The sequence below is a fragment of the Arthrobacter sp. ok362 genome (assembly GCF_900102785.1).
In the GTDB taxonomy this organism is placed as follows: domain Bacteria; phylum Actinomycetota; class Actinomycetes; order Actinomycetales; family Micrococcaceae; genus Arthrobacter.
The window spans coordinates 1-113,324 of record NZ_FNGC01000011.1; the positions used below are offsets into that span (position 1 = coordinate 1).

Below are 113,324 nucleotides of genomic sequence, written 5' to 3' on the forward strand. Positions count from 1 at the left end.
AGGAACCTGGCCAGCCCGAAACCTGTCGGCCCGGCTTCGTAGACCACCCGCACCGGGGCCGGAAGCGACACGATCCAGGCAAGAATCTCGGCAAGATCCGGAGTCATTCGGTGCGGAATGATCTCGCCCGTCTGCGCATCCAGGGCGCATCCGGCAACAGAACGGGCATGGACATCCAGACCGACGCTTGTACGCTCGAACATAGCTGGAACCTCCAAATTTCAAATGTGGCTCTACCTGTCCGCCAAGTCTGGCAGGCAACCCACGTCTTGCTTTGAAGAGGAGGTTCCAGCCCCAAAAACCCGGCTACCTCATATCGTCTAGGCAACTATTCCCCTAGCCCGGGCGTGCTAAAACGCCATCGCCGCCGTGCAGGCACCGTGAGGTGCGGCACGGCGGCGACGGCGTTAAGCACCGAGGGCGACGGCGTTGAGCGGCGAAGGCGTTGGCGGCAGGGCCTAAAGCACCGGGCGGCTTAGCTGAAGTATTAGCCGAAGTACCAGCCCGGCGGAACCCAGGAGGCGGGGACCGCGTGGGCGGAGAAGTCGTCGCAGCCCGAGCAGAAGTACGTAACCTCGCCGAGCTTGCTGACCGAGCCGTCCCTCCGGTGCGTGGCCGGGACGAAGGTCTCAAGGTAAATGAACTCATCCGTGCCGCAGCGTTCGCAGTACGGGCTGGCCACGTACTCGGACTCTGCGAGCGTGGCCGGGCGAACGCCCCTGTGGCCCGGGGTGGTTGCGTGCTGAGCGGCGCTGGAGTGCTGCAATGCGGTGCCCGGGTGGCGCATGGCCGCTGCGGGGTGCGCCGGCGCGGTCGCCGCACGGGCGGTCTTTGTCGTGTGGGTGGCGGGGACGGGCAATCGGGGGTGGTTAATGGCTGGCATCATTGGCGGCCTATCCCGAACGCTCCGGCGCCAGCCATACGGCAAAAGCGACGGACAGCGTTCGCTGTTTCGAATCGTTGTCACGGGCCACTGCTTGACCTCGAACGGCCGATCCTAAGTAGAGTCAGGATAGATGAAGTACCTGCACCGTTCAATGGTCAAGTAAGTACTGCACGCGTCCTGGCAGACCGCTGCGTAAGTACCGCGGGAGGATCCGCGCCGGGACTTGGCCCGCCCGGGCATCAGGGCCGGGCGTCAGGCTTGGCGTTAGGCCGGGCGCTTTAGGGTCCGGCCCACGATCGCCTGCGTGAGGGCATCGATCACCTCGGTATTGGCCAGCGGGTTGCGGATGAGCGTGAAATCGACATCGCCCACGGGTGGTAGATCGAAGCGGCGGGTGATGATTTTCAGGTCCTCCGGCACCAGGGAGGAAGGCATGACCGCCACCCCAATGCCGGCCCGGACGGCGGCCAGTACGCCGCTGATCTGCCGCGTGGTGCAGGTGATCCGCCAGGTGCGGCCCGCGGCCTCGAGGGCGTCGATCGCCAGCTTCCGGCTCAGGCTGGGGGAGGGGTAGGCGATCAGCGGGATATGATCGGCCGGATCCAGCACGGTCTGCTCCAGGCCGACCCAGGCGAAGGCGTCCTGCTGGACTACGGTCCCGTCTTTGGCCCCCGCCACCCATTTCACAAAAACAAGGTCCAGCTGACCGGCGTTGAGGCGCTTGTAGAGCTGGTCGCTCTGGCCCACCGTCAGCTCGAGGTTGATCTGCGGATAAATCTGCCGGAACTCCCGGAGGATGCGGGGCAGTCCGGTGATGGCAAGATCGTCGGCCGTGCCGAAGCGCAGTCGCCCGCGCATGGCGGATCCGGAGAAATAACGGGCGGCGGAGTCGTGCGCGGCGAGGATGCTTCGGGCGAACCCGGCCATGGCATCGCCGTTGTCAGTCAAACGCACATCCCGAGTATCCCGGGCAATCAGCACCCGCTTGGCGGCGGACTCGAGCTTGCGGACGTGCTGGCTGACGGTGGGTTGGGCCAGGCCGAGGCGTTCCGCGGCCCTGGTGAAACTCAAAGTTTCGGCCACGGCCAGGAACGAGCGGAGCTGGGCGGGTTCGAACATGAGGGTCTCCCGGATCGGGTGCCGCAAACCCTGCATTGCGTTTTGTAATGCGAGTTATGCGCGGAATAGGCTTCCATAATCTCTTGGGGCCAGCCTAGCGTTAAGTCCATCCCGCTCACCCGCTCATTTGAGGACTTTTCCGTGGCACCCCCTCCGCCGCTAGAGGCGAACGCAGCTTCCCTGCCGGACACCATCACCCAACCTCTCGCCGTCGTCAACGAGCGCCTGCCCTGGCGCCACACATTCATTTCGCTGAAGGTCCGCAACTTCCGCATCTTCGCGATCGGGCACTTCATCGCCGTGATTGCGCTCTGGATGCAGCGGATCGCCCAGGACTGGCTGGTGCTCCAGCTCTCCGGCTCCGTCACCGCCGTTGGCATCACCGTGGCCTTGCAGTTCCTGCCGTCCCTGTTCCTCGGCCCGTGGGCCGGCATGATGGCGGACCGCTTCGCGAAGCGGAAGATCCTCATGCTGTGCCAGTCGGTGGCCGCCGCATTGGCCGCGGTCCTTGCCGTCCTGGCGCTGAGCCAGCGGATCGAGGTGGGGCACGTCTACGCGATCGCGTTGGTGCTGGGCTTCGTGACCGTGCTGGACCAGCCGGCCCGTCAGGTGTTCGTCAACGAACTCGTGGGCCCCGGCTACCTGCGAAACGCGATCAGCGTGAATTCCACGATCTTCCAGCTCGGCGGCCTGATCGGTCCGGCGATCGCCGGGATCCTGCTGACCGCCGTGGGCGCCGGCTGGGCCTTTGCCGCCAACGCGGTGGCCTGCTGCTTCACGGTGGCGATGCTCCTGAGCCTGCGCAAGGACCAGCTGCATGTCAGCGCGCCGGTCGCCAAGCGCCGGGGCATGCTGCGGGAAGGGCTGGACTATGCGCTCAGCAAGCCCACCATCTACTGGCCCTGGCTGATGGCCGGATTCGTCGCGGTGTTCGCGATGAGCCTGCCGGTGCTGCTGGCGGCGTTCGCCGACCACGTGTACGACGCCGGTGCCGGCGGCTACGGGCTGCTCAACACGCTTGTGGCACTCGGTGCGCTGGCCGGTGCCATCACCTCGGCCCGGCGGCGCGCATTGCGGCTGCGCTCAGTGGTCCTGGGCGCCGGGATGTACGGGCTCATGCTGTGCCTGGGTTCCCTGGCGCCGTCGATGGTGTGGTTCGGAGCGGCCATGGTGCTGGCGGGTTTCTGGTGCCTGATGTTCCTCACCGCCGCCAACCAGCTGGTCCAGGTCAGCTCCAACCTGGCCATCCGCGGGCGGGTCATGAGCCTGTACATCATGGTGCTGATCGGCGGCCAGGCGATCGGCGGGCCGATGATGGGCTGGATTGCCGAGCACGCGGACCCGCACACCGCCGTCCTCGTTTCCGGGAGCGTGCCGATGCTGGCCGCCGCGACTGTCGGCGTCGTGCTCGCCCGGCGTGGGCAGCTCATGCTCAAGGTGGACCTGAAGGACCGGCGCCGGCTGCTGCGGATCGTCCGGAACCAGGGTGGGCGGCAGGCAACCGCCACGTCGTAGCTTTTTCGGTGCGGAAGCCCCGGAAGGGGAGCTCCGGATGTGGAGGAAACGATTGGAGCGGCTGACGGGAATCGAACCCGCGTATCAAGCTTGGGAAGCTAGCGCTCTACCATTGAGCTACAGCCGCAATGGGACTGTCCAGAATGCTGGACTTGGTCCCGATAAACAACGAGCTTTACCTTACCCCAGCCGGGGCACTTCTCTGAACAAGTCACGCCGGGGCAATCGTGGACCGTGTACTCCTCCGTTTCGCGGGGCGTCATGGCGGGCGGGGCGCGCAGACCTCTATAGCCTAGATCCATGACTGTTCTCCCGAGGGAAGGCCGGCGGTGGTAGAAGACCCAGCGCCGCCGCTGGACGCCGAGCTGGACGCCGAGCTTGCCGGTGGAAGCGCCGTTCCCCGGCTGACTCCGCGGCACCAGCAGCTAATCGTCACGATCTACGGTCTGTATGGGCGCTCCAACGGCGGCGCCCTGCCCGTCTCGGTGCTGATTTCCATGCTGGATGACCTGGGAGTCGAGTCTTCCGGGGTGCGCTCTTCCGTGTCCAGGCTCAAGCGCCGCGGTGTGCTGGAGAGTGTCAAACAGGGCGGCGTGGCCGCCTATCGGCTGGCCCCCAACCTGGAGGATGTCTTCCAGGAGGGCGACCGCCGCATCTTTTCGCCCCGGCGTGCGACGGCGGCCGACCGCTGGCTCCTCATCGCCTTCTCCGTGCCTGAATCGCAGCGCCACCTTCGCCACCAGTTGCGCAGCATGCTGACCCGGATGGGTTTCGGTTCTGTGACTCCGGGGCTTTGGATTGCCCCGGGCAACACCTATGAGGACATCAGGCACCAGCTCGAGCGGACAGGGCTGACGGAATACGTGGAGTTCTTCAAGGCGGAGCACTTGACCGCCGAGGACGTCAAGGACAAAGTCTCCCGCTGGTGGGACCTTCCGGCCCTGGAATCGCTTTACGCGGAATTCATCGACCGCTTCGCTCCGGTGCTGGAACGTTGGGAGTCGGCGGGCTCGTCGGCGTCCGGACCGGACGCCGACCGGGCGGCCTTCGCGGACTACGTCCAGCTCCTCACCCAGTGGCGCCGGCTGCCCTACCTGGATCCGGGCCTGCCCGAGGAGTTCCTGCCGCCGGGCTGGCACGGGCTGACCGCGGAACGGATCTTCGCGGAACTGCACCGTCTCCTGAACGGCCCGGCCCGCCAGCACGCCGAGCGGTTGCTGGGGGCCTCGGCGAAGTGATCACGGAGCAGCACATAGCTTGGAGAGGCCCATAACTGTTCGATAAAGGCCCGTCCCGCAGCCACGCGGGGCGGGCCCCGCTGTCTATCCTGAAATGGTTAGCTGCAGTTCGGGGGAAGCGGGCTACATCCATTTGCCGTCCGCCGAACAAGGATTTTTGTGGCATTCGCAGAGTACGACGTCATCATCCACCGTGACGCCATGAGCGTCTACAACTTCCTCCTGGACCCGGGGCACCTGCCCCTGTGGCGGGAAGGGGTCCGGAGCGTGAAACTGCTCTCCGGCGGCGCCGGCGCCAAGGGTGCCGTGTACCGGCAGACGGTCGCCGGGCCCGGCGGACGCCCCGTGGCCGCGGACTTCGAAATCATCGAAGCCCGCACCGGGGCGGAGATCCAGTACCAGGTCCTCGCCGGGCCGGCCCGGCCGCACGGCGGTTACTACCTGAGCACCGAGGGTCCCAGCACTCGCGTCCGTTTCGCCCTGAACTACGAGCCCAAGGGATTCATGGTCCGGATGACCAACCCGTTCCGCCGGCGGATGAAGGCCGAGGTCGGCCAGCTCGAACGGCTCAAGTCCCTTCTCGAAGATATGCCCGCCGAGGAATATACGTCCCGGTGAAGTCACACTGGGTGGCTGCGCCCGTCCATGCAGCCGGGCAGGGCGCCGTGCGGTATTTTTGAACCTGTGCTGATCTCCGACCGCGACATTCGAATCGAAATTGACTCCCAGCGGATTGTCCTCGACCCGTTCGACCCCGCCATGGTCCAGCCGTCCTCCGTGGACGTCAGGATCGACAAGTTCTTCCGGCTGTTCGATAACCACAAATACGCCCACATCGACCCGGCCGAGGATCAGCCCGAACTGACCCGCTTGGTGGAAGTGGAGTCCGGCGAGCCGTTTATCCTGCACCCGGGGGAGTTCGTTCTTGGCTCCACCTACGAGACCGTGACGCTGCCGGATGACATCGCGGCCCGCCTCGAGGGCAAGTCCTCACTTGGCCGGCTCGGCCTGCTGACGCACTCGACGGCGGGCTTCATCGATCCCGGATTCTCCGGCCACGTCACGCTGGAACTGTCCAACGTGGCCACGCTGCCCATCAAGCTGTGGCCCGGCATGAAGATTGGCCAGCTGTGCTTCTTCCGGCTGTCCTCGGCCGCGGAGCACCCCTACGGTTCGGGGGAATACGGCAACCGCTACCAGGGCCAGCGTGGCCCCACTGCCAGCCGCAGTCACCTGAATTTCCACCTCACCGACATCTAGTCCAAACATCTAGCGCCGACATCTAGCGCCGACATCCAGCGCCGCGGCTCGTACCGGCGGCGCGGCCCTACGCCGGGCCGGAGGTCCGGAATGCGGGCCCTCGCACGGGACGGCGCAGGGCCCGGACGAGCGGCTCCACGAAGCGGGCCGCCAGCGGCCCCATGATCGCCATGATCAGGACGTAGGCGGTGGCGAGGGCAGCCAGATCCGCGGGCACCACGCCGGAGGCAACGGCGAGGCCGGCGATGACAATCGAGAACTCGCCGCGCGCGATCAGGGCGGCGCCCGCGCGGAAACGGCCGGGAACGCCAATCCCGGCCCGTTTGGCTGCCCAGTGCCCGGTGATCATCTTGGTGGCTGCCGTCACCACGGCCAGCAACAGGGCCCAGCCAAGGACCGGAGGGATGGACCGGGGGTCAGTGTTAAGGCCAAAAACAACGAAGAAGATCGCCGCAAAGAGGTCACGGAGCGGTTCCAGGACGCGGGTGGCGCTGTGGGCCGTGGCGCCGGAAATCGCGATACCGAGCATGAACGCTCCGACCGCCGCAGAAACCTGCATGGCGGCGGCGAGCCCCGCCACCAGAAGCGCCAAGCCGAGAAGATTGAGCAGGAAAACCTCGGAGTTCTCGCTGTGCACGGCCTTGGAGACATGGTGGCCGTGCCGCAGCGCCACCAGCAGGACCAGGCTGACGACGGCCAGGGAGATGCCCACGGTCTGCAGGCCCATCACGAAGCTGACGCCGGCCAGGGTGGCGGTCAGGACCGGCAGGTACAAGGCCATGGCCAGGTCCTCGAAGACCAGGATGGAAAGGACCACCGGGGTTTCCCGGTTGCCGATCCGGCCTAGATCGGTAATCACCTTGGCCGCGATCCCGGAGGAAGAAATGTAGGTGACTCCGCCCATCACCATCGCCCCCACGACGCCCCATCCCAGCATCACCGCGAGCACTGCGCCGGGCAGGAAATTGAGCAGCAGATCCAGTACGCCGGCCTGCCAGGACCGCCGCAGCCCGGTGACCAGCTCGGACGCCGTATATTCCAGTCCAAGCATAAGCAGGAGGAGGATGACGCCGATCTCGGCGGAAAGATGGGCGAACTCGTGCATCCCTTCGAGCCTGACAAGGCCGCCGGCCCCGAAGAACAGCCCGCCGACCAAATAGAGCGGGATGGGCGACATGCCGATCCGCCCGGCCAGTCTGGCCAGCAGGCCGAGACAGAAGACTACGGCCCCCAGCTCGATCAGGGTCAGGGCGAGCGGATCCATGCCGCTTATCCGTTGCGCAGGATGCCGGCCGCCGTGTCCAGGCCTTCTTGCGTTCCCACCGCAACGAGGAGGTCACCGGGGTGAAGGACGACGTCGGGTCCCGGGGAGGGCACGACCTCGCCTTCGCGCATGATGGCCACGATCGAGACCCCGCTACGGGTCCGGATGCACGCCTTGCCCATCGGCTGGTTCTGGAAGGGGGACTCGACGCTGATCGAAAACTGTCGGGTGACGATGCCGGGAATTTCCCGGTGGGCTTCGGAGAGTTTCATGGCAAGGCGCTGGCCGCCCAGGAGATTGCCCAGGGTGGCGGCCTCGTCCGCGGTCAGCGGGACGGATGCCTGGCAGGTGTCAGGATCGTCCCAGGTTGAGACGATGAGTTCCGTCTGGCCCTCCCGGTATTCGACCACGCCGATCCGGCGTCCGGAGGCAGTCATGAAGTCCTTGCGCCGGCCGAGGCCGGGGAGGTCCGTCTCATCCACGTTCATATCATCAGCCTAGTGCGCGAACCGGCTTTTCGGCCGCCCTCAAGCTTCCGGGACCACCGCGACTTCGATCTGGTCGGGGGCCTTGACCGGCAGGAGCACGAGCAGGCCCACGAGCAGCACCACCATGATGCCGAGGATGCCCCAGCGCTGGGCCTCGCCTGCTGCGACGAAGGGGGTGGCGACGATGATGCACAGGGTGAAAAGGGCGGGGGCGAGGAAGCTCACGGCCCGGCCCGTGGTGGCGTAGAGACCGAAGAGCTCGCCGGATTCACCGTGCGGGGCAAGCCGGGCGAGGTAGGCGCGGGAGGACGACTGGGCCGGTCCCACGAAGAGGCACAGCAGCAGGCCGAAAATCCAGAATGTGGTGGTCCCGGCCCAGGCCATGCCAAGGAACTCGTAGCTCCCGTTGCCGAGGACCAGAATTGCGGTGCCCGCAACCAGCAGGCCGGCGAGGGAGGCGATAATCACGGCCTTCGGCCCGATCCCGTCATCCAGGAAGCCGCCGAGGATGGCGCCGGCGGCGGCCACGACATTTCCGAAGATCGCGAAGAAGATGACGTCCTTGAGTTCGAAGCCAAAGGTGCCGGCCGCGATCACCCCGCCAAAGGTGAAAACCGCGGCCAGCCCGTCCCGGAAGATGGCGCTCGCGAGGAGGAAGTAGATGGTGTGCGGGCTGGTCCGGTAGATCGCCTTGATACGCCGGACGAGGAGGCCGTAAGAGGCGAGGAACCCAATGCCCGCGCCCCGCCCGGCGCGTGGCAGTTCCGGCACCGCGAACAGCACGGGCAAGGCAAAGATGAAGAACCACAGGGCCGAGAACACTGCCACCAGCCGGATGTTCAGGCTGTCCGCGGTGGTAGCGCCGAACCAGTTGAAGCTGGGCTGGACAAAGAGCTGGAGCACAATCAGCAGGGCCACGATGCCGCCGAGATACCCCATTCCCCAGCCGAAGCCGCTGACCTTGCCGATGTTCCGCGGGGTGGAGATCTGGGTGAGCATGGCGTTGTAGTTGACCCCGGCAAATTCGAAGAAGACGTTGCCCAGGGCTATCAGCGTGACGCCGAGGATCAGGAAGTCCGGCCGCGGGAAGACGAAGAAGCACAGCCCGGTCAGGAGCGCGACGGCGGCCGTGTTGACCCCCAGCCACAGCTTGCGCCGGCCGCCGGCGTCCGAGCGCTGCCCGGTGACCGGGGCCAGGAGGGCGACGGCCACGCCGGCGACGGCCAGCGCGGCGCCCAGGACCGCCGAGGCTTGGTCCTCCCCGCCGAATGCCTTGGAGGTCAGGTAGACAGTGAAAACAAACGTTGTCATGACGGCGTTGAAGGCTGCCGAACCCCAGTCCCACGCGGCCCACGCGAGGACCCGGCCCCTGTGCGTGACGGGACGTCCCGATTCCAGTTCCGAGGGGCGCATGGCCTCGGGGGCGGCGGCAGTGTTCATAGCCTGAATGGTAACCGCCCAGAGTGTTCTCCGAGGTGAGCGGGCGGAGTCTCCGGCGGGTTTTGCCGGGCATTGTTTAGCTCCGGCGTCGCTTTGGCTCCGAATTGTTCAGCGGCGGCGTCCCAACCAAAAGAATTTGTACACGCTTGGTAAACTGTCGGCACCGAACCTAACAAATGACCCGCCTGCTCCAACTTGCTGACAATCGACTTTCTGACGTTGCGGAGATACCAGTGATCACAGTCCTTGCCGTGCACTTTGCGGTGGCTGCTGTGGCCCCGCTGCTGTTCCGAAAGTTTGGCAGGAATTCGTTCTTCGCCCTGGCCGCGGTCCCCGCGGCCTCCTTTATTTGGCTGCTGCTGCAGCACGACGCAGTCTATTCAGGCACAGCCTATTCAGGCGGGGCGATCACCGAAGTGGTGCCCTGGATTCCCGGGCTGCAGCTCGACCTCGCGTTCCGGATGGATGCTCTGGCCTGGGTCATGTCCCTGCTGGTGCTGGGGGTGGGGGCGCTGGTGCTGGTCTACTGCGCCCGCTACTTCGAGAACAAGGACAACTACCTCGGCGGTTTCGGCGCCCAGCTCCTGGCCTTCGCCGGTGCGATGTTCGGCCTCGTTACCGCGGATGACCTCCTGCTGATGTTCATCTTCTGGGAACTGACCACGGTGCTGTCTTACCTGCTGATCGGCTACGCCCGCACCCGGCTGTCAGCGCGGCGCTCGGCGCTGCAGGCGCTGGTGGTGACCACCGCCGGCGGGCTGGCCATGCTTGTGGGGCTCATCATCCTCGGTTCGACGGCCGGAACCTACCGGATCCAGGCCATCTTGGACCAGGCTCCCGCCCTGGTCGCCGGACCCGCGGGCGGGGCCGTCAGCGCCGCCGTCGTCCTCATCCTGATCGGCGCGATTACCAAATCCGCCCTGGTGCCGTTCCACTTCTGGCTCCCCGGCGCGATGGCTGCCCCCACGCCCGTGAGCGCCTACCTGCACGCCGCGGCCATGGTGAAGGCCGGGATCTACCTGGTTGCCCGCCTGGCCCCGGGATTCGCGGAAACCGCGCCGTGGCTGCCGACCGTGCTCGGCCTGGGCCTGGCCACCATGCTTGTGGGCGGCTACCGGGCCCTGCGGCAGACCGACATCAAGCTCATCCTCGCCTACGGCACCGTCAGCCAGCTGGGCTTCATGACCATGGTGGTGGGCCTGGGCACCCCCGAGGCGGCGCTCGCCGGACTAGCCCTGCTCCTGGCGCACGGGCTGTTCAAGGCCACGCTCTTTTTGGTTGTGGGCATCATCGACCACCAGGCCGGGACCAGGGACATCCGCGAGCTCTCCGGCGTCTACGGCTCGGCCCGGGCACTGGCGATCGTAGCCGCGATCGGCGCGGCCTCGATGGCGGGCATACCGCCGCTGGCTGGCTATGTCGCCAAGGAATCGGTGTTCGAGGCCTTCATCCAGTACAGCTCGGAGTCCGCGACCGGGCCCTGGCTGCTGGGAGGTGTGGTCCTGGGCTCCATCCTGACCTTCGCCTACAGTGCCCGCTTCATGTGGGGCGCCTTCGCCGTCAAGCCCGGCGTGGAGCCCACAGACTTCAAGCCGGTCAAACCCGCCTTCCTTGCCGCGCCGGCGATCCTGAGCCTCCTCACGGTCCTTTACGGACTATGGCCCGCCCCCGTTGACGACTGGATCCAGCCGTATGCGGAGCTCTTTGTGGACGGCTCCGAGTCCTCGCCCGGGCACCTGGCGCTGTGGCACGGCATCACCCCGGCCTTGGGGCTGACCGCGGTGACGTTCGTCCTGGGCCTGGCCATGTTCTACGGCCGCAACGCCGTGGCCCGGCTCCAGACACTCGTGCCGGGCTGGATCGACAGCGACCGCGCCTACCAGCACACGATCGGCGCCCTGGACGACACCGCGGTCTGGATTACCGGCCGGACCCAGCGAGGATCGCTGTTTTTCTACCTCTCCGTCATCCTGACCGTGGCGTTCGTCCTGCCGCTGACGGCGCTGCTGCTGGCCAACAAGCCGCTGCCGGAGGGTCTCTATTTCATAGATCCCGGAGCGCCCCTGCAACTGGTGGCCGGCGCCGGGATCGTCATCGGGGCGCTGGCAGCGGTGCGCGCCAATAAGCGGTTCCTAGCCGTCCTGATGGTGTCCGTCACCGGCTACGGGATCGCCCTGATGTTCGCGCTGCAGGGGGCCCCGGACCTTGCCCTGACCCAGATGCTGGTCGAAACCATCATCCTGGTGGCGTTCGTGCTGGCCATGCGGAGCCTTCCGCCGGGGCTGCGGGACCGCACCGGCGGCAAATACCGGGTCATCCGTGTGGTGATCGGCCTGGCCTTCGGCGTCACCATGATTTTCGTAGCCATCTACGCCCTCGGGGCCCGGGTGGCGCCGCCGGTCTCCCTGCAGTTCCCGCAACTGGCCTATGAGGGCGGCGGCGGCCTCAACGTCGTCAACGTGACCCTGGTGGACATCCGGGCCTGGGACACCTTTGGCGAGATCTCCGTCCTGGCCCTGGCCGCCACGGGCGTGGCCAGCCTCATCTTCGTGCGGGGCCGCGGCGACCGCATTCGGACGTCCGCGACCGTCGCGGAAGGGACCGTGGGCCGGCGGACCGGGGCCAGGGGCAGCACCAGGGACGACGCCGCCCTGGCGATGAACCGGCGGTTCGCTGCCGCCACGCGCGACGCCTGGCTGGTGGCCGGCCGGACCCTGGCGCCCGAACGCCGCTCGATCATCTTCGAGGTGGTCACCCGCCTGATCTTCCACTCGATCATCGTGTTCTCCCTCTATCTGCTCCTCGCCGGCCACAACCTGCCCGGTGGGGGCTTCGCCGGTGGCCTCACCGCCGGCCTCGCCCTGACCATCCGCTACCTGGCCGGCGGCCGCTTCGAACTCCGCGAAGCCACGCCCGTCGGCGCCGGCACCCTGCTGGGGATCGGCCTGGCCACGGCGGCGGCCGCCGGAATGACCCCGCTGCTGCTGGGCGGGGAGGTGTTCCAGAGCGCCATCGTGGAGCTGTGGCTACCGGTCTTCGGCGACATCAAGTTCGTCACCTCGACCATCTTCGACATCGGTGTGTACATCGTGGTGGTCGGACTGGCCCTGGACGTGCTGCGCAGCCTCGGCGCGGAAATCGACGAGCACTTCGAAGAGCCCGACGAGCCGTCCGAAGACGAGGACAGCGGCGGAGCCCCCGACGAGGCCGCCGAAGCGGAAACCACTTCCAAGGGGAGAACGTGAGCGTCAACCTGACCCTACTGACGGTCATGGGCGCCCTCTACGCCTGTGGCATCTACCTGATCCTTGAGCGCAGCCTCACCCGGGTCCTGCTGGGCCTCATGCTGCTGGCCAACGCCACCAACCTGCTGATCCTCGCCACCGGCGGCTACGCCGGGCTGGCGCCGATCTTTGACAAGGACACCCCGGCGGGGGATTACAACGACCCCCTGCCGCAGGCCCTGATCCTGACCTCGATCGTGATCTCCTTCGCCGTCACAGCGTTCATGCTGGGCATCATCTACCGCACCTGGGTCCTGGCCCGCCAGGATGAAATCCAGGACGACGCCGAGGACCGCCGCGTCGCAGAAACGCCCAGCTTCGATGCCGAGGACGACTCCGTGATCCCGGTCGAGACTTCAGAGTTCCCGCTGGCCATGGTCGGCCCCGACGAGGCAGTCACCATCATGTCCGGTGACCGCCCCGTGCGGGCCGACAAGGCCGCTGCTGAAGAACAGCCCGGCTCCCTGAACGTTGACCCCAGACCGGAAGGAGGCGAAGAGTGAACATCACCAGCTTTGCCCCGCTCGCCGTCGTACTCCCAATCCTGGGCGCCGCCCTGACATTCCTGCTCATCCATTACCCCCGGGCCCAGCGCGCGATCAGCATCGCCATCCTGAGCCTGACCCTGCTGCTGGAATGCTGGCTGCTGGCCTCCGTCTGGGAAGGCGGGACGGCCGCGGTGGACATCGGCGGCTGGCTGCCGCCTTGGGGCATCGTTCTCGTGGTGGACCAGTTCTCCTCGCTCATGCTCGTGGTGTCCTCGACCGTGAGCCTTGCGGTGCTGATCTACGCAACGGGACAGGGCATGGCCGACGGCGACCGCGACGCGCCGGTCTCGATCTTCCACCCGACCTACCTGATCCTCGTGGCCGGGGTGTCCAACGCCTTCCTCACCGGAGACCTCTTCAACCTCTACGTCGGCTTTGAGATCCTGCTGACGGCCAGCTACGTGCTCATCACCCTCGGCGGGACGGGCCCGCGCATCCGGGCGGGCGTGACCTACGTGGTGGTTTCCGTCGTGTCCTCGGTGCTGTTCCTGATCGCGATCGCCATGATCTACGGCGCCACCGGAACCATCAACATGGCGGACCTCGCCATCAAGCTCGGGGACCTCGACCAGGGCACCCGGACGCTGTTGCACGTCATGCTGTTGGTGGCCTTCGGCATCAAGGCCGCCATCTTCCCGCTGTCCTTCTGGCTCCCTGACTCCTACCCCACTGCACCGGCCCCGGTCACCGCGGTGTTCGCCGGGCTGCTGACCAAGGTGGGCGTCTATGCGATGGTCCGCACGGAGACGCTGCTCTTCCCGGGGGATGCGCTCAACGCCCCGCTCATGGTCGCGGCGCTGCTGACCATGGTGGTGGGCATCCTCGGCGCCTTGGCCCAGAGCGACATCAAGAGGCTCTTGTCCTTCACCCTGGTCAGCCACATTGGCTACATGGTGTTCGGCCTGGCCGTGTCCACGGTGGCCGGCCTGGGGGCCGCGGTGTTCTATGTGGCCCACCACATCACCATCCAGACCAGCCTGTTCCTGGTGACCGGCCTGATTGAACGCCGTGGCGGCAGCTCGTCGATGGACCGCGTGGCCGGGCTGGCCAAGCTCTCCCCGGTTTTGGGGGTCCTGTTCTTCATTCCCGCCATGAACCTGGCCGGAATCCCGCCGTTCTCGGGTTTCCTGGGCAAGTTGGGGCTGCTTCAGGCAGGCGTCGAACTGGGCACGCCGCTGGCCTACGCCCTGGTGATCGGCGGCGTGCTGACCAGCTTGCTGACCCTGCTGGCGATCGCGAGGGTCTGGAACCGGGCGTTCTGGCGCAAGCCCGAGGACGCTGAGCACCCCGACCCGGTGCTCCTGGCGGCACCGGCCGACTCCGCCACCGGTGACCGTGCCGGGAAGACGAACGTGACCCTGCTGCCCCGCACCATGGTGGGCTCCACCCTGGGCCTGGTGGCCTTTGGCGTGGCCCTGACGGTCTTCGCCGGGCCGCTGTTCAGGGTGGCCGACCAGTCCGCCGAGGAGATGCTGGACAGGTCCCCGTACATCCACGCGGTGCTTGGTGAGGACGCGCCGGTGCCGCCGGTGCCGCCGGCGGCCCAGCCCGGGCCGCGCCAGCAGCAGGGCCAGTCGCAGGGCGGCGGCAAATGAGCCGGAAAAGGATCTCGCTGCGTCAGGAACTGCCGCTGCTGGTGTGGCTTGTTTTTGTCTGGGGCGCGCTCTGGCAGAACTTCAGCCCGGGCAATCTCCTCTTCGGGGCCCTCATCGCCGTGCTCGTGGCGCGCATTTTCTATCTGCCGCCGGTGGAGCTCGGCGGCCGCTTCAACGTGCTCCGTGCCGTGCCCTTCGCCCTCATTTTCCTCGGAAAGGTCGTCGCGGCAAGCTTCCAGGTACTGTACCTCGCCGTGGTCCGCGGCCCCGACGTGGTCAGCGCAATCGTCGCCGTGCCGCTCCGGAGCCATTCCGATCTCCTGGTCACGGCCACCGGGCATGTTATCTCGCTGATTCCGGGCTCCCTCGTGGTGGAGGTGGACAGGTCGACGTCCACGCTCTACATCCACGGCATCAACGTCCGCAATGCCGAGGACGCGGCCAAGTTGCGCAAGGAGGTTCGGGACACCGAGGCCGGGTTGATCAGGATCATGGGGACCAAAGACGAACTGTCCGCCCTTACACAGGAGATCGCCGCATGATGCAGACCGTCCTGACGGTGACCGCCGTCGTACTTTCGCTGGCCGCCGCGGGGGCGATCGTCCGGATCGGGCGGGGCCCCTCGCTGCTGGACCGGGTTCTCGCCGCGGACGTGCTGCTGGCCATTTTCGGGGCGGCCCTGTGCATCGACATGGCCGTCAACCGGCACCTCAACAACCTGATGCTGCTCGTTGCGATTTCCCTCATCGGCTTCGTCGGCTCGGTCACCGTGGCCCGGTTCGTGGCTGAGAGGAGGGAGGGCGCCCGTGAATCCTGAAACACTGATCGATGCCGTCTCCGCCGTGTTCATGGTGATCGGCGCGCTCATGTCACTCGCCGCCGCCATCGGGCTGTTGCGGTTCCCGGACCTCATGAGCAGGATGCACGCCGCCACCAAGCCGCAGGTCCTCGGCCTGTTCCTGCTGTTGGCGGCCCTTGGCCTGCAGATGCGCACCTGGTGGGTGTGGCCCGTCCTGCTGGTCGCCTGGCTTTTCCAGCTGCTCACCGTCCCCGTGTCCGCCCACATGGTGGGCCGGGCCGGCTACCGGACCAAGCACCTGCATCCGGAGCTGCTGAGCTCCGACGAGCTCGAGGCCGTAGTCCAGAAGGCCGCCCAGCAGGCGGCCACGCACGGAGTGGACGACGACTAAGCCGGCCGCTGAGCCCGTTAGGTGACCGGCGCGGCGACCGGTGCCGCGGCTAGCCGTGACCGGTGCCGCGGCTAGCCGAATCCTTCAGACGATGTCCTGGGTCTTGGCGAAGCGGGTGACCGCGCGCTGGGTGCCGCGGTTGGCGAGCACCTGGATGATGGCGCTGACCGATGCGGAGATCAGGGCGAACGTCAGGGCCGAACGCAGCGTGGTGGGGACGTCGTCGTCTTGGCCCTTGGGCGGCTTGTTGCCCGTGGACTTTTCCCAGATGGTGTCCACCAGCTTGGTCCCGGCAAAGCCGGCAATGAGGCTGATGCCGGTGCCGAGCAGCTTGATGAGGATGTTCATTCTTCGGTCTCCTTGGGACGGGAACGGGGTTGCCCCTAGCCTAGCGTTCCGGTGTGAGGACCGTCCGCAGGGCCTCGACCACGAGTTCGTGGTCCGCCTTCTGGGGCAGGCCGGAGACCGTGACGACGGCGATGGCGCCCGTGCCGCGCACGTAAATGGGGAACGCCCCGCCGTGGGCGGCGAACTCCGTCTGATCCCACCACGCGTTGTCTTCGATCCTTCCGCCGGCAGCGCGGGCCCGGAGGCCCACCAGCAGGGACGGGACCTCGTACCGCATGGCCGTGCGCTTCTTGGCGTTGATCCAGCGCTCATTGTCCGGCGTGGCGCCGTCCAGCGCTGCGTGGAAAAGCACCTGCTCGCCTTTGGTGATGTCGACGGCGATAGGCAGCGAGCGTTGCCGGCCCAGCTCGACAAGGAGGAGTCCGAGGTCCAGGGCGTCGTCCTTGCTGAACGACGCGAACTGGAGCTCATCCATCTCGGCCAGCACCCGGCCGATGAGCGCCGCCAGGGATCCGGGCGGCTGCGGCTCGCTCGCGTCAGGGTCGAATTCCCCGGAGGGACCTTGAGCGGCTGGTGTCTGCGTCAAAATAATCCAGCTTTCCGGTGGGTGACGAGGCCGCCCGCTGGCGGTCCGGGTGTCCGACACGCTGACTCTACCAAGCGGCCGTTCCCGGGCGCTGGGACCGTCCGGCTACGGTCCCCGATTGTGACAGCACACCACTGAAAACTCGACCATTCGGGTGTAAACTGAGCCAGCCCACAAGGGCTAAATAATTACGACAGGGGAGCGCCGCCGTCGGGCATCACCGGAGGAATCCGGGGAAACCTTTTTTGGTGGGCGCTGAGAGTGCGGACAGCCGCAGACCCTCGAACCTGATCCGGTTAGTACCGGCGCAAGGGAGTCGAGTTCTCAGGGTGCGCGGAGGGCGGCGGAAGCCGAGGCCGGCCGGAGCACCCTCCCCTCCTGTTCCTCAGGAGGACGACATGACAGATATTTCAGCACAGCATGGTTCCACGAACCGTTCATCCGCACTGCGCAACTTCAACTGGCGTGTGGTGGACATTGTGGTGGCCGCATTGATCGCCGTGGCCGGAGGCGTCATCTTCTGGGCGTGGGATCAGGGGGCGAACCTGATTTCAACCCCGGTCAATGCGCTCTACCCGCCACTCACCGGACTCTACGCCGGCGGATGGATGATCCCGGCAGTGCTGGGAATGCTCATCATCCGCAAGCCGGGCGCGGCCCTCTTCTGCGAAACCGTGGCGGCCACGGGCGAACTGATCATGGGGTCGCAGTACGGCACCACGGTGCTGATCTCCGGCGTCCTGCAAGGCCTCGGCGCGGAACTGGTCTTCGCGGCGTTCCTCTACAAGAAGTTCAACCTGCCGGTGTCCCTGCTGGCCGGAGCCGGGGCGGGCCTCTTCTGCGGCCTGAACGATTCCTTCCTGCCGTGGGGCTGGAACATCGCCTACGAAGCCGGGGACAAGCTCGCCTACATCGTTTTCACCACCATCTCCGGAGCAGTGATTGCCGGCGGCCTGTCCTGGCTGGCCACCCGCGGCCTGGCCAAGACGGGTGTGCTGGGCTCGTTTGCCTCCCGCAAGGCCGCCACGGAGCCCGTCTTCTCCTGAACGCTGCAAACGACTCATGACATCTTCAACGGGCGTCCGGCCGGCCGCCGTCACGGCCCGCGGCTGGGGCTGGCGGCACGCCGGGAGGCCCCGGCCCGCGGTCAGCAGCCTTGACCTGGACATCCGGCCGGGGGAGCGCGTGCTCCTGCTGGGCCCCTCCGGCGCCGGCAAATCAACCCTGCTCCATGCCCTGGCCGGCGTGCTGGGCGATGGCGCGGCCGGCACCTCGGGCCCAGCCGGCGACGCCGGCGACCCTGAAGACACAGACGAGACCGGAAGCCTGCTGATCGACGGTGCCCCGCCACGGGCGCAGCGCGGCCGCGCCGGGCTTGTGCAGCAGGACCCGGAAACGCAGGTGGTGCTTTCCCGGCTCGGCGACGACGTCGCCTTCGGGGCGGAGAACCTCGCCGTCCCGGCGGCGGAGATCTGGCCGCGCGTGCGCGAGGCGCTCGACGACGTCGGGCTGGGCCGGCTGCCGCTGGACCATCCGACGTCGGCCCTCTCCGGCGGACAGAAGCAGCGTTTGGCGCTGGCCGGGATCCTCGCGATGCGGCCGGGGCTGCTGCTGCTCGACGAGCCGACCGCCAACCTCGACCCCGCCGGCGTCCTGGAAGTCCGCGATGCCGTGGGCCGCTGCCTGGATAAGACCGGCGCCACCCTGGTGGTCGTGGAGCACCGGGTGGCGGTCTGGAAAGACCTGGTGGACAGGATCGTGGTGCTGCAGCCCGGGTCCGCCACGGACTCCGCGGTGTTGATCGACGGGCCGCCGGACCGGGTCCTGGCCGAGGCGCGGGACATGCTCATCGGTGCGGGCGTCTGGGTGCCGGGCTACGTTCCGGCGACTCGGACGCGGCTTGCGGCGCGGGATGCCGGGCAGCTCCTGCTCGCGGCCGACGGGCTCGCGGTGTCCCGCGAGCGGCCGCGGCGGGCAGGGCTCCGCAACGGCTTCCGCACGATCGCGCCGCGCCCGGTCCAGTCCGGGGTTTCGGTCCAGGTGCGCGCCGGCGAGGCCCTGACCATCACCGGACCGAACGGCGCGGGGAAGTCCACCCTGGCGCTGACGCTGGCCGGCCTCCTGCGGCCTGTTGCCGGGACGGTCTCGGCCGCGCCGGAGCTCAGTGGGGGCGCCAGTGGTCGCGCCGATGGTCGCGCCGGCGCGGGCGCCGGAACCGATCCGTACCGGTGGAAGGCCCAGCAGCTGATCGCCAGGATAGGCACCGTGTTCCAGGAACCCGAGCACCAGTTCGTCACCGGCAGGGTCCTGGACGAGCTCATGTTCGGCCCCCGCCACCTCGGCTACGGCGAAGACCGCGTGGACGAGCTGCTGGAGCGGCTGCGGCTGACGGAGCTCGTGGACGCCAACCCCTACACGCTCTCCGGCGGCGAGAAGCGCCGCCTTTCGGTAGCCACCGTGCTGGCGGCGCACCCACAGGTGCTGGTCCTGGACGAGCCCACCTTCGGCCAGGATGCCAACACCTGGGCCGAACTCGCCTCGTTCCTGTCCGAGCTCCTCGACGCCGGCACCGCCGTTGTCTCCGTGACCCATGACGCCGAATTCAGCGCCGTGCTCGGCGGTACCGAACTCCGCCTCCGGCCACGGCAAACTGCCGCCGCGGATGCACCCGGCCCGGATCTTGAGCTGCCGGAGGGGGTCTCGCCATGAGGGACGCACTGAACCTGCGCGGCAACCATGCGCTGCTGACCCGCGCCAACCCGCTCGCCAAGTTCACGGCGGTCACCCTGATCACGCTGGTCCTGGCGCTGTCCATTGACTGGGTCTCCGCGTCGGTGGCGCTGGCCTTCGAACTGCTGCTCCTGCCGCTGGCCGGCCTGACCCTGGCCTTGTTGTGGCAGCGCGGCTGGCCGCTGATCCTCGCGGCGGCGCTGGGCGGCTGGAGCACCACCATCCTGGCGCCCGACGCCGGATCCGTCCTGTTCGACGCCGGGATCTGGTCCATCAGCGCCGGCTCCCTGCAGCTGGGGATCGGGTTCATGCTCCGCGGGCTCGCGATCGCACTGCCTGCGGTGCTGCTGATGAGCTGCACCGACCCCACAGACCTGGCCGACGCCCTGGCCCAGAACGCAAAACTGCCGCACCGGTTCGTCCTGGGCACTTTGGCCGCCATGCGGCTGGTCGGGATCATGGCCGAGCAATGGCAGACGATCGGCATGGCCCGGCGGGCCCGCGGCGTGGGCTCGAGCGGCAACCCCTATCAGCGGTGCCGCGCCGCCCTGGGCCAGAGTTTCGGCCTGCTGGTGCAGGCGATCCGGAGCGCGTCGCGGCTCGCGGTGACCATGGAGGCACGCGGGTTCGGCGGCGCCGCGCGGACCTGGGCACGGCCGTCCACGTTCAGCGGACTCGACGCCTGGGTGTTGCTGGGCGGGCTCGGCATCGCCGCAGCCGCCGTCGCCGCGGCCCTCGGCGCGGGCACCTGGAACCTGGTCTTCCTCACGCGCCAGTAGCCGGCGCCGCCACCGTGTCCGGGCTGCAGCCCGCCGCGGCCCGCCGGTTATCGCATGATGCGGGTATCCCTGTGAGATTAACGGCATTCCGGCGGGAATGCCGGGGGTTAATAAATCATCCGTGATATTTTCGGGGACATGACTCAACCGACTGCTGAACATGTAGGCCTCCTGCTCCGCGAAGCCCGCGGGGCGAAGGGCTGGACCCAGGGACAACTGGCCGCCGAGCTCGGCACCAGCCAGAGCGCCATTGCCCGGATGGAGCAGGGCAAGCAGAACCTGAGCCTGAAGATGATCCAGCGCCTGGAGGCGATCGTCGGGCACAGCATCGTCAAGGTGGGCCGGCCCCAGATGACCCACCTCCGTGTCGAGGGCGGCCGCACGCTCGCCGGCGCGGTGGACGTCAACAGCAGCAAGAATGCCGGCGTCGCGCTGTTGTGCGCCAGCCTCATCAACCGCGGGACCACCACCCTGCGCCGGCTGGCCCGGATTGAGGAAGTCAACCGGATCGTGGAGGTGCTGACCAGCATCGGCGTCGAGTGCACCTGGCTGAACGCGAACGATCTCCAGATCCGCCGCCCCGCGGTCCTGGACCTGGCATCCATGGATGTGGAGGCAGCCCGCCGGACCCGCAGCGTCATCATGCTCCTGGGCCCGCTGCTTGACGAGGCAGACATCTACCGGCTGCCATACGCCGGCGGCTGCGACCTCGGCACCCGCACCGTCCAGCCGCACATGCAGGCACTGCGCCAGTTCGGCCTGAGTGTGGAGGCGAAATCCGGGTTCTACGCGGTGCAGGCTCCGCCGTCGGACGGCCATGACCGCTCCTTCGCGCTGAGCGAACGCGGCGACACCGTCACCGAGAACGCCATCATGGCCGCAGCCCACCGCCGCGGCACCACCGTCATCCGCAACGCCAGCCCCAACTACATGGTGCAGGATCTCTGCTTCTACCTGCAGATGCTCGGCGTGGAAATCGCGGGGGTTGGCACCACCACACTGGAGATCACCGGCTGCCCGTCGATCGACGCCGACGTCGAATACTTCCCGTCCGAGGACCCGATCGAGGCGATGAGCCTCATCACCGCCGGCATCGTGACGAACTCGGAAGTCACCATCCGCCGCGTCCCGATCGAGTTCATGGAAATTGAACTCGCCACGCTCGAGCAGATGGGCCAGCGGCTCGAGGTCTCCGGGGAATACTTTGCCCGCAACGGCCGCACCCGTCTGGTGGACGTCACCACCAAGCCTTCGGAGCTGCGGGCGCCGGAGGACAAGATCCACCCCATGCCCTTCCCCGGCCTGAACATCGACAACCTGCCCTTCTTCGCGGTGATCGCCGCAAACGCCCATGGCCAGACCATGATCCATGACTGGGTCTACGAGAACCGGGCCATCTACCTGACCGAGCTCAACAAACTGGGCGCCCAGGTCCAACTGCTCGATCCCCACCGTATTTACGTCAACGGGCCCACCAAGTGGCGTGCCGCCGAGGTGGGCTGCCCGCCGGCCCTCCGCCCCGCCGCCTGCCTGCTGCTGGCCATGCTGGCGGCCCGGGGCGTCTCGGAGCTGCGGAACATCTATGTCATTGAGCGCGGCTATGAGGATCTGGCCGAAAGGCTCAACACCATCGGCGCGAAGATCGAGTACTTCCAGGATTAAGCCCAAGAAAACGCCGAGTCAGATCGCGGCCATCCGAAAGGGGTGAGCTGGGTGCGGAGTGACCCCGCGTTGGGGTAGGGGCGTTTCCGCGGATCCTGACGCACAATAGATTCATGCGCACGTTCGGCGTGGAGGAAGAACTGCTGATAGTGGACCCCGAATCGGGGATGCTGCTGGCCCTCGCCGACCTGATGCTGCCCAGCCTGGTTCCGCCGCAGCAGCAGGACACCGCGAGGATTGCCGCGACAGAGAAACCGGTCCACGAGGGCGCCGAATTTAGCTACGAGCTCAAGCTTGAACAGATCGAGACCCAGACGCATCCCTGCCTCGACTACACGGAACTGCTCCGGCAGCTCAGGCGGGGCCGGGCCCGGGCGGACCAGGCCGCGCGGGCGCACGGCGGCCGCGTCGCGGCCCTGGCCACGTCGCCCCAAGGCTCGGCCACACACCTGACACCGAATCCGCGCTATGCGACCATGCAGCAACGCTTCGGACTGACCGTCCGGAACCAACTGACCTGCGGCCTGCACGTCCACACCTTTGTGCAGTCCCCGGAGGAGGGCGTGGCCGTGATGGACCGGATCCGCGACAAGCTTGCCGTGCTGATAGCACTCAGCGCGAATTCCCCGTTCTGGAACGGGGCCGAGACCGGATTCGAAAGCTACCGCACCCAGGCGTGGAACCGCTGGCCGGGGTCGGGTCCCACGATGATCTTCGGCAGCCTGCCAATCTACCGCCGGGTGGTGACCCGGCTGGTGCAAAGCGGCGTCCTGATGGATGAGGGGATGGTCTATTTCGACGCGCGGCTGGCCCGGCAGCATCCCACCGTGGAGATCCGGGTCGCCGATGTGTGCCTGCGGGCCGAGGATGCTGCCCTGATTGCCGTACTGGTGCGCGCCCTTGTCGAGTCGGCGGCGCGGGAGTGGAACGACGGCGTTGACCCCGCCCCGGTGCCCACGCTGCTGCTGCGGATGGCCGCCTGGCAGGCCAGCAACTGCGGGCTGCGCGGGGAGCTCCTGGACTTTGGCACCTTCACCCCTGCCCCGGCGGCGGACGTGGCCAGGGCACTGGTGGATTTCGTGGCGCCGGTGCTTGAAGAGCAGGGCGAACTGGAGCTGGTGCGCGGGGGCGTCGAACGGATCCTGGCGGAGGGCACCGGTTCGCAGCTGCAGCGCGGGCCGTTCCGGGCGGGCGGACTGCCCGCCGTCGTCGAACGGGCTGTCGAACTGACGACTCAGGGGCCCACGCAGGGGTCCGCCCCCGAGGCCCGGGCCGACGAGGGTTCGCCCTTGGGCCGGGTGCGCCGGGGCTGACCAGGCGCCGGGCGCAGGCGGCCTTGGGGGTGCTAGAGGGCTAGACCTGCTTGAGCGCTGTGGGGTAACAAAAGGAAATAGGGCCGCACAGGGCGCATTTATTGCCGAATTCTGATACGGAATCACGGTTGTTTAAGGATTGTTTCCCAGCCTGTTTCCAGTTAGTTGATCCGGGCAGCTCGGCACGCCGGCGTTCGGGCTGCGAAATGCCCAGTCCGGGTAGTCGAAACACGAAATATGAGTACTACCTGCACCGGCCATTAATCCAGTTCGCTGAGGTTTCGGGTAGTGCCTACTCGGGTGTGCTGATAGGCCTCTCGCCTTTACTTGAGGAGTAAATCCAAGGTTTTTAGATGGTTTCCAGAAGGTCTCACAATGTCACGTAACACGCCGGGGGGCGGTTGTGCTGAGCCACATACGCGCTGGTCAATGCCCCGTAGTGCTCGCACAGCCCACCGTGGCTGCACCTTTCGCCGGCAGGCGCCCTGCCAAGGTGCCTGCGAGCCGATTCGGGAAATGCCCCGCCTCACGCCCCAAAGCCCGGTTCGTTTATGCGCCCGGGCCTGAAGATCAAACCGTTTAATCCGGCCCGGCACTGGGGTGCCGAACTTCAACATAGGAATTGAATTCACATGGTCTCGATTTATGTTTTGCTCATTGTTTTCCTGATCACTTTTGTGGCCGCCGCCGCCCTTGGCCGATCCTGGTTCCACCGCCGCTTGCGCCGCCCCGAGCTACTCCGCAGGATTTGCCTCCTTGCTGGCTCGATGCTGCTGGTGGCAAATCTGGCCTGCTTTATTCTCGACGCACCCGAGTTGTGGCGGACCGCCAGCCTCACGGCCACGCTTGGAGGGCTCGCGTCCCTGGGCGTTACTATGACGGCCCTGCGCACCGGCGGAGTCCCGGCCCGCCAGCCCCGCAGAGTGCTGGCGATCGGCGCCCACCCCGACGATCTTGAACTTGCCTGCGGCGGGACGCTGGCCAAATTCGTCGACTCCGGACATGAGGTGCAAGGGCTCGTCATGAGCGATGGCAACCGTGGCGGGGATGCCCTGGAACGCTCCCTCGACGCGCAGCGCGGCGCCGCGTTCATGGGCCTCACCGGCATGACCCACCACAGCTTCACCGACACGGAACTGAACCGGCACAGCCAGGAAATGGTGGGCGTCATCGAAACCGCGATCGCCCGGTACAACCCGGACATCATCCTCACGCACTCCAACCACGACCAGCACCAGGACCATCAGGCCGTCCACATGGCCACCCTGCGGGCCGCCCGCCAGCACCACTCGATCCTCTGCTACGAGAGCCCGTCGGCAACCCGGGACTTCAGCCCGAGTGTATTCGTCGACATCGACGAATACGTCGACGCCAAGGTCGAGGCCGTCAAGTTGCACAGCGACCAGCTCGCCAAGCCTTACATGACGCCGGAGCGGGTCCGCGGCATCGCCTCGTTCCGCGGAGGACAGGCGAGGCGCCGTGTCGCCGAAGCCTACGAACCCGTCCGTCTGCTGAGCACGGAAATGGAAAAGCTGTGAAGCCCCGCGTGCTGGTCACCGGCGCCGGCGGCCCCGCGGGCCGCGCCATCGCGGCCCAGCTGAAGTCCCGCGGCGTTCCCGTCCTGGGCACCGATATCCGCGAGCTGCCCGCGGGGGCGGGCGTCACCGTCGTTCGGGTGCCGCCGGCCTCGGACCCGGATATGGTTTCGGCCCTGCACAGGCTCGTCGTCCAGGAGGGCATCAATCTGGTCATCCCCACGGTGAGTGAGGAGCTCCCGCAGCTTGCGGCGTTCCGTGCCGCCTTCGGGGCCGACGTACGGGTAATCATCGGCGACCCCGGTCCGGTGGCCCTCGCCAACGACAAGCTCTTCACGGCCTGGCAGCTGCACGCGGCCGGGGTGCCGGTACCGAGATTCGGTGTGCCGGGGGACTTCGCCGACGCCGGCGCGGCCATGGCTGCGCTCGGCGGCCCAGTGGTGGTCAAGCCGCGGGTCTCCCGCGGCGGGCGCGACGTGATTGTCATCGACGGCCGCGAGGAGGTGGACTGGCACCACCTGCCGGAAGGCCAGATTGTCCAGGAGTTCATCCCGGGTGCCGAATACGGCCCCATGGTGTTCGGCACGCCGGCGCGCAGCGGGACCGCGCCGTTCGTCGTCGTCGTGGAGAAGACCGAACTGGCGCAGGGCAACGTGGGCAACGCCGTGACCACCCGCCGCGCCGAGGGCGGCGAGGCCGTGGACGTCGGCAATGTGGCCATGGCCGCCGTCCGCTCGCTGGGCCTCACTGGCCCGGTCGACGTCGACGTCCGCCGGCGTGCCGACGGGACCCCGGTGGTCCTCGAAGTGAACGCACGGTTCGGCGCGAACAGCGAGCGGGCCCCGGAACTGCTCGACGCCGTCCTGGCGTCGTTTGTCCTTCCATCCTTCAACCCGGCGTCCTTCCGGCAAAGCACAGGAGCGTACGCCCATGTCCTGGTTTGAATCCGCCTCCGCATCAGCCATCCCCGGGGCCGAGTTCCTCCTGCTCCTTCTCGGCCTGCCGATTCTGGTGTTCGGGCTCGTGAAACTGCTGGTGCTGCCGCTGTCCGTCGGTTTTGAACTCCGGGCGGCACGCCGCCGCCGCCGCGCAGCGCCCACCCTGTTGGATGACTGGCCCAGTGTGTCGATCATTGTCCCGGCGTTCAACGAGGCGACCGTGATCGAAAACTGCGTCCGCTCGATCCAGCTCACCCGGTACGACCGGTACGAGGTGGTGCTCGTGGATGACGGCTCCACTGACAATACGGCCGAGCTGATGCACGCTCTCGCCGCAACGGACCCCCGGATCACGGTGCTGACCCAGGCCAACGCCGGCAAGGGGGCCGCACTGAACCTGGGCATCCGCCAGGCCACCGGCGAGGTCCTCATGTTTGTCGACGCGGACGGGATCTTCTCCCGGAATACGGTCAAGCGGATGCTCCAGGGTTTCACTGATGAGCGCACCGGGGCCGTGTGCGGCGATGACCGGCCGGTGAACTTGAACCGGGTCCAGACCCGGATGCTGGCATTTATCAGCCATGTCGGCACCGGGATGGTCCGGCGGGCACTGACCATGATCCGCTGTCTTCCGATCGTCTCCGGCAACATTGGGGCGTTCCCCCGTCGGGTGCTGGAGGAGATCGGGCCGTTCCGCGAAGACACGGTGGGCGAGGACCTGGAACTCACATGGCGGGTGCACAAGGCCGGCTACCGGGTGGTCTTCGCTCCCCGGGCGCTGGTCTATGCCGAGTCGCCGTCAACCGTCCGTGCGCTCTGGCGCCAGCGCGTCCGCTGGGCCCGCGGCCTGCTGCAGACCATGGGCGTCCACAAGGGCATGATTGGCAACCTCCGGCACGGCCAGTTCGGCGCGTACTTGCTCTTCAACACCATCACCATGGTTGTCCTCCCGGTGCTCCAGATCCTGGTGCTCCTGGACCTGGGTTTTCTCCTGGGGCTGGGCCGGAGCCCGCTCGGCGCCGACATCTGGGCACTCCTTGGTTGGGTGGGGCTGTTCATCACGCTGCTGCTGACGGTATTTGCCCTGGCCATGAACAGGGCGTGGAAGGACTTGCGGCATCTGTGGGTGCTCCCGCTCGTCCCGCTCTATTCCGTATTCACCAGCCTGACCATGGTGGCCGCGCTGGCGCAGGAACTCCGCGGCACGGAAGCGCGCTGGAACAAGCAGACGCGGACCGGGGTGGTCAGCGTCACCGCCCCCGCCGGGCGCGCGGAGGTCAGCGTTTGAGGCGCAGACCGGCCGCCTTCCCTGCCCTGGCGCTCCTGTCGGTGCTGGCGCTCGCTGCCACGGGGTGCGGGGGGCCGCGGGAACCGGCGGCATCCGCCGCAGAGCGTACGGTCGGCGTCGGCTACGAAACCGTGGTCGACGCCGCCTCGACACTGCCGGAACTGGCCAGACGGCTCGACGAGGTGAACGCCAACAGCGTCACCATCAGCGTCGGGCGGCTGGACTGGACGGCGTTCCCGTGGGCCGCCCACCCCGAGATTGAGGCTGTTCCGGGCCGTGACCACGTGGCCGAGGCAGTCAAGGCGCTGGGGACCCGCGGCGATGGCAAGAAGCGCAGGATCACGCTGACCATCGACTTGCTGATCCCGCGCTGGATCAGCACGAACCCGGGGTTGGCGGCCATCAACTTCGACGGCACCCGGTCCAAGGCCTTCGCCAGCGTCACCGCCCTCACAACGGGGCCCGTCGGGGAACGGCTCGTGGACTTCGTGGCCGAGGTCACCAGGCGGTACCAGCCGGACGCCGTGGCCTTGACGGAACTGATGTTCGACAACAACACCTACGGCGGCGACGACCGCGATTCCTACCTGCTGGCCGCTGGCGGGACGGACTGGCCACGGCTCGCGGGCGGGGACATCGACGTCGAACACCCCAGTATTGGGGCCTGGCGGTCGAAGTCGGTGGCAACCGTCGTGGCCAAGGCGGCGACGGCCGCGCACGCCAACGGTGCCACCCTCGACATGGACGTCCGGGCGCCGTGGCACGATCCTGCCGGCGACCGGCCCGAGAGCGGCCATGACTACGGGCTGCTCGCCGCGGCCGCGGACCGGCTGGTCTTGTGGGACTACTTCGGTCTCAACGACGCCGCACCCTCCTACTCCGCCGAGCTGGCCAAAGCCATGGCGAAGCGGTCCGGCAAGTTCGCCATCTCGGTCGGGATGTGGGCCAAGGATGGGCGTATCTCGGCCGCAGACCTGGCGGCCGGGCTGGAGGCGTCCGTCTCCGGCGGGGCGGCCGCCGTCGCCGTCACACCGTCCAGCATGCTCGACGACGACGCCTGGCGGGCGCTCAAGATGGCCTGGACCTAGGCGCCCGCGGAATCTCCGGGTTCAGACCTGCTTGAGCGCTTGGCCGACGTCGCGGATCAGGTCCTCGACGTCCTCCAGGCCCACCGAAAGCCGGACCACGCCGTCGCTGAGCCCGATCGCCGCGCGGCCTTCCGGGCCCATCGCGCGGTGCGTGGTGGTGGCCGGGTGCGTGATCAGGGTCTTGGCATCGCCAAGGTTGTTGGAGATGTCGATGATCCGCAGCGCGTCCAGCAGCGCGAAGGCGGCCTGCTTCGCAGTGCGTCCGCGCGAGGGCGAAAGCTCCAGCGTGAGCACAGTCCCGCCGGCCTTCATCTGCTGCACCGCGAGTTGGTACTGCGGGTGGGACGGCAGCAGCGGGTATTTCACCCAGCCGACTGCCGGCTGTCCCTCGAGCCATTCGGCCAGCCGCAGGGCGGAGGCCGAGGAATGGTTGACGCGCAGGGCCATGGTCTCCAGGCCCTTGGTGAGCACCCAAGCGTTGAAGGCCGAGAGCGCCGGGCCGGTGTGCCGCATGAGCTGCTTGACGGGCCCGTCAATGAATTCCTTGGTGCCCAGGATGGCCCCGCCCAGGACCCTACCTTGGCCGTCGATGTGCTTGGTGCCGGAGTAGACGATCACGTCGGCGCCGAGGTCCCCGCAGCGCTGCAGCAGCGGGGTGGCGAAGACGTTGTCGACCACCACCGTGGCGCCGGCCGCATGCGCCAGTTTGCTCACGGCGGCGATGTCCACGATTTCCTGCATGGGGTTCGACGGCGACTCGAAAAACACTGCCGTGGTCGGCTCGGACAGCGCAGACTGCCACTGCTCCAGGTCCGGGCCGTCCACGAAGACCGTCTCGACACCCCAGCGCGGCAGGATTTCGTTGAGGATCACAAAGCACGAGCCGAACAGCGAGCGGGCCGCGACCACGCGGTCGCCGTCCGCCAACAGCGCGCCCAGGGCGGTGAAGACTGCGGACATGCCGGACGCCGTCGCAAAGCATGCCTCGGTTCCCTCAAGCAGGCGGAGCCGCTCCTGGAAGGTCGCGACGGATGGGTTGCCGTAGCGGGAGTAGACGAAGCGCTCGTCCTCCCCGGTGAAGGCGCGCTCGGCGGCGGCCGCGGACTCGTAGACGAACCCTGAGTTGAGGAAGATCGGCTCGGTGGTTTCCTGGAAGCCGGTGCGGTCCAGGCCGCCACGGACAGCCTGGGTGTCGGCGGCCCAGCCGGCGGCGTCGGGATTGAAAGTCACTTAGATCTTTCCGAGGTTGGTGGGCAGGCCGCGGTTCTTCCAGCCGTTGACGGTGCGTTCGCCGAAGCGGTCGGTTTCGCCCTCGAAGCCCTCAAGAACGTTGTACGAGGTGTAGCCGGCGGCCGTCGCGGCCGTCGCGGCGGCGATCGACCGGGCACCGGAGCGGCAAAGGAAGACCAGTTCGACGGCGGTGTCCTCCGGTGCCTGCCGCGTTAGCTGTTCCACGAAGTGCGGGTTCGGCGCGCCGCCGGCGAGGTTCCACTGGATGAAGAGCGGATCGTTTCGCCTTTCGCCCGCGGATGCAGTGTCCGGGATGCCGATGTGGGCCCATTCGCCCTCGGTCCGGACATCCACCAGAATGGCTCCCGCCTCCAGCTTGGCCCACGCCTCATTGGGGCTGAGGTCTCCGGCGTAGCTCATGCGTGGCCCTCGAATGCCCCAGCAACGCCAAACTCGTCGGCGTCGAGCTCATCAACTGCATTGGCCACGGCGGCGTCCGCGCTGGCAATCGCGGCCGGCAGGACCAGCGCCTGCGCCACCATCACGGTGCTGCCGTTGAAGCTGGCGGCCGGGCTCCCGTGCAGGACGTAGCCCTCGGCCAGGGCGGCCGACACGCGCTCACAAAAGGCGCGGTCATCCGCGCCGGTGAACAGGCGGTAGGCCAGCTTTTCCTCGCCGACGGTTGCTGCACTGGTTGCTGCACTGGGGGCTGTGCCGGGGGCTGGGGTACTGAGTCTTTCGGGTACCGCGGGTGTGGACGTGTCGGGCACGACGGATCTCCTCTTTCACGCTTGCAGCTCGAATGGTCGATATGCCGAGTATTCACCTGAGGCACCCCGCCGCGAAAGGGAGGGTTGCCGACCGGCCAGTCAGGGCTTGGCACCGGTTCTCATTACTCCCCAAAAACGTAACACCTACAACGCCGCCCGCACGGGCGCCGTCGTCATGTTCCGTAACCGGGCCATGCCCAACCCCTGGTGCCGGCTGGTGGATCGTATGCAGGCACTCACACAAGTAGTAGCGGACTCCAGTTTCGGGTACCGCCCACTCGTGTGCGCGCGGACTTTTCGCCGTCTACTGGGACAAAGGTCCTACGTGTCGGCCGGAGTTGCAGCTGATTCGAGCAGTTTGTGAATCGAGCAGTCCGTAAATCGAGTCGTCTGTCCATCAACAAGTTGTCTGTGAATCGAGTGCCGAAACCGTCGCAGCCGCAACCGCGGCCCGGCCGTGACGGCGGAATGGAGCAATTGTGGGCCCGCGCATACTGGTAACCGGGATAGCAAGCGCCGCCGGCCGGACCGTCGCGGCCCAGCTCGAAACCCGCGGCCTCCCGTATCTCGGCTCCGATGCCCGCGCCGACACCCGTCAGGCGGAGGATGCTCCCGCCGCAGCCGCGGTCAGGCTCCTGCCCGCGACGGACCCGGACATGATCCTGGACCTGCGCCGGCTGGTGGATCGCGAAGCCATCAACGTCATCATTCCGACCCTCACGGTGGAACTTCCGGCCCTGGCCGCGGGCCGTGCCGGATTCGCCCAGGACGTGCGGATCATCGTGGGCGACCCTGCCGCGGTTGCCCTCGCCAACGACCACCTTTTCACCGCCTGGGCGCTGCAGGCAGCTGGCATTCCGGTTCCCCGGTTCGCCGTTCCGGGTGACCTAGCCGCCGCCCCGGCATCCCTCGCCGGCCTCAGCGGCCCGGTGGTGGTCAAGTCGAGGGTCTTCAGAGGATCCCGTGGTGTCCACGTGCTGGCCGGAACCGCGTCCGTGAGCTGGAAGAACATGCCGGCGGGGCAAGTTGTCCAGGAATTTATCCCGGGCGCCGACTACGTCTGCCTGGTGTTCGGCACCCCGGCACGCAACGCGATGGCGCCTGTGGTGGTGGTCCTCGAGAAGACCAGGACTCCGTATGGACGCGCCGGCAGCGATGAAGTCAGCCGCAGGGTGCCGGCGGGCCAGGCCGGGGACGTACGGAAGCTGGGCCTCGCCGCCGTTCGCACGCTCGGGCTGACCGGGCCGGTCCAGGTCCAGATCCGCCGCCGCGCGGATGGAACCCCTGTGGTGCTGGGCGTCTGCGCGACCCTCGGGGAGAACAGCAAGTGGGCCCCGGAAATGCTCGACGCCGTGCTGGCAACCTTCATGCTCCCGGCGTTCAACGCCGCCTCGTTCCGGCGGTGCCCGGCAGTTCCCGCGGACGCCCTGGGGTGAGTCGCCAGCGCCAGCCTAGATGTAGTGCGCGCACGCAGCCGCTGAGTCTCCCCACGTTTGAGGCGGGGCGACGGCGTGTTCCCGCAAAACGCCGTCGTTACCGGGATGCCGGATCGCAAAGCTGGTGAGGACCGGCACGCCCGGCCACGGTCCGGTCAGTGCGTGATGAGATGGGATCCATGTCGGGTCCTGGGCGGGCTGCCGGCCGGGCTCCTGAATAACCGGATCAGCCCAACGGTCAGGGCAGTCGCCAGGAGGAGGATCAGCCGCACGGCACCGGCCAAGAGCATGAGCAGCACTAATCCGAAAATGAGGGGCAAACACAATATGAAAATGGCGACGAGGGTAACAACATAGCCGAATGCGTAGCCAACAAGGGTTGCCTGATCCATTGGACTGCCGTTCATAGCGATAGGGCGATTCCCTGAATTCTGCCGATACCTACGGCAGCTGTGCGGCATGTGACCCCGGGCACTTCCGCGGTTCCGGACAGCTTTGGGCCAAGCAGGATCCCGCGCCATCGGCTGTCACGGGATGAGCTCCACCGGGAGCCGGCCCGTCACCCATGTGCCCTAAAGGCAGAACGGCGAGGGCCCGCGGGCCCCGCTGTGCGGTTCGCGTCTATGCCGGGGCCCCTGCAGGACTTGCTCGAGTTTCAATTCCGCTTCCCGGCGCCGCAGATCAAAAGTCCTCAACTGCCGGGTGGTCGGTGCCGGTGCCTCCGGAAAATTCTTGGCTGCCTGCCGCGCGCACTGTTCCGCGCGGACGGTTCCTGGCTCACGCTCATGGATGGATCGTCCCACTTAGCCACTGTGGCGGACAGGGTCTTCAGGCCTTCCTGCAAGCCACGGTTGCTATGAGGGAGTGGCAGAACTATTCGATCGTGGCGAACAGGGCGTTGAGTTCGGCCGTGAGTTGGCGTCGCAGTTCCGGGGTGCCGATTTCCTGGCCGTCGATGTGGTTGACCGGGGCCAGGAGCCGGATGCTGGAGATCAGCCAGACGGCGTCGGCGTCCAGGAGGTCCTTCGGCTCCAACGGGCCGTAGCCGAGCTCCCAGCCGGCAGCCTTGGCGGCAGTGAACAGGGCACCCTGTGAAGTGCCCGGCAGGATGCCGCTGTCCAGCTGGGGCGTGATGAGCCGCCGGATTGTGCGGACGCCGCCGGCGCCGTCGTCCGCGGTTTCCAGATGGGCCAGCAGAACGGTCGACGTCGGTCCCTCCAGGACCCGGCCGTCCGCGGAAGTGAAGATGACGTCGGCGGCGCCGTGCCGGTGGGCGTAGCGCAGCGCTGCCATGTTCACGGCGTAGGAGAGGGTTTTCGCGCCGAGCAGCAGCCAGGGGGCGCGCTCGCCGACTTCGCTGTCATAGCCGCGGTCCAGCAGGATGACGTCAATTCCGGTCTCGCGCTGCCGGCGGCCCGCGGCCGCGGGGGCGGAGGCCTGGACCCAGCATGTGGCGGCGGCGGCGCCCTCCGGCCCGCGGGTGACGAGCAGCTTCACCACAACCTCGTCCGTGCCGCCCGTCGCCGCCGCGGCCGGGTCCTGGCGCCGGAACTCGCCGATGGCGGTGTCCACCGCGCGCCGCCAGGCGTCCTCGGCAGGGATGTCCAGCTCCAGCAGCCGGGCCGAACCGGCCAGCCGGGTCAGGTGTGCCTGGATCTTGCGGGGCCGGCCGCCGACGGCCAGCAGCGATTCAAAAACGCCGTCGCCGCGGGTGGCGCCCAGGTCCGTGGCCATCAGCTGCGGCTGCGTCGCGTCGGCAACGCGGCCGCCGTCGAACGCCGGGTCCAGGAAGACCAGCACGGTCGCGGGCGCAGGAACAGGGGCAGGAGTGGTCATGGCTACAGCTTAGTCTCGGTGGTCCCGGGATAGGATTTGCTGGTTGCCCGTTCCGGAACTGTTCCGCGGGCCTTGTACTTTGAGGGGTTCGCCTGTGCTGTGGTCATTTCCGCTGGCGGAGACTTTACCGCCCTGGGCGATTCTGATCCTGACCGTGATCGACTTCGCCATCCGCGTGCTCGTCCTGGGCATCATTCCCGGAAACCGGCGGCCCACCACCGCGATGGCCTGGCTGCTGTGCATCTTCATTGTGCCCACCCTGGGCCTTCTGTTGTTCCTGCTGTTTGGCAACTTCCGGCTCTCCCGGCGCCGCCGCGCTCAGCAGGAGGCGGTCAACACCCGGATCCGGGCCGGGACGTCGGAACTGCAGGCTGTCGAAAGCCGCTACGACGGACCTGAATGGGTGGCGTCCGCCTCCGAACTGAACAAGACGCTGGGATCGCTGCCGATGGTGGACGGCAACAACGTTGAGCTGCTGCCCGGCTACCCCGACTCCATCAAGGCGATGACCGAGGCGGTCCGTGGCGCCAAATGGTTCGTCAACGCCGAGTTCTACATCATGAGCACGGACCATGTCACGGACGATCTGTTCACCGCACTGGAGGAGGCGGCGGAGCGCGGCGTCGAGGTCCGCGTCCTGTTCGACCACCTCGGCACGCTCCGCATCAAGGGCTACCGACAGCTGAAGGCCCGGCTCAACGCCAGCAAGATCCGCTGGCGGCCCATGCTGCCGCTCAGCCCGGTGCACGGCCAGTGGCGCCGGCCGGATCTCCGCAACCACCGCAAGATCATGGTGGTCGACGGCGAGATCGCCTTCACCGGATCCCAGAACCTGATCGAGCCCTCCTACAACAACCCCAAGCACCGCAAGGTGGGCCGAGAATGGGTGGAGCTCATGGCCCGCATGCGCGGGCCGATTGTCACCACCCTGAATGTGGTTTTTGCGACCGACTGGCTCAGCGAAACCGATGAATCCCTTGAAGAGCAGTTGGAGCACGAGCCGGAGTCCCACCCCGGAAACGTCACGGCGCAGGTGGTCCCCAGCGGCCCCGGTTTCATCACCGAGAACAACCTGCGGCTCTTCAACACGCTCATCTACTCTGCGCAGCACAAGATTTCGCTCTGCAGCCCCTACTTCGTCCCGGACGACTCGCTGCTCTATGCCGTAACGACGGCGGCGCAGCGCGGCGTCGAGGTGGAACTGTTCGTCTCGGAAAAGGGCGACCAGTTCCTCGTCCACCACGCGCAGCAGTCGTACTACCAAGCGCTGCTCGAGGCGGGCGTCCGGATCTACCTGTACAAGGCGCCGTTCGTGCTGCACGCCAAGCACTTTACGATTGACAACGAGGTGGCTGTGCTGGGTTCCAGCAACATGGACATGCGCTCCTTCTCGCTGAACCTCGAGGTCTCCGTGATGCTCCTCGGTGAGGACATCGTGCAGCGGATCCGTGCCGTGGAGGACACTTACCGCAGCATCTCGCACGAGCTGGTGCTGGATGACTGGATGAAACGGCCCATGAAGGTCAAATACGTGGACAACGTGGCGAGGCTGTCGGCCGTGCTGCAGTAGCCCGGACCTCCGGCGGGACAGCCCCCGGGGTCGCGAGTCATCGGGAACGTCAGGCGTCAGGACTCAGCCTTGGGGGAACTGAGCGCCGAGCGCCGAGAGAACGCCGAACGCTTTGGTCCGGACTTCCTCGAACTCCTCCTGCGGGGACGAGTCGGCGGTGACAGCGCCGCCGACGCCGAGACTCAGTTCCGCGGCCCCGTCGTCCAGGGCGCTCATTACGAGGGTCCGGATCGCCACGGAAAGGTCGGCGGCCCCGTTCAGGGAGAAGTAGCCGATCGCCCCGGAATACACGCCCCGCGGCGCGGCCTCTAGCCGGTCCAGGATGGCCATGGTGCTGACCTTTGGGGCGCCAGTCATCGAGCCGGCGGGATAGCAGGCGGCGACCGCCTCGGCCCGCGGCAGTCCGGGCCGCAGCCGGGCATCGATGGTGCTCACCATTTGGTGCACGGTGGCGTAGCTCTCGATTGCGCACAGCCGGCTGACGGCCACCGACCCCGGGACGGCGAAATGGCTGAGATCATTGCGCAGCAGGTCCACGATCATGATGTTTTCCGCGCGGTCCTTGGCCGAGGACTCCAGCTCCTCCCGCAGGGCCGCATCCGCGCCCGGTTCCGTGTCCCGGCCGCGCGTGCCCTTGATCGGTTCGGCCCGCATCCTGCCGTCTGCGGCAATCTGCAGGAAGCGCTCCGGCGACGTGCTCGCCACAGCGAGCTCGCCGAACCGCAGAAAGCTGGCGAAAGGGGCCGGATTGCGGCGCCGCAGGTCAAGGTAGGTCGGCCACGGATCCAAGCCCTGAGGGCCCGCAGGCGAGACGGCCGTGAGCGCCGTGGTCAGACAGACCTCATACGTGTTGCCGTCCGCAATCTCACGCTGGGCCTCGGTGACCTTTGCCTTGTAGCCGGCTTCCGTGTCCCGGGCAGTGAAGCACGGGGCAGCCGGTTGCCGGGCGGTTAAGCCCCGCCGTGCGGACCCGGGCGCCGAGGCGGCAGCGGCGACGGCCGCGCGGGCCACTTCGAGCCAGTCCCCGGCGTCGGGTGCGTCCAGGGTCAGCAGCCAAACCGTGCCCTCGGCATGGTCAAGGACCACGGCGCGGCCGGCGAAGATCAGGCAGGCGTCCGGGGTGGCGGCGGCCACGTCATTGCCGCCGGTTTCGCGTTTGAGCTCATAGCCGAGGTACCCGAGCCAGCCCAGGGTGAACTCGCACGGGTAGGCCTCCGGCGCCCGGAGCGCCCGGCGCCCCCAAACGCCGTCGAGCCAGCGGAAGAACGGGCCATCGGTGGTCACCGTGGCCTGGCCCGTACTGATACGGGTCCGTCCGGAACTGTGCCGGACGGCCTGGCCGAAGCGGCCGCCGTCGTCGGCCAGGATGCTGAAGCGGCTGCGCTCCGCGGCCTCCGGGGCGAGGCCTGCCGGGTCCAGCGAGGAGTCAAGCCACACGGCGTTGGCCGAACCGCCGAAGAGCGCCGCAAAAAGCTGCTCGGCTTCGGGCTCGGCGTCGATCCGTTCTGCCAGCAACTGCAGGCCGTGCCGGGCGGCGAGCTCGGGCAGCAGGGCGGGGGCGACGGCCGGGATGTACTGGAGGACCTGCAGGACGTCATCGGGGGCGGTGCCGTCCGCACGGTTGAGTACGTGCACATCTGCACGGGCCGGGACGTCGTCGGCCGCCAGCCACTCCGCTTCCTGGGCAGCCCACTGGTCCCAAAACGGTTCGTAGGTGTCGCCGTCCCGGGCCAGCGCACTGGCCCGGCGGTCGGCGTCGGAGGAGTCGGCCCAGATCACGGCGTCCAGCAGGGGGAGTGCCGCCGCTGCGGCGGCGCCGACGCCCTCCACCAGGACGATTTCTGCCGGGCGTGTGGTGCGGGCGTCGCCGTCGTAGTGCCGCTCCCAGTCCCAGCTGACCCACTCCGCGCTCTCCCCGCGCCGCAAGGGCGAAAGCACGGTGGTGACGTAGCGTTCAATCCCGGCGGCAAGCCCGTTCCAGCCGGGATAGATGTCCTCGAGGTGGAAGAGCGAGACTTTGTGGTGTTCCCTAAGCCGCGCCGCCAGTTCGATGGCCAGGGTGGTCTTGCCGGAGCCGGACCGCCCGTCGATTGCGATGATGACGGGTGCGGGGCTCATGAAATAGAGCGTACCCGCTGGCCTTCGCTGCCGTGATGTTGCCCGTCCCGCCGCTGAAGCTCGGTGCGCACGTGCTGCACAATCCCCGGGATTGAGGCCCGGATGAGGTTCCAGGTGGTGTCGAAGTCGGTGTGCCCGCCGTACCACGGGTCCTCGATGCCCTGCTCCAGCGGGTCCTTGTCCGCCACGGCGGGGTCGAAGCTGCGGAGCATGCGGATCTTGGCCAGGGATTCCGGATCCGGTGCTGCCTGCCGGAGCCAGCCGTAGTGGTCGACGTCGAGGGCCAGGATCAGCTCCCGGCTGGCGAACCATTCGGGCCGCCATTCGCGCGCCACGTGACGGTCCGAGGCGATGTTGTGGGCTGTGAGTTTGCGCGCGGCCCGGGGATCGATGGGCCTGCCGGCCTCATACGCGGTGGTGCCGGCGGAATCGACCACGGCCCCGGTGAGGTGCTCGGCCCGGAATGCCTCCGCCAGCATGCGTTCGGCCATCGGCGACCGGCAGATGTTTCCGGTGCAGACCGCGATGATCCGGTACTGGCTCGACATTGAGGTCATAGCTAAGCATGAACGATGCCGGGCCTCTTGGCTAGCTGGCCCCCGCGAAGTGTTACAAAAAATGTCAATCGACTTTCAGTTTTTGTCATGACGGGGTTCCTCGTGTGCCGCCGGGCCAAGCCCCAGGTGCCGGACCAGCGCGTCGAGGACCGGGAGTTGGCCCTTGACCAGCCTGGACCGCGCTTCGGGTTCAGGGGTCCATTCGGCGCGGTCGATCTCAGGGAAACTGCTGATCGTGCCGGATCCTCTCGGCCACTCCAGCGTGAAGGTGTTGCTCACGATTCGTTCGGGTTGAAAGTCCGATTCGGCCGTGAAGACCGTAATGATCTTGCCGGAGGGCTGGCGGAAGTCGCCGAGCCGGTGGTAGTCGGCGGCAGGCGCTGGAGTGCCGATTTCCTCCGCGAATTCGCGGTGCGCAGCCGCCAACGGGTCCTCGTCGGCCGGGTATTCACCCTTGGGGACGGACCAGCCTTGAGCGTCCTTGCGGGCCCAGAATGGCCCGCCCATGTGGGCTATCCAGACTTCCAGTTGGGGCGGGCCGGATTGGGGCGGGCGGGATTGGGGCGCGCCGGTGGGCGGGGATGCACTTCCCAGCCGGTACAACAGAATGCCGGCGCTCCGAACGGTCATGGCTCCTCCTGCCCCAAGGCTATTCCTCCGGCGGCCCGCGGTCAGGCCGCCGGTCCCCACAGCGCCTTGCGGAGCAGTCCCTTGAGCGCCGCGATCTCGGTGCCATTGAGGCCGGCCAGGGCGGCGGATTCCGCCTCCCGCGCCGCGGTTTCGGCCCGCCGGAAGATGGTTGCCCCCTCCGCGGTGGCCGAGACGATCTTGGCCCGCCGGTCCTGCTTCCCGGGCGCCCGGATCACCAGCCCGCGCCTCTCCAGCTCGTCGATCAAAGCGACGATCTGGCTGGGGTCCAGGCTGAGGAATTCGGCCATCTCCCGCTGGGTGGGCTCCAGTTCGCTGTTGGCCAGCGCCAGCACCGAATAGGAGCGCTCTTTGAGGCCGAATGTGGCCAGCGCGCGGTTGTTCAGAACCGAGCCCGCGGCATGAAGTTTGGCCAGCAGGAAGCCCGCGTCCTGGCTGATGGTCGCCGCCATGAGCTTCTCGTCCGGTGCGATGTCCAGCTGTTCGTCTGCTTCGGTCGCCATGCCAACTCCAATAGTCCCAAAAATAAATCATTGACTTTTTCAACTATCCATATTTTCATGGATGCAGAACAGCATCCCATGCCGCATGGCCGGATGCACACGGCAGCTAGCAAAGGAGCGGCAATGAGCCTGTCAGGAAAAGTAGCAATCGTCACCGGAAGCGGCCGGGGCCTCGGCCTGGCCTACGCCCGGGAACTGGCCCGCCAGGGCGCTGCCGTCGTCGTCAACGATGTGGACGCCGGCGTCGCTGCGGAAGCGGTCCGGACCATCGAGTCCGACGGCGGCCGGGCCGCCGCCGTCGTCGCCCCGGTGGGCAGTTCCGAGGTCGCCCGGCAGCTGGTGCAGGCAGCCGTGACGGAGTTCGGTGGGCTGGACATCCTGGTCACCAATGCCGGCATCCTGCGGGACAAGAGCCTGCTGAAGATGACGGACGACGACTTCGACGCCGTGATCAACGTCCACCTGCGCGGCACCTTCACCTGCGCCCGGGAGGCCTTCGGCTACTTCAAGGAGCACGGCGTTCCGGGTCGCATCATCACCATCGGCTCCCCGACCGGCCAGCGCGGCAATTTCGGCCAGACCAACTACGCCGCCGCGAAGGCCGGGATCGTGGGCATGGTCCGCACCTGGGCTCTGGAAATGAAGAAGGCCGGCGTCACCGCCAACGCCGTCATCCCGGTGGCCGCCACCGCTATGACCAAGACGGTCCCGTACTTCCAGAAGGCTGTCGAGGCCGACGAGCGCGGCGAGGCCATGCCGGCGTTCTTCCGTCATGAGCTCGGTTTCGGCACGGCCGGCGACGTCGCCGGGCTGGTGGCGTTCCTCGCCTCCGACGCGGCGTCTGCAGTCACCGGCCAGGCGATCGGCGCCGGTGGCGACCGACTGCAGCTCTGGACCCACCCCGAGGCAGCGGCTACCGAATACCGCGAGGGCGGCTGGGGCTACGCGGACCTCGTGGAGAATTTCGAGGCGCTCTTCGGGGACAAGCTGCAGAGCGTCGGCGAGGACTTCCTGCCGCTGCCGGAGGAACTGCAGCCCGCCGCCGCACCGGCGAAGGTCGGCTAGCCATGCCCGCGCAGCGCTACGAACTCGGCATCCACCCCGCCACCCTGGATGCGATCGACATGCACGTCCACCTCGAAGTGGACGGCCACGGCCACGGGTCCTTGCCCGCGGCCCTGACCGAGGCCTCCGCCAAGTACTTCAAGGCCGAGGACCGGACGCCGTCGCTGGACCGGATCGCCGAGGTCTACCGCGAACTGAACATGGCCGCCGTCGTCTTCACCGTCGACGCCCGGACCCAGCTCAAGCACGAGCCCAACAGCATCCCGGAACTGATTGCCGGGGCGGCGCGGAACAACGACGTCCTGATCCCCTTCGGCAGCGTGGACCCCCGCACCGGCGCCGACGCCATCCAGGGTGCCAAGCACCAGGCAACCGACCTCGGCGCGCGCGGGTTTAAGTTCCATCCGAGCCTGCAGGGCTTCGACCCCTCGAACGAGCAGTTCTACCCGCTCTGGGAAACCCTCCAGGAACTGGGCCTGCCGGCTATCTTCCACACGGGCCAGAACGGCATGGGTGCCGGTCTCCCCGGCGGCTACGGCATCAAGCTGGCATATTCCAACCCGCTCCTGCTCGACGCCGTAGCCGCGGACTTCCCGGAACTGCAGATCATCATGGCCCACCCCTCGGTGCCGTGGCAGGACGAGGCCAACTCGATCGCCACCCACAAGGCGAACGTGTTCATCGACCTCTCCGGCTGGTCCCCGAAGTACTTCCCGGAGTCCCTGGTCCGCATGGCCAATTCGGTCCTGCAGGACAAGGTCCTGTTCGGCACCGACTTCCCCCTGATCACCCCGCAGAAATGGCTGGGCGCCTTCGCGGACCTGCCGCTCAGGGACGAGGTCCGGCCCAAGATCCTCAAGGACAACGCCGTCCGCCTGCTCGGGTTGGGTGGTTGAGGTGAGCGTCGGCGCAGTCCCGGCCACGGCATCCTCGGCCCCGGACACCGCCGCGCAGGAGCGCCTCTACAGCGTGTGCGACTACTACGATGCCGAGTCCCTCCTCACGGACGGGGAGCGGAGGGTGCTGGGGCGGCTGCGGGAATTCCTGGACGCTCAGGCCCGCCCGCTCCTGGCCGACTACTGGGAGCGCGGCGACTTCCCGGACCAGCTGGCGAAGCCGCTGATCGACCTGGACCTCATGGAACCGGCGGAACTGACCCAGGCCCCGGGAGCAGAGCGGGCACCCGCCCGGGGAATCTACCAGGGTTTCCGGATCTTCGAACTCGCCCGGACGGACGCCTCGCTGGCCACCTTCTACACGGCCCAGGCCGGGCTGTTCCGGACCGCCATCCGGGTCGGTGCCTCCGCGGAACAGCAGGCCGAGTGGATGCCCAAGGTCATCGACTTCTCGCTCAAGGGCGTCTTCTCGCTGACCGAACCGGAGTCCGGCTCGGACATCGCCGGCGGCCTGGCGACCACGGCCCGCAGGGAAAAGGGGCGTGAGTCTGGCCCGGACGGCGACACCTGGGTCCTGGACGGCGCCAAGCGCTGGATCGGCGGCGCCGCCACGGCCGACGTCCTGGCCGTCTTCGCCCGCGACGTGGCCGACGGGCAGGTCAAGGCCTTCCTCGTGGACCGCGAGGCCGCGGGTGTGACCCTGGAGAAGATCCACGGCAAGACCGCGCTGCGGATGATGCAGAACGCCCACATCACCCTCGACGCCGTCCGCGTTCCCGAAACCAGGCGGCTGCACAACGTGGACTCCTTCCGGGACGTGGCCGCCATGCTGCGGGCCATGCGCTCGGACGTCGCCTGGATCGCGACCGGCATCCAGGCCGGGGCCTTCGAGGCCGCGCTGAAGTATGTCGCGCAGCGGCAGCAGTTCGGCCGCCCGCTCGCGTCCTTCCAGTTGGTGCAGGAAAAGCTTGCCCGGATGCTCGGCAACGTCACCTCGTCGCTGTCCCTCGTGGTCCGGCTGACCGAACAGCAGGCCAAAGGCATCTACCGCGACCAGGACTCCGCCCTGGCCAAGATGCAGACGTCGCTGCAGATGCGCGAGACCGTGGCGCTGGCCCGCGAAGTGGTGGGCGGCAACGGCATCACGCTCGCGTCCGACGTCGCGCGTTTCCATGCCGACGCCGAGGCCGTCTATTCCTACGAGGGCACCCACGAGATCAATGCCCTGATCGTCGGCCGCGCCCTCACCGGCGAAAGCGCCTTCACCCGCTGACCCGCCGTCGGCCGCACGCGACGCCGGGTCCCGGCGTCGTTCCTCACCCCCATCCAAACCACCACAGGAGCCAAAGATGCCCAACCTCGTCGTCGACTTCGACAAACTGCTCACCCTCGCCGGCACCGACCTCGGTGTCACCGACTACCGCGAAATCACCCAGGAACAAATCAACAAATTCGCCGATGCCACGGGCGACGACCAGTGGATCCACGTGGACCCGGAACGCGCCAAGGACGGTCCCTTCGGCGCCCCGATCGCCCACGGCTTCCTCACCCTCTCCCTCATCATCCCGTTCTGGGGCGAGCTGTTCGACGTCGAGGGCGTCACCACCAAAGTCAACTACGGCCTCGACAAGGTCCGCTTCACCTCCCCGGTCAAGGTGGGCTCCCGCATCCGCATGCGGGCCACCATCGCAGAGGTCACTGAGGTCAAGGGCGGCGCCCAGATCAAGGTGGCCAACACGATCGAGATCGAAGGCCAGGAGCGGCCCGCCGTCGTGGCTGAGTTCCTCGCCCGCTTCTACAAGTAAGCCGCTCCGGCCGCCCATCCCTCTGCCCACACCCTCACCCCTCTGCCATAAGGAACAACGATGTCCCAAATTTCGCAGTTGCAGGCCCTGGACGCGGGTACGCGTCGCCGTGAAGCACGGACCGTCATTGCCTCCAGCTATCTCGGCAGCACCATCGAGTACTACGACTTCCTGCTCTATGCCACGGCCGCCGCCGTGGTCTTTCCCAAGGTGTTCTTCTCCGGCATGGACGAATGGGTGGGGGTGGTGGCCGCCTACGGGACGTTCGCCGCCGGCTATGTGGCGCGGCCCCTCGGCGGCATCATTTTCGGCCACTTCGGCGACAGGCTCGGACGCAAGAACATGCTGATTGTCTCGATGCTGGTCATGGGCATCGCCTCCACCCTGATCGGGCTGGTGCCCGGCGCCGCGGTGGCCGGAGCCTGGGGTGCCGTGATGCTCGTGTTCCTCCGCGTCTGCCAGGGCATTGCTGTCGGCGGGGAGTGGGGCGGTGCCGCCCTCATGGCGCTTGAACACTCGGAAACGGGCAAGCGCGGCTTCGCGGCCTCGTTCGTCAACGCCGGCGCCCCCACCGGCGCGGTACTGGGCACCCTGGTCATGGGCGCCTTCGCGGCCCTGCCCAACGAGCAGTTCCTGGCCTGGGGCTGGCGCGTCCCGTTCCTGCTGTCCTTCGTCCTGCTGGGCGTCGGCATGTTCGTCCGGCTCAAGGTCTCCGAAAGCCCCATCTTCAAGGCGGCGCTGGAACAAGAGAAAGCCGAACAGGACAACGCGGCACGGGAGAATGTCCAGCGGCAGCAGACGGTCCAGGGCGCACCGGTACGCCGCGAGATTCCCCTCCTGCAGGTCCTGCGCCGGCCAAAGACCCTGATCTTCACCATGCTGGCCGGCGCGGCGGGGTTCGCGCTTCAGGTGGTGCTGGCCACGTTCTCCGTGACCTACGCCGTGTCCAAGGGCGCTGACCGGCAGGGTGTGCTCTTCGCCTTTGCGGCAGCCTCCTTCGTGTCCATCGCCTTCGTGATCATGGGGGGCCGGCTCTCGGACAAACTGGGACGGCGGCCCGTGATGATCGGCGGCCTGATGCTCTTCATCCTTTACCTCACGCCGATGTTCCAGCTCCTGTCCTCCAACAACATCGGGCTGATCTTCGTGGCGTTCGCCGTCGGCCTCATGATCCATTCCACCCTGTTCGGCCCGCTCGCGGCCTTCGTGTCCGAGCAGTTCGGCACCACTTCGCGGTACACCGGCGCCTCGCTGGGCTACCAGCTCGCTACCCTCCTCGGGGCGGGATTCACGCCGGGCATCGTGGCGCAGATCTTCAAGGACTCCGGGCAGAACACCGCCGCCGTGGTCTGGTACCTGGCCATCATGTCCGTCGTGTCGATCGTGTTCATCCTGCTGACCCGCGAGCCCAAGAACAACGATCTGCAGACTGTCGGGTCCTAACCCGGCCTGATGGCGCTACCGTCTAACTAGAAAGGATTTGCCGTGGAGAATTTTGGCATCGGCTCGTGGCTGCAACGGCGCCGCCCGAAGTCGGGCATCAAGACCGCCGTCATTGCAGGGGACAGGGAGCTCAGCTATGTCGAGCTCGCGGATCGTTCCACCCGGCTCGCCAACGCCTTTAGGGACCGGGGCGTGGCCAAGGGCGACCGCGTGGCCTACCTGGGTGACAACGATCCCTCGTTCCTGGAGACCCTCTTCGCCGCGGGACTGGCCGGCGCGGTCTTTGTCCCGCTGAACACCCGGCTCGCCCCGCCGGAAATCCAGTTCCAGCTCCGGGACAGCGGCGCTGTCCTGCTGGTCCACTCGGCGGCGCTCGCGGGGCTGGCGGAACACGGCTCGGCGGAGACCGCGGTGGGCGGGCTGATCGTCGTCGACGATCCAGCCGAGCGCGACGGCGGTACGTCCGACGGCGGCGGTACGGCCGGGGGGACCGCGGTGGAGGCATTTGAGGCCGTGATCGCCTCGGGTGCGGCGCTGCCGCCGGACGAGCGCGTGAGCCTGGACGACGCCGCCATGATCCTCTACACCTCCGGAACCACCGGAAACCCCAAGGGGGCGCTCCTGACCCATGGCAACATCACGTGGAACTGCGTCAACGTGCTGGTCGATTTCGACTTTGCCTCCACCGATGTGGCGCTCATGATCTCCCCGATGTTCCACGTGGCCTCCCTCGACATGGGCGTCCTGCCCACGCTCCTGAAGGGCGGCACCGTGGTCCTGGAAGCCAAGTTCGATCCTGGCCGGACGCTGGAGCTGATCGAGCGGCACCGCGCAACCACCATCAGCGGCGTGCCCACCACCTACCAGATGCTGTGCGAGCATCCGGACTGGGACGCCACGGACCTCAGTTCGCTGAACAAACTGACGTGCGGCGGGTCCGCCGTGCCCATGCGGGTCCTGGAAGCCTACGAACGGCGAGGGCTGCGGTTCTCCAACGGCTACGGCATGACCGAGACGGCACCGGGCGCCACCACGCTGCCGGCGGCCCGGTCCCGGGACAAGGCCGGCTCCTCCGGACTGCCGCATTTCTTCACCGATGTCCGGGTGGCCGATCCCCTGGACCCGGCTGCGGGCCCCGCCGCGCCGGGAACCGCGGGGGAGATCCAGATCAAGGGTCCCAACGTCATCCACCGGTACTGGAACCGGCCCGAGGCCTCGGCGGATTCCTACACCGCTGACGGCTGGTTCAAGTCCGGCGACATGGGCTACAAGGACCCGGACGGATTCGTATTCATCTCCGACCGGCTCAAGGACATGATCATCTCCGGCGGGGAGAACATCTACCCGGCCGAGGTTGAGCAGGCGATCGCCGAGCTCGACGCCGTAGGCAGTGTCGCGGTAATCGGCGTGCCGGACGAGAAATGGGGCGAAGTGCCGCGGGCCGTAGTGCTGCTGCGGGACGGTGCCCGGCTCACGGAAGAGCAGCTCCGCTCCCACCTCGAGGGCAGGCTCGCGCGGTACAAGATCCCCAAGTCGGTGGTCTTCGTGGCGGAAATGCCCCGGACCGCCAGCGGCAAGATCCGGAAGGCCGATCTGCGGAACCTCACGTCCGGCCACGTCTGACGGCGGGAGCCGGGACGCTGTCACTGCCTACATCGAGGAAGTCGTGCCCCGAGCTGGCCGCGCGTTTAGTGGATCGCGGCCAGCAGGACGCCGACGCCGACGAAAAGCCCTCCGAACGTCCGGTTCAGGACTTTCTGTCCGCCCGCGTCGCGGGTGAAGCGCTGGAAGGACCTGGCCGCCGCCGCGAAAAAGAACCACATGACCAGGACGTCGATCACGATCACGGTGGCGGCCAGGACCACGTACTGCGGCAGCAGCGGCTGCTCCGGACGGAGGAACTGGGGCATGAAGGCCAGGAAGAAGACCACGGCTTTGGGGTTCAGCAGATTGACCCAGAGGCCGCGGCGGAACATGGAGAACGCCGGTTCGTTGCGCAGGGCGGCGGCCTTCTCCTGGTCCAGGTCAGGCTTGTGCAGGAACTGCCGGATACCCAGGTACACCAGGTAGGCGGCGCCGGCGTAGCGGATCACGTTGAAGGCGACCTGCGAGCTCGCCACGAGCACGCCGACGCCGAGGGCCACGATCAGGATGTGCACCACGAGGGCGGCCTGCTGGCCCAGGATGCCCCAGATGGAACGGCGGAATCCCGAGTTCAGGGAGTTGCTCATGGTGTTGATGGCGCCCGCGCCGGGAGTGAAGCTGATCAGGACGCCGGCGCCGGCCAGGGCCAGCCAAAGTGAGGGTTGCACCAGCCAAGTTTACGGTCCCGGCCGTGGCCGGCCTGATTGATGACGGGAGTCAGTCGCGGCGGAGGCCGTAGCTGAGGATCATGTTGCCTTTGCTGGTCTGCTGGGACGACTGTAGCTCCAGCCGGGTAAGGGGATCGCCGTCGTTGAACAGCCGCCGCCCGCTGCCCGCGACCACCGGATGGACGATCAGCATCAGGGTGTCGAGCAGCCCGGCGAACAGCAACTGGTGGACCAGCGAGATGCTGCTGAAGATCCCTATTTCGCCGCCGTCGCCGTCCTTCAGACCCGCCACGAAGTCTTCCAGCGGCCCCTCGATCAGCCGCGAATTTTGCCATTCGAGGGCCCCCGTCAGGGTCCGGGACGCGACAAATTTCGGGATCGGATTGATGAACCCCGCGAAGTCGGCGTCGCTTTCGGCGTTTGGCCAGTACTGTGCCCACTGCTGGTACCCGATGCGGCCCAGGAGTGCGGTGTCGATCCGGCCCATCATCTCGCCCATCCCGGCACCCAGCTCTGCGTCGAAGCTGTCGAATTGCCACAGGAACGGGTCTTCAACCACGCCGTCCACAGAGCAGAAAAGGCCGGCCGTCAATTTGCGCATGGGGTTCTCCTTGTCTGGGTCTCTAGTGAGGTCTTCCAGTGCACCCTATCCGCAGACCCGGAAGCAGGGAATGGCTGTCGAAAACTCGTTAATAGCCGCCCCGGAGGATGGTTGTGCCGCCAGGGCCGCGAGCCTTGGGCGTGCCCGGGGCGCGCCCAAGGCCCGCCAGGGGCTAGCCGTTGGAAGTGTAGCCATCCGTGGCGGCGCCGCCACGGCCCCCGCCGGGGCCGCCCATGCCTTCCTCGGTTCCGGTCACGGTGAAGTTCGCATCCAGCAGGACGGTGGCGCGCGTGCCGTCCGCCTTTGTGATGTGGGCTTCGTAGGTGGCGCCGTCGGCGTCGGTCTCCATCCGCTCGATGGTCGCGCCCGGCTGGGCGGCCTTCACCGCCGCCTCGACCTTCGTCGCGGTGTCGCCGGTGAGGACCTCCTCCGTCTTCCCGTTGGCCTGGTGGGGCCCGCGCTGGCCGCCGGTGCCGTAGCCATCGGTGGCCTGGGTCGAGGACGAGCCGCTGGTGGAATCGGCAGCCATCGCGGGGATGGCCGACGCTCCGATGGCGCCGCCGCCGATTACCGCAGCGAGCATGATGCCCGCGGTGGCCTTGTTGATCTTTGCCATTGTGAAACTCCTTTGCTGAGGCCCGGATGCCGGGCCGGCCGAGTTTTCGGCCTGTACCCAGCCTCAGATGCGGAGTTATGGCGAGGCTTTCGGCATGCTGTGCCGGTGCTGTGACCGCTGACGGCCGCTCACGCCCGGGCGATGACCTCGCCGTTGGGAATCAGGAACCAGCCGTCGTCGGTGGAGCCCCACCGGTGCCAGCCGGCGGAAATCCGGGCCAGGTCCGCCTCGCTGGCAAAGCCGTACTCGAGCGCCTGGTCGGCAAAGGATGAATGCAGCACCCGCTCGCCCCACACCCGGGCCTGCCAGCGCCGCTCATGCCCGGTGGCGTAGAGCCAGTTGCTGGCGGACGGCGCCACGTCAGTGAACCCGGCGGCCTGCGCCCAGGACACGAGCCGGCGTCCGGCGTCGGGCTCGGCGCCGTTGCGCCGGGCAATCCGCTGGTACAGCTCCATCCAGTCGTCAAGCTCGGGGATGGCCGGGTACCAGCTCATGCCGTGGAAATCGGCGTCGCGCACCGCCACGATCCCGCCGGCCTTGGCCGCCCGGCGCATCTCCCGCAGAGCCGCGACGGGGTCCGTGAGGTGCTGGAGGACCTGATGGGCGTGGACGACGTCGAACGACTCGTCCGGGAAGTCAAGGTCGTAGATGTTGCCGGTGGCAAAGTCGACATTGTCCACGCCGCGCTCCGCGGCGAGGGCCGCGGCCTGGGCGATGATGCCGGGGGAACGGTCCAGGCCCGTGACCCTGCCCGGCGCCACCAGCTCCGCGAAGTCGCACGTGATGCTGCCCGGCCCGCAGCCGACATCGAGGACGGACACCCCGGGCATGAGATGGCGCAGCACGAACGCTGCCGAGTTTTCCGCCGTGCGGGAGGCATGGGCGCGGACCACCGACTCGTGGTGGCCGTGCGTGTACACATCGTCAGGCTGCTGCGCACTCATAATGGAACGCTACCCTCCCGCGATCGGAAAAGTGCAGACCCTCCCAGTGTGCCCGCCGTTTCGGTCGCCGCGCGCCGGCAGGCAGTTTTTTGCGGCTGGGCGTCAGTTTTGCCGCTTCCGGCGCAGGAGATTCTGCGGATGAATGGAGGAGTGGAAATCAACAACAGCAATGACGCCAGCGGCAACGGACTGGGCTTGTTCCGGGCCACCGGGATCTATGTCGGGGCGATCCTGGGCTCGGGTGTCCTAGTGCTTCCCGCCATCGCGGCCAAGGAGGCCGGCCCGGCATCGCTCCTGGCCTGGGCGGTCCTGCTGGTGTTCTGCATTCCGGTCGCCTTCAGCTTCGCCGAAATGAGCCGCCAGGAGCCCGACGCCGGAGGGATCGCCCATTTCGTCAAGCGCGCCTTTGGGCGCCGCGCCTCGGTGGTGGCCGGGTACCTCTTTTATTTTTCGATTCCCTTCGGCGCCCCGGCAACGGCCGTGATCGGCGGCAATTACATCGCCCACGCCGTAGGCGGCGGCCGGGAAGCCGCGGTCCTCGCGGCGGCAGTGATCCTGCTGGCCGCCTTCGCGAGCAACGCCGTCGGCATCAGGGTTTCCAGCCGCATGCAACTCGCGCTCATGGTGCTGCTGGTGGGACTGCTGGCGCTCGCCGTCGTGCTCGCAGCGCCCCACGCGAAGGCGGAAAATTTCCAGCCCTTCGCCCCGCACGGCTACTGGGCGGTCGGCGGCGCCGCGAGCCTGCTGTTCTTCTGCTTCGCCGGCTGGGAAGCCGTCTCCCACCTGGCCGGGGAGTTCCGCAACCCCGGGCGCGATCTCCGGCGGGCCACGTGGCTCACCCTGATTGTGGTGGGCGCGGTCTACATCGGCGTTGTCGCCGCCTCGGTGGCGGTCCTCGGCCCGGAACTGCCCGCTACGGCGGTGCCTGTCGCGGCGTTGCTGGAAAAGGGGTTGGGCTCACTGGCGGCCCCGCTCACCGCCGTCGCCGCCGCCGTGCTGACGTTCGGCCCCATCAACACGTTCGTGGCCGGCGCCAGCCGGCTCGGGGCTTCCCTGGCGTCCGACGGCGTGCTGCCGCCCGCCCTTGCCCGCGGCGGCGGGCGCGGTCAGGTGCCCGGCGGAAGCCTGGCCACCCTGGCCGTCCTGACGCTGTTGTCCTTCGCCGCGGCCATTGCCGGACTCACCGACATGCAGTTCCAGATCGGGGCCGCCTCGGCGTGCTTCACGGCTGTCACCGCGTTTGGCCTGGCCGCCGGCATCCGGCTGCTGCAGCCGCGGACCGTCGCCTGGTACGGCGTAATCGTGGCGGCGGCCGTCATGGTGGCCGTCCTGCTCTTTAGCGGCTGGGCGCTCGGGGTCCCGCTGGCACTGGCAGCGGCCGCCGTCGGCGTCGGCAGGCGCTTCGGCCGGAGCCCGGAGCCGGAGGTGACACCGAAAGTTGCGCAGCCGGAGGCGGCGCCTCTTGGCCCGCCGGAGGCTGCTGCGCGCCTGTGACCGCGCGCTGCGCATCAGCCGGGGCGGTGCTCCGATGCGGGCCCGCGGGCGGCTTCCTCGCCGGCCCGGACGGTGGCATCGATCATGGAGTTCATGAACCGGGTAACAATTTCCAGTTCCTCCGGCGTGAAGCTTTCCATCGCCGCGCCCATGTGGCGGGCCAGCGGGAGGAACATGGCGCTGCCGTCGCGGTAGGCCTTGGGGGTCATGCGCAGCTGCACCTGGCGGCGGTCCGCGCCCTGGCGCTCGCGGACCACGTGGCCGGAACTGTGGAGCCGGTCGATCAGTGCGGTGGTGGCAGGGGAACTGAGGTTCAGCTCTTTCCGGAGCACCCCCGGAGTGACAATCTGGTGGCGCGCCGTGTGCCGCATGATCACGGCCAGGGCGTTGAGATCCGTGCGGTGCATGTCATTGCGGCCGCCGGCGGAGTCCACATAGCGGTTGGCTTCGAGGGTGAATTCCTGCAGGAGCCGGACGAGGGGCGGCGGACCGGCCGCTTCGGGCGGGCCCGCGTTTTCGGATGGGGCCGCGTTTTCGGATAGGCCTGCGGATTCGGCTGACACGGCGGACCTCCTTCATCCCTTGATGCGGCCGCTAGGGTCTGACGGCGGCCGGTCGGCGCTGTCGGCAGCCTCCTTGGGAGCTTACTTCAGTGTCTACTGCAGCGTCTGCTGCAGCTGCCGGACGCCGGGTGTCCTTCCATTCTCCTCCGGCTCTTCGCGCCATCCACTTATCTCTAAGATGGAGATAGTCTACTATGGAGTTAATTGTTGGCCCCGCACCGAAGCGCACCTTAGAAGGACACATGAAAACGACTTCGCCCACGACGACGAGCGTCCCGTTCTGGCTGCGTTGGCTGGTTCCCGCCGTGCTCGTCGTGGCCTGGCTGGCTGTTGCCGGCGTCGGTGGCCCGACATTCGGCCGCTTGAGTGAGGTGTCATCAAACGACCAGGCATCATTCCTGCCCGCCGGGGCGGAGGCCACCGAGGCCGCGGACTGGCAGGCCAAGTTCCGGGACTCCAAGGAGATCCCCGCAGTGATCGTGGTTGAGAGCGACTCCGCCTTCACCCCGGCCCAGCTCCGCGAGGCCGCGGCGCTCAAGGGCAGGCTGGAGGCCCTGCAGGCCGGCAGCACGGTGATCGGCCCCATCCCCTCCGGGGACGCCAAGGCAGTCCAGTTCGTGGTGCCCATTCCTTCCTCTGCGGAGGTGAAGACGGTAGTCAAGGAGTTGCGCAACGAGGTGCAGGGGTCCGCGCCCGCAGGAATGCGGACGTTCGTTACCGGGCCGGCCGGGCTCACGGCGGACCTGGTTAGTGCCTTTGCCGGAATTGACGGCATCCTGCTGCTCGTGGCCCTCGGGGCCGTGTTCCTGATCCTGCTGATCGTCTACCGTTCCCTGCTGCTGCCCGTCATGGTGCTGTTCACGTCCGTGTTCGCGCTGTGCGCCGCGATCCTGCTGGTGTTCGGCATGGCGAAGGCCGGCTGGATCCAGCTGAACGGCCAAAGCCAGGGCATCCTGTCCATCCTGGTGATCGGCGCGGCCACCGACTACGCCCTGCTGTACGTGGCACGGTTCCGCGAAGCCCTGACCCACACCACCGACCGGACGGCCGCCGCCCTCACCGCATGGAAGGCGGCCTGGGCGCCGATCCTGGCCTCCGGCGCCACCGTGATCATCGCACTGCTCTGCCTGCTCTTCTCCGACCTCAACTCCAACAAGGCCCTCGGCCCCGTGGCGGCGGCGGGCATCCTATGCGCGCTGTTCGCGGCCCTGACCCTGCTGCCGGCGCTGATGGCGCTGCTGGGCAGGGCGGCGTTCTGGCCGTTCCGGCCCAAGCTGCTGCCCGAAACCCAGCGGGAACCGGAACTGGTCACCGGGCTGGAGGGCCAGAAGGGGCTGTGGCGGGCCACCGGCTCGCTGGTTGCCCGCCGGCCGCGCACCGTCTGGGTTGCCTCGGTCCTGCTGCTCCTGGTAGCCGGTGCCGGCATCCTGCAGCTCAAGGCCAATGGCGTGGCCCAGACTGACGTGATCCTCACCGCCTCCAACGCCGTCGACGGACAAGATGCCCTGGGCCGGCACTTCGACGCCGGGTCCGGCAGTCCGGCGGTGATCGTGGCCGACCAGGCAAAGGCCCAGGAGGTGCTGGATCGGGTCAAGGCGAGCAACGGCGTCGGGGGCGCCTATCTGCTGGCCGATGGCGGCGTCCCCATCATGACCGGCGCCCCGGCAAATCCGGCCAACCCCAGTGCCCCCGCGGCCCCGGCGGCCCGGGACGGGAAGGTCCTTATCAACGCGACGCTGAACTACGCTGCCGACTCCACTGAGGCGGAAAACATTGTGGCGTCGCTCCGCCAGGAACTGAAGAAGATTGACGGTGGCGTGTTGGTCGGTGGGGTGACGGCGACCGCCCTGGACACCAACACCACGGCCCAGCGTGACCTCGTCACCATCATCCCGGTGGTCCTGGGCGTGATTCTGGTGATCCTCATGCTGCTGCTGCGCTCGGTGCTAGCGCCGGTCCTGCTGGTCGCCTCCGTGGTCCTGTCCTACGCGGCGGCGATGGGCGTCTCCGCCTTCGTGTTCAACAACGTCTTCGGTTTCCCGGGGGCGGATGCAACGGTGCCCCTGTTCGGTTTCGTCTTCCTCGTGGCACTGGGCGTTGACTACAACATCTTCCTGATGAGCCGGGTCCGGGAGGAATCCCTCAAGCACGGCACCCGGCCCGGCATCCTGCGCGGCCTCGGCGTGACAGGTGGGGTCATCACCTCGGCCGGGGTGGTCCTCGCCGCCACCTTCGCGGCCCTGGGCGTCATTCCGATCATGTTCCTGGTGCAGCTCGCCTTCATCGTCGCGTTCGGCGTCTTGCTGGACACGGTGCTGGTCCGCTCCCTGCTGGTGCCCGCGCTGGCCTACGACATCGGCCCCCGGCTCTGGTGGCCCGGCAGCCTCGGCCGGCCCGGGAACGATGCCGCCGCCCGCGACGCTCTGACCTCCCGGCGGGCGCCCTCCCTGCCTGCGGCAAATGAGGAGGCCGGAGTCCGCTAGGCGGAACCGAATGCCGCAGCCGCCGTCACTGTCCCTGGTCCCCCCACCAGGCGACGGTGGCGGCGGCTGCTTCGTGCAGCGGGGTCGGCCTGAGCCCCAGGGCGGCCTGGCTTGCGGCGGACTCCATCACGAACGGTTGCTGGAACTGATACAGCGTCTCTGCCAGTTCCCGCATGTCGGGGGAAAAGACCCCCATCCCCCGCATCGCCCAGCCGGGGAGCGCCGTGACACGCGGGGCCCGGGCCCCGGCCGCCTTGGCGAATGCCCCCGCGATCTCGCGCTGGGTCAGCGCGGGTCCGGTGGGTGCATGCCACACCCGGTTCCACACCTGCGGCCTGTCCGCCGCCGCGATCATGGCGGCCGCGAGGTCCGGAACGTACGTGAAGGAATGCGGCTGGTCCGCCCGTCCGACCACCATCAGGGATTTGCCCGCCAGTACCGGCTTCACCATGCGCTCGCCGGAATGCGCCCCGCGGACCCTGGGCCCGAAGAAATCGCTCGCCACCACGCTCACCGTGGCGGTGGTGGATGCCGCGCGGGCCTTCAGAAGTGCCGTCCGGATGCCGCGCTTGCCGCCGTGCGCCTCCCGCGGGCCCTGCTCGGTCATCGGCCGTTCCGGTGCGCTGTAGGAGTAGAGGCTTTCCGGGAAGACCACGACGGCGCCTGCCGCCCCGGCCGCGGCGAGCACGTTCTGCTCGGCGGCCGGCAGTTCCTTGGCCCACACGTCGGCGTTGTACCGCGAGCCGTGGATGCAGTGGAAGACCGCCGTGGCGCCGTGGAAAGCCTCGTCGAGCCGGTCAGGCTCCGACACATCAATCGACAATTTTTCGACCAGCGGGTGGGCGGGACCGCTTCCGGACCTCGTCAGGATGCGCACGCGGTGGCCCGCCGCGGCCAGCTGTTCCGCGACGGTCCAGCCCACCGGGCCGGCCCCTGTGACGACATAGAGGCTGGACGATTGGCGCCCGGAGGCAACGGGTTGGGACATTTCCATCTCCTTTGAAATTGCGAGAGCAGCGCTCTCCCATTCAGGATGCGACGCCGGCGTGGCAAAGTCAAGAGCGGTGCTCACGTTTGTTGACAGTGCTCTTGTTTGTGAAATGCTGGACTCATGCCAGAAGACAGGATTGAAACCGGGATTGAAGCTGATGTTGATACTGGCATTGATACTGTTCCAGCTGCCGCGGTTTCTCGGCCCCGCACCCCGCGGGAGCGTGCCCGGGCCCAGACCGTCGCCGATATTGTCCGGCTGGGCCGGGAGCACCTGGCGTTGCACGGGGCCGCCGCTCTCTCCCTCCGAGCCGTGGCCCGCGATCTCGGCGTCGTCTCCTCGGCGGTCTACCGCTATGTGGAGAACCGGGAGGAGCTGCTGACCCTTCTCCTGATTGATGCGTACAGCGAGCTGGGCGATGAAGTGGACGCCGCCGTCGTGGCGGTGCCGGAAGCCGATTTCGGCGGCCGCTTTGCGGCCCTGGGCCGCGCGGTGCGGGACTGGGCGCTGCGCGAACCCTCCCGCTACGCCCTGCTCTTCGGCAGTCCGGTGCCCGGCTACCAGGCCCCGGCCGAGCGGACCACCGGTCCCGGCACCAGGGTGATCACTGCCCTCATTGGAATCCTCGACGGCGCCTTCCGGGCCGGGCGACTTGCCGCGACGGGCCGGCGGAGTCCTGCCGTGGCCGCCGGGCTGGCCGGGGATCTGGCGAAAATCCGGGCCGAGTTCGGCCTGGCGGTGCCGGACGACCTCTTGGCCCGCGGCGCGCTGGCCTGGACCTCACTCTTCGGCGCCGTCAGCTTCGAAGTCTTCGGCCAGTACGGCGCCGACACATTCACTGCCAGGGAGGAGCTCTTTGGCCACCACCTCGCTGTGCTGGCCGACGTCGCCGGGCTGCCGCCGGCCGGCGCTGCCCTATGAACCAGGTTCCCCTGTTGCCCCGCCGTGGCGCTCGATAGACTGCCCCTGCGCCCGCACGGGCGCGCCAGATGCGTCCAGGAAGGATCCATCCATGTCTGAAGAGACCAGGCCTGAAGAGAACACACCGGAAGAGAATGTCCCCGGAAAAGCGGCGCCCCAGAACGTCGATGCCGCTCCGGCGGAAGATGAAGCAGAGGCCGCGGCACCAGAGGGGCAGTATGTCGAGGGCGACTACGGCTCCGCCGGCACGGCAGGCGAAGTCCCGCCCACGGCCATCGAGGGGGAGTACGCGGCGGGGGACTACGGCAACGCCGGCGTGGCCGGAGCGGCCGTCGTCGGCGACGTGGAAGGCGACTATCCCGAGGGTGACTACGGCGAGGGCGGGGTCTCCGGTGAGCCCGGTCTCGCCGAGGAGGGGGAGTACCCCGAAGGCGACTACGGGACCGCCGGAACGTCCCGCCCCCAGCAGACCGGCCGGCCGGCAGCAGGAGAGGCTGCCGACGACGACGACGCGCGGGGCGGCAACTAGCGCAAAGGAAGCTGGCGGGACCAGCCGGCGCGGGCGTCGGCACGGGTCTGTGCACAGGTGGTCTGCGGCACGGGCCTGTGCACAGGTGATCTGTGCACAGGTTCGCGCAGGGCGAAATGGTGCCCGGGAGGCGACCGAGGGGCTGCTGGAATCCGGGGAATCTAGGCTGCGATGAGCGGCCGCGGCCCGGATGCGGAGCAAAGTTGAGTCGATGTCGCTCAACTTTGAATTGACATATGTCCGCGTCTGGGTAAAGTTGAGTGTAGATCGCTCAATAACGGTCGGACCCGTTGTGGTCCGCGGCCATCTCCGCAAGATTCCAAGGAAAGTAAGGAAGCAATCCATGTCACGTGCAGTAGGTATTGACCTCGGAACCACTAACTCCGTCGTCTCCGTTCTCGAAGGTGGCGAGCCCACCGTCATTGCCAACGCCGAGGGTGGCCGCACCACGCCGTCGGTTGTTGCCTTCTCCAAGTCCGGCGAGGTCCTGGTCGGCGAGATCGCCAAGCGCCAGGCCGTCAACAACATTGACCGCACCATCGCGTCCGTCAAGCGCCACATGGGCACTGACTGGACGGTCGCCATTGACGACAAGAAGTACACGGCGCAGGAAATTTCCGCCCGCATCCTCATGAAGCTCAAGAACGACGCCGAGTCCTACCTTGGCGAAAAGGTCACCGACGCCGTCGTCACCGTGCCGGCCTACTTCAACGACGCCCAGCGCCAGGCCACCAAGGAGGCCGGGGAAATCGCCGGCCTGAACGTCCTGCGCATCGTCAACGAGCCCACCGCCGCCGCCCTGGCCTACGGCCTGGACAAGGGCAAGGAAGATGAGCTCATCCTGGTCTTCGACCTCGGCGGCGGAACGTTCGACGTCTCCCTCCTTGAGGTCGGCAAGGACGAGGACAACTTCTCCACCATCCAGGTCCGCGCCACCGCCGGTGACAACCACCTCGGCGGCGACGACTGGGACCAGCGCGTCGTGGAGTACCTGCTGAACCAGCTCAAGGTCAAGGGCATCGACCTCACCAAGGACAAGATTGCCCTGCAGCGTCTCCGCGAGGCTGCTGAGCAGGCCAAGAAGGAACTCTCCTCCTCCTCGAGCACCAACGTTTCCCTCCAGTACCTGTCCGTCACCCCGGACGGCCCGGTCCACTTGGACGAGCAGCTGACCCGCGCCAAGTTCCAGGACCTCACCAAGGACCTGCTGGACCGCACCAAGAAGCCGTTCCAGGACGTCATCAAGGAAGCCGGCATCAAGCTCTCCGAGATCGACCACATCGTGCTCGTCGGCGGTTCCACCCGCATGCCGGCCGTCTACGACCTCGTCAAGGAACTGGCCGGAGGCAAGGAGCCGAACAAGGGCGTCAACCCCGATGAGGTCGTCGCCGTCGGCGCTGCCCTGCAGGCCGGTGTCCTCAAGGGTGAGCGCAAGGACGTGCTGCTGATCGACGTCACCCCGTTGTCCCTTGGCATCGAAACCAAGGGCGGCATCATGACGCACCTGATCGAGCGCAACACCGCCATCCCCACCAAGCGGAGCGAGACCTTCACCACCGCGGATGACAACCAGCCGTCCGTGGCCATCCAGGTCTTCCAGGGCGAGCGTGAGTTCACCCGCGACAACAAGCCGCTTGGCACGTTCGAGCTGACCGGCATCGCTCCGGCTCCCCGTGGCGTCCCGCAGGTCGAGGTCACCTTCGACATCGACGCCAACGGCATCGTGCACGTTTCGGCGAAGGACAAGGGCACCGGCAAGGAACAGTCCATGACCATCACCGGCGGCACCGCGCTGTCCAAGGAAGACATCGACCGCATGGTCCACGACGCCGAAGAGCACGCAGCCGAGGACAAGGCGCGCCGCGAGGCAACCGACACCCGCAACACGGCCGAACAGCTCGCCTACTCCGTCGACAAGCTGATCGCGGACAACGCCGACAAGCTGCCCGAAGAGGTCAAGACCGAGGTCAAGGCTGACGTCGACGCGCTCAAGAAGGCCCTCGAAGGCACCGATGACGCCGCCGTGAAGACTGCGTTTGAGAAGCTGCAGGCTTCCCAGACCAAGCTCGGCGAGGCCATCTACGCCCAGGCCGGTTCCCCCGACGGCCACGGCGGTGCACAGGATGCTCCCGCAGGCGAGCAGGCAGCCGGCTCCGACGAGGACATCGTCGACGCCGAAATCGTTGACGAAGACGAGAAGAAGTAATCATGCCGCACCACGGTAACGAAGAAGAGCACGGTTCTTCCGAGAGCCAGCGCGACGCCGAACAGCAGGAGAACGAGCAGCAGAAGCCGGTGATCCACGACCACCGCAAGGTTGATCCGAAGACCGGCCAGGCCCGCCACCCCGGCCAGGAGCACGCCGGTGGTGCGGACTCCGGTGCTGAGGATTCCCGTTCCGGGGATGCCCTGTCCCAGGCGGAGGACATCCTCAACAGCGTTGAGGTGCCCGCCGCCGAATCGGTAGCCCAGGGTGCGCCCGGTGCCGTCGAGGCGGACGAGCTCAGGGATGACCTTCGCCGTCTGCAGGCCGAGTACGTCAACTACCGCAAGCGGGTCGAGCGCGACCGCGCCGTGGCGGGCGAGATGGCCGTCATCGGCGTCCTGAACGCGCTGCTGCCGGTACTAGACGACGTCGACGCCGCCCGCCAGCACGGCGACCTCGCGGACGGCCCTTTCGCCGCGATCGCCGCCAAACTGGAGGCTGCGCTGAAAACGTACGGACTGGTCCGCATAGATGAGACCGGAGTGGAGTTCGATCCGACCATCCACGAGGCCCTCATCCAGCAGCCCGGCACGGATATCGAAATCGACACCGTCAGCCAGGTGCTGCGCTCGGGCTACAAGTCCGGCGACCGCGTCCTCCGCGCAGCCCAGGTGATTGTGGCGGTTCCGGCGTAGTTGTCGCCTTCGGCGCTACGCCGGATAGGGGGCGGTGCCCGCTTCGCGGTGCCATCCACACCGCCGCCCCCTATCCCGCCTCCGCGCCAGCGCGTTGCTCGCCTAAAGTGAGTTGACAACCAGCGCGAAGCAGATGATGGGCCCCGGGAGTGGCATCGGGCCTGTCGGAGCGTGGTGGCTTGGTCCGTAAGGACCAAGCCACCACGCGAAGGGGCGGGGGCCCATCACCTGCGAAGCGCACTCTGCACGACTTTTGAAAGGAAACGCCATTGGCTAGCCAGGACTGGGTGGACAAGGACTTCTACAAAATCCTTGGTGTCGCCAAGGACGCTTCCGACGCCGACATCAAGAAGGCCTACCGCAAACTTGCCCGGCAGCACCACCCGGACCGGAACGCGGGGGATACGGCGTCGGAGAAGAAGTTCAAGGACATCTCTGAGGCGTATTCGGTGCTCTCCGATCCCGATGAGCGCCAGCAGTATGATGCCATCCGGGCCATGGGTGGCGGCGCACGCTTTGCCCCCGGCGGAAGCGGCGGGGCTGCCGGCGGAGCCGGCTTCGAGGACCTCTTCGGCGGGCTTTTCACCGGCGGCGGGGGGCGCCATTCCGGCGGCTACAGCACGGCCGGCGGTATTCCGCCCGAGTTCGCAGATCTCTTCGGCGGCGGCGGATTTGGCGGCGGGGGCCAGTCCTTCCAGCGCGCTCCGCAGAAGGGCGCGGACCGCACCGCGTCCACCTCGATCTCGTTTGCCGGGTCAATCCGCGGCACCACGATCGGCCTGCGTGAACCGGACGGTGAGGTCATCGACGTCCGCATCCCGGCCGGCATCAAGGACGGACAAAAGGTCCGCGTCCGCGGCAAGGGGCAGTACGCTGCCGCCGGTAACGGCGACCTCATGGTCACCGTATCGGTGAAGCCGCATGAGTTCTACGTCCGCGACGGCGACAACCTCCGGATCCATGTCCCGGTCTCCTTCCCGGAGGCGGTCCTGGGCGCCGATATCGAGGTTCCGACGATCGACGGCGACAAGGTCAAGGTCAGGGTTCCCGCAGGGACGCCCTCGGGCCGCACGCTGCGCGTCAAGGGCCATGGCGTGAAGCACGCCAAAGCCACCGGCGATCTGCTGGTGACAATCGACGTCGCTGTTCCGCGGAGGCTGAACAAGGAAGCGGAGGAGGCCGTGAAGGCCTTCGCCTCGGCGACCGCCGACGAGGACGTCCGCGCGGGCCTGGCAGCCAAGGCCCGGCTCTAGGAACGGGAGCCAGCCATGGGCATCGACTTCGATCAGCCGATCTTCGTCATCTCCGTTGCCGCCGAACTGGCGGACATGCACCCGCAGACACTGCGCCAGTACGACCGGATGGGCATCGTCTCGCCCAGCCGCGCCCCGGGCAAGTCCCGGCGCTACTCGCAGCGGGATGTGAACATGCTCCGCGAAGTCCAGCGGCTCTCCCAGGAGGGGGTCTCGCTGGAGGGCATCAAGCGGATCCTGCAGCTGGAAAACCAGGTGGCCGCCCTGCAGCGCCGGGTCAGTGAACTGACTGAGGAGCTGGGCCGGCGCCGTCAGGGAGCCGATTCGCGGATCTTTGCAGCCGGAACTGCCGGCGACGTCGTTAGCCTGGCCCGCGGCAAGCGTCCGCAGGCGCGGTCGCAGGCGCTGGTGGTGTGGCGACCGCGAGGCATCGATTAGGACAACAGCTGTGCCCGGGACCAATGGTCCCGGGCACAGCTGTTGTTGCGGACGGCGAGGTGCTGCCGGTGGCGCCTACTTGCCGGCTGCGATGATCTCGTCGACGGCGGCGCGTTTGCGCTTTCCCCAGGTTCCCGCGTGAGAAGGGCCGCGATGAGCCCGATGGCTCCGCAGCCCATGTAGGCCAAGTAGCCGCAGGAGCGAACTGAGTACACCGGAACCCAAACAGGTAACCGGCCATCCGATAGTCGGGTACCTGATTTGCGTGACTTCATGCCCGTGCCGCGCGTTGAATTGGAGTGTCAGAAAAAGGCTGGCACGACGCTCACAGCTCCCACTGGAAGGTCTCACGGGAAGCCGGGGCGCAGAGCCAGCGCAGGAGCAGCGTAGACGCCGGGGGGCATCGCATGCATGATTCAGCCGAGTTTGATCCGTCCATTGTCGATTCCTCGCTGTCTGATCCACCACGGCCTTGTTGGTCCCGGCTGCGGCCGGCGACGTTGACGGGCACGCCGTGAGCCCGGGACTGCAGGCGGCCGTCCTGTTTGCCGGCTCGCTGCCGGGGCACGTCCTGATGTCCCTGGGACAGACCCTCGTGGTCGTATGCCTATGCTTCGACTTCGTCCGCGCAGTGTCCGTGCCGCGGTCCCACCGCCGCTACGTGGCCAACACCGCGTTCCGGACACTTGCCCTGCCTTCCATCCTGATCATGGCGTTCAGTGTGCTCATCGATGCCGCCTCCGGCGCTTGGCCGGAAGTCGCCGCCGGAGTGTTCGTCATGGTTGCCGTGATCTTCCGGTGGCACCATGACACCGACGAGGACAGCTGGTGGAAGGGCAAAGGCAAGGCCTTGGGCCGTTGGCTCCGGGACCGGGCCGCCTCCGGGTCCATGGTGGCGCCGGCCACGGCGTGAAAAAGCCCTTGCTGTCCGGGCGTCCCAGGGTGTCCAATCCTTAACACAAGGCACTGCAGGGCACGAGTGGATGCGACGCCGGGAGGTTCTCATGCCGTCGAAAGGCGCCAAGACCCCGTCAAGGGGCCCGGTCCGGGGTACGTCTGACCTCCGGCGTGCCGACGCCAACGGCGTCGCGCCGCCGGAGCAGCCGGACAAGATCCGCAATGTGGCGCTCGTAGGGCATTCCGGTTCCGGAAAAACAATGCTCACCGAGGCGCTACTTGCCGCCACCGGAGCCATCACCCGTAAAGGCTCGATCGCCGAGGGCACTACGGTGAGCGACTCGGACGCCTCCGCCGTCGCGCAGCAGCGCTCCGTGGCCCTGGCGGTGGTGCCGGTGACGGTGGGGGAGACCAAGGTGAACCTGCTGGATACTCCGGGGTATACGGATTTCATCGGCGAGCTGCGCGCAGGCCTTCGTGCGGCGGATGCGGTGCTGTTCGTCGTCTCGGCCACCGACGATGTCGATGCCGCGACCACCGCGCTCTGGAGCGAGTGCCAACGGCTCGGAATGCCGCGGGCCGTGGTTATCAGCCGTCTGGACCATCCGCGCGCGGATTTCGACGCCGCCGTCGCCCGCTGCCGTCTGGCATTCGGTGACGCCATCGTTCCGCTCTACCTGCCGGTCCGCGCGGACGGTACCATCACCGGGTTGTTGGGGCTGCTGACCGGAACGGTTTCCGAGTACGGTCCGGCGGAACCGGCGCCGGCCACCCGGGCCGCGACCGGCGTCGAACTTGCCGCGGCGGAGACCGCACGGGGCGCCCTGATCGAGGGGATCATTGCCGAGAGCGAGGACGAGACGCTCATGGACCGTTACCTCGCAGGTGTTGAAATCGCTCCCGATGTCCTGATCGATGATCTGGAGACGGCCGTGGCCCGCGGGTCATTTCACCCGGTGCTGCCGACGTCAGCGGAGTCCGGGCTCGGCTTGGCGGAGCTGCTCGAGGTTCTGGTGCGCGCGTTTCCGACGCCGGCGGAGCGCGGCGTTCCCGCAGCGACGGACCTCGACGGGGTGCCCGCCGGCCCGCTCGGCTGCGACCCCGAGGGCCCGCTGCTCGGTGAAGTGGTCCGCACAACGATCGATCCGTTCCTCGGCCGGGTCTGCCTGGTGCGCGTCTTCTCCGGCGTTGTGCGCGAAGACGCCGCCATCCATGTGGGCGGCCGCGGAATGGCGGACCGCGGCCACGAGGACCACGACAGCGACGAGCGGGTCACACACCTGTACTCGCCGCTGGGATCGGGACTGCGGCCGGTGCCGTTCTGCGTCGCCGGGGATATCTGTGCGCTGACAAAACTAGGCACCGCCGAGACCGGCGACACGATTTCGTCCAAGGAGCTGCCGCTGCTGGTGGCCCCCTGGGACATGCCGGACCCGCTCATGCCGGTAGCCATCGAAGCTGCCACGCGCGGCGACGAGGACGCCTTGGCCAGGAACCTGGGCAAGGTCACCGCCGGGGACCCGACGCTGCGGGTGGAACGCAACTCCGAAACCCACCAGCTGATCCTGTGGTGCATGGGCGAGGCGCACGCCGACGTCGTCCTGGGCAGGTTGCGGGACCAGGGGGTGAACCTGCAGACCGTCCCGGTGATCACGCCGCTGCGGGAGACGTTTGCCGCGCCGGCGGCCGGGCACGGGCGCTATGTTAAACAATCCGGCGGCCACGGCCAGTACGCCGTCTGCGACATCGAGGTGGAACCCCTCGACCGCGGCGCCGGGTTCGAGTTTGTCGACAAAACTGTGGGCGGGGTAATTCCCGGGCCGTTCGTCACGTCGGTGGAAAAGGGTGTGCGGGCCCAGATGCAGAAAGGCGTCTCCGCCGGGTTCCCGGTGGTGGATATCAAGGTCACACTGATCGGCGGCAAGACGCACAGCGTGGATTCCTCCGACGCGGCGTTCCAGGCTGCCGGTGCGCTGGCCCTCCGGGAAGCGGCGGCTGCAACCCGCATTCAGTTCCTGGAACCGGTCTCATCCGTGACCATCAGCGTTTCCGAGGACCACGTGGGCGCTGTGATGAGCGACTTGTCCTCCAGACGGGCACGCCTGACCGGAACGACCTCCGCCGGGGCTGACGGCACTGAGATCAGCGCCGAGGTTCCGGACCAGGAACTGTTGAGGTACTCGGTGGAACTGCGGGCCCTGACCGCCGGCAGCGGCCGGTTCCGGCGCAGCTACCTGCGCCATGAACCGGTGCCCGCCACCGCCGCAGTGATGGCCCCTAATAAGGGCAGCGTCAGCCGTTGATGACTCGCGGAACGCCGAGGGCTTTGAGGCCTTCGACGCCGAATTCGAGTCCGTAGCCGGACTGCTTGGCACCGCCGAACGGGACGCGGGGGTCCACGGCGCCGTGCTTGTTGATCCAGACGGTACCGGCCTCGATCCGGGCCGCCACCTTCCGGGCTTCGGTGGGGTCGGAGGACCAGACGGAAGCCCCGAGCCCGACGTCGAGGGCATTGGCCATGGCGACCGCCTCGTCCACGGTGCTGTAGCGAATGATGGGCAGGGCGGGGCCGAACTGCTCCTCGGCGACGAGCGGGTTGCTGTTATCGATGTCGGCTACGAGCGTGGCGGGGTAGAAGTGGCCCGGCTGGTCCGGGTCCGGGTTGCCACCCAACAGGATCCGGGCGCCGGAATCGCGGGCGGCATCAACCAGCCGGGCGACGACGGCGAACTGCTGGCGGTTCTGCAGCGGGCCCAGAACGTTGGCCTCGTTCAGGCCGTTACCCATCGGCATGGCACGGGCAACGCTGGTGAGTTCCGCGCAGACGGCGTCGTAAATGGCGTCGTGCACGTAGAGACGCTTGAGCGCCGCGCACGTCTGGCCGGTGTTGATGAAGGCGCCCCAGAACAGGCCCTCGGCGATCGCTTTTGGGTCGGCGTCGGGCAGGACGATGCCGGCGTCGTTGCCGCCTAGCTCCAGGGTGAGGCGTTTGACGGTGTCGGCGGAGGATTTGATGATGGCTTTGCCGGTGGCCGTGGAGCCGGTGAACATGATCTTGCCGATCCCGGGATGTTCGGCCAGCCGGGCGCCAACTTCCCGGCCGCCGGAGACGGCGGTGAGGAGGCCCTCCGGGAGTTCCTGGTTGAGGATTTCGACGAGGGCGAGGACGGACAGCGGGGTGAATTCGGACGGTTTGACCACCACGGCGTTCCCCATCCGCAGGGCCGGAGCAACCTGCCAGACGGTGATCATCATGGGCCAGTTCCACGGCCCGATCGCCCCGACGACGCCAATGGGCCGGTAGTGCAGTTCGGCGCGGGTTTCGCCGTCGTCCACCACGGTTTCCGGTTCCAGCGGCGTGCCGGCGGCCGCGCGGAGCCAGGCGGCGCAGGCGCCGACCTCGAAGCGGGCGTTCGGGCCGTTGAGCGGCTTGCCTTGCTCGCGGGAGAGCAGCCGTGCCAGTTCCTCGGCAGAGCGTTCGACGGCGTCGGCGGCCTTGAGCAGTGCAGCGCTGCGGGCATCATGGCCCAGCGCCGCCCAGGCCGGCTGCGCTGCCTGGGCGGCGGCGATGGCCTGCTCGAGGTCCTGGACGGTGTGGACCGGGGCTTCACCGACCGGCTGCCCGGTGGCGGGGTCGAGGATGGTTCGCGTCTGGCCAGTGGTCGGGGCGATCGCGGCGAGCAGGGCGTCGTAGGTTTCCATTGGTACTCCACATCGAGTAGTTGAAGAACGGGCGATTGAGAAATGGGGTAGCGCGGCGCAGGATGGTTCCAGAGCGGCCGAACTGTCATCTCCGAGTGTCCTCCGGTGACGGACGTGCGGTCTTGTCTTTGCGCGAACTGCGGTTGACCCAGTGCGAATGATTGCGATGGTCCTGATTGCCGTTGCGCTGAGGAACAACAACCGATCGCTGATCGACAAAAGGGTGACGGGGGTCACCTGCCATGCTGGATTGCACGGTGCCATGCACCTTCCCCCACACTCATGACCGTTAAGAAGGATCCGATGAGTATTTCAAAATCCGAGTCCCGGGCAGCAGAAGCCAGCCCCCGCAAGGAGCACTCCACAGCGCTGCGTGCCGGCAGCGTCGGAGTCATGGGCATTCTCTTCTTTGTCTTGTCCGCCCAGGCGCCGCTGACCGGAATCGTCGGCGCATCACCGCTGGCCGCGGCCCTCGGCAACGGCCCCGGCGCTCCCGGGGCGTATCTGGTGGTGGGCATCGTCATCATGATCTTCGCCGTCGGGTTCGTCGCGATGAGCCGCAAGATCCAGGCCAACGGCGCGTTCTACGCCTATGTAACCGCCGCCTTCGGGCGCAAGATCGGAGCCGGAGCAGCGTGGCTCGCGCTCCTCGCGTACAGCACGGTCCAAGCCGCGATGTACGGGCTGTACGGCGCGGCCTTCTCGGGCCTCCTCGGATCCGCCGGGATCGTGGTGCCCTGGTGGCTGCTGGCCGTGATCACCATGGCCGGCGTCCAGGTGCTGGGATCACTCAACATCGAACTCGGGGCGCGGGTCCTGGCGTTTCTCGTGGGCCTGGAAGTCGCGATCCTGCTCATGTTCGGGTTCACCGTGCTGCTGCGGGGCGGAGGCTCGGAGGGGCTCAGCCTGGCCGCGTCCTTCTCGCCCGAAGCGATCGCCACCGGCGCCCCGGGCGTGGCCATCATGTTCGCCGTCGCCTCCATGTTCGGCTTCGAATCCACGGCCATCTACTCGGCCGAGGCCAAGGACGCCCACCGCACAGTGGCCCGCGCCACGTATCTCTCGGTGGGGGTCATTGCGGTGTTCTTCTCCTTCATTTCATGGATGCTGGTCAGCTACTACGGCCCCTCACACGTCATGGATGCCGCGGGCGCAGCCCTCGAATCGGGCGACTCCACCTCCTTCGTGTTGACGCCGATGGTGGAGCTGTTCGGGCCGTGGGCCGGAACGGTCACCGGCATCCTGCTCGTGACGTCCCTGCTGGCCGGCATCATCGCCTTCCACAACGGCATCAACCGCTATCTCCATTCGCTGGCACTGCGCGGTTCGATGCCCGGCGCCTTGGCGCGGACCAACCGGCACCTGGCCCCCGCCGTCGCCGCGCGGATCCAGACGGTGATCGCGTTCCTGCTCGTGGCGCCGTTTGCCGTACTGTCCCTGGATCCTGTCCTGACCCTCTTTTCCTGGTTCAGCGGACTGGCCGTGGCGGCGCTCCTCGTGCTGTACATGCTCTCGTCCCTGGCCGTCGTCGCGTACTTCCGCCGGGAAAGAGTTACAGGCCAGATCTGGCAGACCGCGGTGGCGCCGATCCTCGCCACTGTGCTGCTTGGCTGGGTCCTGTACCTCGTGGTCAGCAACTTCACGGCACTGATCGGCGGCAGCGCCGAAACGGCCATGGGCCTGCTGATCGCCGTCCCCCTCGTATTTGCGGTGGGCGTGCTGGTGGAGGTCCGTGTGGAGCGCAGGGCCGCGGCTGTGGGGGTCCCCGTCTAGCGGACGGTCTCAAGAATGAAGGTGCGGTGCCTGAGGGATCCGGCGCCGCACCTTCTGGTTTCCCGACGGCGGCTGCCGTCTCGACGGCGTCTACTGGCGCCGGGCTAGTGTCACCGTGCAGGTAGCTCAGGCGCCGCGGCGCCAGTCGCTGGGGGATTCGCCAAAGGCATCACGGAAGGAGCGGCTGAAGTGGGCGGCATCCAGGAAACCCCAGCGCCCGGCCACGGCCCCCACCGGCATCCCGGCCAGGAGCGGATCCCGCAGTTCGCGGCGCGCCCCTTCCAGCCGCTGGGTCCGGATCCAGCTCGCCACGGTGGTCCCGGATTCATGGAACACGTTGTGGAGGTGCCGGGTCGAGACGAAATGGGCCGCCGCGATGGAAGCGGGCGAGAGCAGCGGATCGGCGAGATTGGCGTCAATGTACTCGCGGACGGAGGCCGCCAGGAGGGCCTGCGGCCTCATCCGGTCCGGGGACATGTCCAGCTCCGAATGCAGCATCGTGGACACAAGATCGAGGGCATTTGTGGCGAGGCGGGACCCGCTGGGGCCGCTCAGCGCGTCCAGGTTCTCCGCGAGGTGGGCGATGAACGGCCCGACGATCGCGGCGAGGCCGCCGTCGGAGGCCATCCGCACCGCCGAAAGCTGCGCGATGCAGTCCGGCGGCAGGGACAGCGCGTCCCAGGGAAACATCACCACCATGAGCCGGGCGTCGCCCTCGAACGCAAGCGTGTAGGGGCGGCTGGTGTCGTAGATGGAGAGATCGCCCGGGCGCAGGAGGGCCTCGCGGTTGTCCTGGATGAGGAGCCCGGTGCCCTGCAGTTGAAGATTGAGCTTGAAATAGCGCTGGTTGGACTGGGCGATCAGTGCCGGCGTGCGGTGGACCTCATGGCTGGTGGAGGAGACTTCGACGACCGCCACACGGTCCAGCCTGCGGGCCCGCATGCGGCCGCGGAAGTTGTCCGCGTCTCTGCTCGAGGCGGCCAGGGGGACGAAGGACTCCGCGACGAGGTGCCTCCAGTGCTCGAACGAGGCCGCCGTGCTGGTGTGGACGTCCTGCCCGGCGGGGCTGAGGGACGGGCGGGTTGCAACTGCGGTCATCGAAGATCCTGACGCCGTCGTATTTCTGGGACTGTGTCAGGGGACACAGTCCTTTCAGGGTAACGCCGCGGGCCGCCGATGTCATCTTTTTTCGACAGTCGGCGAAAAAAGATTGGCCGCGGGGTCTAGCAGCCCAGCAGGGTCAGGAAGCCTTCCAGCTGCTCGTCCAGCCCGAGCTCCACCTGGCCGTCCGGGGCGAGTGCCGCCGAGATCTGCGCGCCGAGGAGGAAGTTGAGCAGCTGCCCGGCCAGGGCGGCGTCGTCGACGGCGGTGGTGACCGTGCCGGCATCCCGCGCCTCGGCAAGATACTGCCGCATCGCCGCAAGCCACTGCTCCATCGATTCCCGGTGGATCCTGGCCTTGCCGGGATCGTTGATGGCCTTTTGCCAGAACGGAATGACAATCCGGGCCTCGTTGATCCGCTCCTCATCCAGGGGCAGCACCTCCACGCAAAACAACCTCAGGGCCACGAGTCCGGACTGCCCGGCGGTGACCTCCGCGATGCGCTCGTTGGTCCGGTTGAAGACGTGCCCGAACGCGAACGTCAGCAGGTCATCCTTTGTGGGGAAGTACGGCTTGAGGGCCCCGTTGGCGAAGCCGGCCTCGAGGGCGATCTCGCGCATCGTGGCGCTTTCAATGCCGAGCCGGGCGATGGTCCGCCACGTCGCGTCGACGAGTTCAAGCCGTCGCTGGTCGTGGTCGACAATCTTTGGCACCGGGCAGCTCCCCAAAATATTTTGCGTCGGACTCTTGTGGCACATCTTACGGTTCCGTATTCTCTACAAGTATAGAAAATAAAGTTCTGACCCGCCAGGGTCACCGAACGAAGGCCGCCAAGATGCCCGTACAAACTGACACCCACACCTCGTTTAGTCCGTACAGTCCGTACCGCCTGGCCACGGGCGCCGAAATCACCGCAGTCCAAGGCATCCTGCGTGCCGCGGGCCTGCTGGGCGACACGCAGCGCATCGCGTATCTCGGCCTGGTGGACGCCGGCAGGAACGCGCCGGCCGACAGCGAGGACCGCCGGTTCCGGGTCTTCCTGCACGATGTCTCCGGGGGACGTCCGGCCGACGTGACCGTCTCGGTTTCCAGCGGCGCGGTGATTTCCGCCGTCGAGCTGGACACGGCACTGACCGGCGAGCTTCCTGTCCTAGAGGAGGAATTCGAAGTCGTCGAGCAGCTCCTGGCCACGGACGAGCGGTGGCTCAAGGCCCTGGCGAACCGGGGCCTGGACGTCAGCAAGGTCCGCGTTGCCCCGCTGTCCGCCGGGGTGTTCGAGTACCCGGAGGAAAAGGGCCGCCGGATCCTGCGTGGCCTGGCCTTCGTGCAGGATTTCCCGGAAGACAGTGCCTGGGCGCACCCCGTAGACGGGCTGGTGGCGTACGTCGACGTCGTCAGCCAGGAAGTCACGCAGGTGCTGGACACCGGCGCCGTCCCGGTTCCCGCCGAACACGGCAACTACACCGATCCGGAGCTCACCGGCCCGCTGCGCACCACGCAGAAACCCATCAACATCACCCAGCCGGACGGACCCAGCTTCACCGTCACCGGTGGCAACCATGTCGAGTGGGAAAAGTGGAGCGTCGACGTCGGCTTCGACGTCCGCGAAGGCGTGGTGCTGCACAACCTTGCCTTCCAGGACGACGGCCGCAAGCGGCCCATCATCAACCGCGCATCGATCGCCGAAATGGTGGTTCCCTACGGGGATCCGTCGCCGATCCGGTCCTGGCAGAACTACTTCGACACCGGCGAATACCTGGTGGGCCAGTACGCCAACTCGCTCGAACTTGGCTGCGACTGCCTCGGCGAGATCACCTACCTCAGCCCCGTCATCAGCGATGCCTTCGGCAACCCCCGGGAAATCCGCAACGGCATCTGCATGCATGAGGAAGACTGGGGAATCCTGGCCAAGCACAGCGACCTCTGGACCGGCATCAACTACACCCGCCGCAACCGGCGCCTGGTGATCTCCTTCTTCACCACCATCGGCAACTACGACTACGGCTTCTACTGGTACCTCTACCTCGACGGCACCATCGAGTTCGAGGCCAAAGCCACCGGCGTCGTCTTCACCTCCGCCTACCCGGAAGGCGGCTCGGCCAACATCTCCCAGCTCGCCCCCGGCCTGGGCGCCCCGTACCACCAGCACCTGTTCAGCGCCCGGCTGGACATGGCGATCGATGGCTTCACCAACCGGGTCGAGGAAGAGGACGTGGTCCGGCAGGCGATGGGCGAAGGCAACGAACGCGGCAATGCCTTCTCCCGGAAGCGCACAGTCATCGCCCGCGAATCCGAGGGTGCGCGTGAGGCCGACGCCCGCAGCGGCCGGACCTGGGTCATCTCCAACCCGCAGTCACGGAACCGCCTCGGCGAAGCCGTGGGCTACAAGCTCCATGCCGAGGGCCAGCCCACGCTGCTCGCAGACCCGGATTCCTCCATTGCCCGGCGCGCGGCGTTTGCGACGAAGGACCTGTGGGTCACCCGGTTCGCGGAGGAGGAGCGGTACCCCACGGGAGACTTCGTGAACCAGCACGCCGGGGGAGCGGGGCTGCCGGGGTATGTGGCGCAGGACCGGGACCTGGACGGCCAGGACATCGTTGTCTGGCACACCTTCGGCCTGACCCACTTCCCGCGTCCCGAGGACTGGCCCATCATGCCGGTGGACACGACCGGCTTCAAGCTCCGGCCCGAGGGATTCTTTGACCGCAGCCCGGTGCTGGACGTGCCCGCCTCCGCGCAGGCACCCGGCGGCCACTGCCACGGCTAGCCGGACGCTATGACTGCCATCGCCGGACGGGGCCGTTTGCGCGGCCCCGGCCTGCATCCCCGGACCTGCGCCGCGGTGACGGCGGCATCATGCCTCGCGCACCTCTGGCTCGTCGCCGGAAACCAGCACGGCACGTGGCTGAACCTGCTCATGCTCGCCATGGTGGCGGTGTGCCTGCCGTGCGCCGTGCACATCTGGCGCCGCCCCCGGGCGCGGGCGCTCCGCCAGGTCATGGCCTCGGCGCTGGCCATGACCGGGGTGCACGCGATCCTGCTCCTCGGCGTCTCCGGCGGCCACGGCCACATCCACCATGGAACCGCTGCCGCCGCGGCGGCCGCGACCGCGCCGTCGGATCCCGGCGCCCAGCTGGCGGTCATCGCCCTGGAATTGACGACGGCGCTCGCCGCGGCGACGCTGCTGGCCCGGCTGCGGGCGCAGCCAAACAGGGTCAGTCGTTGAACAGGCCCGCCAGGTCCTCCGCCGTCAGTGCGGAGCCGGTGAGCGCGTCGCCTTCCATGACGTCGGCGAAGAGCTGGGATTTCTTGGCCTTGAGCGCCATGACCTTCTCCTCGATCGTGTCCTTGGCGACGAGGCGGTAGACCATGACGTTCCGGGCCTGGCCGATCCGGTGGGTCCGGTCCACGGCCTGGGCCTCCGACGCCGGATTCCACCAGGGGTCCAGCAGGAACACGTAGTCGGCCTCGGTCAGGTTCAGCCCGAAGCCGCCGGCCTTGAGGCTGATGAGGAACACCGGCGCGGCGCCGTTCTTGAACTCGTTCACGACGTCGGTGCGGTTGCGTGTGCCGCCGTCGAGGTAGCAGAACTCGATGTTCTCCTCAACGAGCCGCTCCCGGACCTTGCCAAGGAAGCCGGTGAACTGGCTGAAGATCAGGGCCCGGTGTCCTTCGGCCACCAGGTCCGCGAGCTGCTCGAACAGGACATCGAGCTTGCTGGAGCGCACTCCGGACAGCGAAGGGTCGATCAGCGAGGGATCCAGGCTCAGCTGCCGGAGCAGGGTCAGCGACTGGAAGATGGTGAACCGGTTCTTGTTGACGTCCTCGATCAGGCCCAGGATCTTTTGGCGCTCCCGCTGCAGGTGCGTCTGGTACACCTTCTGGTGCCGCGGATTCAGCACGACTTCCAGGATCTGCTCCTGCTTGGGCGGCAGATCCCGGATGACCTGCTCCTTGGTGCGCCGCATCATGAGCGGCCGGACCCGCCGCCGGAGCTTGTCCAGCTGCCCCTTGTCGCCGTTCTTTTCCACCGGCTTCTGGTAGTACTCGGCGAACCGTTTGGGGCTGGCAAAGAGCCCCGGGGCCACGATCGAGGTCAGCGCCCAGAACTCCATCAGGTTGTTCTCCAGCGGGGTGCCCGTGATGGCGAGTTTGAAGGCGGCAGGCAGTTTGCGGGCGCACTGGTAAGCCTTGGACTGGTGGTTCTTGACGAACTGCGCCTCGTCCAGGACCAGGCCGGCCCAGGTCTGGGAGGCGTAGGCCTCGTAGTCGATCCGGAACAGGGCGTAGGAGGTGATGATGATGTCCGCGCCGGCCATCGCCTCGGCCGGGTGCGAGCCGCTCTTGGCGAAGGTTTCGCCGATGGCGCGCACGCTCAGCCCCGGCGCGAACCGTGCCGTCTCCGCCTCCCAGTTGCCCACCACACTGGTGGGGGCGACGACGAGGAACGGGGCGGCCCCGTCAGCGGGGCCTGCCGCGGATGCGGCGGCGGAGGGTGCCTCGGCCGGGTCGGCAGAGGGGGCAGCGGTCCCGGCAGCGGCGACTTTTGCGGCGCAGATCAGTGCCAGAGCCTGCACCGTCTTACCCAGGCCCATGTCGTCGGCCAGCACACCGCCGAGGCCGTGGCGGTACAGGAAGCTCAGCCAGTTGAAGCCCTCCAGCTGGTAGGGGCGCAGCTCGGCGTTCAGGGTCCCGGGCAGGGGAAGGCCCTTGATGCCGCCTTCGAGCAGGCCTCCCACGGACTCGCGCCACGCGGCGGCCTGTTCCTCAACGATGCCGAGGTGCGCTAGTTCGTCCCACAGCCCGGCCTGGAAGCGGCTGATCTGCAGCGGAGCGTCCTTGTCGCCGGGGTTGTCCTGCAGGGAGCGGGCCTCGTCGATCAGCGCCCGCAGCTGGTGCAGCTCCGGCAGGTCCAGCGAGAAGTACGCCCCGCTGGGCAGCAGCATGCGGGTCTGGCCGGCGGCGAGGGCCGAAAACAGCGCCGCGAAGGAAACCGGCTGGCCCTCCAGGGTGATGACGATGCCCAGATCGAACCAGTCGCGGCTGTCCGTCGCCTTCGTGGAGATCGCCACCACCGGGGCTTCTTCGGCTTCGCGGTAGTCCGCAATCTCGCCGGACGTATCCACGGAGACATCGGGGAGGTCGCGGAGCCGCGGAAGCACGTCCTCGGTGAAGGCGAGCGTGTCCAGTCCGGCCAGTTCTGCCGTGGCTGCCAGGCGTGGCGTGCCCCAGCCGCCGGTCGCGGATTCGCCCAGGGCCGGCACCACGTCCCAGGGCTGCCCGACCCCCTCAAGGATGCGCGCCTCGGCGGGGTCGTCCCGGTAGCCGTGATCGCCCGGATGCCGCCACAGCGGCTGCGCCGTGACGTGGTTCCCCGACGTGTAGTGCCATTCCCAATGCAGCCGGACCCGGTGGTCCGCCCCGTAGTTGGCCAGCAGGGACAGCGTGGGGACCGCAAGCGTGGGCAGTTCCACGGACTCGTCGGAGGCGGTGACCCGGGCGGTCTGCTTCAGCTTGGGGTAAAAGCCGGTCAGGAAGCGGCTTTCGTCCCGTGCGGGGATGTGCAGGGTGGTCCCGCCCGTGACGAAGGTCAGCAATTCCTCGCTGAGACCGCTTTCCAGCGGGGCAAGGGTGATGACGGGGTCGGTGGGGGCGATGCCGGGCAGGGCGTCGCCGTCGGAAGCCAGGAAGATCCCGTGCGCCGGGCGGCCGATGGTCCCGACCGACGCCGGATCCACCACCTCGCCTTCGACCGTGATGGTCGGCGCGAGCTCGAGCCCGCCGTCCTCCCCGCCGGTGCCGAGCCGCGCCAGATTCAGCCCGACGGCGGCAGGCTGCTCAACCAGCCGCACCGGCTCGGCGCCGCGGCTGTGGACCAGGGCGACGCCGATCTTCCGGGCCTGGGACAGCAGGGTCCACAGGTTCTTGCCGGCGTAGGTGTTCAGCCCCAGCCACAGTCCGGTGCCGGCGTGCTGGCGGTTCGCCACGGCGGTGTGCGCGGCGAGGAATTCCTGCATCCACTCAACATGCGCCTCGTTGCATTCTCGTCGGTAGTTCAGGTAGCTCAGCGTGCTCCAAGAGACGTCGCCGCGGATCCACTTGCCCTTGGCCCCCATGATGACGGGGCGCGCCTTGAGCTGGCGGACGCTGCGGAGCGGATCGCGGCGGCCTGTATAGGAGAAGTGCGGGGCAGGTTCCTCGACGTCGAACTGGAGTGCCAGCGGGGTGCCGTTGGCGGACGGCGTGATCCCCGGGTGGGCGATCAGAGGGCTAAGGGCCTGCTCCCAGTCAGCCAAGTCCGGCGGCGCGCTCTGGCGGGATAGCCGAGTGCCCTCGGCCGGGGCCAGCAGCTGCAGCCGGGTGGCCGGGTTGTCTTCGGCCGCGAAGAGCAGGGCCGCCACGTGCTTGCAGTCCTTGCGGACCGGGCAGCTGCAGACGCCCACGGTGCAGCTCCAGCCGCCCGCCTTCCGGACAAGCTTCGCCGTCGTGGAGTAGGGCACGTCGGAACCGCCCCGCACCTTGCCCAGCAGCAGGCCTGTGGCGGCATCGAAGGAGATCCCGGAAACGCGGCTCCCCATGGCGTAGGCGAGCCCGGCCGCGAGGGAACGGTCGTTGATCGCGGGGGTCTGAATCGCCAGTGCCGCACTCTCGTCCGGATGGGATGGCATGTGCGCGCTACTTTCGGCAGGTGGTCATCTGATCCATCTTACCGAGCCTTCCGGGACCCCGGAACTTCGCCGGTGGCCGCGGAACCGCCGCCCAAACTTCGCCTGACGTTCAACTGGGGCTCGGCTGCCCGCCGCGAAGACGGACCTACCGTGGAGAGGTCCGGAGCATCAGCAGTGCCAGCAGTAAGGATTCCGCATGACCAACGGTGAGCCCACCACCCAGTCCGCCCACAGCTACCCGACGGTGCTGACCACAGAAAGCCTCAAAGGCGGAAACGAGGACGTTGTCGACACCAACGTCAACGTGGTCAACGCCATGTTCGAGGAGTTGCTGGATGCGGAGGAGATCTCCCCGGCCGCGCTGCGCAGCTACTTCGTGGACTTCTACCTGACGCAGGCGCTGGCCGGCGGCTTCGCGCAGTATGTGTTCACCGCGCCCGAACGCGAGGAAGTCGATCCCTACGTCCGGGAAGGCCTGGCGGCCATGGGTGCCGCCGCGCACCTGGACCTCTTCAACCGCACGGTGGCCGCCTTCGGCGCGCTGACCGACACCGACGTCGACACCTACCTCGACGGCGGCAGCGGCTGGACCGCCGGAGGCGGCACAGAGGAAGACGAACCTGGGGACGGAGTCTCCGACGCCGTTCGTCGCATTGAAGAACTGGATGGGGAATTCGAATCGATCCTCCAAACGGAGGACATCGCGGCCCTGAACGCCGCCTGGCTGCGCGGCCAGGCGGACCTGCTGCTCCTTGCCGACGACGACCTCGACGCCCACATTGCCGGGCGGGTGGCTCGGATTTCCGACCTCGCGGAGCGCCAGGCGGCAGCCGCCGAGGAAGCCCTCCTGGACGCGCCGGAGTTCGAACAGATCATCCAGGAGCTATGCGACATTGCCGGCCACAGCCTGGAGCGGATCACGATGGGCGATCCCAACTACGAGCACAACGGGGAGACCACCTTGGCCTGGCACTTCACCACCGAACAGGGCGAATTCCTCATGCTGGAGGACGACGACGAGGCCTGCATGCTCAACCCCCGGACCCAGGAAATCCTCGCCGCCGTGGAGTTTGAAGAAGCAGCGGAGTTCGAAGAAGCAGCGGAGTTCGAAGAAGCCGGCGCCTAAGCGGCCCTCCCGATAGCCCGGCGCCTGCCCCCCAAAAAGCAGGCGCCGGCGGTAGCGGCGGTTTCGGTCCCTCCTAGTAGCCGCCCGCCGCGGGCTTGATCATCTCGCCGGAGGGTGCGACGAGGTACCAGAGCCCGCCGACGCCCTGGCCCATGATGTCTCCAGCGGCCTTGTCCTTGGCGTTGTAGTAGACAGGCATCCCGTTGATGGTCACCTGCATCTTTCCGTCAGCCGTGGGAATAGTTCCGACCTTGCCGGTGACGCCGTTAACGGTGGGAGTCGCCGTCGTCGTGGTGACCGGGGGCCACATCACCAGGCAGTCGGCGGTGCAGGCGCTTGTCCCGGAGTCCTTCGTGTCCTTGGTGAAGTAATAGACGCTCAGTCCTTGGTCGGCCACCACGATCTGGCCCGCCGTGGACTGGCCCACCGAGAGCGCGGCAGCGGCCATGGAGGTAGATGCCGAACCCGCCGGCGCGCTGGACGAGGTCTCTGCGGGAGTGGAGGTGGCTGGCGCTGCGGATGTCGGCGTCGTTGTGGTCGCTCCGCCGCCGCAGCCGGACAGTAGCGCGGCGAGGGCGAAGGCGGACAAGCCAATGCTGAGGTGCTTTTTCAATGCTGCTCCTAGGCTCGAGCCAGCCCAACTCGGAGGCCGGCGCTACCCGATACGACGCAATGGAGCGCTGAATGGTTCATGGCGGTGCTGATTGGTTCTTGTCGGGGCTGTCCTGGTGCACACTGAACTATTGGGTCCGCCCGTACGTCATACAGGGGCAGAACAAGAACTCCCGGGAGGTGGGAAATGCCGCTGGACGAAGACGTCGTGGCTGCGATTTACCGCGACCATGGGACGGCCTTGAAGCGCTTCGTCCTCAGCGCCTCCCGGGATCCGCAGCTCGCCGACGACGTCGTCCAGGAAACCGTGCTGCGGGTCTGGCAGCAGGCGCCGCAAATCACCGGCAGCCTGCGCAGTTACCTGTTCCGGACGGCCCGCAACATCATGATCGACAACTACCGCAAGGCCCAGCGGCGCCCGCAGGAAGCCGGGGAACGCGATGTCGCTGACCTCGTGGGCGGCGCCGGACGCATCGATGACCTGCTCAACAAGGTCCTGATGGAGGAGGCTCTGCTGCGGCTCACTGCGGAGCACCGCGAAGTCCTTGTCGCGCTCCACTACCGCCGCTACACAGTCCAGGAGGCATCCGCCCAATTGAAGATCCCCAGCGGCACGGTGAAGTCCCGGGCGTTCTACGCCGTGCGGGCCCTTCGGGCGATCCTCGACGAAATGGGGGTGCAGCGGTGAACGGGACTGAGCTGCATCAACTCCTCGGCGCGTATTTGCTCGGCGGGCTGGAGCCGGCCGAGGCCGCAGCCTTCGAACAGCACCTTGCCGTGTGTGCCGACTGCCGCCAGGAGCTGGACGAACTTGCGAGCCTCCCTGCGCTGCTCGACGCGATCCCCGTGTCCGACGCCGTCGTGCTGACCGCGGCGGCTGCGGCCGCCCGCGAGCGGACGCTTGGGCCGCCGGAACCGGTACCCGTCCCGCGCCGGCTCCTGGACGAGCTCGCCGCCCGCCGCCGGAAAGTGCGGCGCCGGTGGGCGGCGGCGGTGGCCGCAGCCGCCGCCGCGTCCCTGGCGCTGGGGATCATGGCCGGTCCGTTGCTGAACCAACCCGCCAAACCGGACGCGAGCTATTCCGTTGCGGCCAGCAGCGGGCTGCAGGTCACGGTGGGGCTGGTCAAGAAAACGTGGGGCACCGAGCTGGCGGTGGACGGCCGCAGCCTGCCCGTCGCCGGTACCCTCTCGCTCTGGGTGACGGACCGTGACGGCGGCGTGGACCGCGCCTGCGCGTGGACGGCCACTCCCACCGGCAGGGTCCGGATTACCGGGGCGACGCCGGTGCAGCTGACCAGGATCGCCAGTGTCGAGATGCGCGACGCGCAGCAGCAGACCGTAGCTGTTATCGCCGTGCCGCAGGGTTAGCCCACACCTTGCGGCACGGCGGTCAGGCCGGTCCGGCCCAACAGTCTGGGCGAGCCTACATCTTCGCGAGCCTGGCCCGCACCGCCATGTAGATGCCGTAGCAGATCAGCCCGATGCCCACTGCGGCCAGCAAATACACGCCGAACGGCTGCTCCCGCAGCGCCTTCAGGCTGCCGTCGAGCCCGGTTGACTCCTCGGGGTGTGCCGTCACAGTGGCGATGATGATGAGCAGGCCCACCAGCAGCAGGGCGAAGCCCTTGGCGATGTAGCCCACCATGCCGATGACCGTCACTGCGGTGCGCGCCTGCGGCTGGGAGGGCATGCGCAGGTTCTTGATGAAGGACTTCTTGAAGCCGCGGATGCCGTAGATGATCCCCGTGACGGCTACCGCGGCGCCGATGATCACGAGGAGCGCAACGCCGCCCGGTGCCTTCATGAGGTTTACGGTCATATCGGAAGTTGACTCGCGGTTGTTGGAGCCGGCCCCGGTGGCGACCGACGCGAGCGTCAGGGCGAACGCGGCGTACACCACTGCCTGCAGGGCTGCCTTGAGTTTCTTGCCGACCTTTTTCTTGGTCGGCAGGTGATTGAAGTCGAAGATGGCGTCGGACGTCTGCCAGATGGCCAGCGCAACGCAGGCGGCAAAGGCGGTCCAGAGCAGCAACGGCCCGGCCGGCTGCACGGCGAGCTCTTCCACCGCGCCGCTGACATCGGCCTGGCCCTTGCCACCCATGGCAAGCCGGATCGCGACCAGCCCGATGAGGAAGTGCAACAGCCCAGACACAGCGAATCCGGCCCGTGCCGCGATTTCGAGGGGCTTCGAATTGGTGACGTCCTCGGCGACGTCAGCGGCGTCCTTCATTTCTCGTTTGATGATCGTGTCCTTAGTGCTACCCAGCGCGGTTCGTTCCGTTATCGTGTCACGCGAAGCCGCTCAGGAACAGATGCCCGCGGACCCGGGGTGCCTAAATTCTGCGGTAGCTGAGGTCGAAGATCAGGCGCCCGGCCTCGTGCGCCTTGTTCTCGAAGCTGGTCAGAATCCGGCCCTCAAACCGCGGCGCCCAGCCGCCGGTCCCGTCGACGCCCTCGTTGGGTCCGGTGTGTTCGGTGCTGACCGGCGCCCGGCCTTCCTTGACGGGCGCGCCGCCCACGCGGGACTCGACGCCGGATTCCCACACCTGGGTCAGGGGGCTGTCCGCACCGGCGCGCTCGCCCTCGTGCAGATTCTCGAACTCCGCGGAGCCCGCCATGACCTCGCGGACGTGAACGGCGTAGTTGGACCAGTCGGTCGCGATCCGGAAGATGCCGCCGGGTTTGATGGCCTGGGCGGCGAGATCCACGAAGGCCGGCTGAATGAGGCGGCGCTTGTGGTGCCGGGACTTGTGCCACGGATCCGGGAAGAACACCCATAGTTCCGTGACGGAGCCGGCCGGGAGCATGGTCGCGAGCACCTCGGGGGCGTTCGCCTCCACCACCCGCACGTTGCTCAGTTTGCGGCTGTTGATCTTGATCAAAGTGTTGGCCAAGCCGGGGGTGTAAACCTCCACGGCCAGGAAGTCCTTGTCGGGGTTTTCCTCCGCGGCGTGGCACACGGCGTCGCCCAGGCCGGAGCCGATCTCCACAACCAGCGGAGCCGTCCGGCCGAACTCGGCGTCCGCGTCGAACACGTAGTCCGGGTGCACGGAGGTGTTGGCGATATGACGGGGGACCTCAACCGCCCACCGGTCCGCGTGCTCCTCCCAGGCGGCCTGGCGGCGGCCCTGCAGGCGCGTGCCGCGGCGCACGAAGCTCACCGGACGGCCTCCGTACGTGCCGAACGAGGCCTGGCTGCCGGGGGTCACGGGGCGCGGCAGCCGGGTCTCTTCAGGGGCGCCGGACTCCGGGTCTGCCGGCGTGCCGGGGGATTCTGGGAATTCGCTCATCCCCTCCAGAATAGTTGAGTTTGCAGGGCCGGAGCGTCCCGGGGGATCCCGCGGCCGCCCGGCGGGGAGGCTGCGGGGCGGGCGACTGCAAGAATGGGGCGGGTGACCACAGCTGGGAAAACATACGGGCAGGACCACTCGGCCAGCGTTGCTGTCCGGGATGACCCCGCCGGACCGCCGCGCGCCGCCAGCCGCCGCATGCTCGCGTACATGGGCATCTGCCTGGTCCTCATCGGGCTGAATCTCCGCACCGTGTTTTCGAGCTTCGCGGCGGTACTGCCCGAGGTGACGGCCGACGCCGGGCTTCCGGCCTGGGCGGTCATGGTACTCACCACCGTTCCGGTGACGCTGCTGGGCGTGTTCGCCCCGCTGGCCCCGGCGCTGGCACGCCGGTTCGGCGCCGAGCGGGTGTTGCTGGGTGCCATGGCGGTGCTCACGGGCGGGTTGTTGCTGCGGCCTGTGGAGCTGCCCGCGGCCGGCCATCTTCCGGCCCTGCTCGCCGGAACCGCCGCGTGCGGTGCCGCGATTTCACTGTGCAACGTGCTGCTGCCCGGCGTCGTCAAGCGTGACTTCCCGCACCGCCTGGGCCTCATGGGCGGCCTGTACACCACGGCGATCTGCGCCTCGGCCGCCCTGGGTGCCGGGTTCACGTTCCCGGTCTTCCGGGCGACCGGGCAGTGGACCGCGGCGCTCTGGTTCTGGGCGCTGCCGGCCGGCGTCGTTCTTCTCTTGTTCCTGCCGCCGGCGCTCCGGGCAGGTCCCGGCGGGGCACCGCGGCCGGCCGGCGGCGTCAGCGTCTGGCGCTCCGCCGTGGCCTGGCAGGTGACGGCGTTCATGGTCCTGCAGGCCATGATGTCCTTCAGCGTCTTTGCCTGGCTGGCCCCGATCCTGCGCGAACGCGGCGTGGACGGCGGCACGGCCGGCCTGATCGTCTCGGCCTCGATTGTGCTGCAGATGCTGGGCTCGCTGTTCGCCCCGGCGCTGGCCACCCGGTTCCGGGACCAGCGCGCCATCAACACAGTGGTGGCACTCATGACCGGCGGAGGCTTCGCGCTCAGCATCTTCGGGCCCGCCGATTTCCTCTGGCTGTGGACCGGGCTGCTGGGCCTCGGCCAGGGGAGCCTGACCGCCGCCGCCCTCACGCTGATCATGGTCCGCACCCGCGACGGGCACACCGCGGCCCACCTCTCCGGCATGATGCAGGGCGTGGGCTACGGACTTGGCTCCAGCGGCACCCTCCTGGTCGGCCAGCTCCACCAGTCCACCGGGTCCTTTGCCGCAGCGGGCGTGCTGTTCCTGCTGGTGGGCTCGCTCGCCGCCGTATTCGGGTACCGGGCCGGACGGGACCGGTTCGTCGGCGACTGATCTTCCCCTACTGACCCCGCAAACACGATGCGCTACCAGTTGTGGCTGTTCTGAGCCCTCCAGAACAGCCACAACCGATAGCGCAACCGGGCGGGGCGGGATCAGAGGGTGAGGTCCTTGCCCTTCGTTTCCGGGATGGTGAAGACGAAGACCGCCGAGACCGCGAGCAACAGCACGGCGTACACGTTGAACAGCTGGGGCATCTGCACAGTGGTGCCGAGCCACTGCTGGAGATAGGGCGCGGTTCCGCCGAAGAGAGCCACACAGATCGAGTAAGGCACCCCGACGCCCACGGTGCGGATGCTCGTCGGGAACAGCTCCGCGTACACGGCCGGAACGATCGCCGCGCTGGCGGCAATGAAGATCAGCATGACGGACATGCTGACGGCCAGCTGCCAGGCGGAGTCCTTGAGCAGGGCGGTCATCGGAAAGTGCAGGACGCCTGCGCCGATCGCACCGGCCCACAGCACCTTCTTGCGGCCGATGCGGTCCGCCAGCTTGCCCCAGAAGGGCAGCGCCGCGATGAACACGATGTTGCCGATCACACCGGCCCACAGGGCCTCCCCGCGGTCGATCTTCAGGGCGGTGGTGGCGTAGCTGGGGGCGACGACACCCCAGATGTAGTAGATGACGGTCAGGCCGACCGTCAGGCCGATCACCTGGAGGGCCTGCTTGCGGTGGCGGACGATCTGCGGCCAGATCGGAGCGCGCTTCTCCGTCGCGGCCTCGCCCTCGAAGACGTCCGTTTCGTGGAGCCGGGACCGCATGATCAGCGCGTAGAGGCCCATGGCCGCACCGATCAGGAACGGGACGCGCCAGCCCCACGCGTTCATCACTTCGGTGCTCAGGGCCATGTTCAGCACGGCACCCAGCAGGGTTCCGAACAGGATGCCCACCGTGCCGGAGGTGTAGATCAGGGTGGCCCAGAAGCCGCGGTGTTCCTTCGGCGCCATCTCGGACAGGTACGTCTGCGACGACGGCAGCTCACCGCCATGCGCCAGTCCCTGGATGAGGCGCGCCACCAGGAGCGTGACCGACGCCCAGGCGCCCACCGCCGCGAACGTCGGCGCGATGCCGATCATCAGGCTGCCCACCGACGCGAGCCCCACGGCCAGGGTCATGGACGCCTTCCGGCCGATCCGGTCACCGATCCAACCGAACAGGAATCCGCCGAAGGGGCGGGCAACGAAGCCGACGGCGAAAATCGCCAGCGTGGACAGCACCGCGGACGCAGGATCCGACTTGCTGAAAAGCTGGCTGGCGATGAACGGCGTGAACGTGGCGTAGATGGCCCAGTCGTACCATTCGACGGCGTTGCCGATGCCGGTGCCGATGAGCGTCTTGCGGGTGGATGTTCGGGTTGCCGCCGGCGTAATCGTGGTTGCAGTCATGGTCTTCTCCCTCGGGGGTGGCAGCTAGGAAAGGGTGGCGGCGGCAGCGTTGGCCGCGGCGGGGGCGTCGGCTGCCGCAAGCGCGGCCAGCCTCGAAATGGCGAGCTCCGCGTACAGCGCCGCTCCGTCAGCCAGCACGCCGTCGTCGAACGTGGCGTACGGGGAGTGATTGAACGCCGATGTGGCGTGGTCGGCGTCCCGGGGGACGGCGCTCAGCCCGATGAACGTGCCGGGGACCTCGGCGAGAACCCTCGAGAAGTCTTCGGAGCCACTGAGCGGGGTGGCCCAGCGGGAGAGCCGGGAATCGCCGAACAGGCCCGCAATGACGTTCTCCGCGGTGTGCGTCTCGTCCTCGTCCGTGATGGTGAGCGGATACTCCTGCTGGTAGTCGACGTCGACGTCGAGGCCGTGCGCCGCCGCGATTCCCTTCAGCAGGCGCGGCACGGCGTCCATCATCTTCTGCCGGGCTTCCTCGGAGAAGGTCCTGATGGTGGCCTCGATGCGTGCGGTTTCCGGGATGATGTTGCGCTTGGTGCCGGCCTGGAGGACCCCTACGGAGAGGACTACGGGATCGAACATGTTGAACTGGCGGGTGACCATGACCTGGAGGGCGGTGACCATTTCGGCGGCCGCCGTCACGGGGTCCTTGGCAGAGTGCGGGGCCGATCCGTGGCCGCCGGCGCCGAGCACGGTGACCATCAGGCCGTCGGAAGAGCTGAGCATGACGCCGGGCTTGGTGCAGAACGTGCCGTGCGGTTCCAGGGCGGAAAATACGTGCATGCCATAGGCTGCGTCCACACGCCGGCCGGCGGCATCCAGCACGCCTTCGCGGATCATGTGGCTGGCACCGTCGAAGCCTTCCTCGCCGGGCTGGAACATCAGGACGACGTCACCGGCGAGCCGGTGCCGGCGTTCGGCCAGGAGCGTGGCGGCTCCTGCCAGCATGGAAGTGTGCAGGTCGTGACCGCAGGCGTGCATGGCACCGTCGATCCGGGATGTGTAGTCCACCCCTGTTTTCTCCTGCACCGGCAGGCCGTCCATGTCCGCGCGCAGCAGCACGGCCGGGCGGGAGCCCGCGCCGGTTCCGGATGCCTGGCCGCGCAGTACCGCGGTGACCGACGTCGTGTCCTTGCCCAGGGTGATCTCATAGGGAAGCCCGTCCAGGGCTTTGAGCACCTTTTCCTGGGTGCGGGGCAGTGTCAGGCCGATCTCGGGTTCACGATGCAGTTCATGGCGGAACCGGGCAAGGTCCGCCTGCATTTCCCGGGCATCTGCGGTGATCGGCACGTGTTCTCCTTGTTTGTCGAAATCGCTGGCTTGTCGCATTGGCTTGTGATTTGGCTGGTGATTTGGCCTAGATCGCGTCCGGTGAGGACGTCCTGCGTCTATTCTCAAGTGACATGGTTCACATGCGGCCGAAGGACAGAAAAAATGCAAAAAAGTTCCGCTACCGCAGGTTTCGTGCATGAATGAAGGGAAGAATGATGGAACTCAGCGAGGATGACCTCGCCCTGATCAACGTCCTGCAGATTGCCCCACGCCTGAGCTGGGCGGATGCAGGGGAAGTGCTGGGCGTTCATGCCACCACGCTGGCCGCCCGTTGGGAGCGGCTGCTCGCCTCCGGCGTTTCCTGGATCACCGCCCACCTGATCGGCGACCCTCAGCAGATGTGCCTGGCGTTCGTCGCCGTGGACTGTGAAATGCACCGTCGCGAGGAAGTCACCGCCAGGCTCGCTGAGATGCCGGAAATCGTCACGGTGGAGGAGGCCGCCAGCAACCGGGACCTCATGCTGACCGTCATTACGCCCTCCCTGGACGATTTCAGCCTGAAGGTCATCTCGCGGCTGAAGGAGATCGACGGCCTCCTCAAATATCAGACCGCCCTGTGCACCAGGTTGCACGCGAGCGGCGGCTCCTGGCGGCTAAATGTATTGAGCCGCGCACAGCAGGCCGCCGTGCGGGCCTTGGCCGGCCCCGAAGCCACTGGGGTTGCCCAGGCTGCCGCCCGGGAAGCGTTGCCGGATAGCCACCTGGCGCTCCTGCCGTTCCTGGCCAGGGACGGACGGGCCACGGCGGCGGACATTGCCCGCGGACTGGGCAGGCACCCCGCCACCGTCCAGCGCCAGCTCAACCGCGTGCTCGCCAGCGGCATCCTCTCATTCCGGTGCGAGGTGGCCCAGAAGTTCTCGGCCTTCCCCGTGACTTGCCAATGGTTCGTCAACGTCCCCGCCGGCCGGCACGAGGCAGCCGCCGCCGAGCTGAGGACCATGCGGAACGTGCGGCTGAGCGCCTCCACCACGGGGCCTACGAACTTCGTGATCATCATGTGGCTGCAGTCCCTGGCGGACGTCATGAACATCGAGGTGGCTCTGCAGCAGAAAGTGCCCGGGATCGTGCTCGTGGAAAGCGTCGTCATGCTGAGCACCGTCAAGCGCGTGGGCTGGATGCTGAACCCGGACTCGAGGGCCAGCGGCGCCGTGGTGGTTCCGGCCCAGGGGTTCGACGGGGCGGACTGACCCCGGCGGACTGGCTTGGGGCGGACTGACCCCGGCGGACTGGCAGCCTAGAACCGGGGCACGGCGTGCCGAGGTTCTAAGCTGTGGCATGCTTCCCCTAGGCGCTCTGCACCTGCTTCAGCCTCCGATTGCTACGTTAGGGGCCCGCGCCGCCAGCCCCGTCCAGCCCGGACCGGCCTTGACCTCAAGCCGAGTTGAGGTCCCAGGGTTGCGTCCATGTCAACCGATCAGGTCCCGCCAGTGTCCCGAACCGATCCGCCCGCCCGTTCGAAATCCGTTCCGGAATCGGCCGGTATTTTCCACCGCAGCTACCTGCTGGTGACGCTCGGCGCCTGCGCGCTGGTGTTCCTGGCGGCCTTCGAGTCCCTGGCGGTGACCACCATCATGCCGCTCGTCAGCCGGGAACTGGACGGCGCGGGCCTCTACGCATTGGCCTTCGCCGGGCCACTCGCCACCGGGGTGATCGGGATGGTGGCCACAGGGAGCTGGTCGGACCGCAAAGGGCCTGTGGCGCCGCTCCTGGCCGCAGTGGGCATGTTCGTGCTCGGCCTGCTCATCGCCGGTACCGCCGGAACCATGCCGGTCCTTGTGTCCGGACGGCTCGTGCAGGGACTCGGCGGGGGCGGGCTCACCGTGGCCTTGTACGTGGTCATTGCCCGGGTCTACCCGCCGGTCCTGCATCCGAAAATCTTCGCCGCCTTCTCCGCGGCTTGGGTCATCCCGTCGCTCGTGGGCCCGTTCGCGGCCGGCGCCGTGGCGCAACTGGCCGGCTGGCAGTGGGTCTTTCTCGGCGTGGTCGGACTCGTGGTCCCGGCCCTGCTCCTGACGGTCCCGGCCCTGCGTGGCTTGAATGGAAGCACCGGCGCCACCGGAGATCCGCCGGCAAACGTGGAGACTGCAGCCGGCGGCCGTCAGCCGGGCGGCCTTGCCAAGTTGGCGCTGGCGGCGCTGGCAGCGCTCGCCGTACTGGGGCTGAACCTGTCCGCCGCGGTACCGGGGGCCGGGCCGGTGCTGGCGGCGGCCGCCGTCGCCGTCGCACTCCTGGCCGTCCGTCCCCTCATGCCGCGCGGAACGCTGACCGCCCGGCGCGGCCTGCCAAGCGTGATCCTCACCCGCGGGCTCGCGTCCGCAGCTTTCTTCGGCGCCGAGGTCTACCTGCCGTACCTGCTCGTGGAACGTTACGCCTTCGCCCCGACGTTTGCGGGCCTCACTCTCACCGGCGGCGCCCTCGCCTGGGCGGCGGCGTCGGCCATCCAGGGCAGGCTGGGGACCCGCCTGGAGCACCGGAGGGCGGTGCGGATCGGGTCGGCCCTCGTCCTTGGCGCCGTCGTCCTGGCCCTCGTGACAACGGTGTTGGCCTGGCCGGCCGCCGTCGCGATCGTGGGATGGATCTTCGCCGGGGGCGGCATGGGCCTGATGTATCCGCGCCTGAGCGTCATGACTCTGGCCCTCTCCACCAAGGACACCGAGGGCTTCAACAGCTCGGCGATGTCCATTTCGGATTCCCTCGGCGGCGCCCTGGCCCTCGCCGGCACCGGGATCGTGTTCGCCGCGTTCGCGACGGCGGCTTCCTCGGCGTCGTTTGCCGGAGTCTTCGGACTGACGGCGGTGATCGGGATCGCCGCCGTGGCCGTCGCGCCGCGCGTCGCCGTCGTCCCGGGCGCCGTCAGCGCATCCGCGTAACGGCGTAGCACCTCAACGGCACAGCACCATTACGGCACAGCACCGTTACGGCACAGTACGGCAAAGGAGCCCCGGCCGGATGATCCGGCCAGGGCTCCTTTTGCATCAGCTCACCCTTGTATCAGCGCTCCGTTGTAGCAGCCCATGGATCAGGCAGCCACGTGGGCTTCCTCCTGTGAGCGGGTGGCTTCCCATTCCACAATCCGGGCCTGCTGCAGCGGGGTCTTCCGGTTGAAGTGCCAGGCCGCGCCCAGCAACAGGAACCACACGGGGGCCACGAAGAGTGCCAGGCGGGTGTCATCGGCCTGCGCCAGCGCCACCAGCATGAAGACGAAGAACGCGAGCACCACGTACGGCATGAAGGCGGAGCCGGGCATCTTGAAGGCCGAGGCCGCGTGCAGGGCCGGCCGACGGCGGCGGAAGGCGATGTAGCTGACCAGGATCATGGACCACACAAACATGGTCAGCACGGAGGCCACGGAAGTGACGATCGTGAACGCGCCGATCACGGAGTCGCCGGCATAGAGCAGGACAAGACCGGCCAGCAGGAAGATGCAGGAGAACAGCAGCGCGTTCTGCGGTACCTTGCGGACGCTGAGCTTTCCGAAAGCCTTGGGCGCGTTCCCGTCCTGGGCGAGGCCGTAAACCATCCGGGACGTTGAGTAGATTCCGGAGTTGGCGCTGGAGGCGGCGGAGGTCAGGACCACAAGGTTGATGACCACTGCGGCGATCCCCAGCCCGGCCAGCGTGAACATGCCGATGAACGGGCTGCTCGCGGGATCGATGGTGCGCCACGGATTGACAGCCATGATGACCACCAGGGCGCCCACGTAGAAGAGGAGGACGCGGACCGGGATGGAATTGATGGCCCGCGGCAGGTTCTTCTCCGGGTCCTTGGTTTCGGCGGCGGCGGTGCCCACCAGTTCGATCCCGGCGAACGCGAAGATGGCGATCTGGAAGCCGAGGACGAAGCCGAACATGCCGTGCGGGAACATGCCGCCGTCATTCCACATGTTGGCGAGGTTGGCTTCCGCGCCGTTCGGGGACGTGAAGTGGGTGGCGATCATGACCGCGCCGGTGATGATCAGGGCCACGATGGCGACCACTTTGATGATGGCAAACCAGAACTCCGCTTCACCGAACGCCTTCACGGTGGGGAGGTTCAGGAGGATCAAGACCACGGGCGTGAGCAGCGCCGGGATCCACAGCGGCGTGCCGGGCGCGAGCTTGTCCACGTATCCGGCAATGGCGACGATGTCCGCCACCCCGGTGACCACCCAGAAGAACCAGTAGGACCAGCCGGTGAAGAAGCTGGCCCAGGGGCCGAGCAGGTCGCCGGCGAAGTCGCTGAAGGATTTGTAGTTCAGGTTGGAGAGCAGGATCTCGCCCATCGCACGCATCACGAAAAACAGCATGAAGCCGATGATCATGTAGACGAAAATCACGGACGGCCCGGCGAGCGAGATGGTTTTTCCGGACCCCATGAACAGGCCGGTGCCAATCGCGCCGCCGATGGCGAGCAATTGGATGTGGCGGTTGCCGAGGGCACGGGCGAGGTGCGGTTCGCGGTTCCCGGCGCCGGACTCACCGTTGGCGGAGGCGGCAGTGTCAGATTCTGAAATGGCCGGAGCGGCCGAGGTGGTGCATTCAGACATGAGGCTTCTTCCTTGTCACAGGCGGCCGCAGCGGGCGGGGGTTGCGCAGTGCGGGCCGCACAGATCCGTCAGGGTGTGACGGAGGTAACAGTTTTGGCGGGTAAAACAAGGTTAGGGCCGGTATTTCGTGGTCCCTGTTGTCGCGACGGCCCGCGCAGGTGGCCCGTCCGGCCAGTGAAGTGCCGCGGCGCTCCCGGCGGAACTCAATCCCCGGAAGGCGCGGGAACAGGTCCCGAGCCCGCATCCCGCGCGGGCCCTAGGGGAAAATGCGACGCCGGCACGGCCGCCCGCTGTCGGCTCCGGTATCGCATTTCCGCGAATCAGCCGCCCGCGGGCAGGTTCGACAACTGTCGACCATCTTAGCTTCGGTTGTCGTCCGTTGTCTTTTGTCACATTTTGCGCGGCGACGCTGCGGCGACGGCGGCTCCGGGGACCCGTGCGACGACGCCGGCTCCGACGGCGGCGTCCGCGATCCCGCGGGGACGCTCCCTCGAACGATTGCCCGGCGGCCTACTGGGCGGCCAGGCGGGTGGCCCGCAGCACGGCATCCGTGAGGGACACTGCCTCGCCGTCGGGTCCGATGGCGCCGCGCTGCCGGCTGTCCAGGACCTCGACACGCCACAGCGGCTCCTCGATCCGGAGCTCCCGGGCAAGGTCCTCGGCGGTGAAGAACTTCTCCGGCGTATGGTGCGCGCCCCACGGAGGCAGCCCGTCGGGGTGATGGCCGACGATCAGCAGCGTCCCGCCGGTCCGCACCGCGGCCGCCGCGAGCTGCAGCGCCTGCTGCCACGGCATCTGGGTGGAATGCAGGAACTGGGCTGTGACGAGATCGAACAATCGGTCCGGAACCCATGTGGCAAGATCCTGCTGCACCCACTCGATGGTGGCGTCCTGGCCCCGTTCCCGGGCGTGGGCGGCCGCGCGCTCCAAGGCGACGGCGGAAACATCCAGGCCAGTAACCGCCCAGCCGCGGGCAGCGAGCCAAATGGCGTCTGCACCCTCGCCGCACCCCAGGTCCAGAGCCTCGCCGGGAGACAGGTCCGCCACCTCCGCGACGAGTTGCGGATTCGGATCCCCGCTCCACATCTTGGGGCGGCTGCTGTACTTTTCATCCCACATCCGGGCCGCGGTGCCCGGCGCTGCATGCTCGGCGTCGTCGTGCTCGTGGCTCTGGCTGGGGGTGTGGCTGTGTTTTGTCATGGTTTCCCCTCATCGCGGTAGTCCGACAGGTTTGGCTGCCTGTTTTCCTGCGGGCCGTCGCCGACGGCGGGCGCCACGACGGCGGTGACGAAGCCGGCCGGCGCGGACCGCCGTCGGGTCTCCCGACCGAAATTCCTGTGCTCCTCAAGGGCCAGCCCGAAGGACCCAACAAAGTCCGCGGCGCTCTTCCTGGCGGGGGGAGCGTTGTCGATGCCAAAGGTCAGCGGCTCACCTACGAATCTCGCCGCAGCCCGGGCGTACCGCATGTAGGGCGATCGCGAGGCGATGGTTTTCCCGGAGAAGTAGTCAAAGGCCACGACGCTGCCCGCGGCGGTGCCGGCGATCCTTCGCAGTGTTGCCTCGACCGAGTCGCGGTCCAAATACATGGTCACCCCTTCCCAGAGGAACAGCGCGGGCCTGCCGGGGTCGAAGCCCGACGCCACGAGCTTGTCCATCCAGTCCTCGGTCTCGAAATCGGCGGCCACGTAAGTGGACAGGCCGGTCGACAGGCCCGCTTTCTCGAGCATCGCGAGTTTGTGGGCCTGCGTCCGAGGCAGGTCGATTTCAAAGCAGCGCACACGGTCCTCCGGTGACAGCCTGAACGCCCGGGTGTCGAATCCCGCCCCGAGGACCACAAGCTGGTCAACGCCGGCCAGATGCCGCTGGAGGGCAGCATCGTAGTAGCTGGTCCGTGCTGTCGCCTGATGGCGCATCGGGGCCTGCCCCTGGTAGGGGTAGCGGTAGATCCGGGGAACGAAGCCCGTCAGCAGGTGTCCCACGAGCGTGGGGGCGGTCTCCAGCCGGAACCCTTCCTGGGACACATTCGGCATGACCGCCATGAGCCGGGCCGCAGGCTCATCCGGCCTCGTCCCTAGCCGGTGCTGCATGTAGCGCGTGTAGAGGGTAGCGAACACTGTTGCCGAAACGCCCGCCCGCCGGCTGTAGTTAAGCATCCGGGGGACAGCCGCGACGTAACCGGCCGCCCCTATGGGCAACAGCGCCACTTGGATGACCCGAAAGAAGCCAGCGCCGACCATTCCCGGCATCGTGCCCCGTCTCCTCTCGTCGCCTTGCCCGCCCACCATGGTCCTCCCGGACGCAATGGCGGTCAATACACGCTCGGGGCTTCGCTTAAGAACGCCGCAAAGGCGGGGGGACACGTAGAAATCACGCTCCGGAAACGAACCCGAAACCTGTGTCGTGAATGCTGGGCACAAGACATTGAACGCTGGGGAAGGGCAATGATCATGGACGTTGACGAAGCATGGAAAATCCGCAGCTCCGCTGAGCTGAACGTGGGGGACGAGATCGAGGCTTGGCACAACGGGAAGCTCTTCCATCGGGGTCCGGTAACCCAGACCGTCGCGGGCGTGGACCTGTTCTGGATCCTGGATGCCCGAACGGGAACCCGCCGCCTCATCGACGCTGAGGCGCTCGTGATCCTTCGGCCGGCCGGCCGGGGCTCGGCCAAGGCGCCGTCACGGGCGCCCCTCCGCACGCCCGCCCGCACGCCCGCCGAGACGTCCCACATGCCGCTGTTCCAGGCCCCCAGCCTGGCGGGTTAGGGGCGAGGCCGGCGGCCACGGATACGGGACCTGGCCCTGCCGGGTGATAGACTTCTAAAACTTGATGTGCAGTGATGCCCACTTTTGATTCTGTTGACCGGCTTCGGTCCGTCAACCGGATCCCTGCCAGGTTCCTTCGGGAATCCGCACGCAGGCAGTGGGATTTTTTCATGTGAGAGGCACATCCTGCGTCGATGAACGCGTTCCATTTGGTCCCGGCGGCCGTTTGCTGAAGTTTGGCAACAGCCCGGTTGATCACCTGACTTTTCTTCGGCGAACCCTTGAGCCAACCGGCATCGGGGGCCGATATCCGCACGGATACCGCCTGAAAGACTTTGAAACACATGACTACATTTGCTGCCCTCGGCACGCCCAAAGCACTTGCCGACACCCTGACCGCCCAGGGCATCGTGGAGCCCTTCCCGATCCAGGTCAAGACACTCCCTGACACCCTTTCCGGACGCGACGTCCTGGGCCGCGGCCGCACCGGCTCCGGCAAGACCATCGCATTCGCCATCCCGCTGGTGGCACGACTCGCCGAGCGGGAAGCCAAGCACTTCCGCAAGCCCGGCCGCCCGATGGGCCTGGTCCTGGCTCCGACCCGCGAGCTGGCCACGCAGATCAACGCGACCATCGAGCCGATGGCCAAGGCCATGGGCCTGACCACCACCGTGATCTACGGCGGCATCTCCCAGGCCCGCCAGGAAAAGGCCCTGCGCGCCGGCGTCGACATCGTCATCGCCTGCCCGGGCCGCCTGGAGGACCTGATCCGCCAGCGCATCCTGACCCTTGAAGCAGTCGAGATCACCGTCCTGGACGAGGCCGACCACATGGCTGACCTTGGCTTCCTCCCGGTGGTGAAGAAGCTCATGGACATGACGCCCACCCAGGGCCAGCGCCTGCTGTTCTCCGCCACCCTGGACAACGGCGTGGACAAGATCGTCCAGCGCTACCTGTCCAACCCGCTGACCCACTCCGTGGACGACCCGCAGGCCGCGGTGACCACCATGGAACACCACGTGCTGGTGGTCAACGACCAGACCGTCAAGAAGCAGCTGATCGTCGAGCTCGCCTCCGGCGCCGGCCGCCGCGTGCTCTTCATGCGCACCAAGCACCATGCCCGGAAGCTGGCCAAGACCCTGACCGACGCCGGCATCCCCGCCGTCGATCTCCACGGCAACCTCTCGCAGAACGCCCGTGACCGCAACCTGGCCGAGTTCTCCTCCGGCGACGTCCGCGTCCTGGTGGCCACCGACGTCGCAGCCCGCGGCGTCCACGTCGACGACGTCGAACTGGTCATCCACGTGGATCCGCCCACAGAGCACAAGGCGTACCTGCACCGCTCAGGCCGTACGGCCCGCGCCGGTTCCGACGGCACCGTGGTCACGCTGACCCTGCCCGAGCAGCAGTCCGACGTCAAGAAGCTGATGAAGGCTGCGGGCGTCGAGGTTAACTTCGAGCGCGTCACCGCCAACTCGCCGCTGGTTGCTGAACTGGTCGGCGAAATGGCTGACAAGATCGATCCGCGTACCCGCGCTGCGCTGCTGGCCGCCAAGGCCGCGCAGCACGGCGGCGGCACCTCCACCGGTGCCAACGCCGAGCGCAAGCGCGCCCGCCGCACCACCCAGGCTGCACCCACCGCGGGTGGCCGGGGCGGCCGTGGCGGACGCGGACGCGTCGGAGCAGAGGCTCCCCGGACCGATCTGCCGCGCGCCGAGCGCCGCGCCGTCGCCTACGAAGGCAAGGCCGCTGCCCGCAACGCCGCCGACCGTGTCGCCGAGCAGAACCAGGACCGCGCCGATGCCGAGCGCGCCGAGCGCCGGAATGCGCGTGGCCGTGGCCGCACCACCGCCTACGCGCACCACAACGACGTTCCGGCTGCCGGTGGCCGTGCCGCGGCCGGCCGCGGTTCGGACGGACGCGCCGCCGAAGGACGCAGCGATGCCCGGGGCGCTTCGGCTCCCCGCAGCGGAGCACCCCGCACCGGCGGCGCACCCCGCGCCGGCGCTTCGGCCGGCGGCCAGCGCGGCGGACGTCCGGCAACCGGCCAGCGTGCAGCTGCGGGCGCCAAGTCCGCTGGGAGCAAATCCGGAGGCAGCGCGGCTGTCTGGTCCTCCAACACCGGCGGCACCTCGGGCGGATCCTACGCCGGCGGCGGCAACGGCCGCTCCGGTGAAGGACGTCCGGCCCGCAGCGGCGGCCCGCGCCGCGCGTCGGCTCCGGCCTCGAATGAACGCCGCAGCCGCTAATCCCCAACCGCTCCCTAACCTCGCAAGCTCGGTCAGGGAACCCGGCGGTCGTGGCCCCAGCTTAACCACCATCGCTCCCCACCGGCACCCTAGCCTCGCAAGCTCGGCCAGGGAACCCTGCCGGTGTGGGCCCACGTAACCGCCGTTTAGAGGGTTCATAACGGCAGTTGGGGAGCAATCGATGAGGTTTCAGGCCCTACCAGCCGCGGGCGCGCCACTCGTCCAGGTGCGGGCGTTCCGCACCGAGGGTGGTGGGCTTGCCGTGGCCCGGGTGCACCACGGTGTCATCCGGATACACGTCGAACAGCCGCTCGCTGACATCGGTGAGCAGCTGGGCAAACCGCGCCGGATCCTTCTGCGTGTTGCCTACTCCTCCCGGGAACAGCGAATCGCCGGAAAAAATGTGGGCCGGCCCCGCGGGGTCCTGGTACACAAGGGCGATCGAACCCGGAGTGTGGCCGCGCAGATGCACAGCCGTCACGTCGAAGCCGTCGAAGTTGCCGACGTCCCCGTGATCCAGCAGGACATCCACCGGCACCGGAAGCTCCGGGGCATCCTCTGTCCCGGCCGCCGTTTTCACACCTGTGGCTTCCACCAGGCCCGGGAGCGCCCGGACGTGGTCCCAGTGCTGGTGGGTGGTGGCAATCAGCGCCAGCTTCGGCGTCGCGGAAGTATCCGCGGCGGCGTCCGCGAGCAGCCCCTGGATGGCGGCCAGATCATCGGCCGCATCGATCAGGAGTTGCGCGCCGGACGCCTTGGCCGTAAGCAGGTACACGTTGTTGTCCATCTCGCTGACCGAAATCCGGCGGATGGTGATGTCACGTAAAGAGTGAATAAGCGAGTCCATGGGCTTCAGTCTACGGAGGCGCTATTCACGGCCCTGGGACACCCAGTTGGGGTCCGCGGAGCGGGAGCCGACGACGGCGTCCGCGGCGGCGTCGAGCGTCTTCAGTTGCGCTGCGGTGAAGTCCAGCGCCAGGGCGCCCAGGTTTTCGTCGATCCGGTCCGCCTTGCGCGTGCCGGGGATGGGGACCACAGGCAGTCTGAGTTTCTGGCCCTGCGCGAGCAGCCAGGCCAGCGCCACCTGGGCGGGAGTTGCAGCCTGCCCGGCAACGCTCAGTTCGGCGGCGACCGCCCGCACGGCGGCCACCACACCCTGGTTGGCGCCGGCAGCGTCCGCGGCGAAGCGCGGGATGTTGCGGCGGAAGTCGTTGCTGCCCAGCGTCGAGGCGTCCACGGTGCCGGTGAGGAATCCTCGGCCCAGCGGCGAATAGGGCACAAAACCCACCCCGAGTTCGGCGGCGGCGGGAACCACGTTGCGTTCCACGTCGCGGCTCCAGATGGACCATTCGCTCTGGACCGCGGCGATCGGGTGGATGCTGCTGGCCTCGCGCAGCTCCTCGGCCGTCACCTCTGACAGGCCCAGATGCCGCACCTTGCCGGCCTGCACCAGCCCCGCCATGGCCTCCACGGTTTCCACTATCGGAACGCGGAGGTCACGGCGGTGCATGTAGTAGAGGTCGATCGAGTCGGTGCCCAGCCGTTGCAGGCTGCGGTCCACCGCCTGTTTCACGTAGGCGGCGTCGCCGCGGATGTCCGTGTACCCCGCCGAGGGGTTGCCCACGAGGCCGAACTTGGTGGCCAGCTGGACTTCGCCGCGGCGTTCCTTGAGCAGCCGGGCGATCAGCTCCTCGTTGCTGCCGCCGCCGTAGATGTCCGCGGTGTCGATGAAGCTTACGCCGGCATCCACCGCGTGATGCAGGGTACGCAGGGCCTCGGCCGGGTCCACCTCGCCGTAGACAGGGGTCAGGGCCATGCCACCGAACCCCAGACGGCTGACCGTGAGGCCGTCGCCGAGCTTGACTGTTGCTGCCGTCATCTGGATCTCCATTCGCGCATTGAGTAGTTCCGTCCCTGCCAAGAACCCCGGGGTGCGCGCGGCTATTCCAGCGCTCCCGCCCGGTTGCTGCCGGCGAACGGGCCGCAGCCACGGCGTGTTGTCCGGAATAGACCCTCCCGGCGCGGACTAACTGGGCGGGAGCGCCGGTGTACGCTCGGTGTCCCGGGCCGGAAGGAGCTTCAGGCCCGCCGCGCAGCCGACGATCCCGGCGATGAACAGCAGCTTGAGCGGGCTGGCCGGTTCGACGCCGGTGGCCATCGCCCAGCCGACCGTCAGTGCGGCGCCGATCCCCACCCAGACGGAGTAGGCGGTGCCGAGCGGAATGCGTTTCACGGCCAGGCCCAGCCCCACCATGCTGAAGGTGGCCGTCACGGCGAACACGAGGGTCGGCAGCGGGCGGGAGAACCCGTCGGACCGGCCCAAGGCCGTGGCCCAGACCGCCTCCAGCACAGCGGAAGCGAGCAGGATCATCCAGGACATCGCAGCTGATTTCACCATCGTCATGCCACCAGCTTCAGGCCGACGACGCTCGCGGCAATCCCGCCGAGCAGCAGGATCCGCGCCGCCGTCGCGCGCTCAACTTTGGCGATAATCGCGTAGCCGGATGTCAGGACGACGCCGACCCCCACCCACACGGCGTAGGCCGTTCCGGTGGGGATGGACTGCATGGCCACGGCGAGGCCCCCGGTGCTGGCGAGGACCGAAACGAGGAAAACGAGGGCCGGGACCAGCTGGCGGCGGCCGGTGGCCTGGGCGGCCCGGTGCAGGGCGGCGGCCCAGACGGCCTCAAGCGCCCCGGAAAAAATGAGTATTAGCCACGACATGACAGCTCCTGTGGCCAGTCTTGTCGCGTGCCGGGTACTGAACCGTCGTCCGGAGGCCCGGAAGAGGGGCCTTGGCCTCCAAGTCTAGCAAGGCCCCGTCACAGCCCGACTGCGTCGCTCCAGACCGTGAACGTGTGCCCCACGGGGTAGTGCACGCACGGCTCGTCCGGCGAGATCAGGTCTCCGGCGTCGATATCGGGCGCCGCCGACACCACGGCACGGCCGTCGGCGTTGGCCAACGTGGCCCGGCCGCCGATCCGCCGCAGGGCCGGCATGGCCCCTCGTTCCAGGCGCTGAACCGTGACGTCGATGCCCACGATCCCCGCCACCGGGGCGTCCGGACGGGTGAAGACCGGGTGCGTGAAGGTCAGGACGTATTCGTCGGTGCAGAGGAAATCCACATAGGGCCCGGTGACATGCGCCTGGCCTGTTTCCACGGGGATCCGGAACCACTCGGCCTTGACGTACCGGCTGATGGAGTTGGGGCTGAAGTTGGCCAGTGCGTCGACGGGTTCCAGGTCCGGGCCCTGCCACCAGGCGATATAGCTGCGCTCGGGCCCGAGCAGCCCCGCGTTGGCGATGAACCCTGCGCCGGCCGCGTAACCGCCGGGCAGTTGGACCAGTTCCTCGACCACCGGCCGGATGAGCTTGTCCACGGCCGTGCCCGTGACCTTGCCGGACATGGCGGCCAGGGCCGCCCCCGTATCAGCGGCCCACACCGTCAGGCGGTGCTCGATGCCGGCGATGGTGGCGTCGAGTTCGGCGGCGGCCTGCTCGGCGGAGCCGGGTTCGGCCTGCGCTGCGGAGGAGTCTGCGGTGGAGGTGGTTTCGGACATGGTTGCTGCCTTAGCTCGAAGATGCCGGGACATTTGCAATTAAAAGTTGGGCGGTCAAGATCGTGGCTCAAAGTGCGAGTGCGGTCAATAGCGTTTGGCCTGCTCGGTCAGCAGCCACTCGGTAGTGGCGGAGATGAGGGCCTTGACCCGCGTTTCGGCGGCGCTTGGATCGTGGGCCTCTATGGCGGCTGCCACGTCCTCGAGGATCACTGTGGTGCGCCCGCGGTACCCGGCGTCGGCGCAGGGCAGCAGCGTGAGGGCGCCAAGATCGGCTTGTAGCCGGATGAGCTCCCGGGCGAGCCGGGCGGAGCGGGCAATGGCCGCGACCTCCAGCAGGAACTCCGAGAAGGCCAAGTTCCAGCTCGAGGAGTCATCGTCGGCTGAGGGGATGAACGAGCGCAGCGTGGCGATGTCGGCGGCGTCGGCGCGCCGGGCCGCCACCCCCGCGCAGGCCGCGGCGATCGCCTGGTAGTGCAGCGCGAGGTCCCTGATCTGCAGCCGGCTCAACTCATGCAGCTGGGCCAGCGCCCGTTCCCGGGAGGGCAGCACGTTGTCGGCGATGAAGCTTCCGCCGCTGCGGCCGCGTGCGGTCCGGATGATTCCCGAGGCACGCAGTTGGGAAAGGGCCTCCCGTGCCGTCACCGCGGACACTCCGAGGGCCGCGGCCAGCTCAGTTTCGTTCGGCAGCCGCTGGCCGCTGGTCAGCAGTCCGGTCTCCACCGCCTGTTCGATCCGGCCGCACACTTCATCGACGAGCCCGCGCGACTTGATCGGCGTGAACACCGCTGCCAGGCTCCGGGAGGCGCCATTTGGCGACAACAACATCCGGGCCTCCCTTCCCTCCGGCGGTATCCGGCCGCCCCGTCCGGGGCATCCAGGCAGCTTGCGCGGGCGGCGCCGCCGCGCGCCGCCCGGGCTGATGTCATCCTAATCCGGGCTTTGCCGGAGGGTCTATACATAAAACCTATGAAGTAATAGCATTTGGCCCAGCGGCCCAGTGTGGTGCATCGCATTCCGCTGCGTGGCTCTCTCGCGGACGATCCGGCAACGGAGTTAGGCGCACCCCATGACCGAAACACTGGCCGCCGGCACCTCGACCGGAACCGAAGAGGTTCCGGCGATCCGCCTCCGTAAGCTCACCAAGGTCTTCGGGGACACCGTCGCAGTAAATGGCGTGGACCTGGACATCCGCCACGGGGAGTTCTTCTCCATGCTTGGCCCGTCCGGCTCCGGCAAGACCACGGTCCTGCGGTTGATCGCCGGCTTCGAGCTGCCGACGTCCGGAAGTATCGAACTCGAGGGCAAGGACGTCTCGGCGATGGCGCCCTTCCAGCGGGACGTCAACACCGTCTTTCAGGACTACGCACTGTTCCCGCACATGTCCCTCGTGGACAACGTCGGCTACGGGCTCCGGGTGCGCGGCATGCCCGGGAGCCAGCGGCGGGAGCGGGCGCGGGAGGCCTTGGACCGCGTCCAGCTTGGGAAATTCCTCGGCCGCAAACCCGCCCAGCTCTCCGGCGGCCAGCGGCAGCGGGTGGCCCTGGCCCGGGCGCTCGTGGTCGAGCCGAAGGTCCTCCTGCTGGACGAGCCTCTCGGTGCCCTGGACCTCAAGCTCCGGCAGCAGATGCAGGTCGAACTCAAGGAATTGCAGCGCTCGCTGGGCATCACCTTCATCTTCGTCACCCACGACCAGGAGGAAGCCCTGACCATGAGCGACAGGATCGGCGTCTTCAACAACGGCGGCATCGAACAGATCGGTACCGCGCACGAAATCTACGAGCGCCCCGGCGACATCTTCGTGGCCAACTTCGTCGGCACCTCCAACATTTTCGACGCCGCCCAGGCCCAAGCGCTCTATGGCCGGGCAGACCCCCTTTGCATCCGTCCCGAGCGGCTGCGCGTCGCCTGGGCCGGGGACCCGGAGCGCCGTTCCGGCATCACCTCCCGGCCCGGGACGGTGACTTCGTTCGTCTACGTCGGGCACGCCACCCAGGTGCGGGTGCAGCTCGACGACGGGCCCGCCGTCGTCGCGCTGGTTCCGGAAAAGCTGCCCGGCGGCGACGCGGAACTGGTCAACGGGCCCGTCACGGTCAGCTGGGACGACGCCGCCGTCGTTTGGCTTCCGGCCCGCGGCACCTGACGCCGGGCCCTGCCGGGCGGACTTCCCGTCCGTGGCGCAGCGTTCCCAGTCCAGAGATTTTCGCCACATCGAAAGGTAAGGATCATGGCACCAAGAACTAAGGCCTCCCTTGTTGTCGGGGTGGTTGCGGCGGCAGCCCTTGCGCTGTCAGCCTGCGGAACCAGCGGGGGACCGGGTTCCTCACCGTCGGCGCAGCCGGTCAAGACCGAGATCGGCGCCGGTGAAGGCCAGCTGTCCATCCTCGGATGGCCCGGCTATGTGGAGGATGGCAGCAACGACCCGGCGGTCGACTGGGTGCATCCGTTCGAACAAGAGACCCAGTGCAAGGTCAGCTTCAAGCCGTTCGGCACCTCGGACGAGGCTGTGACGCTCATGCGCACCGGACAGTACGACGTCGTCTCGGCCTCCGGGGATGCTTCGCTGCGACTGATCGCCGGCCAGGATGTGCAGCCGGTCAACATGAGCCTCCTGAAGAATTATCCGGACATCTATCCGTTCCTGAAGGACAAGGCCTGGAACACCGTCAACGGCACGAACTACGGAATGCCCCACGGCTGGGGCGCCAATCTGCTGATGTACTCCACAAACAAGGTCACTCCGGCGCCCACCTCCTGGAGCGCGGTGTTTGACGACGCCGCCAAGAACACCGGCAAGGTCACGGCCTACGATTCGCCTATCTACATCGCCGATGCCGCCATGTACCTCATGGCCCATAAGCCGGAGCTGGGCATCAAAAACCCCTATGCCCTCGACAAGGACCAACTGGCCGCCGCCGTCGACCTGCTCAAGCAGCAGCGCACGCACATCGGCGAGTACTGGAGCGACGTCGTCAAGGAGGTCCAGGCCTTTACGTCCGGGAGCACCGTGGTCGGCACCACCTGGCAGGTGGGGGCCAACATAGCGACCGCCGACGGCGCCAAGGTCGCAACCCTCGTACCTGTTGAGGGGGCCACCGGCTGGTCGGACACCTGGATGATCGGGTCCAAGACCAAAAACCCGAACTGCGCCTACAAGTGGCTCGACTACATCGCCAGCCCCAAGGTGAACGCCGAAGTGGCGGAGTACTTTGGCGAATCCCCGGCCAACGCCAAATCCTGCGAGCTGACCAAAGATCCCAAGCACTGCCAGACGTACCACTCGGGTGATACGGCCTACGCGGACAAGATCTGGTACTGGACCACCCCGGTGGCCGAGTGCCTCGATGGACGCAAGGACGTCAAGTGCACCGATTATTCGCAATGGACCAAGGCCTGGACGGAAATCAAAGGCTGAGCCCGGCTCCCCCGCAGCACAACTGCAAGAACAAGCCGGCCCCGGCGGCCGGCAGAGATTAAGGCGAGATGGCACAACAGATCCAACAGCTGCCGCCCGGCCCACCCCGTGACGCCGGGTCTGTACCCCGGGCGAAAACCAACGCCTTCTCGGCGCTGCTCCACCGCTCACCCCGGCTGAGGCTGGCCGGGCTGCTCACGGCCCCGGCGGGCTGGCTGGTGCTTGTGTACATCGCCGCCCTGACGGCACTGCTGATCACCGCGTTCTGGACCGTGGACACCTTCACGGGAGAGGTGTCCACGGTCTGGACCACGGAGAACATCGTCACGGTCCTGACCGATCCGGTGTATCAGCGGATCACCCTGCGGACATTGTGGATCGCGGTGGCGGTCACCGTGATCGACATGGTCCTCGCCCTGCCCATCGCGTTCTTCATCGCCAAGGTGGCCAGCGCCCGCTGGGAGAAACTGCTCGTGGTGGCCGTGCTGATGCCGCTGTGGGCCAGCTACCTCGTCAAGGCCTACGCTTGGCGGAATATCCTGGCCGAGGGCGGGCTGCTGGAATGGCTGGGGGCTCCGATCGGTCTCTCGTCCCCGGGCTACGGCGAGACCGCCGTCATCCTGACCCTGTCCTATATCTGGCTGCCATACATGATCCTGCCGATCTACGCAGGCTTTGACCGGGTGCCCGACTCCCTGCTGGAAGCCTCCGGGGACCTCGGCGCGAAACCGCTGACCACCATGCGCCTGGTCATGCTTCCGCTGCTGGTCCCCTCCATCATTGCGGGCACGATCTTCACGTTCTCCTTGTCCCTGGGCGACTACATCACCGCGCAGATCGTCGGAGGGACCACCCAGATGCTCGGCACCGTGGTCTACGCAAACGTCGGGGCGGCGAACAACCTGCCGTTTGCCGCCGCGGTGTCGCTGGTGCCGATCGCCATCATCATGTTCTACCTCTTCATCGTCCGCCGTTCCGGCGCCCTGAACAGCCTGTAGCGAGAGGCGCATCATGAGACTGTCCCGTAGCGCCAAAGTGGTCCTGGGCGTCGTTACCGTGCTGGTGCTGTTGTTCATCTACACGCCGCTGCTGCTGGTGGTAGTGAACTCGTTCAACGCGGACCGGACGTTCGGCTGGCCGCCCAAGGGTTTCACCTTGGAATGGTGGGGGAAGGCCTTTGACTCGCCCGGTGTCCGGGAGGCGGTCCTGTCCTCGCTGTGGGTGGCGGTGGTGTCGACCCTCATCTCGCTGCTGCTGGGGACGCTGCTGGCACTGTCGTTGCAGCGGTACAAGTTCTTCGGCCGCAACATCATCAGCCTCCTGGTGATCTTGCCGATCGCCCTGCCCGGAGTTGTCACCGGCATTGCCCTGAACAACATGTTCACCACCATCCTGGGCGTCCCGCTGAGCCTGTGGACGGTGGTGATCGCCCACGCTACGTTCTGCATGGTGACCGTGTTCAATAACGTCATTGCGCGGCTGCGCCGAATGAGCCCCGGCCTGGAGGAAGCCTCCGCCGATCTCGGCGCCGGCCTCTTCACCACCTTCAACCTTGTGACGTTCCCCCAACTGCGCTCCGCCCTGCTGGCCGGTGGGCTGCTGGCCTTCGCGCTGAGCTTCGACGAGATCATCGTCACCACGTTCACCATCGGGGCCGGCGAGACCACGCTGCCGATCTGGATCCTGCAGAACCTCTTCCGTCCGAACCAGGCGCCCGTGGTCAACGTCGTGGCCGTCGTGCTGATCGTTGTTTCGATCGTTCCGATCTGGCTCGCGCAAAAGCTCTCCGGTGACTCCGTACGTGTCAGCGGCGCCCGGGTGAAGGCGGACGAGCGCTAATCTGTGCCGGGTTGCGCAGGATCGATGGAGACGACCGCCAGGAATCCGCGGCCCAGGATTTCCGGCGTCGCGGTATCCGCGCCGACGACGGCGTCGTAACGGTTCAGCTCGACGCGCTCCGGCTCCGGGGCGACGGCGCCCGCAGGCCCGGCGGGGATCGGCGCGGCCGCGGGGCTGCTGGCCGCGGGGCCGCCCGCAGCCCCGGGGCTGACCGTCCCCTGGCCCTGCAGGAGGATGCCGAACTGGCCCTCGAAGACCGGATGGGCGCGTTTCTTGGACAGCTCGATGATGGACGTGTAGCCCTTGAAGGCACCGTTGCGGGTGATGACGTTCAGATCGCGGATGTCGCCGGTGGGCAGTGCCCCCGCCGAGGCGGCGTCGCCGGAGAACCGGAACGGCCGGTACTTCTCCAGCGGGTATTCGGCGCCGTCCACGCTCAGGAGAAACAACTCGCCGTCAATCACCGTCAAGACGCGGTCCATCCCTGCGAAGGCAGAGAAGGGGCCGGCCTTGGATACCTCGGCAATGCTGACACGCCAGTCCCATGCGTTGTCCTGCACAGTGTTTTGCGGGGCGGTCTGCAGGGCTGTCTGCAGGGCTGTCTGCACGGACCGGGTCCGGGGATGGCGTGCCACTTCACGGGTCACCCCGCCGCCGTTGCGCCAGGGGTGGGCTTTGAGCTCGGCATAGCGGATGATCTCCATGGCCTCAGCCTATCGGCCCGTCCCGGGGCGCCGGCCGCCGGCCGGGCTGGCGATGCCCCTGGCGAGGTTTCTGCCGATGCCGACGCCGATGCCGACGCAAAGTCGGCGGCGGCGGCCCTGTCTTGCTAACGTCAGAAGCAGGAAGCGTGCAGAAGGAGCCCGAATGTTTGTCAAAGTGTGCGGCCTGAGCACCCCGGACGCGGTGCGCGTCGCGGCCGGAGCCGGCGCGGACGCCGTCGGCTTCGTCCTGACCCGCAGCCCCCGGGAGGTCACGTCGGAACAGGTCAGGAACCTCCTCGCCCACGTCCCGAACGGGTTGCCCGCGGTGGGGGTGTTCCGGCACGAATCGGCCGCCGACGCCGTCGCCGTCGCCCGTGAGGCGGGCCTGGTCTGGGTCCAGCTCCACGGGGACCGCTCACCGGCGGACGTCCGGACAGTGCACGACGCCGGGATGAAGCTGATCCGGGCCGTCACCATGGCCGCCCCCGCGGAAGTCTTCGACAACTGGGGTGAAGAGCTGCTCCTGATCGACGCCGCTGTCCCCGGCTCGGGCGAAGCCTGGGACTACGGCTCCGTCCGGGCCAAGGCCCTGGCTGGACGCAAGTGGCTGCTCGCCGGCGGCCTGGATGCCGCCAACGTGGCCCGGGCAGCGGCGGCGGCCGGGGCGTGGGGCGTCGATGTATCTTCCGGCGTCGAGTCCTCACGGGGCATCAAGGACCTGGCCAAGATTGGGGACTTCGTGCGGGCGGCCAAGGAGCCGGAATGAGCCAGCCGCCCAGGGACTAGCGGTGGGTGCTAGGAGCGTTTGATGACGACGTCATCGATGTATTCGTCGCCCTTTTGCCGGTTGTGCTCGGCCCCGAGCTGAACTTTGCTCAGGCTGCTTCCGAGCATGCTGACGCTCGTGCTGCTGTAGCGCTGCACGCCGTCGAACCACACCTGGATTGTTGATGAGCTGCCGTTGGCGGTCACGCGCATGCTGACGTGGTGCCAGGCGCTCAGCGAGATGCTCCCCGAGATCAGCTTCGTGTAGACAAAGGTGCCGCTAGGTGAGGTGACCCGGAGCCACAGCTGCCCGTTGCTGTTGTAGCGGTAGATGTCCGCGACGCGGGTGGAGCCGGAAAAGAAGCGGAAGTACGGTACGTCATTGCCGGAAACGCCGGCCACGGTGATATTGAACCAGCCGTCTGCGTACGAGGTCTTGGTCCCCGAGGTGAACGCCGGGGAGGAAAGGTTTGCGAGCGAACCGGAATCCGTGGTCACATGCAGCTTGGCTGCGTGCGTCCCGGTATGGGGCCGCGAACTGGACATTGTTGCCGTGCCCGTGCCCGACACTTGGGGGATGAGGCCGCAAAAGCCGCCCGACTCAAAACTCGTGGCCAGCACAACGGTCCCAGGATAGGAGTTGGTCGTTGCGGGGGCGCAGGTTGCGGCGGTGGCCGCCGAGGCGGATCCGAAGACAAGGGAACCGGCTACGAGCAATCCGAGCGTCCCAACCGTGCTGAGTGATCTTAGTGTTCTCATTGAAGGTACTTTCCGTGATTGGTGCGACTTGATGATTTGCGCTTGTGCGCTTGTGCGCTTGTGCGCTGGCGCCGGGCGGCCGGCTTCTGTCATGCCAGCTGCGCCAGGCGGCCGGCTTCCGTCATGCCAGCTGCGCCAGATGCACCAACTGCACGACCGCCGCGACGCCGACTATGGCCAGAAGGGCTGCAGTGATGATCACCACGGCGCGCGGCAGTGCATTGTCCGGCTTCAACACGCGCAGCACATCGCAGCTCACGAGTGCTGCCACTGTGGCCAGTCCTGTCAGGAAGATGATCATTTTGCACGCACCAGGGCCTGCTTTGGCCTCTTGAGCTCAAGGCCCAGGAAGGCGAGCGTCATGATCGACAGGGCGCATACGCCCGCCGGCGGTGACCAGAGCCGTGCATAGATCATCGCCATCGCCACGAGGGTGGACATCGTGAGGCTGAAGGCAATTGCGATGGCGATGATGAGGGGGAGCGCGCCAGTGGCCTGGGCCGAGCGCGGGGAGTCGAAGCGGAGGAGCAGCACCAGCGCTGTTCCAGGCCCGGCCAGCATCAGCAGGCCGATCACCGCCAGGCGCAGGCCCTCGGGGCCGACAAACGAGAGCGGTATGGCGGCTAGGGCGACGGCTGCCGTCGCATAGCTCACGTAGCTGCGTTCAGTTGCCATTGGTAACTCCTTCGATGTGAAAAATCACGCCGCCCGCGTTTTCATAAACCTTCGTCCAGCCTGGACTGGTGGCGCATGTGGCGGTAAAACGTTGAAGGTCGCCGGTGGGAGTCGAACCGCGGAGTTCGGCCGCCTCCTTCTGGCTTTCGGTGACGATGAGGTAAGCGCCCGCTTTGTGGGCGATCTGGTTGGCCGCGTCACAGCTGAGCGGCGCGGCGTTGGGAATGGGCTCGGCAGCAACGAGCGCCCGGTAGTCATAGTCCGCGTAGTGCTGGTATCTCCACGGGGTGTTGCGAACTGCCTCAATGAGGACGGCGCCGGTGGGCGCAGTCGAATAGAGGCGGTTCACCAAGGCGATTTCGTCGTTGTTGAAGCTCTCCATACCGTCATTTCCGTATCGGGAAACGACCGTGGCCGTAGCCAGTACCGCGCCCATGAGCAGCAGCCCAAGGGCTCGGCGCAGGCTCAGCCCGGCAGTACTGTCAGACATCAGCGGCAGCACCGCCAGGCACACAGCAAACGGAAGGCTGAATAGATAGAGGCGCAGAAGCAGTTCGCCGCCATATGGCTGGAGGGGAACCAGGACCAGCGGCGCAAGCGCCGCGGCCGCGGCCGCCAACCACGGTACCTTCCGCCGGTAGCCCACTATGGCGCCGGCAACGGCGAGAATCCAGACCAGCGCGACCTCGGCGAGGCGCGTGTAGACGACCAACACATGGGCATCGCTGCCTGAGACCCTGGTGCTCAGCGCGCCGACGCTGTTCGCGCCAATGTCACCCAGCGAGCCGATCAGTTGGCCAAAGTGCCCCACCAAGAATGTTGAAGCCGCAAAGAGCAGCCAGCCTACGGGCAGGACCACGGCCAGGACGGGCAAGAAGCGCAGCCGGAGACGGCCGGTCAGAAGCAGCGCGGCCAGGATGGGGATCACGGCGAAGGGGCTGAGCTGATGTGAAGCCGTCATGGCAAGCAGGAACAGCCCGCAGACCACGACAAGCACCGCCGTGTCCGCCCGGTGCGGCTCCACGGCGCCATACCCGGGCGCTGAGCTGTCAAGCTTGCTGACATTGCGGGCAAGCCACCGGGAGAACCTGGTGCGCTCCGTGGGCCAGGCCCAACCGCCAAAGACGCTGAGCAGGCAGGCAACCAGGGTGAGCAGGAGGACGAACGAATGCGCCTGCGGCGACAGATAGTCCTGTCCAATCCAGCTGGCCAGGTAGAAGATCCAGACAGCCGCCCATGCCTGGCGCGGATTTGCCGTCAACCGCCGTGCCAGGGCCAGCAGTGGTGCGAGTAAGAGGAAGTTGATCCCCACCGGCGCCCAGGTTGCGATGCCGAAAAGGTCCTTGGCGCCCGTCGCCCCGGAGAGCATTCCCAGCAGGGTGAAGAACCCGGGCCAGTCGAAGTACGCGTCCAGGCCCGGATAGAGCTGGCCCGATTGGCCAATGGTGTCGGCAATGCCCAGATGACGGAAGCTGGCCTCGAGCCGCGGCAGGCCATGGATGATGGGGTCAGCGCCAGCGAGGATAACCACTGCAACCAGAAGCTGCCAGGTCAGAAGTGCCGGAACCAGGCGGCGGAGGCTCAACGAGGCGACAAATCCGGCCAGGCTGAGCCCGAGCGCAACGAAATAGGCAGGCGGGAGGACGCCAATGAGGCCGGCCCCGCCGATCAGAAGGGGATCGACCTGGGTCATGCTCCAGACGCCGAGGGCGAGTGCCGCCGCGGCTGTTGCAGCCAAAGCGCCGATGTGCCACGACGGCGTCAGTCCGAGGTTGCGGTGGGTGGGCGGTTTGGCACCGCCGACGTGCGCATGCGCCTCATGCCGGTGGGCGGTGTGCACGGGGAGGCTTGTTGCCGTTTCGTGTGTCATCATTCCTCGATTCAGGTCGGCTGGTGGCGCGCTGAAGGAATCTCGCCTGCGGTGGGGGCGGGGTTCACCCGGGTCAGGGTGATCAGGCGCCAAGCGGCAATCAGCGAAGCCGTCGCCTGGGCAACGGCCCAGAGGACGGAGACGCCGGTGAGGCCATATTGCTGGGCCACGGCCGCGGCGGGTGCCACGACCAGGATGGCGGCCAGGGTGGCGACTGCCGTGGATTCGAAAAGCCGCCCTTGGGCCCGGCACAGCCCGTAGTAGACCTGGGTCACACAACTCAGGAGGAGTGCCGGAACGAGTACAGGAAGAAGGACCCACGCGGACGCGTACTGCGACCCGAGGAGGCCCAGAAGCAGTGGCCCGGCCAGCATCAGTATCAACCCGGCCACGAGAGTCAACAGGAAGCTGGCCCGTAGGGCGGAGCCGAGGAGACCCGGCCGCGCCCGCGTTCCCGCGAGGGCCGTTTGCAGCGTAAACCCGGCGGACTGCGGCACGAAGAACACCGCCGAGGCCATCATCCACACCACGTACCAGGCGGCAGTCGGGGCGGGGCCCAGAGTTGCTGCAACGATGAGCGGAAGCAGGTAGCCGGGCGCACGGTCGGCGAGCATGAGGGCGTGGTTGGGAAGCCCCGGCTTCAGGAGTTTTAGGGCCGGACGCGGCCGGAGGCCATGCCTCCAATCGGGGGACACGTGGGCCCGGCCAAGCTGGCGCAGGCCCACGAGGACGCTGGCCAGCGCACCGGCGGCAACGGCGGCCACAATCACCGCCAGGTCACGGAGCCCGACGGCGAACGCGGCGGCCAGGAAGGCGAGCTGCACGAGGCTCTGCACGAGGCTTCTGACCAGCGTTCGGTCGGCCCGTTCCTGGGCCACGCCCACGTGGTCAAGCTGGTAGGCGCTGGCGGCGAGGAGCGCCGTGGCCAGGAAAAGGACCGTGACCAGCGGGTCGATCCAGGCCTCGCCGACACCTGTGCCGAGCCAATTTGTGATGGCAACCAGCAGGCCCGCGCCCAGCAGGGAGAAGGCAGCGACGGCAAGCAGGCTGGCGGCGATGAGGCGCCGGCCGCCGTCAGTTTCCGCGGGAAGGAGCGTCAGCGTGGCGGGCCCGACGCCGAGCATGCCCAGCTGCACGGTCAGGAGGGCGGCCGACACCACAGCGGAGCCGAGGCCTAATTGCTCCGGCGGGAGCACGAGGGCCGCGAGTGCCCAGAACAGGAAGCCCGTCACCATGGGGGCGATCCTCGCGGCGGCCAGCCAGGCCGCGTTCCCGCCCACCGAGATGGGCTTGTGGGCTGGCCGCAGGAGCTCGCCGGCCATGGCGCGGTAGTTGTAGAGCAGGAAGCCCATCCAGTAGGGCAGGAAGCGGGGTGCGCGGACCAGGGACAGACCCACGCCCCGCACGGTGGCCAGCAGGGGCAGCATCACCAGCCAGCCCGCGCGGCCCGTGTGCTTGCGGACGGTCCGGGCCATCCCGGCCCCGTCCTGGAGCCACTGGTCGCGGGCGTAGTCGAACGTGTCATCGAACCGGTGCCTGACCACTACGGAGTCGGAGACGCCGAGCCGGTACCCTGCCTGCTCCAGCCGGATCCTGAGCTCCACGTCCTCCCCGGAGCGGAAGTCGTCGTCGAACCCGACGTCGAGCAGCACGTCACGGCGCATCAGCGTGGCGCTGACGCCGAACCACTTGCGCACCCGGCTGTGGTTATGGTGCCAGGCCAGCGCGGCCCCCCAGTACCCGGGGCCGTCGGCTTCGCTGGCCAGCCCGAATTGCAGGCCGTCGTAACCGCCGGACTCGAATTCGGTCAGCAGCCTGGGCAGGCTCGTCGTCGGAAGGACGACGTCGGCGTCGATCAGGGCGACTACCTCACCGGTGGCGCTCCGGGCGCCAAGCATCCGTGCGGCCGGAAGGCCGCGTCCCTCGTCGGAGATGACGGTTGCCCCGCAGTCGCGGGCGATTGCGGCAGTGTCATCCGTCGAGCAGCCATCGACCACGATCATTTCGTGCGGGTGTTGGCTGCGGATCGACTCCAGGCACTCGCCCAGCCAGGCTGCGGCATTGCGCGCCGGAACGACAACCGACACCTTCAGATCGCTCACGTGGCCTCGCCTCACTCATCCAGTTTTGAACGAACCAGATTCGCGATGAAGTCAGAGGCCTGGTCCGCTGACCAGGCGGCGGGCAGCCGGAGCAGCCAGCAGGGAACGTCCTCCAGGGCCCGGCGCACCACGGCTGCCTTCTGGCCGAAATGCTCCTCCAGGGGGACGAGGCTGGTGGCGCCGAGGGCCTCGACGAGCCGCCGCGACACCATGGGCAGTTCCGAATGGAAGTTGCCGACGATCCGGGACGTCATCCACTCCGCGCTTCGTGCCTCCAGCCGCGCGTCCGCGCCGTCGAAGCGCTCAAGGAAGATGGCCAGCTGTGCCGGCGCCGCGGACGAAATCCGCTGCGCTCCGAAGACCTGCTCCGGTTGCACCATGCGGTGCTCGGGGGACCAGCGCCGGGTGAAGGCGGCTGTCTTCGGATAGCGGACAATGACCGGATGGACCGCCGTGGCCAGGTGTGCGACGGGCGTCGTCAGCCATCCGGGGGCCAGGGGCTTGCGCGTGCCCCGGAACATGTCCGGGTAGATGGCGCGGTGGTGGGGTTTGATAAACATCGGTTTGGCGTAGCCCATGAGCATTCCGCCGGCGCCCATGAAGGCCCAGTCGTCTGCCATGAACCGCACGTCGCGCATGGCGACCAGCTTCGCCACCGTGCTGGTCTTTCCGACTCCTCCCCAGGCCGGCAGGAGCACTCCGGAGCCGCGGAAGTCCACCACCGCGGCATGGATCATCGCCGCATCCTCCTCGACACACAACCGGTCCAGCAACGGAATCACAGAGGTCAGGAGCTCGCCGGCGCCTTCGATCCGGTACCCGTCCTTCGTCTCGATAATCTGGACGCGGTCCGCCGGAATATAGAGGGACTCCCCGGTGAACCGGTAGGCATCCTCCGCATGCGACTGGCTGGAAATCGGCGTTATCTTGGCGCCGATTGTGATCCGCCGTGGCGCGCTGGAACTCCCAAGGAACGGGGCGAGCATGTCCCTGAGCTGCGGTTCTCCTGGCGTCCCGGCCTCCACTTCGATGCCCACGATCCCGTGGACATCGAAGGAGGCTCCGGCAGAGGCGCCGATCGGCTTTTTCACGTCGCGTTCAGGTTGGCTCATGATCCAAGCTTTCTCGGGTCGGGTTCCTGCGGTCAGGTGGTTCCGGGTGCAGGGGCTGCACTGGGCGTTTTACCGGGCGGTGTACAGGGACGGGCACCCAAGCTGCGCGATTCACTGGACTTCCCTCCAAGGCTCTTCGGCCGACACCGCGGCCGCTTTCAGCGGCGCCGCCGCGGCAGGCAGGCGGCGGCCGCGTACATAGCCGGTCGCGGTGGCCGCGAGCACGGCGACGATGGTTGCCGCCCGGCCGAGCCCGGCACGGTCCCCGCCGCCGAGCCAGCCGCGGATTCCGGCAAACACTGCACGTGGCAGGACCTGCCGGACATAGCGCCGTTCGGGACCGAGCGCCCGTTTGTGACCGACCATCCTGCTGACCTGCGCCTTGGAAATCCCTTCGGCCCAGGAGCGTGCAAGCATGTAGCGCAGGGTGCCGCGCTCGACAGGAACGTGGTGGTGCACCAGGGCAGCAGGCTCATAGACCACACGGGATCCGGGCGCCCCGATCACTGCGCGGATGCACAGTTCGGTCTCTTCGCAGCCCAGCGGGACGGCGTCCTGGCGTCCCAAGGCTGTGTTGAAACCGCCGACCCGGTCCAGGACTTCGGCACGGAAAGACATGTTCGCGCCAATGACATTGCGGACTTCGGCGGCGACTTTGGGCAGCCCCCGGTACGTGCAGCCGACAATCCAGTCGAGCTCGTTGGCGAAGTGGCCCGGCCGCCCGGCTTCCCAGAGCGGCTCCACCCGGCCGCCCACAGCCAGAACGTCGGGATCGTCGTACAAGGCCGCGAGCCGCTCGAGCCAATCCGGCTCGGCTTCGGCATCATCATCAAGGAAGGCCACGATCTCCGCCTTGGCGATGCCCGCTCCGGTGTTGCGGGCCCCGGAGAGGCCCTTGGGTCCGGTGTTCTCGACAATTATGGCGTCCGGGACAGTGAAAATCAGGCGCTTGTACAAGTCGACGTTGTAGTCGACGACGACGATCGTCTGCTTGGGCGGGACGGTCTGGGTGCGGATCGAGTCCAGGGCGCCCATCAGCCTGTCCCACCGGTCCTCCGAATAGGAGCAAATGACCACGGATACTGCCGGGAAGCTGGAGTCCTCGGACATCTTATTCGCCTGCCCGTACGCCCAGAACGCTGCTGGGATCGGTGGGAACGTGGGGGAACACCTCGCTGTGGTACTTGTACTTGACTCGCCGCAGGGCTTCGGGACGGGCACCGGCGGTCGGAGCCTCCCAGCTCACGCGCTCGCGGGCAAGGGTGCGGAGGACCCGCCAGCCGTCCCGGAACGTGTGCAGGTTCGACTGACCCGAAATGCGGGACAGTTCATGGCTGGGAACCTCGGCAATGCGGAGGCCGGCCCGTGAGGCCCGCACGATCAGTTCAGTTTCGATCTCGAAGCCGTCCGACTCCAGCTCCAGAATCTCAACGCATTCGCGGCGCAGGGCGATGTAGCCGTAGCAAAGGTCCGAGTAGTCGCTGTGGAGGACGGCGTTGGCGAGCCGGGTGAGCATCTTGTTTCCCCCGCTGCGCAGCCAGGTGAGATCGTCCGAGCCGCCGCCCGTGACATAGCGGGAGCCTTTGACGAAGTCGTATTCATGCTGGAGCGGAGTCACCAGCCAGCCGATCTCCTGGGGGTCCATGCTGCCGTCGCCGTCCAGCATGACGATGATGTCCCCGGAGGCCGCGGCAAATCCGGCCCGCACGGCGTTTCCTTTGCCGGGGCGGGATTCTGCCACCACCACGACGTCCAGGCGCAAGGCCCGGGCCACATCGACTGTGCCGTCCAGGGAACGGCCATCAACAATTACCACCTCATCCACATAGGAGGGCATACGCCGCAGGACCCAAGGCAGGTTCATTGCCTCGTTCAAGGTGGGGATCACCACACTGACTGAGGGATTTGCCGGCGGGGGCGTCGTTTGGGGCCGCACGTTTGGCTTGAGATTCGGGATGGACACTGGCCTCACCACTCAATAACGTTTTCCGCTCGTCTCAACTGCAGCGCTTTCCGACTCCTCCAGCCGGAAAATAGACCCAAGGCTGACGCTGAACGGTTGAAGACAACTTATTGATGTACCCCAGGGTTAAAGTTTGGTCACGCCACCTTGCATTAACCTTGGATTAACTTGAAACGTCAACTTAAAATGAAAGAAAACCGTTGATGCGCGCTGGCCTCCATGCGACACTGTCCGAATGCGGACACGCGTTATAAGGGGGCGCGTGCCGGCAAGCCGCCGGCATCTCGTCATTTTCCGATTCATGGCGGTTCCCGCCATGGTCCTGGGCCCAGTCCTGGCCCTGGCGGCATGCGGCGCGGATGGTGCTCCTCGGAGCGAGCGGCCGCTCTTCACGTCCATTTCGGCGTCGCCGGCCGGACCGTCAGGCTCCCAAGGCACTGGCACTACGGACAATGGCTCCACGTCGGGGGCGCCGACGGGAGCTCCGGAAGGTGGTGCGGCGACTGGGGCCGCCCCGGCATCGGGAAGTCCGCGCGCGCCCCAACCCGCAGCCGGCCCGGCCCCTCTTCCGGTCCGGACCACGGATGTGAGAATGACCGGTGACCTGCCCGGCTGGAAGCAGGTCTTTGTCGAGGACTTCTCCGCCGGCGACGTCCCGCTGGGCCGCTTCCCCGGCCCGCTCTACAGCGCGCAGTGGAGCGCCGGCTACAAGGACGGGACTCCGGACACTGCCGGGCAACGCAGCGGCGGCAAGTCCGGCTACTACCCGTCCAAGGTGCTGAGTGTCCGCAATGGCTCGCTGGATTGGTACCTGCACTCGGAGAACGGGATCTCGATGGGGGCGGCGCCGACGCCCAGGATCCCCAACGCCAGCTCCAACCCGCCGCGTGCCAACAGTCTCCTTTATGGCCGGTACTCCGTCCGCTACCGGGCGGATGCGCTGCCTGGATTCAAGACGGCATGGCTATTGTGGCCGGACAGCGGCGTCTGGCCCCGGGATGGCGAGGTGGACTTCCCCGAAGGGGACCTGGCGGCAATCATTTACGGCGCGGTCCACTATGAGCGGAACGGCGCGGATGCCTGGGATAAATTAGATTCCGACCAGTCCGTAACATCGTGGCATGTGGCCACGATGGAATGGAGTCCCGGGCGGGTCGAGTTCTTCCTTGACGGGCGGTCCCTGGGCGTCAGCACCAAGGCGCCGACGTCGCCCATGCACCTGATCTTGCAGACCGAGTCCTGCCTGACCGGGTGCCCGGCCCCGGCGGCCCAGGGGCGCGTTTCGCTCGACTGGATCAGCATCTGGGTGCCGGCTTGAGGCTCTAGGAGGCCCCCGGCGGACTACACGGCGGATCACGCGGCGGATTACCGGCGTCCGAATGCTGGTGGCGGATCACTTGCGCCGGAGCGTGAAGGAATCCGAGAAGGTGTAGCCGTCTGCGGGAACGAACCGGGCGGCAAGTTCATCCACCGTGGCCGTGACGTCCAGGGTCCCGAAGGCCGGTTCCCGGTTCTTTCCGGATGTGCTGGCGAAATAACGCATTTCCGGGTCATCGGATCTCACGTCGTAGAGTCCCACGCCGCCAACGCCAATGGTGGCGAACACGGTCCCCGAGCCCTGGACCATGGCGCCATCGGTATCGGCCAGGCATCCGGAGGTGAAGCTGGCGGGAATGAGTTCCGCGCAGCTGCCGCCCGTGGCCAGTTGATGCGTCCGCTGATAGACGTGGTCGTGGCCGGACAGAACCAGGTC

General features: G+C 67.6%; 103 protein-coding genes, 1 tRNA gene, 1 pseudogene and 3 riboswitches (1 of these 108 running past the window's edge). Of the genes and pseudogenes, 54 read left to right on the forward strand and 51 right to left on the reverse strand.

Annotated features, from left to right (window positions below):
* From BLQ10_RS14895 to BLQ10_RS14905, 3 genes and pseudogenes are all read right to left on the reverse strand, one after another.
* A pseudogene (locus tag BLQ10_RS14895) lies at positions 1-203 on the reverse strand (IS110 family transposase); the annotation flags it as partial.
* Positions 204-487: 284 nt separating this feature from the next.
* Complete coding sequence (locus BLQ10_RS14900) at positions 488-883, reverse strand: hypothetical protein (protein WP_254785580.1); 396 nt, start codon at positions 881-883, stop codon at positions 488-490.
* A gap of 267 nt (positions 884-1,150) precedes the next feature.
* A complete protein-coding gene (locus tag BLQ10_RS14905) occupies positions 1,151-2,005 on the reverse strand; it encodes a LysR substrate-binding domain-containing protein (protein WP_091563385.1) in 855 nt (284 codons plus the stop codon).
* A gap of 141 nt (positions 2,006-2,146) precedes the next feature.
* Between BLQ10_RS14905 and BLQ10_RS14910 the strand changes: the two genes are divergently transcribed.
* Positions 2,147-3,520, forward strand: coding sequence for an MFS transporter (locus BLQ10_RS14910; protein WP_091563388.1), 1,374 nt, complete (start codon positions 2,147-2,149; stop codon positions 3,518-3,520).
* 53 nt (positions 3,521-3,573) lie between these two features.
* Here BLQ10_RS14910 and BLQ10_RS14915 read toward each other — a convergent pair.
* A tRNA-Gly gene (locus BLQ10_RS14915) sits at positions 3,574-3,647 on the reverse strand.
* A 202-nt stretch (positions 3,648-3,849) separates the two neighbouring features.
* Between BLQ10_RS14915 and BLQ10_RS14920 the strand changes: the two genes are divergently transcribed.
* The 3 genes from BLQ10_RS14920 (at position 3,850) to dcd (ending at position 6,018) form a co-directional block, all read left to right on the forward strand.
* Entirely contained in the window at positions 3,850-4,758 is a 909-nt protein-coding gene (locus BLQ10_RS14920; RefSeq protein WP_254785581.1) for a PaaX family transcriptional regulator, read from the forward strand.
* A 159-nt stretch (positions 4,759-4,917) separates the two neighbouring features.
* Positions 4,918-5,376: an SRPBCC family protein gene (locus BLQ10_RS14925; RefSeq protein WP_091563389.1), complete on the forward strand. Its 459-nt coding sequence runs from the start codon at positions 4,918-4,920 to the stop codon at positions 5,374-5,376.
* A 66-nt stretch (positions 5,377-5,442) separates the two neighbouring features.
* The gene (dcd, locus tag BLQ10_RS14930) at positions 5,443-6,018 is read left to right on the forward strand and encodes a dCTP deaminase (RefSeq protein WP_091563391.1); all 576 of its coding nucleotides are present in this window, start codon (positions 5,443-5,445) and stop codon (positions 6,016-6,018) included.
* A gap of 67 nt (positions 6,019-6,085) precedes the next feature.
* Here the strand turns inward: dcd and BLQ10_RS14935 are convergent, their stop codons facing one another.
* The 3 genes from BLQ10_RS14935 to BLQ10_RS14945 are packed head-to-tail and all read right to left on the reverse strand — an operon-like array spanning position 6,086 to position 9,210.
* Entirely contained in the window at positions 6,086-7,282 is a 1,197-nt protein-coding gene (locus tag BLQ10_RS14935) for a cation:proton antiporter (protein ID WP_091563393.1), read from the reverse strand.
* A gap of 5 nt (positions 7,283-7,287) precedes the next feature.
* Positions 7,288-7,770, reverse strand: coding sequence for a cation:proton antiporter regulatory subunit (locus BLQ10_RS14940; protein ID WP_091563395.1), 483 nt, complete (start codon positions 7,768-7,770; stop codon positions 7,288-7,290).
* Between the two features lie 39 nt (positions 7,771-7,809).
* Positions 7,810-9,210, reverse strand: coding sequence for an MFS transporter (locus BLQ10_RS14945; protein ID WP_091563399.1), 1,401 nt, complete (start codon positions 9,208-9,210; stop codon positions 7,810-7,812).
* Positions 9,211-9,443: 233 nt separating this feature from the next.
* Here BLQ10_RS14945 and BLQ10_RS14950 point away from each other — a divergent pair, with 233 nt between their 5' ends.
* Genes BLQ10_RS14950 through mnhG form a run of 6 tightly spaced genes read left to right on the forward strand, consistent with a single transcriptional unit; the run spans position 9,444 to position 15,827 of the window.
* Positions 9,444-12,455 carry a Na+/H+ antiporter subunit A gene (locus BLQ10_RS14950; RefSeq protein ID WP_091563401.1) on the forward strand — a complete coding sequence of 1,004 codons (3,012 nt, stop codon included), beginning with the start codon at positions 9,444-9,446 and terminating at the stop codon, positions 12,453-12,455.
* Positions 12,452-12,997, forward strand: coding sequence for a Na(+)/H(+) antiporter subunit C (locus BLQ10_RS14955; protein ID WP_091563403.1), 546 nt, complete (start codon positions 12,452-12,454; stop codon positions 12,995-12,997). The genes BLQ10_RS14950 and BLQ10_RS14955 overlap by 4 nt, the downstream gene beginning before the upstream one ends.
* Positions 12,994-14,637, forward strand: a complete 1,644-nt coding sequence (locus tag BLQ10_RS14960; protein ID WP_091563404.1) for a Na+/H+ antiporter subunit D — start codon at positions 12,994-12,996, stop codon at positions 14,635-14,637. Before BLQ10_RS14955 ends, BLQ10_RS14960 begins: the two co-directional genes overlap by 4 nt.
* Entirely contained in the window at positions 14,634-15,179 is a 546-nt protein-coding gene (locus tag BLQ10_RS14965) for a Na+/H+ antiporter subunit E (protein WP_091563406.1), read from the forward strand. The genes BLQ10_RS14960 and BLQ10_RS14965 overlap by 4 nt, the downstream gene beginning before the upstream one ends.
* Entirely contained in the window at positions 15,176-15,454 is a 279-nt protein-coding gene (locus BLQ10_RS14970; protein ID WP_091563407.1) for an MrpF/PhaF family protein, read from the forward strand. Before BLQ10_RS14965 ends, BLQ10_RS14970 begins: the two co-directional genes overlap by 4 nt.
* Positions 15,444-15,827, forward strand: coding sequence for a monovalent cation/H(+) antiporter subunit G (gene mnhG, locus BLQ10_RS14975; protein ID WP_302847327.1), 384 nt, complete (start codon positions 15,444-15,446; stop codon positions 15,825-15,827). The genes BLQ10_RS14970 and mnhG overlap by 11 nt, the downstream gene beginning before the upstream one ends.
* A gap of 84 nt (positions 15,828-15,911) precedes the next feature.
* Here mnhG and BLQ10_RS14980 read toward each other — a convergent pair whose 3' ends face one another.
* A complete protein-coding gene (locus tag BLQ10_RS14980; protein ID WP_091563409.1) occupies positions 15,912-16,175 on the reverse strand; it encodes a DUF4235 domain-containing protein in 264 nt (87 codons plus the stop codon).
* 40 nt (positions 16,176-16,215) lie between these two features.
* Positions 16,216-16,761 (reverse strand): heme-degrading domain-containing protein, encoded by a 546-nt coding sequence (locus tag BLQ10_RS14985; RefSeq protein WP_091563410.1) that lies wholly within the window; start codon positions 16,759-16,761, stop codon positions 16,216-16,218.
* Between the two features lie 185 nt (positions 16,762-16,946).
* A riboswitch (TPP riboswitch) is annotated at positions 16,947-17,093 on the forward strand.
* A gap of 66 nt (positions 17,094-17,159) precedes the next feature.
* On the opposite strand from BLQ10_RS14985, the gene BLQ10_RS14990 reads away from it, so the two are divergent.
* The 9 genes from BLQ10_RS14990 (at position 17,160) to BLQ10_RS15030 (ending at position 28,094) form a co-directional block, all read left to right on the forward strand.
* A complete protein-coding gene (locus BLQ10_RS14990) occupies positions 17,160-17,807 on the forward strand; it encodes an ECF transporter S component (protein ID WP_091563411.1) in 648 nt (215 codons plus the stop codon).
* A gap of 16 nt (positions 17,808-17,823) precedes the next feature.
* Positions 17,824-19,470, forward strand: coding sequence for an ABC transporter ATP-binding protein (locus tag BLQ10_RS14995; RefSeq protein WP_091563412.1), 1,647 nt, complete (start codon positions 17,824-17,826; stop codon positions 19,468-19,470).
* Entirely contained in the window at positions 19,467-20,270 is an 804-nt protein-coding gene (locus BLQ10_RS15000) for an energy-coupling factor transporter transmembrane component T family protein (protein WP_091563413.1), read from the forward strand. Before BLQ10_RS14995 ends, BLQ10_RS15000 begins: the two co-directional genes overlap by 4 nt.
* Positions 20,271-20,408: 138 nt before the next feature.
* Positions 20,409-21,932 (forward strand): UDP-N-acetylglucosamine 1-carboxyvinyltransferase, encoded by a 1,524-nt coding sequence (locus BLQ10_RS15005; protein WP_091563414.1) that lies wholly within the window; start codon positions 20,409-20,411, stop codon positions 21,930-21,932.
* 113 nt (positions 21,933-22,045) lie between these two features.
* A complete protein-coding gene (locus tag BLQ10_RS15010) occupies positions 22,046-23,245 on the forward strand; it encodes a glutamate--cysteine ligase (protein ID WP_091563416.1) in 1,200 nt (399 codons plus the stop codon).
* A gap of 632 nt (positions 23,246-23,877) precedes the next feature.
* Positions 23,878-24,783 carry a PIG-L deacetylase family protein gene (locus BLQ10_RS15015; protein ID WP_091563419.1) on the forward strand — a complete coding sequence of 302 codons (906 nt, stop codon included), beginning with the start codon at positions 23,878-23,880 and terminating at the stop codon, positions 24,781-24,783.
* Positions 24,780-25,724: an ATP-grasp domain-containing protein gene (locus BLQ10_RS15020; protein ID WP_254785582.1), complete on the forward strand. Its 945-nt coding sequence runs from the start codon at positions 24,780-24,782 to the stop codon at positions 25,722-25,724. Before BLQ10_RS15015 ends, BLQ10_RS15020 begins: the two co-directional genes overlap by 4 nt.
* On the forward strand, positions 25,711-27,006 hold the full coding sequence (locus tag BLQ10_RS15025; RefSeq protein WP_091563421.1) for a glycosyltransferase family 2 protein: 1,296 nt from the start codon (positions 25,711-25,713) through the stop codon (positions 27,004-27,006). The genes BLQ10_RS15020 and BLQ10_RS15025 overlap by 14 nt, the downstream gene beginning before the upstream one ends.
* The gene (locus BLQ10_RS15030; RefSeq protein WP_091563422.1) at positions 27,003-28,094 is read left to right on the forward strand and encodes a hypothetical protein; all 1,092 of its coding nucleotides are present in this window, start codon (positions 27,003-27,005) and stop codon (positions 28,092-28,094) included. Before BLQ10_RS15025 ends, BLQ10_RS15030 begins: the two co-directional genes overlap by 4 nt.
* A gap of 21 nt (positions 28,095-28,115) precedes the next feature.
* Here BLQ10_RS15030 and BLQ10_RS15035 read toward each other — a convergent pair whose 3' ends face one another.
* The 3 genes from BLQ10_RS15035 to BLQ10_RS15045 are packed head-to-tail and all read right to left on the reverse strand — an operon-like array spanning position 28,116 to position 29,989.
* Positions 28,116-29,324 carry an O-succinylhomoserine sulfhydrylase gene (locus BLQ10_RS15035; RefSeq protein ID WP_091563424.1) on the reverse strand — a complete coding sequence of 403 codons (1,209 nt, stop codon included), beginning with the start codon at positions 29,322-29,324 and terminating at the stop codon, positions 28,116-28,118.
* Positions 29,325-29,744 (reverse strand): rhodanese-like domain-containing protein, encoded by a 420-nt coding sequence (locus BLQ10_RS15040; RefSeq protein ID WP_091563425.1) that lies wholly within the window; start codon positions 29,742-29,744, stop codon positions 29,325-29,327.
* On the reverse strand, positions 29,741-29,989 hold the full coding sequence (locus BLQ10_RS15045; RefSeq protein WP_254785599.1) for a DUF1737 domain-containing protein: 249 nt from the start codon (positions 29,987-29,989) through the stop codon (positions 29,741-29,743). Before BLQ10_RS15045 ends, BLQ10_RS15040 begins: the two co-directional genes overlap by 4 nt.
* 117 nt (positions 29,990-30,106) lie before the next feature.
* A riboswitch (SAM riboswitch) is annotated at positions 30,107-30,221 on the reverse strand.
* A gap of 352 nt (positions 30,222-30,573) precedes the next feature.
* Here BLQ10_RS15045 and BLQ10_RS15050 point away from each other — a divergent pair.
* Positions 30,574-31,530, forward strand: a complete 957-nt coding sequence (locus tag BLQ10_RS15050; protein ID WP_091563428.1) for an ATP-grasp domain-containing protein — start codon at positions 30,574-30,576, stop codon at positions 31,528-31,530.
* An 873-nt stretch (positions 31,531-32,403) separates the two neighbouring features.
* On the opposite strand, the gene BLQ10_RS15060 is transcribed toward BLQ10_RS15050, so the two are convergent.
* The gene (locus BLQ10_RS15060; protein ID WP_091563431.1) at positions 32,404-33,366 is read right to left on the reverse strand and encodes an aminodeoxychorismate lyase; all 963 of its coding nucleotides are present in this window, start codon (positions 33,364-33,366) and stop codon (positions 32,404-32,406) included.
* A gap of 94 nt (positions 33,367-33,460) precedes the next feature.
* Here BLQ10_RS15060 and cls point away from each other — a divergent pair, with 94 nt between their 5' ends.
* The gene (gene cls / locus BLQ10_RS15065) at positions 33,461-34,936 is read left to right on the forward strand and encodes a cardiolipin synthase (protein ID WP_254785583.1); all 1,476 of its coding nucleotides are present in this window, start codon (positions 33,461-33,463) and stop codon (positions 34,934-34,936) included.
* A 63-nt stretch (positions 34,937-34,999) separates the two neighbouring features.
* On the opposite strand, the gene pabB is transcribed toward cls, so the two are convergent.
* The 4 genes from pabB to BLQ10_RS15085 all read right to left on the reverse strand — a co-directional run bounded on the left by pabB (position 35,000) and on the right by BLQ10_RS15085 (position 38,762).
* On the reverse strand, positions 35,000-37,054 hold the full coding sequence (pabB, locus tag BLQ10_RS15070; protein ID WP_091563433.1) for an aminodeoxychorismate synthase component I: 2,055 nt from the start codon (positions 37,052-37,054) through the stop codon (positions 35,000-35,002).
* Positions 37,051-37,611: a low molecular weight protein-tyrosine-phosphatase gene (locus BLQ10_RS15075; RefSeq protein WP_091563435.1), complete on the reverse strand. Its 561-nt coding sequence runs from the start codon at positions 37,609-37,611 to the stop codon at positions 37,051-37,053. Before BLQ10_RS15075 ends, pabB begins: the two co-directional genes overlap by 4 nt.
* Before the next feature lie 75 nt (positions 37,612-37,686).
* Positions 37,687-38,241: an NUDIX hydrolase gene (locus tag BLQ10_RS15080; protein WP_091563437.1), complete on the reverse strand. Its 555-nt coding sequence runs from the start codon at positions 38,239-38,241 to the stop codon at positions 37,687-37,689.
* A 41-nt stretch (positions 38,242-38,282) separates the two neighbouring features.
* On the reverse strand, positions 38,283-38,762 hold the full coding sequence (locus tag BLQ10_RS15085; protein WP_091563438.1) for a MarR family winged helix-turn-helix transcriptional regulator: 480 nt from the start codon (positions 38,760-38,762) through the stop codon (positions 38,283-38,285).
* 123 nt (positions 38,763-38,885) lie between these two features.
* Here BLQ10_RS15085 and BLQ10_RS15090 point away from each other — a divergent pair, with 123 nt between their 5' ends.
* The 6 genes from BLQ10_RS15090 (at position 38,886) to BLQ10_RS15115 (ending at position 45,594) form a co-directional block, all read left to right on the forward strand.
* Positions 38,886-39,827, forward strand: coding sequence for an SDR family NAD(P)-dependent oxidoreductase (locus BLQ10_RS15090; RefSeq protein WP_091563440.1), 942 nt, complete (start codon positions 38,886-38,888; stop codon positions 39,825-39,827).
* Positions 39,828-39,829: 2 nt separating this feature from the next.
* Positions 39,830-40,723 (forward strand): amidohydrolase family protein, encoded by an 894-nt coding sequence (locus tag BLQ10_RS15095; RefSeq protein WP_091563441.1) that lies wholly within the window; start codon positions 39,830-39,832, stop codon positions 40,721-40,723.
* A 1-nt stretch (position 40,724) separates the two neighbouring features.
* Positions 40,725-41,996, forward strand: coding sequence for an acyl-CoA dehydrogenase family protein (locus BLQ10_RS15100; RefSeq protein WP_091563443.1), 1,272 nt, complete (start codon positions 40,725-40,727; stop codon positions 41,994-41,996).
* Between the two features lie 76 nt (positions 41,997-42,072).
* On the forward strand, positions 42,073-42,528 hold the full coding sequence (locus BLQ10_RS15105; protein WP_091563445.1) for a MaoC family dehydratase: 456 nt from the start codon (positions 42,073-42,075) through the stop codon (positions 42,526-42,528).
* Positions 42,529-42,588: 60 nt separating this feature from the next.
* Positions 42,589-43,971, forward strand: coding sequence for an MFS transporter (locus BLQ10_RS15110; RefSeq protein WP_091563447.1), 1,383 nt, complete (start codon positions 42,589-42,591; stop codon positions 43,969-43,971).
* 42 nt (positions 43,972-44,013) lie between these two features.
* Positions 44,014-45,594 (forward strand): acyl-CoA synthetase, encoded by a 1,581-nt coding sequence (locus BLQ10_RS15115; protein WP_091563448.1) that lies wholly within the window; start codon positions 44,014-44,016, stop codon positions 45,592-45,594.
* 65 nt (positions 45,595-45,659) lie between these two features.
* Here BLQ10_RS15115 and BLQ10_RS15120 read toward each other — a convergent pair whose 3' ends face one another.
* From BLQ10_RS15120 to BLQ10_RS15135, 4 genes are all read right to left on the reverse strand, one after another.
* Entirely contained in the window at positions 45,660-46,283 is a 624-nt protein-coding gene (locus tag BLQ10_RS15120) for a LysE family transporter (RefSeq protein ID WP_091563450.1), read from the reverse strand.
* A gap of 49 nt (positions 46,284-46,332) precedes the next feature.
* Positions 46,333-46,884, reverse strand: a complete 552-nt coding sequence (locus BLQ10_RS15125; protein WP_091563452.1) for a dihydrofolate reductase family protein — start codon at positions 46,882-46,884, stop codon at positions 46,333-46,335.
* Between the two features lie 172 nt (positions 46,885-47,056).
* A complete protein-coding gene (locus tag BLQ10_RS15130; protein ID WP_091563453.1) occupies positions 47,057-47,500 on the reverse strand; it encodes a hypothetical protein in 444 nt (147 codons plus the stop codon).
* 128 nt (positions 47,501-47,628) lie between these two features.
* Positions 47,629-48,444 carry a methyltransferase domain-containing protein gene (locus tag BLQ10_RS15135; protein WP_091563455.1) on the reverse strand — a complete coding sequence of 272 codons (816 nt, stop codon included), beginning with the start codon at positions 48,442-48,444 and terminating at the stop codon, positions 47,629-47,631.
* Positions 48,445-48,594: 150 nt separating this feature from the next.
* Between BLQ10_RS15135 and BLQ10_RS15140 the strand changes: the two genes are divergently transcribed.
* Entirely contained in the window at positions 48,595-49,938 is a 1,344-nt protein-coding gene (locus BLQ10_RS15140) for an APC family permease (protein WP_091563457.1), read from the forward strand.
* A 14-nt stretch (positions 49,939-49,952) separates the two neighbouring features.
* Here the strand turns inward: BLQ10_RS15140 and BLQ10_RS15145 are convergent, their stop codons facing one another.
* Positions 49,953-50,501, reverse strand: a complete 549-nt coding sequence (locus BLQ10_RS15145) for a MarR family winged helix-turn-helix transcriptional regulator (protein ID WP_091563459.1) — start codon at positions 50,499-50,501, stop codon at positions 49,953-49,955.
* A gap of 242 nt (positions 50,502-50,743) precedes the next feature.
* Between BLQ10_RS15145 and BLQ10_RS15150 the strand changes: the two genes are divergently transcribed.
* On the forward strand, positions 50,744-52,984 hold the full coding sequence (locus tag BLQ10_RS15150) for an MMPL family transporter (RefSeq protein ID WP_091563461.1): 2,241 nt from the start codon (positions 50,744-50,746) through the stop codon (positions 52,982-52,984).
* Positions 52,985-53,009: 25 nt separating this feature from the next.
* On the opposite strand, the gene BLQ10_RS15155 is transcribed toward BLQ10_RS15150, so the two are convergent.
* Positions 53,010-53,972 (reverse strand): NAD-dependent epimerase/dehydratase family protein, encoded by a 963-nt coding sequence (locus BLQ10_RS15155; RefSeq protein WP_091563463.1) that lies wholly within the window; start codon positions 53,970-53,972, stop codon positions 53,010-53,012.
* A 123-nt stretch (positions 53,973-54,095) separates the two neighbouring features.
* Here BLQ10_RS15155 and BLQ10_RS15160 point away from each other — a divergent pair, with 123 nt between their 5' ends.
* From BLQ10_RS15160 to BLQ10_RS15195, 8 genes are all read left to right on the forward strand, one after another.
* Complete coding sequence (locus BLQ10_RS15160) at positions 54,096-54,896, forward strand: TetR/AcrR family transcriptional regulator (protein ID WP_254785584.1); 801 nt, start codon at positions 54,096-54,098, stop codon at positions 54,894-54,896.
* A gap of 91 nt (positions 54,897-54,987) precedes the next feature.
* Positions 54,988-55,425 (forward strand): hypothetical protein, encoded by a 438-nt coding sequence (locus tag BLQ10_RS15165; protein WP_175558639.1) that lies wholly within the window; start codon positions 54,988-54,990, stop codon positions 55,423-55,425.
* Between the two features lie 343 nt (positions 55,426-55,768).
* Positions 55,769-57,631 (forward strand): molecular chaperone DnaK, encoded by a 1,863-nt coding sequence (dnaK, locus tag BLQ10_RS15170; protein WP_091563465.1) that lies wholly within the window; start codon positions 55,769-55,771, stop codon positions 57,629-57,631.
* A 2-nt stretch (positions 57,632-57,633) separates the two neighbouring features.
* Complete coding sequence (locus BLQ10_RS15175; RefSeq protein ID WP_091563467.1) at positions 57,634-58,326, forward strand: nucleotide exchange factor GrpE; 693 nt, start codon at positions 57,634-57,636, stop codon at positions 58,324-58,326.
* Between the two features lie 269 nt (positions 58,327-58,595).
* Positions 58,596-59,579 carry a DnaJ C-terminal domain-containing protein gene (locus BLQ10_RS15180; RefSeq protein WP_175558640.1) on the forward strand — a complete coding sequence of 328 codons (984 nt, stop codon included), beginning with the start codon at positions 58,596-58,598 and terminating at the stop codon, positions 59,577-59,579.
* Between the two features lie 15 nt (positions 59,580-59,594).
* Complete coding sequence (locus tag BLQ10_RS15185) at positions 59,595-60,017, forward strand: heat shock protein transcriptional repressor HspR (protein ID WP_091563469.1); 423 nt, start codon at positions 59,595-59,597, stop codon at positions 60,015-60,017.
* A gap of 472 nt (positions 60,018-60,489) precedes the next feature.
* Entirely contained in the window at positions 60,490-60,930 is a 441-nt protein-coding gene (locus tag BLQ10_RS15190; RefSeq protein WP_368086524.1) for a hypothetical protein, read from the forward strand.
* A gap of 91 nt (positions 60,931-61,021) precedes the next feature.
* On the forward strand, positions 61,022-63,217 hold the full coding sequence (locus BLQ10_RS15195) for an elongation factor G-like protein EF-G2 (protein ID WP_091563471.1): 2,196 nt from the start codon (positions 61,022-61,024) through the stop codon (positions 63,215-63,217).
* On the opposite strand, the gene BLQ10_RS15200 is transcribed toward BLQ10_RS15195, so the two are convergent.
* A complete protein-coding gene (locus BLQ10_RS15200) occupies positions 63,207-64,616 on the reverse strand; it encodes an aldehyde dehydrogenase family protein (RefSeq protein WP_091563473.1) in 1,410 nt (469 codons plus the stop codon). The genes BLQ10_RS15195 and BLQ10_RS15200 overlap by 11 nt on opposite strands.
* 303 nt (positions 64,617-64,919) lie before the next feature.
* On the opposite strand from BLQ10_RS15200, the gene BLQ10_RS15205 reads away from it, so the two are divergent.
* The gene (locus tag BLQ10_RS15205; protein ID WP_091563656.1) at positions 64,920-66,389 is read left to right on the forward strand and encodes an APC family permease; all 1,470 of its coding nucleotides are present in this window, start codon (positions 64,920-64,922) and stop codon (positions 66,387-66,389) included.
* A 126-nt stretch (positions 66,390-66,515) separates the two neighbouring features.
* Here the strand turns inward: BLQ10_RS15205 and BLQ10_RS15210 are convergent, their stop codons facing one another.
* Both BLQ10_RS15210 and BLQ10_RS15215 read right to left on the reverse strand, forming a co-directional pair.
* Complete coding sequence (locus tag BLQ10_RS15210) at positions 66,516-67,487, reverse strand: AraC-like ligand-binding domain-containing protein (RefSeq protein WP_091563475.1); 972 nt, start codon at positions 67,485-67,487, stop codon at positions 66,516-66,518.
* Between the two features lie 125 nt (positions 67,488-67,612).
* The gene (locus tag BLQ10_RS15215) at positions 67,613-68,203 is read right to left on the reverse strand and encodes a TetR/AcrR family transcriptional regulator (protein ID WP_091563476.1); all 591 of its coding nucleotides are present in this window, start codon (positions 68,201-68,203) and stop codon (positions 67,613-67,615) included.
* Between the two features lie 122 nt (positions 68,204-68,325).
* Here BLQ10_RS15215 and BLQ10_RS15220 point away from each other — a divergent pair, with 122 nt between their 5' ends.
* Together BLQ10_RS15220 and BLQ10_RS15225 are read left to right on the forward strand one after the other, a co-directional pair.
* A complete protein-coding gene (locus BLQ10_RS15220) occupies positions 68,326-70,257 on the forward strand; it encodes a primary-amine oxidase (protein WP_091563478.1) in 1,932 nt (643 codons plus the stop codon).
* A gap of 9 nt (positions 70,258-70,266) precedes the next feature.
* Positions 70,267-70,716 (forward strand): hypothetical protein, encoded by a 450-nt coding sequence (locus BLQ10_RS15225; RefSeq protein ID WP_091563480.1) that lies wholly within the window; start codon positions 70,267-70,269, stop codon positions 70,714-70,716.
* On the opposite strand, the gene BLQ10_RS15230 is transcribed toward BLQ10_RS15225, so the two are convergent.
* Positions 70,706-74,158, reverse strand: a complete 3,453-nt coding sequence (locus tag BLQ10_RS15230) for a DEAD/DEAH box helicase (protein ID WP_091563484.1) — start codon at positions 74,156-74,158, stop codon at positions 70,706-70,708. The two genes, BLQ10_RS15225 and BLQ10_RS15230, sit on opposite strands and share 11 nt — an antisense overlap.
* 196 nt (positions 74,159-74,354) lie before the next feature.
* Between BLQ10_RS15230 and BLQ10_RS15235 the strand changes: the two genes are divergently transcribed.
* Positions 74,355-75,284, forward strand: a complete 930-nt coding sequence (locus tag BLQ10_RS15235; RefSeq protein ID WP_175558641.1) for a DMP19 family protein — start codon at positions 74,355-74,357, stop codon at positions 75,282-75,284.
* Between the two features lie 73 nt (positions 75,285-75,357).
* Here the strand turns inward: BLQ10_RS15235 and BLQ10_RS15240 are convergent, their stop codons facing one another.
* Positions 75,358-75,897 (reverse strand): COG4315 family predicted lipoprotein, encoded by a 540-nt coding sequence (locus BLQ10_RS15240; RefSeq protein WP_091563487.1) that lies wholly within the window; start codon positions 75,895-75,897, stop codon positions 75,358-75,360.
* A 186-nt stretch (positions 75,898-76,083) separates the two neighbouring features.
* Here BLQ10_RS15240 and BLQ10_RS15245 point away from each other — a divergent pair, with 186 nt between their 5' ends.
* Positions 76,084-76,584, forward strand: a complete 501-nt coding sequence (locus tag BLQ10_RS15245) for a sigma-70 family RNA polymerase sigma factor (RefSeq protein WP_091563490.1) — start codon at positions 76,084-76,086, stop codon at positions 76,582-76,584.
* On the forward strand, positions 76,581-77,264 hold the full coding sequence (locus BLQ10_RS15250) for an anti-sigma factor family protein (protein ID WP_091563492.1): 684 nt from the start codon (positions 76,581-76,583) through the stop codon (positions 77,262-77,264). Before BLQ10_RS15245 ends, BLQ10_RS15250 begins: the two co-directional genes overlap by 4 nt.
* 55 nt (positions 77,265-77,319) lie before the next feature.
* Here the strand turns inward: BLQ10_RS15250 and BLQ10_RS15255 are convergent, their stop codons facing one another.
* Complete coding sequence (locus BLQ10_RS15255) at positions 77,320-78,126, reverse strand: DUF1206 domain-containing protein (RefSeq protein WP_091563495.1); 807 nt, start codon at positions 78,124-78,126, stop codon at positions 77,320-77,322.
* Between the two features lie 103 nt (positions 78,127-78,229).
* Positions 78,230-79,186, reverse strand: coding sequence for a tRNA (guanosine(46)-N7)-methyltransferase TrmB (trmB, locus tag BLQ10_RS15260; RefSeq protein ID WP_254785585.1), 957 nt, complete (start codon positions 79,184-79,186; stop codon positions 78,230-78,232).
* A gap of 102 nt (positions 79,187-79,288) precedes the next feature.
* Here trmB and BLQ10_RS15265 point away from each other — a divergent pair, with 102 nt between their 5' ends.
* Complete coding sequence (locus BLQ10_RS15265) at positions 79,289-80,551, forward strand: MFS transporter (protein WP_254785586.1); 1,263 nt, start codon at positions 79,289-79,291, stop codon at positions 80,549-80,551.
* A 101-nt stretch (positions 80,552-80,652) separates the two neighbouring features.
* On the opposite strand, the gene BLQ10_RS15270 is transcribed toward BLQ10_RS15265, so the two are convergent.
* Positions 80,653-81,942 carry an MFS transporter gene (locus BLQ10_RS15270; RefSeq protein ID WP_091563500.1) on the reverse strand — a complete coding sequence of 430 codons (1,290 nt, stop codon included), beginning with the start codon at positions 81,940-81,942 and terminating at the stop codon, positions 80,653-80,655.
* Positions 81,943-81,966: 24 nt separating this feature from the next.
* Positions 81,967-83,229 (reverse strand): M20 metallopeptidase family protein, encoded by a 1,263-nt coding sequence (locus BLQ10_RS15275; protein WP_091563502.1) that lies wholly within the window; start codon positions 83,227-83,229, stop codon positions 81,967-81,969.
* Positions 83,230-83,426: 197 nt separating this feature from the next.
* Here BLQ10_RS15275 and BLQ10_RS15280 point away from each other — a divergent pair, with 197 nt between their 5' ends.
* Together BLQ10_RS15280 and BLQ10_RS15285 are read left to right on the forward strand one after the other, a co-directional pair.
* Complete coding sequence (locus BLQ10_RS15280) at positions 83,427-84,458, forward strand: Lrp/AsnC family transcriptional regulator (RefSeq protein ID WP_175558652.1); 1,032 nt, start codon at positions 83,427-83,429, stop codon at positions 84,456-84,458.
* 216 nt (positions 84,459-84,674) lie between these two features.
* Complete coding sequence (locus BLQ10_RS15285) at positions 84,675-86,141, forward strand: MFS transporter (RefSeq protein ID WP_254785587.1); 1,467 nt, start codon at positions 84,675-84,677, stop codon at positions 86,139-86,141.
* Between the two features lie 149 nt (positions 86,142-86,290).
* Here the strand turns inward: BLQ10_RS15285 and BLQ10_RS15290 are convergent, their stop codons facing one another.
* From BLQ10_RS15290 to BLQ10_RS15300, 3 genes are all read right to left on the reverse strand, one after another.
* Entirely contained in the window at positions 86,291-87,796 is a 1,506-nt protein-coding gene (locus BLQ10_RS15290; RefSeq protein WP_175558642.1) for an amino acid permease, read from the reverse strand.
* Between the two features lie 510 nt (positions 87,797-88,306).
* Entirely contained in the window at positions 88,307-88,996 is a 690-nt protein-coding gene (locus BLQ10_RS15295; RefSeq protein ID WP_091563507.1) for an SAM-dependent methyltransferase, read from the reverse strand.
* Positions 88,993-90,033, reverse strand: coding sequence for a class I SAM-dependent methyltransferase (locus BLQ10_RS15300; RefSeq protein ID WP_175558643.1), 1,041 nt, complete (start codon positions 90,031-90,033; stop codon positions 88,993-88,995). Before BLQ10_RS15300 ends, BLQ10_RS15295 begins: the two co-directional genes overlap by 4 nt.
* A 210-nt stretch (positions 90,034-90,243) precedes the next feature.
* Here BLQ10_RS15300 and BLQ10_RS15305 point away from each other — a divergent pair, with 210 nt between their 5' ends.
* Both BLQ10_RS15305 and BLQ10_RS15310 read left to right on the forward strand, forming a co-directional pair.
* The gene (locus BLQ10_RS15305) at positions 90,244-90,561 is read left to right on the forward strand and encodes a hypothetical protein (protein WP_254785588.1); all 318 of its coding nucleotides are present in this window, start codon (positions 90,244-90,246) and stop codon (positions 90,559-90,561) included.
* Positions 90,562-90,905: 344 nt separating this feature from the next.
* Positions 90,906-92,810 (forward strand): DEAD/DEAH box helicase, encoded by a 1,905-nt coding sequence (locus BLQ10_RS15310; protein ID WP_091563511.1) that lies wholly within the window; start codon positions 90,906-90,908, stop codon positions 92,808-92,810.
* A gap of 196 nt (positions 92,811-93,006) precedes the next feature.
* Here BLQ10_RS15310 and BLQ10_RS15315 read toward each other — a convergent pair whose 3' ends face one another.
* The 6 genes from BLQ10_RS15315 to BLQ10_RS15340 all read right to left on the reverse strand — a co-directional run bounded on the left by BLQ10_RS15315 (position 93,007) and on the right by BLQ10_RS15340 (position 97,195).
* Positions 93,007-93,657: an MBL fold metallo-hydrolase gene (locus BLQ10_RS15315; protein WP_091563513.1), complete on the reverse strand. Its 651-nt coding sequence runs from the start codon at positions 93,655-93,657 to the stop codon at positions 93,007-93,009.
* 21 nt (positions 93,658-93,678) lie between these two features.
* On the reverse strand, positions 93,679-94,689 hold the full coding sequence (locus tag BLQ10_RS15320) for an aldo/keto reductase (protein ID WP_254785589.1): 1,011 nt from the start codon (positions 94,687-94,689) through the stop codon (positions 93,679-93,681).
* 147 nt (positions 94,690-94,836) lie between these two features.
* A complete protein-coding gene (locus BLQ10_RS15325; protein ID WP_091563666.1) occupies positions 94,837-95,208 on the reverse strand; it encodes a DMT family transporter in 372 nt (123 codons plus the stop codon).
* A gap of 2 nt (positions 95,209-95,210) precedes the next feature.
* Positions 95,211-95,534 (reverse strand): DMT family transporter, encoded by a 324-nt coding sequence (locus tag BLQ10_RS15330; protein ID WP_091563517.1) that lies wholly within the window; start codon positions 95,532-95,534, stop codon positions 95,211-95,213.
* A 9-nt stretch (positions 95,535-95,543) separates the two neighbouring features.
* Positions 95,544-95,609: riboswitch (guanidine-III (ykkC-III) riboswitch) on the reverse strand.
* A 23-nt stretch (positions 95,610-95,632) separates the two neighbouring features.
* Positions 95,633-96,370, reverse strand: coding sequence for a cache domain-containing protein (locus tag BLQ10_RS15335; protein ID WP_091563519.1), 738 nt, complete (start codon positions 96,368-96,370; stop codon positions 95,633-95,635).
* An 84-nt stretch (positions 96,371-96,454) separates the two neighbouring features.
* Complete coding sequence (locus BLQ10_RS15340; RefSeq protein WP_091563521.1) at positions 96,455-97,195, reverse strand: FadR/GntR family transcriptional regulator; 741 nt, start codon at positions 97,193-97,195, stop codon at positions 96,455-96,457.
* 241 nt (positions 97,196-97,436) lie between these two features.
* Here BLQ10_RS15340 and BLQ10_RS15345 point away from each other — a divergent pair, with 241 nt between their 5' ends.
* From BLQ10_RS15345 to BLQ10_RS15360, 4 genes are all read left to right on the forward strand, one after another.
* Entirely contained in the window at positions 97,437-98,510 is a 1,074-nt protein-coding gene (locus tag BLQ10_RS15345) for an ABC transporter ATP-binding protein (RefSeq protein ID WP_091563523.1), read from the forward strand.
* 84 nt (positions 98,511-98,594) lie between these two features.
* Complete coding sequence (locus tag BLQ10_RS15350) at positions 98,595-99,782, forward strand: ABC transporter substrate-binding protein (protein WP_091563525.1); 1,188 nt, start codon at positions 98,595-98,597, stop codon at positions 99,780-99,782.
* 68 nt (positions 99,783-99,850) lie between these two features.
* Complete coding sequence (locus BLQ10_RS15355) at positions 99,851-100,780, forward strand: ABC transporter permease (RefSeq protein WP_175558644.1); 930 nt, start codon at positions 99,851-99,853, stop codon at positions 100,778-100,780.
* Between the two features lie 13 nt (positions 100,781-100,793).
* Positions 100,794-101,621, forward strand: coding sequence for an ABC transporter permease (locus tag BLQ10_RS15360; protein ID WP_091563527.1), 828 nt, complete (start codon positions 100,794-100,796; stop codon positions 101,619-101,621).
* Here the strand turns inward: BLQ10_RS15360 and BLQ10_RS15365 are convergent.
* Positions 101,618-102,325 (reverse strand): HutD/Ves family protein, encoded by a 708-nt coding sequence (locus tag BLQ10_RS15365; protein ID WP_091563528.1) that lies wholly within the window; start codon positions 102,323-102,325, stop codon positions 101,618-101,620. The two genes, BLQ10_RS15360 and BLQ10_RS15365, sit on opposite strands and share 4 nt — an antisense overlap.
* 163 nt (positions 102,326-102,488) lie before the next feature.
* Here BLQ10_RS15365 and BLQ10_RS15370 point away from each other — a divergent pair, with 163 nt between their 5' ends.
* Positions 102,489-103,091, forward strand: coding sequence for a phosphoribosylanthranilate isomerase (locus tag BLQ10_RS15370; protein ID WP_091563530.1), 603 nt, complete (start codon positions 102,489-102,491; stop codon positions 103,089-103,091).
* A gap of 29 nt (positions 103,092-103,120) precedes the next feature.
* Here the strand turns inward: BLQ10_RS15370 and BLQ10_RS15375 are convergent, their stop codons facing one another.
* From BLQ10_RS15375 to BLQ10_RS15410, 8 genes are all read right to left on the reverse strand, one after another.
* Positions 103,121-103,849, reverse strand: coding sequence for a LamG domain-containing protein (locus tag BLQ10_RS15375; RefSeq protein WP_254785590.1), 729 nt, complete (start codon positions 103,847-103,849; stop codon positions 103,121-103,123).
* A gap of 121 nt (positions 103,850-103,970) precedes the next feature.
* Positions 103,971-104,150, reverse strand: coding sequence for a hypothetical protein (locus BLQ10_RS15380; RefSeq protein WP_091563532.1), 180 nt, complete (start codon positions 104,148-104,150; stop codon positions 103,971-103,973).
* Positions 104,147-104,524: a hypothetical protein gene (locus BLQ10_RS15385; protein WP_091563534.1), complete on the reverse strand. Its 378-nt coding sequence runs from the start codon at positions 104,522-104,524 to the stop codon at positions 104,147-104,149. Before BLQ10_RS15385 ends, BLQ10_RS15380 begins: the two co-directional genes overlap by 4 nt.
* Complete coding sequence (locus BLQ10_RS15390; RefSeq protein ID WP_254785591.1) at positions 104,514-106,394, reverse strand: hypothetical protein; 1,881 nt, start codon at positions 106,392-106,394, stop codon at positions 104,514-104,516. Before BLQ10_RS15390 ends, BLQ10_RS15385 begins: the two co-directional genes overlap by 11 nt.
* Positions 106,395-106,405: 11 nt before the next feature.
* The gene (locus tag BLQ10_RS15395; RefSeq protein WP_091563536.1) at positions 106,406-108,496 is read right to left on the reverse strand and encodes a glycosyltransferase; all 2,091 of its coding nucleotides are present in this window, start codon (positions 108,494-108,496) and stop codon (positions 106,406-106,408) included.
* An 11-nt stretch (positions 108,497-108,507) separates the two neighbouring features.
* Positions 108,508-109,608 carry a hypothetical protein gene (locus BLQ10_RS15400; protein ID WP_091563538.1) on the reverse strand — a complete coding sequence of 367 codons (1,101 nt, stop codon included), beginning with the start codon at positions 109,606-109,608 and terminating at the stop codon, positions 108,508-108,510.
* A gap of 111 nt (positions 109,609-109,719) precedes the next feature.
* Entirely contained in the window at positions 109,720-110,718 is a 999-nt protein-coding gene (locus tag BLQ10_RS15405; RefSeq protein WP_175558645.1) for a glycosyltransferase family 2 protein, read from the reverse strand.
* A 1-nt stretch (position 110,719) separates the two neighbouring features.
* A complete protein-coding gene (locus BLQ10_RS15410) occupies positions 110,720-111,544 on the reverse strand; it encodes a glycosyltransferase family 2 protein (RefSeq protein ID WP_091563672.1) in 825 nt (274 codons plus the stop codon).
* A 619-nt stretch (positions 111,545-112,163) separates the two neighbouring features.
* On the opposite strand from BLQ10_RS15410, the gene BLQ10_RS15415 reads away from it, so the two are divergent.
* Positions 112,164-112,889 carry a glycoside hydrolase family 16 protein gene (locus BLQ10_RS15415; RefSeq protein WP_254785593.1) on the forward strand — a complete coding sequence of 242 codons (726 nt, stop codon included), beginning with the start codon at positions 112,164-112,166 and terminating at the stop codon, positions 112,887-112,889.
* 75 nt (positions 112,890-112,964) lie between these two features.
* On the opposite strand, the gene BLQ10_RS15420 is transcribed toward BLQ10_RS15415, so the two are convergent.
* Positions 112,965-113,324, reverse strand: the end of a protein-coding gene (locus BLQ10_RS15420) for a metallophosphoesterase (RefSeq protein WP_091563540.1). The gene runs 552 nt beyond the window's last position; the window shows 360 of its 912 coding nt (coding positions 553-912); its start codon lies beyond the right edge, outside the window — the gene reads right to left on this strand; the stop codon is at positions 112,965-112,967.

What these genes read in the sequence shown, in the direction of transcription:
- BLQ10_RS14900 (WP_254785580.1), bottom strand. Translation starts at nt 883, where the DNA reads ATGCCAGCCATTAACCACCCCCGATTGCCCGTCCCCGCCACCCACACG.
- BLQ10_RS14905 (WP_091563385.1), bottom strand. Translation starts at nt 2,005, where the DNA reads ATGTTCGAACCCGCCCAGCTCCGCTCGTTCCTGGCCGTGGCCGAAACT.
- BLQ10_RS14935 (WP_091563393.1), bottom strand. Translation starts at nt 7,282, where the DNA reads ATGGATCCGCTCGCCCTGACCCTGATCGAGCTGGGGGCCGTAGTCTTC.
- BLQ10_RS14940 (WP_091563395.1), bottom strand. Translation starts at nt 7,770, where the DNA reads ATGAACGTGGATGAGACGGACCTCCCCGGCCTCGGCCGGCGCAAGGAC.
- BLQ10_RS14945 (WP_091563399.1), bottom strand. Translation starts at nt 9,210, where the DNA reads ATGAACACTGCCGCCGCCCCCGAGGCCATGCGCCCCTCGGAACTGGAA.
- BLQ10_RS14965 (WP_091563406.1), top strand. Translation starts at nt 14,634, where the DNA reads ATGAGCCGGAAAAGGATCTCGCTGCGTCAGGAACTGCCGCTGCTGGTG.
- BLQ10_RS14970 (WP_091563407.1), top strand. Translation starts at nt 15,176, where the DNA reads ATGATGCAGACCGTCCTGACGGTGACCGCCGTCGTACTTTCGCTGGCC.
- BLQ10_RS14980 (WP_091563409.1), bottom strand. Translation starts at nt 16,175, where the DNA reads ATGAACATCCTCATCAAGCTGCTCGGCACCGGCATCAGCCTCATTGCC.
- BLQ10_RS14990 (WP_091563411.1), top strand. Translation starts at nt 17,160, where the DNA reads ATGACAGATATTTCAGCACAGCATGGTTCCACGAACCGTTCATCCGCA.
- BLQ10_RS14995 (WP_091563412.1), top strand. Translation starts at nt 17,824, where the DNA reads ATGACATCTTCAACGGGCGTCCGGCCGGCCGCCGTCACGGCCCGCGGC.
- BLQ10_RS15000 (WP_091563413.1), top strand. Translation starts at nt 19,467, where the DNA reads ATGAGGGACGCACTGAACCTGCGCGGCAACCATGCGCTGCTGACCCGC.
- BLQ10_RS15005 (WP_091563414.1), top strand. Translation starts at nt 20,409, where the DNA reads ATGACTCAACCGACTGCTGAACATGTAGGCCTCCTGCTCCGCGAAGCC.
- BLQ10_RS15010 (WP_091563416.1), top strand. Translation starts at nt 22,046, where the DNA reads ATGCGCACGTTCGGCGTGGAGGAAGAACTGCTGATAGTGGACCCCGAA.
- BLQ10_RS15015 (WP_091563419.1), top strand. Translation starts at nt 23,878, where the DNA reads ATGGTCTCGATTTATGTTTTGCTCATTGTTTTCCTGATCACTTTTGTG.
- BLQ10_RS15025 (WP_091563421.1), top strand. Translation starts at nt 25,711, where the DNA reads ATGTCCTGGTTTGAATCCGCCTCCGCATCAGCCATCCCCGGGGCCGAG.
- BLQ10_RS15040 (WP_091563425.1), bottom strand. Translation starts at nt 29,744, where the DNA reads ATGAGCTACGCCGGAGACCTCAGCCCCAATGAGGCGTGGGCCAAGCTG.
- BLQ10_RS15060 (WP_091563431.1), bottom strand. Translation starts at nt 33,366, where the DNA reads ATGACCACTCCTGCCCCTGTTCCTGCGCCCGCGACCGTGCTGGTCTTC.
- pabB (WP_091563433.1), bottom strand. Translation starts at nt 37,054, where the DNA reads ATGAGCCCCGCACCCGTCATCATCGCAATCGACGGGCGGTCCGGCTCC.
- BLQ10_RS15075 (WP_091563435.1), bottom strand. Translation starts at nt 37,611, where the DNA reads ATGACCTCAATGTCGAGCCAGTACCGGATCATCGCGGTCTGCACCGGA.
- BLQ10_RS15080 (WP_091563437.1), bottom strand. Translation starts at nt 38,241, where the DNA reads ATGACCGTTCGGAGCGCCGGCATTCTGTTGTACCGGCTGGGAAGTGCA.
- BLQ10_RS15085 (WP_091563438.1), bottom strand. Translation starts at nt 38,762, where the DNA reads ATGGCGACCGAAGCAGACGAACAGCTGGACATCGCACCGGACGAGAAG.
- BLQ10_RS15090 (WP_091563440.1), top strand. Translation starts at nt 38,886, where the DNA reads ATGAGCCTGTCAGGAAAAGTAGCAATCGTCACCGGAAGCGGCCGGGGC.
- BLQ10_RS15095 (WP_091563441.1), top strand. Translation starts at nt 39,830, where the DNA reads ATGCCCGCGCAGCGCTACGAACTCGGCATCCACCCCGCCACCCTGGAT.
- BLQ10_RS15105 (WP_091563445.1), top strand. Translation starts at nt 42,073, where the DNA reads ATGCCCAACCTCGTCGTCGACTTCGACAAACTGCTCACCCTCGCCGGC.
- BLQ10_RS15110 (WP_091563447.1), top strand. Translation starts at nt 42,589, where the DNA reads ATGTCCCAAATTTCGCAGTTGCAGGCCCTGGACGCGGGTACGCGTCGC.
- BLQ10_RS15125 (WP_091563452.1), bottom strand. Translation starts at nt 46,884, where the DNA reads ATGCGCAAATTGACGGCCGGCCTTTTCTGCTCTGTGGACGGCGTGGTT.
- BLQ10_RS15130 (WP_091563453.1), bottom strand. Translation starts at nt 47,500, where the DNA reads ATGGCAAAGATCAACAAGGCCACCGCGGGCATCATGCTCGCTGCGGTA.
- BLQ10_RS15135 (WP_091563455.1), bottom strand. Translation starts at nt 48,444, where the DNA reads ATGAGTGCGCAGCAGCCTGACGATGTGTACACGCACGGCCACCACGAG.
- BLQ10_RS15150 (WP_091563461.1), top strand. Translation starts at nt 50,744, where the DNA reads ATGAAAACGACTTCGCCCACGACGACGAGCGTCCCGTTCTGGCTGCGT.
- BLQ10_RS15155 (WP_091563463.1), bottom strand. Translation starts at nt 53,972, where the DNA reads ATGTCCCAACCCGTTGCCTCCGGGCGCCAATCGTCCAGCCTCTATGTC.
- BLQ10_RS15160 (WP_254785584.1), top strand. Translation starts at nt 54,096, where the DNA reads ATGCCAGAAGACAGGATTGAAACCGGGATTGAAGCTGATGTTGATACT.
- BLQ10_RS15165 (WP_175558639.1), top strand. Translation starts at nt 54,988, where the DNA reads ATGTCTGAAGAGACCAGGCCTGAAGAGAACACACCGGAAGAGAATGTC.
- dnaK (WP_091563465.1), top strand. Translation starts at nt 55,769, where the DNA reads ATGTCACGTGCAGTAGGTATTGACCTCGGAACCACTAACTCCGTCGTC.
- BLQ10_RS15175 (WP_091563467.1), top strand. Translation starts at nt 57,634, where the DNA reads ATGCCGCACCACGGTAACGAAGAAGAGCACGGTTCTTCCGAGAGCCAG.
- BLQ10_RS15185 (WP_091563469.1), top strand. Translation starts at nt 59,595, where the DNA reads ATGGGCATCGACTTCGATCAGCCGATCTTCGTCATCTCCGTTGCCGCC.
- BLQ10_RS15195 (WP_091563471.1), top strand. Translation starts at nt 61,022, where the DNA reads ATGCCGTCGAAAGGCGCCAAGACCCCGTCAAGGGGCCCGGTCCGGGGT.
- BLQ10_RS15200 (WP_091563473.1), bottom strand. Translation starts at nt 64,616, where the DNA reads ATGGAAACCTACGACGCCCTGCTCGCCGCGATCGCCCCGACCACTGGC.
- BLQ10_RS15205 (WP_091563656.1), top strand. Translation starts at nt 64,920, where the DNA reads ATGAGTATTTCAAAATCCGAGTCCCGGGCAGCAGAAGCCAGCCCCCGC.
- BLQ10_RS15210 (WP_091563475.1), bottom strand. Translation starts at nt 67,487, where the DNA reads ATGACCGCAGTTGCAACCCGCCCGTCCCTCAGCCCCGCCGGGCAGGAC.
- BLQ10_RS15220 (WP_091563478.1), top strand. Translation starts at nt 68,326, where the DNA reads ATGCCCGTACAAACTGACACCCACACCTCGTTTAGTCCGTACAGTCCG.
- BLQ10_RS15225 (WP_091563480.1), top strand. Translation starts at nt 70,267, where the DNA reads ATGACTGCCATCGCCGGACGGGGCCGTTTGCGCGGCCCCGGCCTGCAT.
- BLQ10_RS15230 (WP_091563484.1), bottom strand. Translation starts at nt 74,158, where the DNA reads ATGCCATCCCATCCGGACGAGAGTGCGGCACTGGCGATTCAGACCCCC.
- BLQ10_RS15235 (WP_175558641.1), top strand. Translation starts at nt 74,355, where the DNA reads ATGACCAACGGTGAGCCCACCACCCAGTCCGCCCACAGCTACCCGACG.
- BLQ10_RS15245 (WP_091563490.1), top strand. Translation starts at nt 76,084, where the DNA reads ATGCCGCTGGACGAAGACGTCGTGGCTGCGATTTACCGCGACCATGGG.
- BLQ10_RS15255 (WP_091563495.1), bottom strand. Translation starts at nt 78,126, where the DNA reads ATGAAGGACGCCGCTGACGTCGCCGAGGACGTCACCAATTCGAAGCCC.
- trmB (WP_254785585.1), bottom strand. Translation starts at nt 79,186, where the DNA reads ATGAGCGAATTCCCAGAATCCCCCGGCACGCCGGCAGACCCGGAGTCC.
- BLQ10_RS15270 (WP_091563500.1), bottom strand. Translation starts at nt 81,942, where the DNA reads ATGACTGCAACCACGATTACGCCGGCGGCAACCCGAACATCCACCCGC.
- BLQ10_RS15280 (WP_175558652.1), top strand. Translation starts at nt 83,427, where the DNA reads ATGGAACTCAGCGAGGATGACCTCGCCCTGATCAACGTCCTGCAGATT.
- BLQ10_RS15285 (WP_254785587.1), top strand. Translation starts at nt 84,675, where the DNA reads ATGTCAACCGATCAGGTCCCGCCAGTGTCCCGAACCGATCCGCCCGCC.
- BLQ10_RS15290 (WP_175558642.1), bottom strand. Translation starts at nt 87,796, where the DNA reads ATGTCTGAATGCACCACCTCGGCCGCTCCGGCCATTTCAGAATCTGAC.
- BLQ10_RS15295 (WP_091563507.1), bottom strand. Translation starts at nt 88,996, where the DNA reads ATGACAAAACACAGCCACACCCCCAGCCAGAGCCACGAGCACGACGAC.
- BLQ10_RS15300 (WP_175558643.1), bottom strand. Translation starts at nt 90,033, where the DNA reads ATGGTCGGCGCTGGCTTCTTTCGGGTCATCCAAGTGGCGCTGTTGCCC.
- BLQ10_RS15305 (WP_254785588.1), top strand. Translation starts at nt 90,244, where the DNA reads ATGGACGTTGACGAAGCATGGAAAATCCGCAGCTCCGCTGAGCTGAAC.
- BLQ10_RS15310 (WP_091563511.1), top strand. Translation starts at nt 90,906, where the DNA reads ATGACTACATTTGCTGCCCTCGGCACGCCCAAAGCACTTGCCGACACC.
- BLQ10_RS15315 (WP_091563513.1), bottom strand. Translation starts at nt 93,657, where the DNA reads ATGGACTCGCTTATTCACTCTTTACGTGACATCACCATCCGCCGGATT.
- BLQ10_RS15320 (WP_254785589.1), bottom strand. Translation starts at nt 94,689, where the DNA reads ATGACGGCAGCAACAGTCAAGCTCGGCGACGGCCTCACGGTCAGCCGT.
- BLQ10_RS15325 (WP_091563666.1), bottom strand. Translation starts at nt 95,208, where the DNA reads ATGGTGAAATCAGCTGCGATGTCCTGGATGATCCTGCTCGCTTCCGCT.
- BLQ10_RS15330 (WP_091563517.1), bottom strand. Translation starts at nt 95,534, where the DNA reads ATGTCGTGGCTAATACTCATTTTTTCCGGGGCGCTTGAGGCCGTCTGG.
- BLQ10_RS15335 (WP_091563519.1), bottom strand. Translation starts at nt 96,370, where the DNA reads ATGTCCGAAACCACCTCCACCGCAGACTCCTCCGCAGCGCAGGCCGAA.
- BLQ10_RS15340 (WP_091563521.1), bottom strand. Translation starts at nt 97,195, where the DNA reads ATGTTGTTGTCGCCAAATGGCGCCTCCCGGAGCCTGGCAGCGGTGTTC.
- BLQ10_RS15345 (WP_091563523.1), top strand. Translation starts at nt 97,437, where the DNA reads ATGACCGAAACACTGGCCGCCGGCACCTCGACCGGAACCGAAGAGGTT.
- BLQ10_RS15350 (WP_091563525.1), top strand. Translation starts at nt 98,595, where the DNA reads ATGGCACCAAGAACTAAGGCCTCCCTTGTTGTCGGGGTGGTTGCGGCG.
- BLQ10_RS15355 (WP_175558644.1), top strand. Translation starts at nt 99,851, where the DNA reads ATGGCACAACAGATCCAACAGCTGCCGCCCGGCCCACCCCGTGACGCC.
- BLQ10_RS15360 (WP_091563527.1), top strand. Translation starts at nt 100,794, where the DNA reads ATGAGACTGTCCCGTAGCGCCAAAGTGGTCCTGGGCGTCGTTACCGTG.
- BLQ10_RS15365 (WP_091563528.1), bottom strand. Translation starts at nt 102,325, where the DNA reads ATGGAGATCATCCGCTATGCCGAGCTCAAAGCCCACCCCTGGCGCAAC.
- BLQ10_RS15370 (WP_091563530.1), top strand. Translation starts at nt 102,489, where the DNA reads ATGTTTGTCAAAGTGTGCGGCCTGAGCACCCCGGACGCGGTGCGCGTC.
- BLQ10_RS15375 (WP_254785590.1), bottom strand. Translation starts at nt 103,849, where the DNA reads ATGAGAACACTAAGATCACTCAGCACGGTTGGGACGCTCGGATTGCTC.
- BLQ10_RS15380 (WP_091563532.1), bottom strand. Translation starts at nt 104,150, where the DNA reads ATGATCATCTTCCTGACAGGACTGGCCACAGTGGCAGCACTCGTGAGC.
- BLQ10_RS15385 (WP_091563534.1), bottom strand. Translation starts at nt 104,524, where the DNA reads ATGGCAACTGAACGCAGCTACGTGAGCTATGCGACGGCAGCCGTCGCC.
- BLQ10_RS15390 (WP_254785591.1), bottom strand. Translation starts at nt 106,394, where the DNA reads ATGACACACGAAACGGCAACAAGCCTCCCCGTGCACACCGCCCACCGG.
- BLQ10_RS15400 (WP_091563538.1), bottom strand. Translation starts at nt 109,608, where the DNA reads ATGAGCCAACCTGAACGCGACGTGAAAAAGCCGATCGGCGCCTCTGCC.
- BLQ10_RS15405 (WP_175558645.1), bottom strand. Translation starts at nt 110,718, where the DNA reads ATGTCCGAGGACTCCAGCTTCCCGGCAGTATCCGTGGTCATTTGCTCC.
- BLQ10_RS15415 (WP_254785593.1), top strand. Translation starts at nt 112,164, where the DNA reads ATGACCGGTGACCTGCCCGGCTGGAAGCAGGTCTTTGTCGAGGACTTC.